Raw genomic sequence first — 112,847 nt, 5'->3', positions numbered from 1 at the left:
CGCGGTTCGCGCAGTCCAGTTTGGCCAAGATACGGCTGACGTACGTCTTGATGGTGGTCTCGCTCATGTGGAGCCGCGCGCCGACGTCGGCGTTGGACAGGCCGTCGGCGACCAGCGAGGCCACCTCGGCCTCACGCGGGGACAGCGCGCTCAGGCGACGGCGCGCCTCCTCGCGGCGGCGCGCCGTCTCCGGACGCACCATGCCGAGCACGAGCCTCGTGACGGCCGGCGAGAGGTACGCCTCCCCGGCGTGCGCCGAGCGGACGGCACGGACCAGCTCCCCCGGTTCGCAGTTCTTCAGCACGAACCCGGCGACCCCGCCGCCGACGGCCCGGACCACGTTGTCGTGCGCGCCGAACGCCGTCAGCACCACGAACCGCGTCGTGGAACCCTTGGCGCGCAGGTGCTCGATCGCGGTCAGGCCGTCCATGCGCGGCATGCTGATGTCCAGCAGCGCCACATCCACCCGCCGCGCGAGCACCAGGTCCACGGCGCTACGGCCGTCGCTCGCCTCCCCCACGACCTCGACGCCGGCGGACTCCAGCACGGCCCGCACCCCGGCCCTGATCAGCGCGTCGTCGTCCGCGACCACCACCCGGATCACCCGGCGCCACCCGCGGGCCCGGCGAGCAGCGCCAGCGCGGCGGCGATGACCGCCAGCCCCGCCACCCACACACGGTTGGCCATGGCCGAGCCGGCGCGTGCGACGTCGGCGAGGTCGCTCTCACCGGTGACCGCGGGCTCGGGTTCCGGCACGACCGGCAGCATGGCGAGGAGCCGGAACTCCCCACCGTCCTCGGTCACATGCAGCATCCCTCCCGAGAGCCGCACCCGCTCGGCCAGCCCGACCAGCCCGTACCCCGCCACGCCTTCCTCGGGGCCTTCCACGGGACCGCGGCCGCGAGCACCGGCCGTCTCCGGCACGGGATTGGTCACGGTGAGCAGCAGGCTGTCGTCCTCCCAGTGGACGGTCACGGTGACCGGTTCCCCCGCGGCGTGCTTGGCCGCGTTCGTCAGCCCCTCCTCGACCACCCGGTACGCCGCGCTCGCCACCTCGGACGGCGGCTCGGCCGGCTCCCCCGATGTGCGCACAGTCAGCCGTACCCCGGCGGCGCGGAACCCGGCGAACAGCTCCTCCACTCCCTCGAGGCCGGCCTCGTCGCGTGCGGAGCCGGAGCCGCGCAGGCCGCCGACCAGCTCGTGCAGCTCGTCCATGGCCGTGCGCGCCGTGCCGGCGAGCCGCCGTACGGCCTCCTGCTGCGCCTCGGGGAGCCCCGCGACCTCCAGGGCCGCCGCCTGCACCGAGATCAGGCCGAGCCGGTGGCCGAGCGAGTCGTGCACGTCGCGCGCGACACGCAGCCGTTCCCGCAGCCGTTCCCGCTCGGCCAGCAGCGCGCGCTCACGCCGCAGGCGCCGCTCCTTGTCCACCACCGCGGCCCGCAGCCCGCGTCGCTGCGCGACACTTCGGCCGACGACCAAAGGAAGCACCACGAAGACCACGCACAGGGCCACGACCTGACCCACCGGCACCCCTACGGGCCACACCCGCGCACCGGACGCCACGACATGCCACATGTCTCCCAGGCTAGAGCGGGTCCCCCGGCCGCGCCGCCGATAATCCGTTGTCCCCCGCGGGACGCGCTGCCCTACCCTGCCGGTGAGACGCGACCCACTCGACGTCCACCCGGAGGAGGATCACGATGCCTGTCAAGGCCGCCGCCAACCTGCTGTCCTGGGCCAGCGAGATCGAGCCGGGCACCGTCGAACAGGCCGCACGCGCCGCGCGCCTGCCGTTCGTCTCCGGACACGTCGCGCTGATGCCGGACGCGCACATCGGCAAGGGTGCCACCGTGGGGTCGGTCATCCCCACCAAGGGTGCGATCATCCCGGCGGCCGTCGGCGTCGACATCGGCTGCGGCATGATCGCCACTGAGACCACCCTCACGGCGTCCGACCTGCCGGACGACCTGTCGGCCCTGATGCCGCTGGTCGAGCGGCGCATCCCGGCCGGCGTCGGCCAGGGTCACCGCGACCCCGCGGTGGACGACGCGCTCACCGCGCTCGGCCGGCCGCACACCGACCTGACCGCCAAGCAGGAGAAGACGGTCGCGACGCAGTTCGGCACCCTCGGCAGCGGCAACCACTTCGTCGAGGTGTGCCTGGACGAGCGCGACCGGGTGTGGACGGTGCTGCACTCCGGCTCGCGCGGCATCGGCAACCAGCTCGCCACCAAGCACATCGCCGCCGCCAAGGCCCTCATGGCGCAGTGGTTCGTGCCGCTGGAGGACCCGGACCTCGCGTACCTCGTGCAGGGCACCCCGGAGTTCACGGCGTACATCGAGGACATGCTGTGGTCCCAGGCGTACGCCATGGCGTCCCGCGCGCGCATGGACGTGGTGCTGACCGCCGCGCTCTTCGAGGTCGTTGGCCACGGCGAGCGGGTGCGCACCGTGAACGCGCACCACAACTTCACACAGCAGGAGAAGCACCACGGCAAGGACCTGTGGATCACCCGCAAGGGTGCCATCAAGGCCGACAAGGGTGACGAGGGCATCATCCCCGGCTCGATGGGGACCCGTTCGTACATCGTGACCGGCCTCGGCAACCCGGCGTCGTACAACTCCTGCTCGCACGGCGCGGGCCGCCGCATGTCGCGCGGCGAGGCGCGACGCCGGCTCACCGGCGCGTCGCTCGCGAAGGCCATGACCGGCCGCACGTGGAACGCCGACCGCGCCGAGGCCCTGGTGGACGAGCACCCCGAGGCGTACAAGGCCATCGACCAGGTGATGGCCGACCAGCGCGACCTGGTCACGGTGCGGCACACGCTGCACCAGGTCTTCAACTACAAGGGCTGACCTCCCCTCGGGGCTGTCGACGTTCGCCGGTGTCATCGCCGACTTTCGGGTACAGCCCCGGGGGCCGTGCCGTGGCTAGCGTCTGGCGGCGTGATCGAAGTACGGGAACTCACCAAGACGTTCGGGAAGATCCGCGCGGTCGACCGGCTGTCCTTCACCGTCGAGCCGGGCCGGGTCACCGGGTTCCTCGGGCCGAACGGCGCAGGCAAATCGACGACCATGCGGCTGCTGCTCGGCCTGGAACGGCCCACGCACGGACAGGCGCTGATCGACGGCCGGCCGTACCGGGAGTCGGCGCAGCCGCTGCGCCGGGTCGGTGCGCTGCTCGACGCGGCCTACGTGCACCGGGGACGGCCGGCGTACCACCACCTGCTGTGGCTGGCACGGACCAACGGCATCCCGGCGGCGCGCGTGAAGGAGGTGCTGGGGATGGTCGGTCTCGACGAGGTGGCGCGGCGGCGGTGCCGGACGTTCTCGCTCGGCATGCTGCAGCGGCTCGGCATCGCGGCGGCGCTCCTCGGCGACCCGCCGGTGCTGCTGCTGGACGAGCCGGTGAACGGGCTCGACCCCGAGGGGGTGCTGTGGCTGCGCACGCTGCTGAAGGGGTTCGCGGCCGAAGGCAGGACCGTGCTGGTCTCCAGTCATCTGATGAGCGAGATGGCGCTGACGGCGGACCATCTCGTCGTGATCGGACGGGGCCGGCTGCTGGCGGACGTCGGCACCGCCGAGTTCGTCGAACGGTCGCAGGCGACGTCCCTCGAGGAGGCGTTCCTGCGGGTCACGGCGGAGGCGACCGAGTACCGCGCGCTCGGGGAGGGGGAGCGATGAGAGGGGTGCGTGACGTGTTCGCGGCCGAGCTCATCAAGATCCGCTCGGTGCGTTCGACGTACTGGACGCTGCTGACGGTCCCCGTGGTCTGCGGGGCCCTCGGTTACCTGGTCGGCTCATCGGCGCGTTCGGCGCTGGCCTCCGGCCCCGACGCCTCGCGTGGGGTCTTCGATCCCGGTTTCCTGTCCTTCTACGGCATCACGCTCGGCCAGATCCCGCTGGTGGTCTTCGCGGTGCTGGTGGCCGGCGCCGAGTACTCGAGCGGCACCGTCCACGTGTCCCTGACCGCCGTGCCGCGGCGCGGGGTGTTCTACGCCGCGAAGGTGCTCGCCACCGCGGCGATCGTGCTCCCGGTGTCCCTGCTCGGCACCGCCGCCGTCTACATCGCCGCGCGCACCGGTCTCGGCCCGTACGCCGTGGGGCTCGCCGAAGCCGGCATGGCCCGCGCCGCCGCCGGCGCGTGCCTGTACCTCACCTTGATCGCTCTGCTGAGCACCGGGGTGGCCGCCGCGCTGCGCAGCTCCGCCTTCTCGCTCGGTGTGCTGCTGCCGCTGCTGTTCCTCGGCTCGCAGGGCCTCGGCAACGCACCCGGCGTGAAGATCGTGGCGCAGTACCTTCCCGACCAGGCCGGCACGCTGATCCTGTACACCACGCCGCTCGGCGGCCAGTTCGCACGTCCCTACGGCGCCTGGACCGGTGTCGCCATCCTCGCCGCCTGGACCGCGGCCGCGTTGCTCGCCGGTCATCTGGTGACGTCGCGCCGCTGAGCGGAGGTGGCGGGACCCGGGGGCCCCGCCACCGCCGGTGAGCTAGAAGATCCGGCGCAGGGCCGGGACGCGGCGGATCACCAGCCGGTCCAGCAGGAGCACCGCGACCATGGTGAGGCCGGCGAGCGGGAACAGTACGCCGAGCACGGCCATGATGGCGGCGACCCCCCAGGTGGTGCGGCGGTCGCCGGTGCGCGCGGGAGCGCCGGCGCGGCCGTCGGGACGGCGCTTCCACCACATCCAGACACCGGTGACGACCAGGGTCAGCAGGGCCAGGCAGGCGCCGAGCATCACCAGCAGGTTGACCACGCCGTAGCGGCGGCCCTCGTGGAGCGCGATGCCCTGTTCGACGGCCTTGGCGAGCAGACCGTACTCCTGCCAGCCGAACGACACCAGCACCTGGCCGCTGTACTGGTCGACGTGCACGGTGCGGGACGCCGACGGGTCGGCCCGAGGCGCGGCGACGACCGTGTAGACACCTTCCTTGTCCTTCGGCAGCAGCACCTTGACCTCGCAGTCGGCCGGACGGCAGTCGCGCAGCACCGGCCGCGCCGACGACAGGGCCCGCTCGACGGGGATCGCGCCGGGCTGGAGCACCCCGGCGGCCGGCCCGTGCGCGCCGTGGCCGGGGTCGCCGGACGACGGGACGGGAAGGAGCTCCGCGGCCCACGGGACCTTGGCGTCCGGCTCGGCCGACAGGTCGCCGGACAGCGCGGGGACGGTCGAGGTGTGCGGGAAGGCGTCCGCGCTCGGGCTGGTGGACCCGGTGGTGTCCTGCAGGCGCTGGAAGGCGTCCCCCCACACCCCCGACCAGGGCAGTCCTGAGATGATCAGGAACACGACGACCGCGCCGGCGCCGACACCGGTGAGCGCGTGCACGCGGCGCAGCCGGGGACGGCCGCGGCGTGGCGCGCGCCTGCGGGCCGGGCCGCGCCACCACATGTAGGCGCCGGTGGCGGCGAGGATCAGGGCCCAGCAGGCGGCGGTCTCGACGATCCGGTCACCGGCCTTACCCGCGAGCAGTTCTCCGTGCACGGTGCGGACGACGCGCATGAACGTCGCCGAGTCGTCGATCTCCCCGAGCACCCGCAGGCTGCCGGGGTCGACGTACACCGATATCCCCTGCGCGAACGGCCCGCTCTCGGTCCCCATGAGGATCACCCGGGTGGTCCGGTCAGGCGCGGACGGCGGGATCACCGACAGCACACCCGCACCCGGATGTGTCCGCTGGGCCGCCGCGATCTGCTCCGCCAGGGGACGCGCCGCGGTGACCGGCGCGGCGAGCGTGCGCACGTCCTGGTAACGCCACTCCTCGAACGGCTCCTTGAACAGGTAGATGGACCCGGTGACGGCGAGCACCACCAGGATCGGTGCGACGAAAAGACCCGCGTAGAAGTGCCAGCGCCACACGACCCGGTAACGCCGTGAGGCGCCTTTGGGTGCAGGGGTGACGGGCCCGCTTTCCGGACGTACGCCGACGGAAGTCATGGTTCTCCATTTTCGGAGCACGCGCGGTCTCTGCACGCGCGTGTGAAAGAGGCAGGGGAAAAGCCGTCATGCTCTGGAAAACGGCATGGCGGAATTACCGCGCGGCGGCATTCGAATCGAACGCAGGGGCCCGCGGTGAAAGGCGTCGGAAAGGAAACACCTGTGTCAGGACGACGGCGAAGGCGCCGGTGGTCCCCTGCCGGACCGCACCGACGCGAGGAGGAGCTCCTTGCACGCGGCCGGCCGCGCCACGGGCCTGGCGCGGCATCGTGGCCCCGCCACGGGTTCGCTCAGCAGCGTGACGCCGAGCAGGCGCCGCAGGTCGAGCAACGTGTGGCCGGCCATCTTGAGCAAGGTGGCCAGCACCGACTCGCCGCGGTCGAGCCACCAGGCCGACACCACGGCGACCAGCGCGTGCGCGCAGAGCATGCCGAGCACCGGCACCAGGCCACCGGAGTGGTGGCCGCCGAGCACCGGCGGCGGCGCGGCACCCGCGCCGAAAAGGTGGTGCATTCCGTACTGTGCCGCGAAACACGCGGGTAGCAGCGTGCCGAAACCTCGTTGCCGTCCGGTGAGCGCGAATCCCATGCCGCCGGCGAGAACAGCCGCCACGACGACGACCTCGGGCCGTACGAACGCGCCGCCGGCCAGAATGTGCATGCACAGGGAAACCGTCACACACGCCACGGCGAACACGATGGCCCGCGAAAGGCGGATCGCCGGGTGGCTGACGGTCATTCTCACAACCCTAATGCTGGCATAACCCCTGTCCGGCGCAATTCCCGCGGTCGTTTTTCCGCGCGACGGCCGTGAACGTTCCCCTGGACCGCCGTGTCGCGGTCCCCCTACGAGCGGAGATACGGCCCGGGTCGCCGGGAGGTTCGGCACATTCTTCGCGGATCTCCTGAAATGTTCAACAGCTGCGGCACGCCGGAACCGGCGACCGGTGCGAGAGGAGGAGACGGACCCGCCTCTCGCACCGGCGCCGGCCGGCCGGTCAGCCTCGCAGACCGGCGATCAGTGCTTCGGCGTCACGGACGAGCACGTCGCGGACCGCCGGATCGGTGACCTTCTTCTTGTCCTTGGCGAAGGTGATGAACTGCTCCAGTTTCTTGACCGCCTTGGCCTTCTGTCCCTGGTCCGCCTGGACGCGCGCCTCGGCGAGCTGTCCGTCCAGCGCGCCGGTCCGCACCGTACCGGCCGCCTTGAACGACTCCAGCAGCGCGCCGAGGTCGTCGAAGGATGTCGTCACCTGGAAGGTGACGGTCTTCTTCGTGCTGTTCCCGGCCTTGTCGCGCGCGGTGACGGTCAGCGTGTGCTCGCCGAGCGGCAACGTCCACAGCGGCAACGCGGCGCCGGAGACCACGGTACGGTCACCGATGGTCGCGGTGACGTCCGCCGGCCCGGAGGTCGCCTCGGTGGCGGAGAACACCGGGGTGATCGACGCGGAGTCGCCGTACGAACGGCTCTCCACCCCGCTCACCGTGACGGCAGGCGCGGTCTTGTCGATGCGCACGGTCAGCTTGCCGATCGCGGAGACGTTGCCGCCGCTGTCGGTGGCCCGGTACAGCACCTCGGTCGTGCCTTCGGTGCTGAACGTGACCGCGTTGTTGGCGTTCGACCAGGTCGTCCCGCCGTTCACCGAGTACTGCCGGCTCGCCACAGTGCCGTTGTCGGTCGCGGTGACCGTCATCGACACGTTGCCGGTGTACCAGCCGTTCTCGCCGGTGGGTTGCGCCGGGTTGAGCGCGGCGGTCACCGTCGGCGGCGTCTTGTCCGCCACACCGTCACCCACGAAGGTGAAGGCGTCCACGTCCACCCCGCCGGTCGAGGTGACGAACAGCTTGCCGCTCCCCGCCGGCGCGCCGGTGAGCGGCGTGGTCACCGTCTGCCATCCCGCACCCGCCGGCACCGTGACCGTCGCGAACGGCTCGGCGGTCGCCGAGTTCCAGCGCAGCGAGAGCGTGCCGGCACCGGTGGCCTGCGTCCTCACCGCCGTGATGCCGGCGAGGTTCACCGGGTCGTAGGCGATGAAGTCACCGGCGTCGAACGAAGTGATCTTGCCGAGCGCGGACGCCGTCTCGTCCTGGGTCCTGGTGACCCCTTGGAGCACGTCGGCGTGCTCGGCCTGCATCACCTTGGGGTTGAGGATCAGCGTCGTGTCACTCGACGCGCCGGGGATGCCGTTGGCGCCGTTGTCGCGGTAGCTCACCACGACGACGCCGAAGATGTTCTCGGTCACGCCGTGCTCGGGTGCGTCGGCGGGGGTGACCCACGCGCCGGTGCATCCGGTGCCGAGGGTCAGCGGGTGCGCGTGGGTGTCGTGGCCGAGGCCGAACGTCCACTGCACCCTGGAGCACACCGGGGTGTTCCCGTCCTCGGCGTCGGTGACCTCCACCTTGAACGGCACCGCGTTGCCCCAGTCGATGAAGCCGCCGTCGCCGGGAATGGTGAGGGTGACCTTCGGCGCGGTGTTGCCGACGGTGATCTCGACGGTCGCCAGGCCGAACTTGCCCTGCGCGTCGGTGACCCGCAGCCGGGCCACGTACTGTCCGAGCTCGTCGTAGGTGTGCGTGGCGGTGACCCCTTCGGCGTCGAAGGCGCCGTCGCCGTCGAAGTCCCACTCGTACTTCAGCTCACCGGGCTCGGTGTCGGTGGACCCCGCGCCGCTGAACGCCACCGTGAGCGGCGCCGTGCTGCTCGACGTACGGTCGGCGGTGATCTTCGCCTGCGGTGACTTGTCGCCGGGGGAGTAGTCGATGCGGTACAGGCCCGCCTCGCGGTTCTCCCGGAAGAACCCGTTGCCGTAGTCGAGGACGTACAGCGACCCGTCCGGGCCGAACTCGATGTCCATCGGACTGTCGGTGATCGGCATGGCCATCTGGCGCAGAGCGCTGTTCGGCAGGAAGTGCTCGATGTTGGTCACCGGCCCGTCGTCCCCGGTCACGGTGAACGCGGCCAGGTAGTCCTGGGAGAACTCGGCGAAGAAGAACTTGCCGTCCCAGTACTCGGGGAACTTGGTGGTCGAGGGGTTGTCCGCGTCGTAGTGGTAGACCGGGCCACCCATCGGGCCCTGGCCGGTCTGCGGGTCGAAGTCGGTCAGACCGGCCCACTCGGCGGGCTGGTGGGTGTTGTTGTCGCCGTAGTACAGGTCAGCCGGCGTCGCCGGCGGCACCTGCGCGAGGCCGGTGTTCCACCGCGAGGTGTTCTTCGCACCGGCCGCGCAGTCGAACCACTCACGCGGCCCCACCGCGGCGAAGTCCCAGTCGTTGTAGTTGAAGTTGTTCCCCGTGCAGTACGGCCAGCCGCTGTTCATCGGCCGGCTGATCGGGGTGACGTTCCACTCGACGTACCCCATCGGGCCGCGCGCCGGGTCCGGCGCGCCGGCGTCGGGGCCGTAGTCGGCCCACGAGACCGTGCCGGATTCGGGGTCCACGTCCATGCGGAACGGGTTGCGCACCCCCATCACGAAGATCTCCGGCCGGGTCTTCGCGGTGCCGGCGGCGAACAGGTTGCCTTCCGGCACGGTGTACGAGCCGTCGTCCGCCACCTTGATGCGCAGGATCTTGCCACGCAGGTCGTTGGTGTTGCCGGAGCCGCGGCGGGTGTCCAGGCCCGGGTTCATGCCGGGTGCGTCGTTGTTCGGCGCCATGCCGTTGGCCCCTGGCGCGCTCGCCGGGGTGTTGTCACCGGTCGCCAGGTACAGGTTGCCGTCGTCGTCCCAGTCGAGGTCACCCGCCACGTGGCAGCACTGGCCGCGCTGGGTCTCGACCTTGATGATGACCTGCTCGGTCGACATGTCCAGCTTGTCGCCGGTCCACTTGAACCGGGAGAGCTGGTTGTAGCCCTTCCACTGGTCCCAGTACGACGCGTCGGCCCCGGCAGGCAGCGAGTTCGGCGCCGAGCCGGTGGGGGTGGACGGCGGGTACGGCGCCGTCATCGTCTTCGGCGCGTAGTAGACGTAGACCCACTTGTTCTCGGCGAACCCGGGGTCGATCGCGATGGTCTGCAGACCGTCCTCGGAGTTGTTGTACACCGGCACGGTGTTGATGACCTTGGTGATGCCGGTGGCGGGGTCGGTCAGCCGGATGTCACCACTGCGCGCGGTGTGCAGCACGCGCCGGTCCGGCAGCACCGCGAGGTCGATCGGCTCCCCGACCGACTTGCTCAGGGTGATCTTCTCGTAGCTCGTCCACTCGGTGGCGGGGTCGTGCCCGGGATGAGCGGCGGCGGGGCCGGCGGGGGCCGCGGCCACCAGCGCGGCGGCGGCGAGTACGCCACCAAGCATAATGCGGATAAACTTGGACAACTGCGCCTCTTCTATGGGGGGGTTCAGGCAGAAAGGCGGGCCGTCACGTGCGGCGCTGCGAACGAAACACGTGGCGGCCCGCTGGACCACTTCACTCAGCCGCGCAGCGCGGCCATGTTCTGGTAGCTCAGGTCGGCGAACTGCAGCGACTGCGCCGGGTTGGCGGTGCCGCCGGGTGCGGTGTCCTGCTCGTACATCGGGTTGTGCGAGCCCTTGGCGCCGACGCCGCGCAGGAACGTCGCGTAGTCGATGTCACCGGTGCCGAACGGCACCATGTCGTAGCCGTTGGCGGTCGCGGGATTGGACTTGCCGTCCTTGGCGTGGAACAGCGGGAAGCGCATGGTGTTGGGCCGCACCACCGCGAGCGGGTCGAACACGTCGGTCTGCGTCGAGCCGTCGGGTGCGGTGTAGGTGCGGTGCTTGAACTGGGCCACGTAGGCCCAGAAGATGTCCATCTCCAGGTGGACGAGCTTGGGGTCGCTGATCGTGAGGAAGTACTCAAGCCTGCGGATCCCGGAGGAGCGGGTGGGCCGGCCCTGCGCGTCCAGCGGACCGCTGTCCAGCAGGAAGCTGTAGGCGACGTCGTGGTTGTGGGTGTACAGCTTGATGCCGGCGTCACGCGCGATGGCGCCGAGCGCGTTCCACTTCTCGGCGGCCACGTCCCAGTCGGCCTTGTAGGCGCTGCTCGTCGGGTCGCTGCCGGTCCCCATGTGGTCCATGCCGAGGATGTTGGCCATCTCCAGGTGCTGCTTGAACCGGTCGAGGTCCGCCTGGGTGAACGGCCACGACCCCGGGATGAAGCCGTGGTTGCCCTGCGCGCGCAGCCCGTTGTCGTCGAGCCAGCCCCGCAGCAGCTTGGCACCTTCGACGGTCTCCAGGTTCGCGCCGCCTTCGGCGTTGGCGTGCTGGCGGTACCCGGCGAACTCGATCTGGCTGTAGCCGATGCGGCCGAGCTCCTCGAAGACCTTGCGGAAACCGGAGGCCAGCGGCGTGGTGTTCGGGTCGCGCGAGATGGCGTCCCGCACGGTGTAGAGGATGATGCCGCGCCTCGGCGGCGGGATGAGAACGCCGTTCGGGCCAGGGGCCGCGTGCGCGGGCCTGGCGGTCCCGCCGGTCAGGGCGACGGCCGCGGCGGCGGTGACACCGGTCGTGGCCGCGAGGAACTGGCGCCGGTTCAGGCCCAGCCCGCGGCGCAGCGCACCGGCGATCTCGATGTCTTCTTCGTGTGAACTCATTGGCGTGTGCTCCCGGCTTGCATGGGTGGTGATGGTGCGTGATCCCCCGTGGAACGAGTCGCCCTGATCCGGTCCTTTCACGGCTCCGCACTTGCTGAGGATCCCCGCGAACCCCACAGGGACATGAGCCGCCACCCGGCTCACTCCGTCTCGGCGACGTTGTGCGGCGATCCTTTTCGAGGAAGTTACGCTTCTTTTGGTGTTTTTGGAAGAAGTTATGACGGTTGACACGAAATCAGACCCGATTGCAAACAAAGTGCTGGGTGCGAAGATCCTCTGACCTGCCGATCCCCCCCAGACCCCCCGTCAAGGGACAATCCTCCGCGACCCCCGGCCACACGCCTCACCTCTCCCACGACCCACCGCGCGCTCAGCCCTCCCCCACCCCACGACCACACGCCTCAGACGTCCCCGTCCCCGAACCGGCGCGCGACCGTCCGCCTCCTGGGACAATCCCCATGTGATCGACAAACCGGCGCACGGCCGCCGGTGGGTGACCGTCCTGGTGTGGGTGGCCCTCCTGCCGTTCGCGACGTGGGCCGTACTCCGCCTCCTCGGGTGGGACCTCGGCCTGTACTGGATCCAGCTCGTCGCCTTCACCCCGTTCGCCGCCGCCGTCTCGGCCGTCGTCCCCGTCACCGCGCTCGTGCTGCGCCGCCGTCCGGCCCTCGTGGCGAGTGCGCTGGTCACGACGGTGCTCACCGCCTGCGTACTGCCAAGAGCACTGGCAGACGGCAATCCCCCCGCGGCGGGACGCGACCTGCGCGTCATGGCCGCCAACCTCGCCGTCGGCGCCGCCTCGGCGCCTGACATCGTGCGCCTCGTGCGGCAGCTCACCCCCGACGTGCTGACGATCCAGGAACTCACACCGTCCGCGGTGACCGGCCTGCGGCAGGCCGGGCTGGAGGACCTCCTGCCGTACCGGACGGGACGGCCCGCGAACGGGCCGTGGGGTTCCGGCATCTACGCGCGCCACCCCCTCACCGCCGGATCCGTCATCGAGCACGGAAACTTCCGCCAGGCCGAGACCGTCGTGAAAATGCCAGGCGGCCCCGAGGTGTACATCGCGTCCGTGCACCCGTGCGCACCCCGGTACGCCTACAAGGTCCCGTGCTGGTCGCAGGGTCTGCGCGCGCTTCCCCCCGCCACTCCCCGCGGGACGGTGCGCGTCCTCGCCGGCGACTTCAACGCCACCCTGGACCACGGCGCGCTACGGCGCCTGCTCGCCACCGGTTACCGGGACGCCGCCGACGTCACCGGCCGCGGCCTGTCACCGACCTGGCCCGCCAAAGGCTGGAAACCGGTCCCCGGCGTCACCCTCGACCACATACTCACCGACCCCCGGGTCGCCGTCCGCGACTACAGCACCCACCTCGTCCCGAAGACCGACCACCGCGCCGTATTCGCGCACCTGACACTCCCCTGACGCGGACCTCACCACGGCCCTCGACGACACACGACCTCTCCTCACACCGGCTCGTCCGGCGGAGCCGCGGTAGGGGACCCCCGTACCGCGGCTCGCTCAGCAGGCGATCAGGGAGTGCTCGGGCACCGCGGCGTCTCGAAGACGACCCCGTCCAGCAGGTTGCCGGTCGCCGGGTTGCCCCCCGCGGTCGTCACCGACTGGAAGGCGAACCGCGTGGTGGTCTGTCTCGGCGGGACGGTGTACGTCCCGGTGTACCGGCGCCAGGCGGTGCTGCCGTCGGTGATGTCCGGCGAGACGGCGCCGGCCGGAGTCTGCGCGACGGTCGCGCCGGGGGCCCCGATGAGCACATGCATCGTGTCGGTCCCCGCGACCCCCCGGTGGTACAGCGACCACGTCATGACGGTTCCCGGCACGGTAGGCAGATCCTGGTAGAGCGTCGAGAACTGGTTGGCGTTGAGCTCGGCGAACTGCTGCCCCTCAGCGGCCGGCACCCCCTGGAACCCGTGCCATGACCGGGGGCACCGACACCGCTGATCACCGGCGCTTCCCTGTGTCGCACCGCCTGGATCATCAGACGCGGCGCGCGGTCGCCTCACGTGCCGTGGGACGGCCGGGACGCGAGCGCGTCGATTCCCGCGATGATCCGGTCGAGCCCGAAGCGGAAGTCGGCGTCGTTGGTCCGGTCCGGCGGCTCCTGGTAGAGGCCTGACGCCAGCACCTCGGCGACCTGCGTCAGGCCGCGCCGGGCCAGGAGCTCACCCATGGCCGGCATGGCGGCGTGACCCTCGTCCAGCGGCGCGCCGCCGGTGGCGAGGTCGCGTGCGGCGACGGCGCTGGCGCGTACGAAACCGTCGAGCAGGACCGCGGTGCGGACCTTGTCGGCCAGCTCGAGGGGTGCCGAGCGCAGCGCGTCGAGAAGCGCCTCGAACCAGGCGAGTGCGTTGGGGGCGAGAGGGAGGCGGATCGCGAGGTCCGCGAGCCATGGGTGCTCCGCGTACCGTGCGCGCAGCGCGTGGGCCCACGCGGCGGTCCGGTCCTGCCAGCGGGGGGACTCCGGAAGAGGGCCGGGGGTGCCGATGGCGCGCTCGGCGGCGAGGAGATGGAGCTCGTCACGTGAGTCGAGGTAACGGTAGAGGGCATTGGGGGTGACCCCCAGCCGGCCGGCGACCCGGGTCAGGGACACGCCGCCGATTCCCTCGGCGTCCCCGAGAGCCACGGCCGCGTCGACGATGACGTCGACGCTCAGCGACGCCTTGGGACCGCGGCCGGGAGCGGGGTCGGCGATCCCCCAGGCGCGGCGCAGCCCGCTCGGCAGGGAGCCCGGCGGGGGGCCTTCGGATGTGCTGGACGGCATGACGGCATCCTAACTGTTCATGGGCTAAACTTTTCTGTATAACCATTGAACAGTGAGAGCCATATACAGAAGAGGTACCGTCATGAGCTCGCGTTTCCCGACCCGGCCACGGTCGCGCACCCCTGTGCAGCTCCATCAGGTGACCAAGGTGTACGGCAGGTCCGGCCGCGCGGTCCGCGCGCTCGACGAGCTCAGCCTGGCCCTGCCCGCGGGGACGTTCACCGCGGTGATGGGCCCGTCGGGCTCCGGGAAGAGCACCCTGCTGCACTGCGCGGCGGGCCTGGACGCGCCGACCTCCGGCAGCGTGGTGCTGGCGGACCGGCCGTTGGACGGACTGACCGAGGACCAGCTGACGGTCCTGCGCCGCGAGCGAGCCGCGTTCGTGTTCCAGTCCTTCAACCTGATGCCGACCCTGAACGTCACCCAGAACGTCGGCCTGCCATACGTCCTCGCCGGACGCAGACCCGACCCGCACGCCGTCATGGAGGCCATCGAGCGAGTGGGCCTCGCCGACCGCGCACACCACCTGCCGGCCGAGCTCTCCGGCGGACAGCAACAGCGAGTGGCGATCGCACGGGCCGTGGCCGGCGGCGCGGAGGTGCTGTTCGCCGACGAGCCGACCGGCGCTCTCGACACCGCCACCGCCGGCCGGATCCTCGCGCTGCTGCGCTCCGCCGTCGACGAGACCGGCCAGACGATCATGATGACCACCCACGACCCCGTCGCCGCCTCCTTCGCCGACACCGTCGTCTTCCTGGTCGACGGCCGCATCGCCGACCACATGACCCGGCCCACGGCCACCCAGGTGGCCGACCGCCTCGTCGGCCTCGCCGCACGACCCGCCACAGGAGCCCGCTGATGTGGCCGCCGGCCCTGAGCGACGTACCGCGACAAACCGCCACACCGAGCACGAAAGGAACCCGATCATGTGGCCGCCGGCACTGAGCGGCGTACGGCGACAGCTCGCCGTACCGAGCGCGAGAGGAACCCGATGATGTGGCCCCTGGTGCTGAGCGGTGTCCGGCGACGGCTCGCCGCGCTGAGCGCGATCTTCATGGCCGCGATGCTCGGCGCCGCTCTGGTTCTTCTGTCGGGTTCACTGTTCGAGACCGGCATCCGGCTGGCCGCACCGCCGAAACGCCTGACGTCCGCGCCGATCGTCCTCATCGGCGAACCGAGCTACCGCATGCTCGACGAGCGCGGCCGTCCCACCACCGACTACCGTCCTTACCCCGAACGGCACCGCCTGGACCCGGCCGTCATCGGAACGACAGCCAGGATCGACGGAGTGGCCGCCGGTGTGCCGGTCTTCCTCCTCTCGGTAGCAGGCCCCACCGGCACGCTGACCGGCCAGAACTGGACCTCGGCGGCCCTCGGCCCCTTCGCCTTGACCGAAGGCGGGAAACCCGCCGCCGACGACGAGATCGTGGTGACCCCCGCACTGGCGCGGCGGTTACGAACCGCACCAGGTGACACGGTGCGTCTGGCCGACGCGACCTACCGCGTCGCCGGCATCGCGGGAGACCCGGACTCCCCCGTCACGCTGTTCTTCACCGACACACGCGCCACCGCGCTCAGCGGAGACGGCAGACCCGACGCCGTCGCCGTCCTGCCGGACCCCGGCGCCGACATCGACCGGATCACCGCGCGCATCGCCGCCTCGGCCGACGGCGTCCGGGTGCTGACGGGCGACCAGCGAGGCGCAGCGGAAGACCCCGCGGTGGCCGCCTCCCGCACCTCGACGATCGTCATCGGCGCCGTCTTCGGCGGCATCGTCCTGGTGGTGCTGGCCACCGTCGTATCGGCCCTCATCAGCCTCTCCGTGCGTCAGCGAAGCCGGGAGATCAGCCTGTTGCGCGCCAGTGGCGCCACCGGGAGACAAGCACGCAGGCTGATCGTCGCCGAGACGATGATCGTGAGCCTCGCAGGCGTGCTGACCGGCCTGGTCCTCGGCGTCCCTCTGACGACGCTGGTGTTCACCCTGCTGACCGGCAACGGCATCGTGCCGGACATGCTCTCCCTGAGCATCGGCCCCCTGCCGTTCGCCGTCGCGACGGCCACCACACTGCTGGTGACGTGGACGGCGGCACGCGTCGCGGCACGACCGGCCCTGCGCGCACGAGCGATCGACGCGCTACGGGAAGCCGACCTCCCCTCTTCCCGAGTCGGCTCTTCCCGAGTCGGCCCGCTGCGCTGGATCCTCGGCGTCCTGTTCGCACTCGGCACCGTGGCCCTGGCCGTCCTCACCAGCCTGATGAGCCCGGCCCTGACCTCCGCCACCAGCGGACCCGCCGTACTCACCGGCAGCATCGCCGTGGCGCTCCTCGCCCCCGCCGTGCTCCGAGCCGTCCTCCCCCTGCTGCGAGGGGTCGCACGCCTGCGCGCCGGCTCCCTGGCCGGCCTCGCCGTCCACAACACCCGCGCACGCGCCGCCGAGACCGCCACCGTCGTCACCTCCATCGCACTCGTCGTCGGCATCGGCGCCGGCAACCTGGTCGCACAGTCGATCCAACTCCAGGCACAACGAGACGCATCGATCGCGAGCATCCGCGCGGACCTCGTCGTCCAGGTCCCCGGTGGCGCCGACGAGAAACTCATCCACCAGGTAAGCACCGTCGAAGGCGTCGAAGCCGCGAGCGCGTTCGTGACCAGCGGCGGCTGGATCGAACACCCCTACGACCCCTCCCACCGCGACCGGCCCTGGCCCGTCCGCGGCGTGACCGCCGACGCAGCGACCAAGGTCCTCACCACCCCGGTCGTCACCGGCTCCCTGTCCGGCCTCACCGGCGACACCATCGCGCTGCCCCAGGCGACCGCCGAAACCCTGGCCCTCGCAGTCGGCGACACCCTCACCTTCCGCTTCGGCGACGGCGCCTCCGCACCCCTGCGCCTGGTCGCGACCTACGCCGACCGCTCCGGCTACGAAACCCTGCTCCTCCCCCACCGCCTTCTGGCCGCGCACACCTCATCTCGCCACGTCCCCCAGTTGCTCATCACCGTCCACCCCGAAAACCCTGGAGAAACCCGGCAAGCACTCCTCTCGGCACTGGCCGGCACCCCCGGCACGACCGTCGGCGACCGCACCGCCATCGAAACCGTCCTCAACCAAGGCGCCGGCGTACAGGGAACCGTCAACTCCCTGATGGTCGCCATCACCATCGCCTACGCGGCGATAGCCGTCGTCAACACCCTCGGCATCTCGATCCTCACCCGCCGCCGCGAACTGGCCCTGCTCCGCCTCTCCGGAGCAACCCGCCGCCAGGTCCGAACCACCCTCACCACCGAAATCCTGTTGCTGACCACCACAGGCATCACCGCAGGCCTGATCGTGGCCGCCGCCGCGATCATCCCCACGACGACCGCGACCTCCGGCACCCTCCTCCACCCCACCCCGATCCTGACCGTCCTCAGCCTCCTCGCCGTGGTGACGTCCCTGATCATCCCTGTCACCCTCGCCGCCACCCACCAGGCCATGAGGAAAACACCGGCGGAAACCCTCGCCATCTCGACCTGAACACAACCGGGCCCGCCGGCCAGGGGACTGAAAATATGAATCCCTCCAATCTCACACAAAGCCGAATTATCAATCAAAGAATGCGAAATCCCTCATCCGGCACCGCAATAAAGATCAGATCGGCCTCCTGTGCGTAATGATTCGTGGTACATGCCGCCAATAGGGAGAATCTTTGTAGTGTGGACGTCATGGATGTGCAGATCGCCGTCTCAGGCGAGGAGAGCGTCGACGCTCTGCGCCGCTGGCTGAACAAAGACCCTGACTTACTCAAGCAGATACGGAACCAGGGGACCCCACCCGGCCCGGGCCGCCTTGGGACGCTTGAGGTGCTCGTCGCCGCCGTCGGCCAGGGGGGAGCCGCCACCGCACTGGCGAGCGCACTGGTGGCGTGGCTGCGGCGGCGAGTGGGAGACGTGGAGATCACGGTCCGCCGGCCGGACGGCGGGGAGATCACGCTCACCGCCAGGAACGTCCGAAGGCTCGACTCGGCACAACTCACAGAGCTGACGCGCCGGCTCGAAGACACCATGGGTGGGGACAAAGGAACTCACCGGACGCAGGACCGGGAGTTGCCAGAGCCCTCGGAGCGCGGGTGACGACCGTCCCCGGAGCGGACCGGGCCGGCCGAGCGCTGGAACACGCGGGAAGCCGCGCGCTCGTGGTCGGCACCGGCCGCCATGTCCCGCAATCCACCCTTCCGGACGTGGAAGCTGCCGCCGCGACGGCGCTGGACCTGGGACAGGCTCTGGTGGAGTACTGCGGCCTCGCCCCCGGCCACCTGGAAATACTCTTGGATCCGGCGGGCCCGGCCGAACTGAGAAGCACACTGGCCAGAGCGGCCTCGCAGGCGCGCGGCACGTTTCTGTTCTCCTTCGTGGGACACGGGCTCCTCGACGCGGACGGTGAGCTCTACCTCGCCACATCCGCCACCGACGGGGCGAGCGCGGGGCTCATGTACAAGGCGCTGCCGTACTCCGCGGTGCGTGAGGCGCTCATCGCCAGCCCAGCGGAAACGATCATCGTCGTCCTGGACTGCTGCTTCGCCGGACGGGCGAACGGCGCGGCGGTGCGCGGCATCAGCGACGCCTTCGGCCGCATGCGGGTGCGGCGCAGCCACCTGCTCGCGTCCGCCGCCCGAGACGAACAAGCCCTGGCTCCCCTGGGTGCGCGGCACACCGCGTACACCGGATGCCTGCTCACCGTCCTGCGCGAGGGCGACGAACTCGGTCCACGCATGCTGAGCCTGGACGACATCAGCCGCTATCTCGACCGGGAACTACCCAGGCGCGGATTTCCGCAGCACTTTCCTCAGCATTTCGGACGCGCGGGGGAAATCACCCTCACCCAGAATCGGGCCTACACACCTCCCGGTATCGGACCCAAAAAACCTCCGGCCGAGAGCCCCTGTCCCTACCGGGGATTGAAACCGTTCGCGTTCACCTCCGACGACGCGCGCTTCTTCTTCGGCAGAGAGGAGCTGGTCGAGGAACTCGTGCGGGCCGTCGGCACCCGGCGAACGGGTCCGCTGTTCGTGATCGGCCCGTCAGGTTCGGGAAAGTCCTCAGTTCTGCAGGCGGGCCTGTTGCAGGCACTGTCCCGCGCCGAGGACGGCTGGCTGCCTCTCATCCTCACCCCCGGCGACAGCCCCATGACCGCGCTGGTCCAGGCGATGTCCACTGAGGAGGCCGACGACGCGGCCGGTGAGATCGCCGACGCTCCGCATGCCGTGAACCGCCTCATCGAAAGAACGTTGAAGAACCGGGACCGCCCCACGGACCGCCTGATCCTCGTCGTCGACCAGTTCGAGGAGGTTTTCACCCGTTGCCAGGACCCGGCCGAGCGAAACGCCTTCATCTCCGCGCTGTGCGCAGCCGACCCTTCCCATGCACTGGTCGTACCGGCCGTCCGAGCCGACTTCTACGGCCACTGCCTGGCGTATCCCGGCCTGCTCACCGCACTCGGCGGGGGACACGTGCCGGTCGGACCCATGACCGGGCCTTAGGTACGCCGCGCGATCGAGGGTCCCGCCGAGGAGGCCGGGCTGTCACTGGAACCGGGACTCGTGGACCTCCTTCTCCACGACCTACGGCCCGGCGAGGAGGGGATGCTGAGCGCGCTTCCCCTGCTCTCCCACGCACTGCTGGTCACCTGGCAGAACAGAGAGGGCAAGACCCTCACCATGTCCGGCTACCGCGCCACGGGAGGGATCTGGCAGTCGGTCACCACGAGCGCGGAGGAAGTGTACGACAGCCTGGACGGCGAGGGACGCGAGGCCATCAGGAGGATCCTCCTCGCCGGCGTCCAGATCGGCGAGGGGACGGAGGACACCCGGCGCGAGATCGACCTGCCGGGGCTTCTCGCGAGGGCCGGCGCCGTCCCTGGCCCTGTCGTCGCGGCGAGGGACGCACTGGTCGAGGCCCGTCTGATCAGCGTGACGGAGAAGGGTGCGGAGATATCCCACGAGGCGCTCCTGCGCGCCTGGCCACGCCTGCGTGAGTGGATAGCCGAGGACCGCGACGAACTGCGCCTGCGTCAACGGCTGGCGACTGCGGCCACGACCTGGCACGAGCAGGGCCGTGACCCCCACCTGCTGTTGCGTGGCGTGTCCCTGAAGTCCGCGGAGTCGTGGGCCGTAGGGCACAACCGGCAACTCGGCCCTCTCGAGCAGGACTTCCTCCGCCAAAGCCGACGTAACCGGAGAAGGGGGAGGATCAGGTTTGCCTCCGCGCTGAGCGTCCTGATCCTGATGGCGGCCGGAGGTGGTGTCCTGATCCAGGAGAGCAGGGCTGCCGCGGAACAACGGCTTCGCGCGGCGGTGTCCGGCCAAGTCGTCCCTATGGTGGCCATCCAGTACGCGGCCGGTAACCCCCTTGGCTCGCACAAACTGGCGGTGGAGGCCTACCGCCTGGCTCCGGACAGCGTCCAGGCGATCAGCACTCTGCTCAGCACCCAGAACCAGCATTTCGACGACACGCTCGACCCGAGGAACGGCGCGCCTATCTGGAAGGCGGTCTTCAGCCCGGACGGGAAGACGATCGCCACAGGAAGCAGTAACGGAGAGGTGAAGTTGTGGGACGCCACGACCCATCGGCAGATCACCACGATCCCCAACCTCGCAGGACCCGGCAGGTCCATGAACATCACGACCGTCGCGTTCAGTCCGGACGGCACGAACTTGGCCGCGACGATGATGGGAATGATCCGCTTGTGGGAGGTTACAGATCGTGACCATCCGAGAGTTCTCCCCGCGCTGAATACAGGCGACGTAGAACAAGTCAGCTTTGGCGCCTTCAGCCGCGACGGCAGGCTGATGGCCGGCATTAGCGGCGGGGGGAAGCTGCGCGTCTGGGATGTCGTCCACCGCCGTCTGATCGCCGCGCCGTTCCACGTCGGCGAGGGAAGCCACGCGGCCTTCACTCCGGACGCGCGGACTCTGGTCATCGCGTCCCCCTACGGCGCCGTGCGACTCTGGGACGTACGGCACCGCCGGTTCACCCGTTCACTGACCCGCCATACCGCGAAACTCAACACCGCGCTCGCGATCAGCCGCGACGGCCGCACCCTGGCCTTGCCGGCCGAGAACGGCGGAGTACAGCTCTGGGACCTCCCCCGGCGCAGGCGGCTGAACACCATCACGGGTGACGACCTCGGCAGGGCTGTCGCCGCCCTCGCGTTCAGCCCGGACGGCAATCTCCTCGCCGCCGGTGGCTACGACTCTCACGTGCGGATTTGGGACCACGCAGCGGGTGACCGGCTCCTGGCCGATCTGACCGGCCACATCGCCCAGGTGAGCAGTGTCGAGTTCAGCCCTGACGGCGCGACGCTGGCCAGCGCCGGCACCGACCATGTCGTCCAGTTGTGGAACATGCGCGGCAACTTCCTCAACGGCCGATTCAGTCCTGGTGTCACCGTGGCCTTCTCACCGGCCCGGAGCCTGCTGGCGGTGGCCGAGTACTCCGACGTCGTCCTCTACTCGATGCCCGCGCGCCGCCGCGTCGCGACGTTTCCTGGTCCGGGCCTCATCCCCATGGCCGTCGCGTTCAGCCGGGACGGGACGCTGCTGGCCGTCGCGTCCGGTGCGGAGCCCGACCGTTACGGCACCGTGCGCCTGTGGGACGTCTCCCATCAGAAGTTGCTCAAGACCATCGCGACCCACCACCACGGTGCGATGAACGCGATCGCCTTCAGTCCTGACGGCCGCACGCTGGCCACATCCGCCATTTACGACCCCACAGTCCGCCTGTGGAACCCGGCGGACGGCTCACTTCGCGCGACACTCAAAGGCAATGGCGGCGACCTCGCCTTAACTCGTGCGACAGCCCTGACACAAGGCGTCCAGTCACTGGCCTACAGTCCCGACGGCCGGACCCTGGCCGCCGGAAGCTTCGACGGCATCGTCCGTCTCTGGGACACGCGCCGCAACGCACTGGCCGACGACCGGCTCTCACAACGCAGCGGTGTGCCGGCCCTCGCCTTCAGCCCCGACGGCCGCACGCTCGCCACGGGTGGAAGCGGCGACACCCTCATCCGCCTCTATGATCTCGCCACCAGGAAGGTATCCACCACCTTGTCGGCGCACACCGCTCAGATCAACGACCTGGTGTACTCACCGGACGGTGCGACCCTCATCAGCGCGAGCGACGACAAGACCGTGCGCGTCTGGAACATGCGAGACAAGACCCTGCTGGCCGGTCTGACCGCCGATCACAAGATCGTCGCGGTGGCCTACGACGCACAGAACCGGACCGTGGTCGCCACCGGGATCGGCCCGCCACTGGTATGGAACATCGACCCCCGACGCGTCGCCGAGCAGATATGCGGACGGCTCACCGGCCCCGATCTCACTCCTGAGGGCTGGAAGAACCTCATCCCCCAACTCCCCTACGAACGGTCCTGCGACGGCCTGACCAACCGAGGGTGACCGGCAAGCCGGCGGCTACGACGATCAAGGACGGCGCCGCGTGGCTCGTGTTAGCAGAAGTGTTGGCAAAAGGCCCCTTGTGATGGTCGCAAGGGGCCTTTGATGTGGGAGCCGACGAGGGGAATCGAACCCCTGACCTACGGTTTACAAGACCGTTGCTCTGCCGATTGAGCTACGTCGGCGGGTGGTGGGATCGAGTTTAGTGGGCTTCGGTGGTGGTCGTCATGGAGGTGGGGCTAGGAGTGGCGGAGGCGGGTGATTTCGTAGAGGGAGATGGCGGCGGCCACTGAGGCGTTGAGGGACTCGGCGGCTGCTTGGATGGGGATGCGGGCTATGGTGTCGCAGGTTTCGCGGACCAGGCGGGAAAGGCCTTTGCCTTCGGAGCCTATGACGAGGACCAGGGGCTCTTTGGCCAGGTCTATGTCGGCAATGTCGGTGTCGGCGGTGCCGTCGAGGCCGACGACGAAGAGGCCTCTTGAGCGGTAGTCGCGGAGGGTGCTGGTGAGGTTGGGGGCCTTGGCCACGGGGAGGTGGGCCAGGGTGCCTGCGCTGGTCTTCCAGGCGCCTGCGGTCACGCCGGCGGAGCGGCGGGCCGGGACCAGGATGCCGTGTGCGGCGAAGGCGGTGGCGGAGCGGGCTATGGCGCCGAGGTTGCGGGGATCGGTGACGCCGTCCAGAGCGAGGATCAGGGGGATCTCGGCGGCTTCCTCGGCGCGGACGACCAGGTCGTCGGGGTGCGCGTACTCGTACGGAGGGAGCTGGAGGGCTATGCCTTGGTGGACGCTGCCGTCGGTGAGTCTGTCCAGCTTGTCGCGGCTGACTTCCAGGAGGGCTATGCCGCGGTCGGCCGCCATCTTGATGGCGTCGCGGATGCGGTCGTCGTTGTCGACGCGCTGAGCGACGTAGAGGACGTTGGCGGGGATCTCGGCGCGCAGGGCCTCGACCACGGGGTTGCGGCCGCCGATGACCTCAGGAGCGTTCTCGTCCTTGCGGGGACGGCGCGCGGGCTGGTCGGCGGGACGCGCGGCCGTACGTGGAGAGCCTTGCTGGCGATCCTTGTACCAGTGGCGCATGTGGGCCGGCGGTGTCGCGCCTTTGCCCGCGAGCGAACCGCGGCCCTTGCCGCCGGTGCCTCGCGTGGCACCTTTTCTTCTGCCGCCGGAACCGCCGGAGCCTTTACCCGCACCTGCCATGTCGTAAGCCTACCGGTGCGATCAGTGCGCCAGTTCCCACCGAGGACCGGAGGAGGTGTCCTCGACGATGACGCCGGCGGCGGCGAGGTCGTCGCGGATGGCGTCGGCGGCGGCGTAGTCCTTGCGTGCGCGCGCGGCCTGGCGCTGGTCGAGAGCGACGCGGACGAGCGCGGCGACGGTCTCACGGACGCGGTGGTCGCCGCCGGACTCGCGCCAGCGGGCCGAGCGGGGGTCCAGGCCGAGGACGTCGAGCATGTTCTGGATCTCGGCGAGGAGACGGGCCACCTGCTCCTTGTTACCCGCCGCCAGCGCGACGTTGCCCTCGCGCACGACCTCGTGGATGACGGCCAGCGCCTGGGGGACGCCGAGGTCGTCGTTCATGGCGTCCACGAACGCCTGCGGCAGCGGGGCAGCGGCGTCGACGTCGTGGATGACCTCGGCGGCGCGGGTGACGAAGCCCTCGATGCGCTGGTAGCCGGTGGCGGCTTCGGTGAGGGACTCGTCGGAGTAGTCGATGACCGAACGGTAGTGCGCCGAGACGAGGTAGTAGCGCAGCTCGACCGGACGGACCTTGGTGAGGATGGCGGGGATGAGCAAGGAGTTGCCGAGGGACTTGCTCATCTTCTCGGCGCCGATCTTGAGCATGCCGTTGTGCAGCCAGTACCGCGCGAAACCGTCGCCTGCCGCCTGGGACTGCGCGATCTCGTTCTCGTGGTGCGGGAAGATCAGGTCGACGCCGCCGCCGTGGATGTCGAAGGTCTCGCCGAGGTACTTGGTGGCCATGGCGGAGCACTCGAGGTGCCAGCCGGGACGGCCGGGGCCCCACGGGGTGGGCCAGGTCGGCTCGCCGGGCTTGGCACCCTTCCACAGCGCGAAGTCGCGGGGGTCGTGCTTGGCCGAGTCGCTGTCGGTGTCGCCGGCGGCACGCATGTTCTCGGGACGCTGGTTGGACAGCTTGCCGTACCGCTCGGCGTACGACATGACGTCGAAGTAGACGTCGCCACCGGCGGCGTAGGCGTGGCCCTTGTCGATGAGCCGCTGCATGAGCTCGATCATCTCGGGGATGTGGCCCATGGCGCGGGGCTCGACGGTGGGGGGCAGGCAGCCGAGCTGGTCGTAGGCCCAGGTGAACGCGCGCTGGTTGCGCTCGGCGACGACGAACCACGGCACGCCTTCTTGGGCCGCGACGCGTATGATCTTGTCGTCGAGGTCGGTGACGTTGCGGCAGAATGTCACGTCATAGCCGGAATGGGCCAGCCAGCGGCGCAGGACGTCGAAGTTGACGCCGGAGCGGATGTGACCGACATGGGGCGGAGCCTGCACAGTGGCCCCGCACAGGTAGATCGAGACCCGGCCCGGCTGGATCGGGACGAACTCGCGGACCGCACGGGTGCTGGTGTCGTATAGGCGCAGGCTCACGAACGCAAGGCTAATGCCTTCCAGGCTCTGACAGGACAGGTTGCCCGACCTCACACGTCTGTAAAACCAAAGTGATTCCTGCGCTCTTTTCTCCCTGGCCGCGTGAGTGTGTGTCTTCTCCGGCGAAGGGCGACTTGCCCCGGAGAATATATGCCTCTTTGCGACATTTACCGGGTTGCTTGACCGGTCCGAAACAGTGGTCGTGGCGCGTCCGCAAGCGGCCGTCACGGCCCCTCGCGGCGGCCCTACCGGCGCGGCCGACGGCCGGGGCTGCGGCGATTCTGTAGGCTTCGAAGGGCCATGGACGTCACCCCTCCGCTGACGGCGGGCCAGCCGGCCCGTCGTTCCGCCACCCCCGCCGCACCCGTTCTCGCCACGCCGCCGAGCCGGATCGCGCTCGCGCTGCGCCGTACCGGGACCGCCGTCGCCGTGCTGGCCGTCGCCGCACTCGCCGCCGCCGCCTGCACGCTCTCGTTCGAGCCCCTGCGCTCACTCGCCGTCACCGGCGGGGCCCGGACCGATCTGGCGTACCTCTACCCGGCGGGCTTCGCCGCCTTGCTCGTGGTCGCCCTGATCAGTGTCTTCCTGCTGCGGACCCGGGGCTGGGCCGCGCGGCTGCAGGCCGGGGTCGTGCTCGCCGTGCTGATCGTGGCCGCCGCGACGGCCAACACGGTCGTGGCCACCGGGGCCGTCGTCGATTCCCGTGCGGCCGCCGTGACCGTGGCCATCGCGCCCTGGGTCATGGTGGTGCTCGGCCTGTGGCTGCTGCTGCTCTCCGTACGGGCCCCGCGAGCGGCCGGCGGCGAGTCCGACGCGGATCTCGTGCCGTTCGGTGTGGAGCGGACCACCGCCGAGCCCCTCTCGACCAGGGACCGTGAGCCGTCGCCTGTTCCCGACGAGGCGGTCGCGATCAGAGCCCCTGAGCTGGCGCCTCCTCTTGAGGAGTCCGTCACCCCTGAGGAGCGTGAGGCTGTGGCGCGGCAACTTCCCGAGGCCGAGCCGGTGGTCGGGCCGACTCCCGCGCCTGAGACACCGCCGGTCGACCGGACACCCGCGCCGCAGAACCCTGAGCCGGCCCGCCGGACACCTGTCGTGACAGATCCCGAGCGGACACCTGTGCTTGATGACCCCGCACCACCGGCCGGCCGCACACCTGTCGCGCACAGCCCCGAGCCGCCGGCCGGCCGGACACCCGTGCCGGAGAGTCCCGAGCCGCTCAAGGACCAGCCGCTGGTGCCTGAGCCACGGCGCCGCGAGCCCGACGCTCCGCTCCGGTGGGGTGACCTCGTCCGTCCTGCCAGCGGTGACGTACTGGTACATCCGCTTCCGTCGTCTGAGGACGTCGGCACTCAGCCGTATCCGGCGTTCACCGGTGCGGACGAGTACGATCCCGGCCGCTACGTGGAGCGGGACGACGAGCGCGACCCCGAGCCGACCCCGGCCGAGGTGGACCGCGACACACAGCCGTACCCCAACCTCCGTGAGGAGTCCCCGCGGTTGCCTGCCACCGGACAGGAGCCTGACCCGGCGCACGGCGCGTGGGTGGCCGAACCCGAGGAGATCGCCGTCCAGGACGAAGCCGGTCCTGCTCAGCGTCGGCCCCACCCCGCGGAGGAGGCGGCCGCCCCGCCGTCCGGACGTATGCGCAGCACGCCGCTGCCTCCGGAGGAGTGACGGTCCTCGGGGACCGGGTGGATCCACGGATCTGTCACGCCACAACGCGAAGGCCCGCCCGGCGGGTGCCGGACGGGCCTTGCTCAGTGGGCGATGGCAGCTGTGGCCACCTGTGTCGAGTTGCCTTGTCAGACCCTGGTGCGACCGCGGAGGCCGGCGACAAGGCCGACACCCACGACGGCGAGGACGACCTGGAGAACCAGTTCGATCCAGTCGATGCCGTCTGTAGTGGCCACGCCGAGCACCTGGGCGATCGCCGTGCCGATCAGGGCAGCGACGATGCCGACGACGATGGTCAGCAGCCATCCGATGGGCTGGCGGCCAGGAAGAACCAGGCGGCCGAGCGCACCGATGATCGCGCCGATCACAATCGCGCCGAGGATGGTTTCGATGGTCATATTGAGCCTCCCCTGTGAGGGTCGCACCTTCACGCTGAACAGATGGCTACCCCGTCTTGGAGGACTATTCCTGGAAATTTTAAATCCGCAGGTCAGGAAGGTAAAGAAATCGAACGGCGGCCCCACGCACCCGCGCCGGTCCGCGGGACACGCCGTCCGAAGGGGATTCACGAGTCGGGGTGCAGCCGCCCGGGATCCTGCTAGTACGACGTATGGCGAGCACCGCCGGATGGTGCCGACACCGCCACGGAACCCTTACCTTGCGCCGCACGTATGACCGTCCGCCGGGTGGACCACCGTACGACGGCGCCGGATTCGCCGTACCACGTCCCACCGCTTCGGCGCCGGACAAGTGCCGTGCGGGATGAGGCGAGTGCCGTGCGAGATGGCAAAGGTCGGACGCCGCACGGAGTGAGAGCGGATTCGCCGTACACGTCCCACCGCTTCGGCGACGGACGGGTGTCGTGCGGGATGAGGCGAGGGCCGTGCGAGATGGCAAAGGTCGGATGCCGCACGGAGTGAGAGCGGACCGAGAGCACATCGAAAGGGAGGGCTAGGAGTGGGAGAGAACGCCGGTGGCGGGGTGGTGTTGGGAGGTAGAGGACCAGGACGGTGTTGGGGGGTTAGAGGACCAGGGCGGTGGCGATGGCGGCTATGCCTTCGTTGCGGCCGGTCAGGCCCAGGCCGTCGGTTGTGGTGGCGCTTATGGAGACAGGAGCGCCGACGGCGGTGGTCAGGGCTTTTTCGGCTTCGGGTCGGCGGGGGGCCAATTTGGGGCGGTTGCCGATGATTTGTACGGCTACGTTGCCGATGGTGAAGCCGGCGGCTCTTACGTGGCGGGCGGTTTCCTCCAGGAGGGTTACACCGGAGGCGCCGGACCATCGGGGGTCGGCGGTGCCGAAGAGCGCGCCTAGGTCGCCCAGGCCGGCTGCGGAGAGCAAGGCGTCGCAGCAGGCGTGTGCGGCGGCGTCGCCGTCGGAGTGGCCGGACAGGCCTGTCTCGCCGGGCCAGTGAAGGCCGGCGAGATGGAGGTCACGGCCGGATGCGAAAGGGTGGACATCGACGCCGATGCCCACCCTAGGCAGTGATGGTGTGTTCAGGAGTTCAGGACCTCGTCGAGGAGGGCTTCCGCCTTGTCCTCGTTGGTCTTCTCAGCGAGGGCGAGCTCGCTGACCAGTATCTGCCTGGCCTTGGCGAGCATGCGCTTCTCGCCGGCCGACAGACCGCGCTCCTTGTCGCGCCGCCAGAGGTCGCGCACCACCTCGGCAACCTTGTTGACATCGCCGGAGGCAAGCTTCTCAAGGTTGGCCTTGTAACGGCGGGACCAGTTGGTGGGCTCTTCTGTGTGCGGCATGCGCAGCACATCGAAGACACGCTCCAGGCCTTCCTGGCCTACAACGTCACGCACACCGACGAGCTCGGCGTTGTCCGCCGGCACCTGAACGGTAAGGTCGCCCTTGTCGACCTTCAGCACCAGATAGGTTCTGTCCTCGCCCTTGATGGTGCGGGTCGTGATGGCTTCGATTCGAGCAGCCCCGTGGTGGGGGTAGACGACAGTGTCGCCGACCTGGAAAGTCATGTGACAAGTACCCCTTCCGCTGTACTCCAGGATACCACGCGTCAGTCCCCTCCCGGAACAGTGAAATCAACATAACTGCAGGTCAAAGCCTCCATTTGGGACTTGACAACTGCACGGGGATGTGAATCCGTCTCGGAAAAACCCCCGGTGACCTGCACCCCGACGAGCCTCGCGACGCCCCCGGGGTGACTGCAGGAGGGACGGCGGACGCCGATAAGGTGGGCCCCTGGCCATACCCGTGTGCACCAAGGAGACCCCGAACAGTGACCAGCACCAGCCGTCGCCGGGTGACCGTCGTCACCGCGCTGCTCGCCTTGTCCCCGGCGCTGGCCGCGTGCGGCGCCGGGCCCGACGCGAACACCAGCAACGCCTACGCTCCGACCGAGGCCGGCGTGCTGATGGACAGCAGCGGCTCCGCCAAGACGTACGGCAGGAACGGCATCAAGATCCCGCAAGCTTTCCTCCTCGGCCCTGACTCGGGGAAGCGCATCCCGGCCGGCGGCTCGCTGCCCCTGTATCTCTCCATGGTGAACTACGGAACGGCGCCTGACACCCTGAACGGCATCACTGTGGCCGGTCAGGCCGGCGCGAAGGTCACGGCCCCCGGCCCGCTCACGCTGCCGCCGGGCCAGCTGGTCAACACCGGCATGCCGGCGTCCAAGTTCGTCGTGGAAGGCACGCAGAAGGAACTGCTCGGCGGCGAGACCATGGCGCTGACCCTCAGCTTCACCAACGCGGGGAACATCACCATGACCGTCCCGGTGATCACCCGCAGCCGCGAGTTCAGCAGCCTGTCCCCCGCGCCGAGCGCCGCGCCGACGCCGTCCGCCACCGCCCCGGCCGAGACGAGCGCCAGCCCCACGGCCGAGGCCTCCACGACCCCCTGAGCCGCACCACAGCGGCACGAGAACGACGAAGGGCCTCCCCCTCTCTCCGTACGAGAGGTGGGAGGCCCCGATTCGTTCTAGGCCTCCGTGGGATCGAACTTGTAGCCGAGCCCTCGCACGGTGAGGATGCACCGCGGGTTGGACGGGTCGGACTCCACCTTGGCCCTGAGCCGCTTCACGTGGACGTCCAGCGTCTTGGTGTCCCCCACGTAGTCGGCCCCCCACACGCGGTCGATCAGCTGCCCGCGGGTCAGCACCCGGCCGGCGTTGCGCAGCAGCACCTCAAGCAGCTCGAACTCCTTCAGCGGAAGCTGCACGGGACGGCCGCGGACCGCGACGATGTGCCGGTCGACGTCCATGCGCACCGGCCCCGCGGTCAGCACCGCCGACTCGATCTCCTCGACGTCGCCCTGCCGCCGCAGTACGGCGCGGATGCGGGCCACCAGCTCACGTGAGGAGAACGGCTTGGTGACGTAGTCGTCGGCGCCGAGCTCCAGCCCCACGACCTTGTCGATCTCGCTGTCCTTGGCGGTCAGCATGATGACCGGCACCTTGGACCGCTGCCGCAGCGAACGGCACACCTCGGTGCCTGGCAGGCCGGGGAGCATCAGGTCGAGCAGCACCAGGTCGGCGCCGTTGCGATCGAAGGTGTCCAGTGCCTCGGGCCCGGTGGTCGCCACCGCGACCTCGAACCCTTCCTTGCGGAGCATGTAGGACAAGGCGTCCGAGAACGACTCTTCGTCCTCGACGACGAGCACGCGGGTCACTGAGCGGCCTCCAGGGGATGAGTTGTGCTCGACGCGGCCACCGCCGCGCCGCCGAAGGCCGGTAGACGAAGGGTGAAGGTGGAGCCCGAGCCTTCCTTGCTCCAGACCGTCACCTCGCCGTTGTGCGCCACGGCGACGTGCTTGACGATGGCGAGACCGAGACCGGTGCCGCCTGTCGCGCGGGACCTCGCGGGGTCCACGCGGAAGAAACGTTCGAAGATGCGCTCCAGGGAACTCTCCGGGATGCCGATGCCCTGGTCGCTGACGCTGACCTCGACGGTGTTGTCACCCTTGGCCCGCGCGCACACCACGACCCTGGTGTTCTCGGGGCTGTAGGCGACGGCGTTGTCGATGAGGTTGCGCAGCGCGGTGACGAGCAGTTCGTCGTCCCCCCACACGCTCAGGCCCTCGGTGCCGCCGGCCACCAGCGCGATCTCCTTGGCGCTCGCGCGGGTGCCGCAGCGGTCGATGGCCTCGTGCACCACTTCGTCCACCGGCACGCGGCTCGGGGTGGGGATGGGTTCGCCGCCCTGGATGCGGGACAGGGTGATCAGGTCCTGCACGAGGTACGTCAGCCGTGCCGCCTCGTGCTGCATGCGGCCGGCGAAGCGGGTCACCGCGACGGGGTCGTCGGCGGCGTCCTGCACGGTCTCGGCGAGCAGGCTGAGCGCGCCGACGGGGGTCTTGAGCTCGTGGCTGACGTTGGCGACGAAGTCGCGGCGCACGGCCTCGACGCGGCGGCGCTCGGTCTGGTCCTCGGCGAGCACCAGCACCTGGCCGTGCGAGCCGAGCGGCGCCACCCGTACGGCGAACGTCGTGGGCTCGACGCCGAACCTGTTGCCGGCGACCTCGATCTCGCTTTCGCGGATCTCGCCGCTGCGCCGCACCTGACGTGCGAGGGCCATCAGCTCGGCGGCGGTGAGCTGGTCGCCTTTGACCAGGCCGAACGCTCGGGCCGCGGAGCTCGCGCGCAGCACGCGGTCGTCGCGGCCGAGCACGACCGCCGACGACGGCAGCACGGCGAGCACGGACGCCACACCTTGGGGAAGTGCGTTCTCTGCGGCTTCGCCGGTCATGGCGGGATGTTTGTCGCGCGAGCGAACCGCCATCATCGCGATCGCCCCGACGACGAACCCCGCCAGCGCCGCCAGGCTCGTCACGATCTCACTCACGCTTTCGATGGTAGGCGGCCTGACCTGCTGGACCGGTACCCCGAGACGTCCCTTTCCAGCAGAGTTCATCTGCTGGACGAAGTTCGTTCACGATCGCGCGCGTAGCGTGAGCGCCATGCGCGACGCTTTCCACGACGAACTCAACGCTCTCACCGACCGCCTGGTGGAGATGACCCGCCTGGTCCGTTCCGCCATGTCGAGGGCCACCACGGCGCTGATCGACGCCGACCTGCAGCTCGCGGAGAGCGTCATCTCCCAGGACGCCGAGGTGGACAGGATCCACGCCGGCCTGGAGTCCTCGATCTACGAGCTCATGGCCACGCAGCAGCCGGTGGCGGTCGACCTGCGTACGGCCATCACGGCGCTGCGGATGGGCAGCGACCTGGAGCGGATGGGTGACCTCGCCGAGCACGTGGCGAAGATCGCCCGGATGCGCCACCCCGAGTCGGCGATCCCCGCCGAGGTGCGCGACACCATCCTCGAGATGGGGCAGATCGCCGAGCGGCTGGTGACCAAGACCGGCGCCTGCATCGTCGGCCAGGACATCGAGCTGGCCAAGGAGCTGGAGACCGACGACGACGAGATGGACCGCCTGCACCGGCGGTTGTTCCGTGTGCTGCTGTCCAAGAACTGGTCGCACGGCATCGAGCCGGCGATCGACATCACGCTGACCGGCCGGTACTACGAGCGGTACGCCGACCACGCGGTCCGGGTGGCGCGTGACGTGGTGTACCTGGTCACCGGCAGCAGGGACCCCGACCCGTCGGAGTGAGGGGACGTCCACCGGCCCTCTCCTGGCGAGGGACGTTCACATAGATGGGGGCGCGGCCACCGGCCGCGCCCCCTTGTCATTTCGTTTCGGTCAGCGGCCCTGGTTGGCCACGGCCTCGGCCGCGGCCTTGGCGGCCTCGGGGTCGAGGTACTCGCCGCCGGCCACGACGGGCTTGAAGCCGGCGTCGAGCTCGTACCGCAGCGGGATGCCGGTGGGGATGTTGAGCTTGGCGATCGCCTCGTCGGAGATGCCGTCGAGGTGTTTGACCAGCGCGCGCAGCGAGTTGCCGTGCGCGACCACCAGCACGGTGCGGCCGGCGGCGAGGTCGGGGACGATGCTGTCGTACCAGTACGGCAGCATGCGGCCGACGACGTCCTTCAGGCACTCGGTGCGCGGCAGCAGCTCAGGCGGCAGCCCCGCGTAGCGGAGGTCGCCGGCCTGGGAGTACTCGTCGTCGTCCGGCAGGGGCGGCGGCGGCACGTCGTAGGAGCGGCGCCACAGCATGAACTGCTCGTCGCCGAACTCCTCGCGGGTCTGCGCCTTGTCCTTGCCCTGCAGAGCGCCGTAGTGGCGCTCGTTGAGCCGCCAGGACCGCGTGACCGGCAGCCACAGCAGGTCGGCGGCGCCGAGCGCGATGTTCGCCGTCTGGATCGCACGGGTGAGCACCGAGGTGTGCACGACGTCGGGACGCACCCCCGTGTCGAGCAGCAGACGGCCGCCGCGGCGGGCCTCCTCTTCACCCGTCGTCGAGAGCGAGACGTCGACCCAGCCGGTGAAAAGGCCTTTCGCGTTCCATTCGCTCTCGCCATGCCGCAATAGCACCAAAGTCGCCATGGGCCCAAGCTTAGGGTGTGGCCGGGGGCCCGTTCTCGCGCCGGTCCCGCTCGACGATGCCGGCGAAGGCCCGCAGGTTGGCGAGGGATTCGCCGCGTTTCACCCGCCAATCCCATTCGCGGCGGATGGAGGAGGCGAACCCCAGCTCCAAGGCCCGGTCGAACCACTCGTCGGCGTAGGTGAGGACGCAGCCGAGCAGCCGGTCGATCTCCTCCGCGGACACCGCCGACAGCGGCAGGCGGCCCACCAGATGCACGTCCCCCATGGAATCCAGCGCGAAGTGAACGCCGTACATGGAACCGTTCTTGTTGAGCAGCCATCGGTAGAACTCGGTGTGGTTCTCGTCGGGCCTGCGGCAGAAGAACGCCTCGACGAGCAGCGCCTGGTCGGTGACGGTGAGCCAGGTCATGGTGGCCAGCTTGTGCTGTCCCGGCAGGCGCACCAGGAACGCGCCGGGACGTGGATGCTCGTAGGTGACCTCGGCGGACTTGAGCGCGGCTTCGACGACGGCTTCGTGATCCATGTCCTTCACTCCCGCGTGACTACCCCGGACGACCAGGTGTATCAGGAGTACGGCCCGGGGACTCCACACGGGGCCGGTCAGAGACCGGCCGCCACCCGCGCGCGCGCCAGCCGGATGGTGGACTCGTACACCTCAAGCAGGCGGCCCGCGGTGGCCGACCAGCCGAACGCCGCGGCGTGGTCCCTGGCCCCCCTGCCGAGCACCCCGCGCCACGCGGGCCGGTCGGCCAGCGTCCGCAGAGCCCCGGCCCACACCCGCGGGTCGTGCCCCTCGATGAGCGTGCCGGAGACGCCGTCCCGTACGGCCGTGCGCAGGCCGCCGACGGACGCCGCGGCGACCGGTGTGCCGCAGGCCTGCGACTCCAGCGCGACCAGGCCGAACGACTCGTTGTACGACGGCACGGCGGTCACGTCGGCCGCGCGGTACCAGTCGGCGAGCTCGTGCTGCGGCGCCGGCGGCGCGGCCCTGACGATGTCGCCGATGCCGAGCGCCGCGGCGAGGTCGGTCAGGTGGGACGGCCTGGCGAGGCCGTTGCCGCTGAGTCCGCCGACGAACGCCACCAGCAGCCGCGACCGCAGCGCGGGGTCCTCGGCGACCATGCGCGCGGCGGCCTTGAGCAGCACGTCCGGGCCCTTGAGCGGCTGGATGCGGCCGACGAACAGCATGACGTACGCGTCGTGCGGCAGGCCGAGCCGCGCGCGGGCCTCGGGCTTGGACCCGGGTTTGAACACCTGGAGACTGACGCCGGGATTGACCACCTCGACCCGCGAGGCAGGAGCGCCGTACAGGTCGATCAGCTCGCCGGCCTCGGTGGCGGTGTTGGCGACCAGGCGGTCGGCGACCTCCACCACCTGTTCCTCGCCGAGCACCCGCACCACCGGCTCGGGTTTGTCGCCGCGCGCGAGCAGGAGGTTCTTGACCTTGGCCATGGTGTGCATGGTGTGGACGAGCGGCACACCCCACCGCTCCTTAGCGAGCCAGCCGACCTGGCCGGACAGCCAGTAGTGCGAGTGGATCACGTCGTAGCGGCCCGGGTCGTACGCCGCCTCGGTGCGCAGCACACCGGACAGGAAGCCGCACAGCTGGCTGGGAAGGTCACCTTTGTCGAGTTCCTCGTACGGTCCGGCGGTCACATGGCGCACCGTCACCCCCGGCACGAGCTCGACGGTCGGCGGCAGATCCCTGCAGGTCTGCCTGGTGAAGATCTCGACCTCCACGCCGCGGCCCGCGAGGCGTTTGGCCACCTCGACGATGTAGACGTTCATCCCCCCCGCGTCGCCGGTGCCCGGCTGGTCCAGCGGTGAAGTATGCATACTGATCGTCGCGACCCGTCTCACGCTGGGCACGAGCGGCGTTCCCGCCACCTGACACCACCTCCAAACCGGTTATAACCGGTGGATAGTCCGGTAGATTCCCCGAATTCCGGCGTACCGACCTCGCGCGACGCCACCGCCGCGACGCTGGCAGGATTGCCTGCGGGGACGCGGCGGGCTCCCCGGACACGACCGTGAACGGTGAGGACAGGCGATGACGAGGACAGCGGTGGTGACCGGCGCGAGCAGCGGCATCGGGGAGGCGACCGCGCGGCGGCTCGCCGCCGAGGGCTTCGACGTGGTCGCGGCGGCGCGGCGCGGGGACCGGCTGGACAAGCTGGCCGCCGAGGTGCCGTCGATCCGTCCCGCCACGCTCGACGTCACCTCCGACGAGTCGGTCGCCGCCTTCGCCGCCACGCTGGACCGCTGCGACGTGCTGGTCAACAACGCCGGCGGCGCCATCGGGCTCGAACCGGTCGCCGAGGGCCAGGTGGACGACTGGCGGCGCATGTACGAGGTCAACGTGCTGGGGTCGCTGCGCATGACCAAGGCGCTGCTCCCCAGGCTGATCGCGTCGGGGGACGGCGTGCTGGTGCTGCTCACGTCGGTCGCCGGACTGGTCGCCTACGAGGGAGGCGGCGGGTACGTCGCGGCCAAGCACGCGCAGACCTCCATGGCCGAGACGTTGCGGCTGGAACTGTGCGGAGAGCCCGTGCGTGTCGTCGAGATCGCTCCTGGCATGGTGCACACCGAGGAGTTCTCACTCACCCGGTTCCGGGGGGACGCCGAGAGCGCCGAGCGGGTGTACGAAGGGGTGCCGGGGCCGCTGAGCGCCGACGACGTGGCCGACGCCATCGCCTGGTGCGTCACCCGGCCGTGGAACGTCAACATCGACCGGCTGGTGATCAGGCCGCGCGCGCAGGCCGCGCAGCACAAGGTCCACCGGGTCACCTGAGGGTCACCGCGTGCGCGCACGGACCGGCCGGCCGTCCGGCGAGATCACCCGAGGCACCACGGGACACAACCGGCTGCGGCGCGCCGACCGCTTCCTCACCGCCGTGTACGGCTCGCTGCTGGTGTCGGCCGAGCGTCCTCTGGTCGTCGACCTCGGGTACGGCGCGTCCCACGTCACCACGACCGAGCTGTTCTGGCGGCTGCGGCGCGTCCGGCCGGACGTCGAGGTCGTGGGGGTCGAGATCGACCCGGTGCGGGTGGCGGCGGCGCGGCCGTACCAGCGGCCGGGGTTGTCGTTCGCGTACGGCGGGTTCGAGCTGCCGGTGGACCGGCCGCCGCTGATCGTGCGGGCCTTCAACGTGCTACGGCAGTACGACGAGGCGCGGGCCTTCGCGGCGTGGGACCTGCTGCGTTCCCGGCTGGCGCCGCACGGTGTGATCGTGGAGGGCACGTGCTCCGAGGTCGGCCACCGCGCGTCGTGGGTGGCGCTGGACGCCGCGGGGCCGCGCACGGTGACGCTGGCGGCACGCCTCGCGGGGTTCGGCAGCCCGGCCGATCTGGCGGAACGGCTGCCGAAAACCCTGATCCACCGGAACGTGCCGGGGGAACCGGTGCACGCCTTCCTGCGGGACTTCGAGCACTGCTGGCAGGTGGCGGCGCCGTACGGCGCCTACGGCATGCGGGCCCGGTGGACGGCGGCGGTGGAACGGCTCGCCGGCGCCTGGCCGGTGGCGGCCACACCACCGCTCGGAGGCCAGCGCAGGTGGCGGCTGGGGGAGGTCACCGTGCCCTGGACCGCGGTGGCGCCGGTCCTCTACACGACGTAGTACTACCCAAGGTAGGCTTGTCGGCGTGAAGGGTCTCGGTGAGCTTGAACGCAGCGTCATGGACATCTTGTGGGCCCAGAAAGCCCCTCTGACCGCACGAGAGGTCGGCCGCCTCATCGCCGACCGCGACCTCGCGCCGACCACGGTCATGACCGTCCTGGACCGGCTCACGCGTAAAGGATTCCTTCGCCGCACCCGCGACGGCCGCGCCTGGCGGTACGAACCGGTGGCCGGCCGCGACGCGTACGTCGCCGAGCTTATGCTGGAAGCCTTGGACATGACCGGAGACCGCTCCGCGGCGCTCACCCGTTTCGCGCAGACGGTCTCCGGCTCCGAGGCCGAGATCCTGCGCAAAGCACTCACGGAGCTGGAAGAAGAGTGATCGCCGCCGCCGTCCTGACCGCGCTCGCCATGGCGTGCGCGGTTGGCGCGTGGCGGCTGACGTTCGCGCGCTGGCCCTGGCGCACCCCGCGTGCGGCGATCCTGCTGTGGCAGTCGCTCGGCGTGACCTGGGGCCTCGCGAGCGTCGGCGCGCTGCTGGCGTACGCTCTGGCCCCCTACGGCGGCGGCGTGGTGTTCGGCCTGCACGCCTACGCCGACTCGGCGCTCTCGTCCGGCACGGCGCAGGGGGCGGTGCTGCCGCACGACCTTCCCCGCGTGGCCGCGCTGATCGCGGGGCTGACGCTGCTCGGCGTGCTGGTGTCGGTGCTGCTCGCGGCCGGTGCGCAGACGCTGCTCGCGCGGCGGCGCCACCGGGTGCTGCTGTCGCTGATCTCCCGTGAGGACCCCGGGGTGCCGGGGGTGCGGGTCCTCGACCACCCCGGCGCCACCGCGTACTGCCTGCCGGGCCTGCGGTCCGAGGTCGTGGTGAGCGCCGGCACGTTGTCGCTGCTCAGCCAGGACGAGCTGTCGGCGGTGCTCGCGCACGAGGCCGCGCACGCGCGCGAGCGGCACGACCTGGTGCTGCTGCCGTTCACCGCGCTCACCCGCGCGCTGCCGTGGCTCGGCGTGGTGCGTGACGCGCACTCCTCGGTGGCCCTGCTGGTCGAGATGGCCGCCGACGACCGCGCGCGCCGTTACTGCTCGGCGCGGCGACTCGCCACGGCGCTGCTGCGGTTCGGCACCGCCGGCACCTTGCCGGCGCCTAGCGGCGCGCTCGGCGCGGGAGGCGAGCAGGTCATGGCGCGGGTCAATCGCCTGGTCAAGCCCGGTGCGGCGCTGCCGAGGCGCTTCCGGTACGGGCTGGTGACGTTCTCTGTGCTTCTGTCGGTGTCGGCGCCGTTCCTGTGGGTCTATCCGGGGTGACCGTCACCGGCGCTTGCTGGTGTTAGCCGCAGCGTTTGCAATTGCAAGCATCATGCGGCAGACTGGAGCCATGGAACTACCGAAGGTCGGCTCGATCGGCGAGTACATCCGCGACCAGCGGAAGCAGGCGAAGATCTCGCTGCGCCAGCTCGCCAGCCAGGCAGGGGTGTCCAACCCCTACCTGAGCCAGATCGAGCGCGGCCTGCGCAAGCCGAGCGCGGAGATCCTCAACCAGATCGCCAAGGGACTGCGCATCTCGTCCCAGGCGCTGTACGTGCAGGCGGGTCTCATGGACGACCGCGTGCCCGACAGCGACGTGCTCGCCGCGGTACGTACCGACCCGCACCTGTCCGAACGTCAACGACAGGTGCTCATCGACATATACGAATCGTTCCGCAAGGAGAACCGCGCCGAGGCCCCGGCGCCGGACGGGGATTTCGTTCACACCCCGCCGGAGCCGGAGTCTCGCGGGACCGGCGCGAACCACGCCGAGGAGGATGCCGCCTCCTCGCGCGCGGCGCGGAACGGCCGTGTTCAAACCGAACCCAAGGAAGGTTAACCCATGGCTCTCAACGCCGAGGTCAAGAAACTGACGGACTCCAAGCCGTTCTACGCCGTCGCCGGCGCCGGCGACTTCGCGGTCGAGAAGCTGCGCGAGCTGCCGGAGCAGATCCAGCGTCTGCAGTCCCGGCGCGGCGAGGTGCGCGAGGTCGCGCGCGAACTGCCGACCATGGCCCGGCGCTACGCCGGCAACGTGCAGGTGAAGGCCGAGTCCGTGGCCAAGGACCTGCCCAACCTCGCCAAGGTGTACGCCGACCAGCTCGCCGGCAAGGCCGGCCTGCTCTACGACCAGTTCGCGAGCCGCGGCCGCAAGGTCGTCAGCCGGGTCACCGGGGAGGCCGCGCTGGAACTGCAGGAGGCCTCCACCGCCGCCGAGCCGCCGGCGGCCACCCGTCCGAAGACCACCACGGCCAGGAAGCCGGCGCGCACCACCGGGTCCAAGGCCTAGATTTCGACACATCGCACGGCCCGTCCGGAACTCCGGACGGGCCGTAGCCGTTCGTCCGGTTACGGCCGGTCCCGTCCCTGCACGCGCACCGGAATGACCGCCGTCCGAGCTAGGCTGAACACCGGCAGGCCATATACCCCTGGGAGACGTCGATGTTCCAGATCCACGGAGTCCTGGATCTCATTTTCTGGGTGCTCGCCCTCGGGGCACTCGGCCTGTGCGTCTGGGCCCTGGTGCACGCCGTGCGCACCCCCGCGCGCGCCTTCGCCGTGGCGGGCAAGCTCAAGAAGCAGATCTGGCTGCTCATCTTGGCCTTCGCCACGCTCTTCTCCTTCGCGGCCGTCGTGCAGTACCTTCCGACGCTGAGCATCTTCGTGATCGCGTCGGTCATCGGCTCCGGCATCTACCTCGCCGACGTCAAGCCGGCCGTGAACGAGATCGGCCGGGGCGGCAGCGGTTCGAGCGGCCCGTACGGCCCCTGGTGATCCCGCGCCGCCACTGATCACAGGTTGTCCACAGGTGCCCCTCATCCCCCGGCGCCGTGTCACATCCGGCCGCTAGGCTGACGGCCCATGATGGATCTTCTCCGTCGGCTCGCCCCCGTGGCCGTGCTCGCGGTCCTTCCCGTGCTCGCCGCGCCTTCCGCCGCCTCCGCGTCCGCCGCGGCCGGCCGGATCAGCCGCACCACCATGACTATGGAGCTGCGGCCCGGCGGAGTGCTGCACGTCAAGGAGCAGATCGCCTACACCGGCCAGGTCAGCCGCACCCTGCTCACCCGGGTGCGCCACGACGACGCCAACGACCGGCTGTACCGCGTCACCGGCTTCAAGGGGGACGGCACCCTGTCGGGGGACACCATCACCCCCTCGGGGAACGGCAAGGCCACGTTCGAGTACGACGTGGCAGGCGCCGTCACCCCCATCAGCGGCGGCGAGGAGCTGCGGTGGTTCGCCGCCGACGGGTGGGACGCGCCGGTCGAAGCCGCGCTGGTCACGCTGGCCGGTCCGGCGCCGCTGCAGAGCCTGTCGTGTTTCGCCGGCGACCTGACGTCCGCCATCGGGTGCACGTCGGTGTCCATGGACGAAGGCGGGACCCGCGCGGAATTCGAGCAGCAGGACCTTCCGGCGGGCCAGACGTTCACCGTCGTGGCGGGCTTCCCTTCCGGCGCCACCGGCGGCGCGCCGATCCTTTCGCACCGTTTCGACCTGGCGAGCGCCTTCACCCTCGACACCGTCACCGGCGGAGCGCTGGCCGGCCTACTGGTGCTGCTGCTCGGCGGCCTCGCCGTCCTTTACTGGACGCGCGGCCGTGACGCGCGCGCCGTGCACAGCGAGCCGGACTCTCTCACCGCCGTCGAGAACGGTCACTTCTCCCCGCCGGACGGCGTGCGGCCCGGCCAGATCGGCACCCTGATCGACGAGCAGGCCGACGTCGTGGACGTCACCGCCACCGTCGTCGACCTCGCCGTCCGCGGCTATCTACGCATCGACGAGCAGCCGAGAGGCGCGTACGACGCTCCCGACTGGCTGCTGGTCAAGACGTCCGGCCCGCCGCTGGACGAGCTTCTCGACTACGAGCGCGCGCTCCACAACGCCATCTTCGACGGCCGTGACACCGTCCTCCTGTCCCAGCTCCACGGCTCCTTCGCCGCCGGTCTCGGCAAGGTCCGCGACGCCTTGTACCGCGACGTGGTGCGCCAGGGCTGGTTCGCGCGCCGTCCCGACGCCGTCCGCACCCGCTGGACCACCCTCGGCGTCCTCGTCACGTTCCTCGGCGTGGCCGCCACCGTCCTGCTCGCGTGGTTCACCACCTACGGCCTCCTCGGCCTGGCCCTGATCATCGCCGGGGCCGCGCTCGCCGTCGGCGGCCAGTACATGCCGGCCAAGACCGGCAAGGGTGCCGCCGCGCTGGCCCACACCCTCGGGTTCCGCCAGTACCTCACCACCGGCGAGATCGGCGACGTCGACCCGGCCCAGCGGGTGGAGCTCTTCTCGCGCTACCTGCCGTACGCCGTGGTCTTCGACACCGTCGACCACTGGGCCCGGGTCGTCGCCTCCATCAACGGCAACGGCCACCAGGCCGACACCCTGTACTGGTACCACGGCCCCGCCGAGTGGGACCTGTCCAACTTCGCCGCCTCCATGACCACCTTCACCGCCACCACCTCAGGCGCCATCTCCTCCTCCCGCCAGTTCCACCGCCGCCTCTAGTCCGTCACCGCCGTCCGCGCAGGCGAACCTCAGCCCTCGGCCGTCACAGCTGACCGCGCACGCGGACCTCAGCCCCCGGCCATCACAACTGGCCGCGCAGGCGAGCCTCAGCTCTCGGCCGTCACAGGTGGCCGCGCACGCGGACCTCCCCCACCGGCAACCCGCCGCCGTACTGCGGCGGGGTGGCCAGCGGCGCCAGTTCCGGGGAGTCCAGGCCGAGCGCGCGCAAAGCGGCGACGGTGGCAGGCACTCTGGCGCGCTGTCCCCCGTCCACGATCTTCACCGTGGCGGCGCGGCCGTCCTCGAACGCGAACGCGTCGAAGGCCTCGGCCCCCGCCTTGAGCATCAGCCCGGGAACGGCGCGCATCAGCGCGGCCTCGGGTCGTGCGGTGCCGGACGTCCACTCCGGGTGGGCCCGCATGGCGTCCGCGATACGACGCTCCGGGGTGCCTGGCGCCGCCAGGACCATCGTGCGGAACGCGCGGGTCACCCCCGTCATCGAGGCGAAGTACAAAGGCGCACCGCAGCCGTCCACCCCGGTGGCCGCCACCCGCTCACCGGTCAGCTCCTCGATGGTGCCGCGGATGGCACGTTGCAGCGGATGACCGGGGAAACGGTAGTCGTCCAGCGGCCACCCGTTCACCACACAGGTGGCGAGCATCGCCGCATGCTTGCCGGAACAGTTCATGGTGATCCGTGCCGGTCCACCGCCGGCGCGCAGCACGCGGTGCGCCGCTCCGGTGTCCCCGGGAAGGTCCTCCGGGCAACGCAACGCGTCCTCGTCCAGACCGGCCCCGATGAGGATCTTGGAAACCCCCTGGACGTGGAACTCCTCCCCCGCGTGACTGGCACACGCCAGTGCCAGCGACTCGCCGTCCAGCTCAAGCCCGGCCCGCAGCATGCCGAGCGCCTGCAGAGGCTTCATCGACGACCGCGGCGAGGCCGCCGCCGTCACGTCCCCCCGTACCGCGACCGGCGACCCCCCGGCGTCCACAGCGAACACCCAGGCCTGGTGAACCGACTCGACGAACCCGGACCGGACGACTTCCACGATGAGCGGATCAGCAGACACGTCATCTCCCTTCGCCGCACGAGTTTACGGATGCCCGAAGCGCCGCGTTCAGCGCGTCCGGACCTCCACCCACCTGCGGACGATGCAAGAATGATTGACCATGCGTGCCGTGGTGCAAAGAGTGACGTCCGCCTCAGTGATCGTCGACGGCCGGACCGTAGGCGCCATCGACACCCCCGGCCTCCTGGTCCTCGCCGGCGTCACCCACACCGACACCCCCGCCGAGGCGAGAAAACTCGCCACCAAACTCTGGGGCCTCCGCATCCTCGACGGCGAGAAGTCCTGCTCCGACACCGCCGCCCCCCTCCTGGTCGTCAGCCAGTTCACCCTCTACGGCGACACCCGCAAAGGCCGCCGCCCCACCTGGCAGTCCGCCGCCCCCGGCCCGATCGCCGAACCCCTGATCGAAACCCTGATCACGGAACTACGCACCCTCGGAGCCCACGTGGAAACGGGTCTCTTCGGCGCCGACATGAAGGTCCACCTGGTGAACGACGGCCCCATCACCTTGATCGTCGAAGTCTGACCACCCAGGGGACCGGTCAGCGGATGCGGCGGCGGAGATTGGGGTCGATCTTGACGTTGCGGCCGGCGTCCGGGGGGACGATGACCTCTTGGGACGCGGCGACGCCGCCGGCGAGCAGGTCGATGTCGACCGGGACGGTGCGTTTCACCACGGCCAGCGCGATGGGGCCGAGTTCGTGGTGACGGGCCGACGAGCCGACGAAACCGATCTGGCCGGGCTCGGCGGTGCCGTCGACGGCGGCCTCCGGGTCGGCCTCCACCGGCGTGCTCACACCGAGGGTCACCGGCGCGCCGTGGGGAGGCAGAGTGTCGGCACTGCCGTCGAGGTGCAGGAAGACCAGCCTGCGCGGCGGATGGCCGAGGTTGTGGACACGGGCCACGGTCTCCTGACCCCGGTAACACCCCTTCGTGAGGTGCACCGCGGCGCCGATCCACCCGACCTCATGCGGGATCGTCTTGTGATCGGTGTCGAACCCCAGCCGCGGCAGATGCGCCTCGATCCGCAACGCCTCATAGGCCCAAAGACCCGCGAGCCCCAGCCCGAGCTCCCCAGGCAACCCGGCCAGCCGCTCACGCGGCACCAGCAGATCCTCCCCGACCGCGATCACCCCGTCCGGCAGGGTCGCAGGCACCCCGGAACCAGGCGCGCCGACCGTCACCACCGCGTACGAAGCCGTCATGTCGGTCACCTCGACCCGCAACATGAACCGCATCTTCTCCAGGAACGCGACCAGCGGCCCCGCCGTACCCGGCTCGACATGAGCCCACACCGACCCGCCGTCGTCCACAAGGCTCAGGTGATGCTCCACCCTCCCCTGCGGATCGAGCAGCAACGTCTGCGTCGGCGTGCCAGGCCCCATCGTGTCGAGCTTCTGGGAACTGAGATCGTTGAGCCACTTGAGCCGATCAGGCCCCGTGATCCGCACGACCTCACGACCGCTCCGGTCGACCAGCGCCGCACCCGCCGCGAGCGCACGCTGCTCGGCGTACGGCTCACCGTAGTGCGCCGCCACGGCCTGATCGGGAGCGTCCGCGGCGACCGCGCCAGGAGTGTCCAGCAGAGGGCTTCGCATACCCACAAGGCTATTGCGCCGCGGACCGCGCCGGGACCGTCATCCACAGCCCTGAATGCCTGTGGCCGACCCCGGCCTCTCGTCAGGACTTACAGTCGCGGCACTGTCCGAAGATCGTGAGATGGTGCACGTCCGTCACGAACCCGAACTCACGGTCCAGCGTGTCCACCAGCCCCTGCACGACATCGGGCCGTATCTCGGTGACCTTCTCGCAGTTCCGGCACACCAGATGAACATGATCGGCCTCACTGGCCAGGTGGTACGTCGGCGCTCCGTGCCCGAGATGAGTATGCGTCACCATCCCCAGCTCTTCGAGCAACTCCAGCGTCCGGTACACCGTGGAGATGTTGACCCCACGCGCCGTCTCCTGCACCTCACCGCAGATGTCCTCCGGCGTGGCATGCCCCAGCTTCGTCACCGCCTCCAGCACAAGCTGCCGCTGCGGCGTGACCCGATACCCCCGCGAACGTAACTCCTCGTGCCAAGTCCCGGCCATGCCCCGAGTCTACGGTTCCCCACACCCCGAACACCGCTCCACGACGTAAGCAAGCCCTCCGGCACGCCGTTACATCGACCCTGGCCCAGCCGAAACCGCTGAGCGCTGATGGTCACACGGGGCCTCAGCCATGCACGGATACCTTGAGCCCGCGCAGGAATGCGACGAACTCGTCTCTGGGAAATACGAGCGTCGGACCGTCAGGCACTTTGCTGTCGCGGACCACCACGTTGGAAATCAAGTCGGCGATCTCGACGCACTGGCCGCCTTCACCGGAGTACGAGGACTTACGGAACGTCAACTCCATCATTTTATACCTTCTTCGATTAAATTTGTGGACTGTATACGGTTCAAGGCTTCTGTCCGTAGCCTATCGAGCCTGGCGACGGACTGCTGGATCAACTCATGGTCACTGCTGAGTGTGCTCGCTCCAGCGGATTCCACGGATACGTACGCAGTCCCATCAGGGAGTTGGACCATGACGAAGCCGCTTGTCAATCCGGTCGTGGTCTGTGCTCCGTATGGGACGACCTGCAGACACACCGCCGGATGCCGATTCGCCTCCACGAGCCGCTTCAACTGGCCCAGCATCACCGCCGGCCCGCCGATCGGACGGTAGAGAACCCCCTCGTCGATCAGTGCGTAGACCTCCGGACAGTCCTCTCGCTCCAGAATCTCCTGCCGGGCGAGTCTCGCATTGACCCGATCTTCGATCTCGTGTCGTTTGACCAGACCGCCGGTGAAGATGAGCCGTGCGTACTCCTCTGTCTGGAAAAGTCCAGGAACCAGAGCGAGATCCCACGACCTGATGACCGAAGCTCTGGGTTCCAGATCGAGGTACGACAGGAACCACTCGTCCGCCCCGCGTCTGGGCTCGAACAACCGGTCGTGCAGGTCGATGAAGTGGCCCTGCTGGGCCAGGACACGGTCCAAGGCTCCGCAGAGGTCTCGCGGCGGCTTCCGTAAGGCAAGTTCCAGCTTGGAGATCTGCCCCTGGCTGATGCGGAGTCGCGCGGCCAGGGCCTCCTGGGAAAGGCCGGCACGTCGCCGGTGGTACCGGAGTTCGGCACCGAACTTGGCTGTCGCCTCGCGAGCATCCACGCCACTGCCAATCCAACTATTCCGGAACCGATTCCTGATACGTCCAGCGTCCCACGGGACGGCGTCCGTCGGCGTGCAATTCTTGAGAAATACCGCGCTGTCCACGGGATGGTCGATGCATGGCGCAGCATATGAAAGGTCGAGGCCGCGAGCACAGCGATCCCTCGATCCACACCAAACACGCTATAGACCTGAAAAGAACATTTCAGTCACGCAGTCCGAGTGATCCAAGGAGGTTGGATAAGACCAAGCGATCACAGAAGTACGGTGATCGCAGATCGGTTTGGAGTACCGGGATGTCGCTCGCTCTGAAGATCACGGGGTATGAGCCGTGACAGAACTTGTGGGCAAGGTCGATCTTCCAGGCCTGGACAGCTCGGTCGAGGTGGCTCGTGCCTACGTACGCTCCACTCTGCGCCGAATCGGAAGGCGATCCGTAGAGGACATCGAGTTGCTCGTCAGCGAGGTTTTCACCAACGCGGTCAGGCATTCCGGCTCCGGACGCCGGAACGGCGGCGTCGTCACCCTGCGTGTGTACGACGACGGCGAGACGGTTCGCGTCGAAGTGACCGACGAAGGCTCATCCGAGACCATGCCACAGGTTCGGGAGCGGCCGAGTCTGCTCAGCGAGGGTGGTCGTGGACTGTGGATGGTACATGAGCTGTCCTCGTCGTGGGGGTGGGGACAGCACGATGCGGGTCGCACGGTGTGGTTCGAGGTCCGGATATGAGTTCTGAAGCGTGGCCTGACGGGAGATAGCTGCCAGTGTCCGCGGCAGTGCCGAGTGGGGGTGCGGGGGCGAAGCCCCTGCCTTGGGGTTTGGGGCGGGAGCCCCGACAAGCACTGTCCGAGCGGAGCGAGGGCCATGACAGGGAGCGCGGCCTCTCTTCGCCGGAGCGGCGAGTGCGTCCAGCCTCGACATGGACGCACTCTTGGTGACGTACGCGTCATGACGGTGTGCGCGTCATGACGGTGTGCGCGTCATGACGGTGTGCTCGGGGACTGTCTGTGAGAGGACTGGGGGCGGTGGACGTGCAGGTCAGTGGGGGTGGGGTTAATTGTTTGCCTTTGATCCGGGGGTCGCATAGCGTACTAGGCACGCAGAAAGGAGGTGGTCCGAACAATGGTTAGTCATTATTGGACTAGCGAGGTGGCTGTCCGCTAGGACATCGCCTGAGTCAGGACCTTCCGTCCAGACGGCCTGCCTCCTTGTGGGGTGCGGGTGGCGTCCGGCGTAATCCAAGGCAGACACCGGAACCCCGGGCAGCCGGCGGGGGAAGTCGTGGGACTTCTTCCATGGTCCAGCCGGCCCGCCTCCTTCGTGGAGGTGGAGCGCGCCCGGGGTTTTTCCTTTTCTCCAGGTCGGCGGCCTTGCGGGGCCGGCGGATTCTCCGGGTCAGGAGACCTTCTTGAGGTCGGCGGAGAGGTGGGACGTCAGGGGGTGGCCTTCTGCGGCCATGTCGTAGGCGTACATGAGGTTGCCGTTGACGAGGCCGTAGAGGCGGTGGCCTGCGGTGTATTCCTTCGCGGTGCCGGTGCGGGCCACCACGTCGGTCCGCAGCTCGATCTTGTGGAAGGCCACCTCGCCGATGTAGATCTCGACGATGCCGGTGGGGTGGGCCAGGACCACTTCGAGCTGGCGGTCGGGCTGGGCTCGCCAGTAGCCGGTCTCCCTGGCCAGGGGCCTCACCATGTTGCCGTCGTCGTCGAGGAGCCAGGTGCGGCTCTCGTAGGTCAGGAACGGCTTGCCGTTGTGGTCGAAGACGATCTCCTGGCCGTAGCGGAAGCTCTCTATCGACGGGTAGCCGCCTACGCCGGCCCCTTCCCACCTGCCGAGCAGGAAGGCGATCGGCTCCAGGGCGGGGTGCAGTTCTGGGGCATCCATGTATACAGAGCCTAGAGGGCCGCGCAGGTGCGCCGGAACAGGGGAACGGCCCTGGTGGAGGCCCGACACCGGCTAATAGGCTGGGATCATGGCGCGATCAATGGTGATAAAGGTGACGGCCGGGATGGACGCTCCTGAGCGGTGCAACCAGGCGTTCACAGTCGCCGCGGCGGCACTGGCGAGCGGTGTACCGGTGTCCCTGTGGCTGACCGGCGAGTCGGCGTGGTACGGCCTGCCTGACCGCGCGAAGGAGTTCACCCTGCCGGAGGCCACGCCGCTGGCCGACCTGCTGGACATCGTGCTCGCCAACGGCAAGGTCACCGTCTGCACGCAGTGCGCGGCGCGCCGGGGGATCGGGCCGGACGACGTGATCGACGGGGTACGCATCGCCGGGGCTCCGACGTTCGTGGAGGAGGCACTCGGCGAAGGCGTCCAGGCTCTGGTCTACTGACTGTCCCCCCTGACCGGCCGACCGGCGTGGGACGGCGCCGGATTCGCCGTACCACGTCCCGCCGCGTCGGCGCCGGGACGAGGGGCCGTGATGGTGGGGGGTCACGCCGCGCGGGGGTACGTGGCGTGGGTGGGACTTACGCGCGTGGAGGTAGTTGGAATGCGGTTCTGATCCGCTGAACGTCCCCATTGACCGGCCGACCGGCGTGGGACGGCGCCGTATTCGCCGTACCACGTCCCGCCGCGTCGGCGCCGGGACGAGGGGCCGTGATGGTGGGGGGTCACGCCGCGCGGGGGTACGTGGCGTGGGTGGGACTTACGCGCGTGGAGGTAGTTGGAATGCGGTTCTGATCCGCTGAACGTCCCCATTGACCGGCCGGCCGCCGTGGGACGGCGCCGTATTCGCCGTACCACGTCCCGCCGCGTCGGCGCCGGGACGAGGGGCCGTGATGGTGGGGGGTCACGCCGCGCGGGGGTACGTGGCGTGGGTGGGACTTACGCGCGTGGAGGTAGTTGGAATGCGGTTCTGATCCGCTGAACGTCCCCATTGACCGGCCGGCCGCCGTGGGACGGCGCCGTATTCGCCGTACCACGTCCCGCCGCGTCGGCGCCGGGTGAGGAGACCCGTAGCGGCGAGCGGGGGACGTGAGCGGGGCGAGACTTGGCGCGGGTGGGGGTTGGCGCGGGTGGGGGTTGGCGCGGGTGAGACTTGGCGCGGGTGAGACTTGGCGCGGGTGAGACTTGGCGCGGGTGAGACTTGGCGCGGGTGAGACTTGGCGCGGGTGAGACTTGGCGCGGGTGAGACTTGGCGCGGGTGAGACTTGGCGCGGGTGAGACTTGGCGCGGGTGAGACTTGGCGCGGGTGGGGGTTGGCGTGGGTGAGGGTTGGCGTGGGTGGGGGTTGCGCCGCGGGGTGGGGTGGGTCAGGTGGGGAGGACGGTGGTCAGGCGTTCTTTTCTCAGGCGGTCGTACCAGGTGTCGTCTATGGGGAGCAGGGGGCCGGTGGCCCAGCCCAGGAAGACGTCGGCCAGCCAGGGGTTGCGGGCCAGGGCGGGGCCGTGGAGGTAGGTGCCTACTATTTTGCCGGTGTGGCAGCCTTCGGTGCCGTCGCCGTTGCCGGTGCCTACCACGGTGCGGGAGAGGGGGCGGACGGCGGAGCCGAGGCGGGTGACACCCATGTGGTTCTCGAAGCCGGTGAGCATGTGGCCGCCCAGGCCGGTGTCGACCTCGGCGGCGAGTTCGCCTACGGCGCGGGAGGGGCCGCGGCGGCTTTCTATGTCGAGCAGGCCGATGCCGGCCACGGGCTGGCCTTCTTCGCCGCCGAAGACGGTTCCCATGATCTGGTAGCCGGCGCAGACGGCGAGCAGGGACGCGCCGTTGTCGATGGCGCGGGACAGGCCGTTGTCGCGGCGCAGGCGTTCCGCGGCGAGGATCTGGGGACGGTCCTCGCCGCCGCCGATGAGGTAGATGTCGCCGGAGTCGGGGACGGGGTCGGCGGAGCGGACGTAGATGGTCTCGACGGGGATGCCGCGTTTGCGGGCCCGCTGTTCGAGGATGAGGACGTTGCCCTGGTCGCCGTAGGTGCTCAGCAGGTCAGGGTAGATCCACACGATGCGCAGTGCGCTGTCAGACGGCACGGCCGAACTCCGCTCGAATGTGCTGGAAGGCGGTGTAGTTGGCGATCACATCGACCCGGCCCGGCCCTTGGCGCCGTACCGCGTCGTCGAAGGTGTCGCAGAGCTCGAACGCGACTCCGGCGACGTCGAGCCGGAGCGCGAGGTCGAGGCGGCGTTCACCGGTGACGTACACCGGCCGGCCGCTGAGCACGCGGTAGTCGACGTCCCAGAGCCAGGAGGTGTCGCGGCCGTCGGGGCCCTGCGCGTTGACCGACAGGATGATCGGCAGCGCGGGGTCGGCGACCTCGAACGCCTCCAGCCACCCCGCGGGGTTCTTGGCCAGCAGCAGCCGCAACACCCGGCCGTCCCGCTCCACGGTGGTGTACCGGCCGGCGACGGACCGCACGTCGCGCAGGCGAGGCAGCGCGCGTTCGACGGTCAGGCCGAACACCTCGGCGGTGGCGAGCGCGATGGCGGCGTTGGCGCGGTTGGCGCGGCCGGGGAGCTGGAGGTCGAGCACCCAGCGCTGCCCGGCCGGGTCGATCACGGCGTCGTCGTCGAGGCGCCAGGCCGGCTCGGGCCGGCGGAACGTGCATTCGCGGCAGGCCCAGTCGTCACCCTTGCGGTCGAGGGGGCCGCCGCACTCGGGGCAGCACCAGGAGTCCTCTTTCCACGGCTGGCCGCAGGAGACCCACGTGACCTGGGTGGCGGTGCTCGCACCCCAGGTGACGAGCGGGTCGTCGCAGTTGGCGATGACGTGGGTGTCGCGGCCGGCGAGCGCGCGGCGCCATTTCTGCGCGAGCAGCCAGATCTCGGCGGCGCGGTCCATCTGGTCGCGGCTGAGGTTCATCAGGCACACGACCCCGGCCTTGGTGGTGTCGATGACCTCGGGGAGGTATTTCTCGTCGACTTCGAGCACGGCGATCGGGGCCTGCTTGGCCTGCGACAACGCGGACACGTGGCCCGCCGGCATGTTGGCGCCGAAGGCGTTGGTGGCGACCTCGCCGAGCTCCTGGAGCTCGGAGGTGATCAACCGGGTGGTGGTCGTCTTGCCGTTGGTGGCGCTGACCAGCACAAGCTTGCGGTCCGCGGCCAGTTTGCGCAGAAGGTCAGGCTCAAGGATGAGCCCGACCCGCCCCCCGATGACCGATCCGTCGCCACGCCCGGTGACCCGGGATAGCGTGGCCGCCGTACGCCCGAGGGCACTCGCGAGCTGAGCCCGCAGCGGAAGCTGGGTCATGCCCGAGATCCTAGTGGGGGTGGCGCGAAGAACGCCTAACGAGCCGCCAATCGCTATTCCAGGAACGAAAGCTCGGGCTGGCTCTCCTCGTCGCCGTCGAAGGGGTGGACGAACCGGCCCGGCCAGCTCAGCACGGTCTCCAGCCACCCGGCGGCCATGGTCTGCGCGATGTGCCGCACCCGCTCACGCGGCTCGACGCCGACGGCGACGGTCGCGAAGTCCCGCTCGATGCCGTCGTGTTCGTCGTCGCCGAGCAGCACGCGCCAGGCGAGCACGCGGTTGCGTTCCATCTCCATGGACAGCGGGTGGTGCCGCAGCGCCTTGGCCCGGTGGCCGAGCAGCTCGGTGCGGGTGGCGGTGTCGACGGACGCGCCGTTGAGCCCCAGGTGCGGGTACGGCCGTCCGGTGGCGTCGGCGCCGAACAGCGGGTACTCCATGGCGGGTGCGGGGCCGTGCCGGTCGGGTGGGTGGCCGTACGGGAAGAGCCGGTCCACTTCGTGCAGCCAGCGGATCTGCGGGATGACCCAGGACGGGCCGGGCCGGTCCCCCGCCGTGAGGCCGCCGGCGCCGGAGAACCCGGGGGGCAGCAGCGCCGCCGCCACTTCGGCGGCCTTCACCGTGAGCAGCCCGGGGTCGTACGTGGTGCGCAGCGACCACGCTCGGCGTGCCACGGCACGTTCCACCAGGGTGGCGAGCAGGCATTCGCGGCGCCGGGCCGGCAGCTCGTCCCAGATGCCGGCGAGCACGCGGGGCACTCCTGGCAGTGGCCGGTTGACGCAGAACGCCAGCACGAGCGTGTCGGTCCAGATGCGCAGCCAGGCCCATTCGGGTGCGTCGGCCAGCAGGTCGGCCTCGCGCAGCTCGACGAGCGTGCAGGCGGTGCCTGTGGTGCATTCGTGGCCGCACGCGGTGGAACGGCGGCCGACGATCGGCGGGATGGGTCCGGGGACGGTGCGTTCGCGGCCTTCGCCGAGCGGCACCTGGATGCGCAGCGGCCGGTCCATGCCGTCGGCGAACACGGCGGCGGTGCCGGGTTGCAGCGACACGACCTGGCGGGACTGCTCCTCGCTGAGGTTGATCGCGGCGCCGACCAGCCGCCGGTCGTCCTCGGCCGGCAGCCGGTGCACGACCTTCAAGGCGGTGTTCTTCACGACGTCCGCGATGAGCTTGGTGGGGATCTGCTCGGCCACCACGATGCCTTCGCCGTACGCGCGGATCTCGGCGAGCATGCCGGCGAGCAGCTCGACGGCGTGTGTGCTGGCCCTCTGTGAGCCCCGGTCGCGCAGCAGGCGGTGCGCCTCCTCGATGACGATGACGTGCCGCAGGCCGCCGGTCTTCTCCTGCCTGGCCCGCATGCGCAGGTGCTCCACGATGCGGATGATGAGCGTCCCCATGAGGAACGCCTTGTCCTCGTCGTTGGCGACGTCCTCGATGGCGAGCACGACGTTGCGCCGCAGCAGGCCGCCGATGTCGGCGGGGTGGCCGCCTTCGAAGAACCGGCCGGCGGAGCCGACCCGCAGGCTGCGCAGCCGCAGCGAGATGAAGCCCTCGACGTCGGCCTGCACCTCGTTGCCGTACCCGATCTCCTGGATGACCTCCAGCGCGTGCGCCTGTAACTGCTCAAGGGTCGGCACGGCGGGCCGCACCGGCGCGCCGGGGATGCCGCCGCCGGTGACGACGTCCCAGCCGTTGGCCTCGTACACCCGCTGGAGCGCCAGCGACATGATCTGCGGAAACGGCTCCTCGGCGTCGAACGCCGCCATGAACAGCGCGCGCACCATGTCGATGTGGGCCTGCACCGGGTAGCCGGGCTCGGGGGCCAGCGGGTTGACGCTGAACGGCACGTCGCCAGGCGCCGACGGGTTGATCACGGTGAGCGGCGCCAGGTGCGCCACGCGGCCCGCCATCGCGGCGTACTCGGACTTGGCGGGCTCGATGGCGAGCCACGGGATGCCGGCCTCGGTGAGCTGCTCCAGCAGGTGGCGCACGGTCTGCGACTTGCCTGACCCGGTGGCGCCGGTGACGAACGCGTGCCGGTTGAGCGTGGCGAGCGGTACGCGGAACGACCCGACGGCGCGGTCCTGTCCGTCGATGATGGCCCCGAGGTCGAGCAGCGGCTCCCCGGTGCTGCGCACGTCGGCCTCGCTCGTCACGTCGAAGAACCCGGCGTCGAGCACCCGCACCCCCGGCACCTCGCGGCGTGGCAGCCCGGCGAGGGCCGCGAGCGCACCGGCGGTGGCCGCGAACGGCGCGCCCGCGGTCACGAACGGCGTGCCGGTGGTCGCGGCGAACGGCTGCCCCATGGCGTCGGCCTGGTCCTGCAGGGTGACGGCGAGCACCTCGGGGAAGCCGTACACCGGCTCCACCACGCCGGGCCTGCCGAACCCGGCGAGTATCGGCAGGGACAACCCGCTGCGCAGCCGGTACGGGTGGTGGCTCATCTCCACCGAACCGACCAGCACAGGAGCGATCTGCCGTAGTTCGTCCGGCCCGGCGGCCCCGGCGAGCACGCGGACGTTCCACAGCCCCGCCTCACGGAACGCGTCGAGCTCCTGCATGCGCCGCTCGGCCCGCTCGGCGTCGTACCGGCTGCGCTCGGAGGCGTCGCCGTACTGCCGCAGCACGTTGAGCTGGGTGCGCAGGTAGGCGACCTCCTCGTCGAGCAGGTTGGTCGGCTCGGCGACCACGAGCCACGCGAACGGCCGCGACATCAGCGTCACCAGGGTCGACTCGAACAGCGTGGGCCGCAGCAGGTCGTCGGGCCCCGGCTCCCTGCGGCCGGTGAGCGGCGGCGCCTGCCGTCCCGGACAGAGCGTCCAGGTCAGGTCGGTGAGGTCGTCGAGCCAGTCGTCGCCGACGCGCACGCCGCGCGCGCCGCCGGGGAACAGCAGCGGCTGCGGCCCCTGCGGCGGCTCCTCCACCGCGCCGCCGGCCGCGCGGCGCGGCGGACGCGGCGGGGTGAGCGGCCCGGCGTTGGTGATGAGTTCGAGTGGCGCGCCGGAGCCCCGCGACAGCCAGCCGATGACGAACGGCCGGTTGCGCTGGGCCGCGGACAGGACGGCGGGGAGGACCGTGACGAAGTCCCATTCGGCCGAGGAGGTGCGCGAGGGGGCCGTGATCGCCTGGATGCGGTACCACGGACCGCTCAGCGGGATCGGCGCGCTGGACGCTGCTGATGACACGCTTGCCTGCATATCAAGCCCACCTGCCTTACGCCATGGACGTTTGCCAGGGGATTACCTGTTCAATGCGTTCTCCTCCAGTCCAGCCGCTCCGGCGGCGGACCGAGGTTCGGCGGGAACGGGTCCTCGGCGGACTCGTCGTCCGGCGTGCCAGGGGTGAGCATGACCCGGCGTACCTCCTCGAACTCTCCCAAAGTGGTCTTGGGGAACGTGAGGATGGCCGGGTTGGCGTCGGCGAGCCGCACCTGGCGGCCCTCGGCGGTGGCGTGGGTGACGATGACGGACGTGGTCGGCAGTTGCTGGAGCTGGTGCGGCTCCACGAGGAACTCGCGGCTGCGGTGCAGCACCCGCTCCTCCCCCATGGCCTTGGTGGCGCTTCGTCCCCACTCGGTGGACTCGGTGATGCCTTCACGCAGCCCGCCTTCCCCGGCCTTGTCCTCGCTCTCCGGCTCCTCGGACGCGGCGCCGTCGCGCACGGTCGAGATGTAGGTGCCGTTGAGGCCGTCCACGGTGGGGCTGATGGTCTCGGTGAGCTGGGCCAGCTCAAGGCGGTGCTCGGTCCCCATGTGCTCGCTCGCCACCCGCGCGTCCTCGGCGTTGCCGAGCCGCATGAACGCCACAGCGGCATGGCCCCGGCCAAGCCGCTCGCGCACGGTCGGCGTGAGCGAGCGGTACGTCAGCACGAGGCCCGTCTGCGAGGTCTCGCAGGCGTCCATGAGCCGGTCGAGCACGTCGCCGCGCAGCTTGTCCGCGCCGGCCACGATGATGGTGTGGTACCACGGCCGGTCGGAGGCCGGTGACTGGCGCAGCACGTGGGTGAGCGCCGTGGCGACGTACGTGCCGAGCACGCGGTTGCCGAACACCCCGGCCTGCCGGTCCATGGACACGACGCGCAGCCGCGCCGGCGGCAGCCGCACGGCCTCGGACCCGAGGGCCTCCAGCTTGCGGAGCTGCGACTCAAGGGCCCAGGCCCGCTCGATGACGACGCGGTCGGTGACGCCGCGGCCGAACAGCGTGCCGATGCGTTCGAGCTGCGTGGCGGTCAGCAGGCCCGACCGCAGGTCGTCCCGCGGGTCCCCCACCTGCGCGAGCGCGCGCAGCGCCGCGGTCACCTGGTTGATCCTGGCGTTGTCGCCGAGCACTTCGAGCACCCGCTCCAGGATCGCGTTGTCGAAGCTCAGGTCCCGCGTGGTGCGGTGCTCCTCGCTGACGCTCACGACATGCGCCAGCACGTCGGCGAACGCCTCAGGCGGCAGCGTGGCCCCGAGGTCCAGCCGCGGCAGGTCCACCGGCAGCACCCACACCAGCGGGTCGTCGCCACCCCGGCGGGCCAGCTCGATGAGGTCCTTGGCGATGGCCCCCTCGGACAGGTCGAGCACCGTGAGATGCCCCCCGCTGTACAGCCGCGTGGCCCCGAGCAGCGTGATCAGCGCCGACCACCCCGGCAGCGTGCCGCCGGCGACGTCGATGCGGTCGATCTCGTCGGGGATCGCCACGGCGTACCAGTTGAGCTGTTTGTCGTACTGCTCCTTCTTGGCGGCCCACTCGCGGTACCGCTCGGCGTGGTCCTCCTGCGCGTCGAACAGCTTCCGCTCGCGCGACTCGCGCCGCCGCTCGGCCCGCGCCTCCTGCTCCCTGATGCGCGACCGCAGCGCACGCTCCCCCTGCCCGACCGCGTACCCGCAGGCCAGCGCCACCCCACCGGTGACCACCAGCCCGATCAGCGCGAACGACCACCCGAGCACCTCGGTGAACCCGAGCACCAGGATCAGCACGCTGAGCAGCGCCATGAGGACCCCGAGGGTCTTCACCGGCCGGTTGAGCAGATCCTTCTGGAACCGCTCCCTGCGGATCCACGCCGGATCGACCGCGGCCCCCGGCTCCTCGGCCACCTCACTCGGCGACGGCCGCTTCGGCGGCGGCCCCGGATCGGGGTACATCAGGGCATACTGCCAGCCAAGGTAGATGCGATCAGCCTGGAGCTGCGCATGGTCTGGGTGCCCTTCCGCCACCGGACCTCCACCTGTTCGATGGTCGCGCCTGCTGAAGCGAGGCCCGGCTCGCACCGCCGTGTCCCCTCTCCGACTGTGCAAGCGTAAGAGGTGCTCCCCTCATTCGGGCACGGTTCTCGCCATTCGGACCGATTTCCTGACAGGGGCGGGACGACGGGGGTCACCTCGGGAGAACGGTGGGACGAATGCGGCGGATGTGAAGAGTCACTAGCATCCTGTCCCATGACTTCTCCAGCCGCACGCGGCCGCCGGGCCCGGCGGATGGTGCTGCTGCCCATCCTGGCCGTCCTCGTGGCGGGGGTGCTGGCGGCCGGCGCGTTCCTCGGCGGCTTCCACCAGGCCCCGCCTTCGGAGCCTGAGTCGCTCGGCAGGGGTGCCGAGGTGGACCAAGGACGGATGCGGACGAAGTTCCTGGACGCCGTGGTGCGCGCGGGAGGACACGACGGCATCGGCGTCTCCGACAAGCGGTACCTGGAGATCGTCCTCGACGTCACCAACCAGTCCGACCGCACCATCTCCTCGTACACGATGGACACCGCGCTCCCCACCGTGCTCGCGGACGGCAAGGCCATCAAGCCGAAGGACCCGTCGCAGGGCCTCGGCCCGCGGTACGTCGTCTCGGCACCGGGACACGCCTACAGCCAGCTGCACCCCGGCGTCCCGGCCAAGGTGATCATCGTGTTCGAGCTCAGGGAGAACGAACCCGCGCCGAAGTCCGTACGGATCGCCGCCGCCACGTACGAATGGCGGGAGACGTTCTTCAGCCAGACCCACGAGTGGATCAGGGTCATGGCACCCAAGCCGCCGAGCGTGCAGGACGCGGCCGAGGAGGGCTCGCACCCCGACGAACCACTGATCATCGCCGAGGTCGACATGCCGGTCCGGTCGGAGGCCGCGTGATGGGGTGGCTCACCGCGCTCCGCGCCGTCACCGGGCTGGCCCTGGTCGCGGCGGCCGTCGCGATGCAGCCGCTGCGCCTGGCCCCGGAACGGCTCAACGAGCCGATCACCGCGTCCGGCGGCATGCACGACGAGCTGTCCATGCCGCGGTTCTCCGCGCGGCTGGAGCGGGTCGAGTTCGCGCGCACGGTGCGGGTCAACAAGCGGTACGGCGGCGAGGACGCGCCGACCGGCCAGATCTTCCTGATCGCCAAGGTCGGGGCCACCGCGCCGAAGCACCCCGTGCAGTTGCACGCGCGGCTGTTCACGGCGGACGGCAGGCGGTTCGACCCGACGGAGCGGGTGTCCGACACCGCGGCGATGAACACCAAATGGGTGCAGCCCGGCTGGTGGCGCTCGGGTCTGTACTTCTTCGAGGTGCCGCCGGACGCGGTCGCCGGCGCCAAGGTCGTCGTGTCGGAGGAGATCAGTCCCCTGTTCGGCGACCAGTTCCTGTCGGAGGCGGCGTTCGACACCGGTCTCGACGGGGCCGCCGCCAAGCAGGCGGTCGGCGCCGCCAAGGACGTGTACGAGGTGAGCGGCTGATGCGCAGGAACCGCGACCAGGACGACACCGGCGTGTTCCAGCCGCCGGCGGGTGAGCCGTCGTGGTTCACGCCGGGGCCACGGCTGCCTCGTCCCGACACCCGCGTCTGGCCGCCGCCGGACTCCCGCAGCAGCTCGACGCTCCCCATCCCGAAGGTCCAGGACACGCCGTCCGGCCCCGCGTGGTCGCCGCCGGCCGACGTACCGCAGATGCCGCCGCCGTTGTGGCCGCCACCGCCGCAACAGGCCTCGGAGCCCGCGCGGCCGGCCGCCGAGGACCGTCCGGCCGGCCGGCGCAAACGCAGGCCCATGCCCCCGGTGGCGCGCTTCGGCCTGCGTCTGTTCGGCGCGGTCGGGCTGAGTGCCGCGCTGCTCGCCGTCCAGGCGTACGACGCTCTGCACCGCTACGAGAGCCGGGTGCCGAGGACCGAGGTGCGGTACGTGGCCCACGGCATGACGGCGAGCCTGGAGAACGCCGAGTGGAAGCTGATCGGCTTCTCCCAGTTCCCCGAGCAGTCACCTGACACCCCCGACCGTCTGGTGATCCAGATCGACCTGGAGGCCACGGCGCTCAACGAGGAGGGCAGGTTCTACACGACGACACCACCTGGTGCCGTGGTGACCGACACCCGTGGCCGGTCGTGGCTGGCTCAGGTGTGGAAGGCCCCCGAGGAACTGCTGCAGGGGATCCCCGGCAGGTTCACCCTCGTGGCCGCGGTCCCAAAGGAACTGGCGGGCCAGGTGGAGCTGGAACTGTGGCAGAACGAGCGCCAGGCGCTGGGCCGGACAGGGAAGGCTCTGCACTTCGATCGCTGACCGCGGCGGCCCGCGCGCGCCGCCGCTCGGCCCCGGCGGCCACGTCGAACGTCGCGGCGAGCAGGCACGTCGTCAGCACCGCCACCACCAGGTCCACCGCGAAGTTGATCGGCACGCCGAGGACGTTCCAGTAGAAGATCGGGAAGTCCCCGTTCACGAGGTACTGCAGGCCGCGCACGGCGTACCCCTCGCCGATCTGGATCGCGGCGAAGCACACGGCGAACAGGCCGAACAGGGGCGCACCGCCGCGTACCGTCAGCCGGAACGTGTTCGCGAGCGCCACCCAGTGGGTCCACCGGCCGAAGAACCGGGTCAGCGTACGCCGGGTCATCGAGTGGCTGCTTCGTTCGAAGGCCCGCTGCGCCTCGGTCATCCCGCCTTCCAACCGGGTGCCCTTGACCACGGAGGCGGCGTCCTCGGCGTAGGCGCCGTACACGAGGATGGCCACGGTCAGCCACGCACCCGGCAGGATCACCGCGTCCCACACCTGCGGCCAGATCTCGCCGACGAACGACCAGAACGCCTGCCAGCCGGGGATGTTCGCCGACAGGTCCGCCAGGAAGCCGTTCCACCAGTGCACGCCGACCCGGGTGTCCAGCCAGGTGCTGCGCGAGAACAACACGTTGACGCCGTAGTAGAAGAAGGCGAGTTCGCAGAACGCGATGGTGAGAGCGAGCATCCGGCCGCCACGCTTCTCGAACAGCAAGGTGAGCGGGAACCGCGCGGCGAAGGCGACGAATGTGATGGCCAGCGCGATGTTGAGGTTCAGATCGGTGAGCCCTGTGGCCGTCCCCTGGCTCGCTCCGGTGAAGAAGTCCGACCAGGCGCCGAGGTACCCCTTCTCGCCGCTCTGCCGCTCGATGTCGGTGTTGAGGAAGTCGCGGACGTCGTCGAGGTGCCATCCCCAGCTCAGGTACAGCGCCGTGAACGGCACGATGGTCCGCGCGACCCCCGCGACGAAGCTCTCGTGCTCCTCGCCTTCGGCACGCCGCGCCTGTGTCTCGTACAGCGCGCCGCGCAGCGACATGAACATGCCGACGGACACGATGAGACCGATCAGCACCATGACCAGGAACACCAGCATGGTGAGCACCAGCCGCAGGTCGCGCATCGACCCGTGGGACAGTTCGGTGCCGCCGACCATCAGCCCGAACCGTGCCAGCTCCCCCGCCGAGAACCACATGACGAGCGGCAGGACGCAGCGGCCGGCGAGCCGCAAGGTGTGCCACGGCAGGGCCCAGACAGAGGGGGTGCGGATTTCGGACATCCGGTGCATCCTATCGACGCCGTCACAACAGCCGCAGCAGCATCAGAAGCCCTGGCCGGGAAAAGTGACGGCCGGTGCCCCCGCATCGGGGACACCGGCCGTTCCGGCGTTCGCGTGATCAGGTCAGACGGCGACCTGGAGCTGGGAGACCTCGCCGAGGCGGGCCTCCACCGGGATGTCCTTGGTCTTGCCGCCACCCGCGATGATGCGGACGGTCCACGACCCAGGAGCGGCGAAGAAGCGGAAGATGCCCTCGTCGGAGACGACGACCTCGCCGGTGAACTCACCGGAGTGGTCGAGCAGGCGTGCGTAGGCCGTCTTGGCGCCGGTGACGACACCCTGGATCACGGCCTGGGTGGCCAGGTCGATGCCGGCCGGCAGTGCGACGGTCTGCTCCGGTGCGGCGCAGCCTTGGGTGGTGCTCATCGGGCCTCCCCTAGCTCGATCGGCACGCCTACCAGCGAGCCGTATTCGGTCCACGAACCGTCGTAGTTCTTGACATTGGCCTGGTCGAGGATCTCGTGCAGGACGAACCAGGTGTGCGCGGAGCGCTCACCGATGCGGCAGTAGGCGATGGTGTCCTTGCCGAAGTCGACGCCGGCCTCGGTGTACAGCGCGCGCAGTTCGTCGTCGGAGCGGAAGGTGCCGTCGTCGTTGGCCGCCTTGGACCACGGGATGTTGCGCGCGGTCGGGATGTGGCCGGCGCGCTGCGCCTGCTCCTGCGGCAGGTGGGCCGGCGCGAGGAGCTTGCCGGTGAACTCGTCGGGAGAGCGGACGTCGACGAGGTTGAGCTTGCCGATGGCGTTGACGGCGTCGTCGCGGAACGCGCGCAGCGACAGGTCCTGCTCCTTGGCGGTGTACTGCGTGGCGGGACGCGAGGGAACCTCGGTCACCAGCTCGCGGGAGTCGAGCTCCCACTTCTTGCGGCCGCCGTCGAGCAGGCGCACGTTGTCGTGGCCGTACAGCTTGAAGTACCAGTAGGCGTAGGACGCGAACCAGTTGTTGTTGCCGCCGTACAGCACCACGGTGTCGTCGTTCGAGATGCCCCGAGCCGAGAGGAGGGCCTGGAAACCCTCGCGGTCCACGAAGTCACGGCGGACCGGGTCCTGCAGGTCCTGCCTCCAGTCGATCTTCACGGCGCCACGGATGTGGCCCTTGTCGTAGGCGCTGGCGTCCTCGTCGACTTCGACGAGCACGACGCCAGGGGTGTCGAGGTTGGCCTCGACCCACTCGGCATCCACCAGGACGGCGGAGCGGCTCATTGGGGAACCTCCCGTTTATCGGGTTATCGGCGGTGTGATCAGGTACGTCGTGACGCCGGACGGTGCGGTCGCGGCGCGGTTCAGGAACGTGGCGAGCAGGCCGCCGGCCCGAGGGCAGGACACGTCCGCGCCGTGGCGCGGGCCTGCGGGGTCAACCTGCATGACTGGATGCTCCTGAAGGGGTCGTGCCGATGGGAACGGGCACTCTTCAGATCGGTGGCGGCGTGAAAGCCGCGACGGATCGCCCTCAGGCAATGCGACAGAGCGCGGTGGCGACGCGGCAGAAATCTACCGCCCGCCGCTTCGTCAGCCCTGTCGAGGATGTCATAGCCATGACAGTACCTCCGGTCTCGGAATCTGTCACGTCGCGTCCGTCCCCTGAGATAAAGTGCGGCCGAGCACGGCGATCACGTCAACTTTGCGTGGCAGACCGGCCGCTCTCTTCGTCACTTTTCCTGCCGCGTCCAGCACGAACACCGTCGGCGTGCTTTCCACGCCGAGCCGCCTGACGAGGTCGAGCCGCGACTCGGCGTCCACCTCCACGTGCCGCACGCCGGGGACGAGATCGGCGACCTCCGTCAGCACACGCCTGGTCGCACGGCACGGCTGGCAGAACGCCGTGGAGAAATGCACGAGCGTGGCGCGTTCACCGAGTTCCGCGCCGAGGTCGGCCGCCGACACGGTCTCCATCGCAAAGGCCCCTCACCGCGCGCCGCGGACCGGCGGCGCTACGACCGCAAGGGTAGCCACAGCAACCGGCGGCCCGTCGAGGTGCTGATGTCGAATCCTTCGATGCTTTCCGCCGTCAGTTCCGTCTGGCCGGTGAACGTCGCGGTGCCGCCGTGGTAGTCGGCCTTGTCGGCGGTCCAGCCCCCGGCGGGGGCCCTGGTGCCGTCGAGGCCGACCGCGGTGACGCGACAGGACGTGCCGTCCGGCACGCCGGACAGCCGGACCACGATCGCGGTGCCTTCGGGGCCGCGCGAGGTGAGGGTGAGGTCGGCGCGTACGCCGTCCTGTTCGCCGGTCAGCGTGCGCGCGGCGTTCTTGCGCAGTTCCGGCGACTCGGCGGTGGTCGCCGCCTCCGGTGGCGGCGAACCGGGAACCGGCTCCCCTGTGGCGAGCATCGGCTGCTCGGCGGAGTCGCGCGCGCTGCCGTACGCCTCGGCGCTCGGGGCCGGCGTCGCCTGGGACAGCGCGGCCGGCGCGCCGGCGGCGTCGGAACCGGGCCCGTCACCGGTGAGGCCGACGAAGGCGGCGCCGCCGAGCGCGGCCACGACCAGGGACGCGGCGAGGCCGAGCACAGCGCGGTTGAGCCGGCGCCGGCGTACCGACGTGGCGATCAGGCGGTCGAGCACGGCCTGCGGCGGCCGTCCCACCTGCTCGATGTCCTGCTCCTCGACCTTGGCGAGCATGGCGGTCAGGCCGCCGAGTTCCTCCAGCTCGGCCCGGCAGTCCGCGCAGGTCGCGAGGTGGGCCTCCACCAGGACGGCCTCCTGCGGCTCCAGCGCGCCGAGAATGTGCGCGCCGAGCGACATCCGTACCTCCTCGCACGTCATGGCGCCAGCCCCCGTTCCTCCAAGGCGAGCTTGAGCGCACGCAAGGCGTAGTAGGAGCGTGATTTGACGGTGCCCGCCGGGATGCCGAGGATCTCGGCCGCCTCCTTCACCGATCGTCCGCGGTAGTAGGTCTCGACGAGCACCTCGCGGTGCTCGGGCCGCAGGGCCGCGATGGCGTCGGCGATGGCCCATGACTCGACGGCGCGGTCGAGCTCGTCGTCGGCGGGGATCACCGCGAGCGCCTCGTCGCCGGTCTCCGGTGGACGCGACCTGCGGGCCCGGTGGTGGTCGACCACGAGGTTGCGTGCGACGGTGAACAGCCAGGCGCGGACCGGACGGCCTTCCAGCATGTCCGGATGCTTCCACGCTCGCAGCAGCGTCTCCTGCACCACGTCCTCCGCCTTGCCCGGGTCCCCGGTCAGTCGCAACACGTAACCGTAGAGCGACCCCGCGTGCTCGTCGAAAAGTGTCCTGATCAGCTGCTCGTCGGCTGTTCCGGCGGGGGTCACATCCTCATGACGGATCCCGGGGCCATCCGGTTCAGGCACGTAGCGGCACGTCCGTGGCGGTCCCCTCGACGGCGAGTCCTTCGGAGGTGCTGCGCACGCTCTCGATCTTCAGGCTGAGGGGGAGGTCCTTGATGGGGACGTTGAAGCTGAGCAGGCGCGCGGCGTCGGGGATCTGGACGCCGTTGACGTTCTCGGGGGTGAGGCGGATGCCGCCTTTGACGACCTCGATCTTCATCTTGGCGTTGATCGGGATCTCTTGGCCGGCGAGGAGGAACTTGCCGGTGACGTTGAGGGAATCGTCGCCGCCTCCGGTGACCTTCAGGCCGCGGGGTGCGCGCGCGTCGAGCGTCTCCTTGGGGATCACGACCAGGCCGGTGACGCGGTCGGCGCGGATGTCGGCGGTCTCGGGGCTCTGGATGAGGTCCATGAGGGGGGCACGCACGCCGTACAGCGTGGCGTCGATGCGGGTGATCTTGGCGCCACCCGGCACGGACATGCGGCCGATCTTGACGCTGATCTCTTCGTACCGGCCGGCGACCGCCTGGGTGAGGAAGGGGATGCCACGCACCTCGATCTGCGGCTCGCTCGGCAGGTCGTACTTGGCGGCGACCTGGCGAGCGATCTCACGCTGCACTCCGCTGACGGCGACGCGGTCGAGCACGGCGAGCACGACGGCCAGCAGGATGAGGAAGACCAGGAACTTGCGCATCCGACTCCTTCGGGGGATCCACCTGCCCGGTCCCGGCTCACTCCCCCGCGGCCGGGTCGCGAAACGCTACCCGCCGGCGAAGGGCGGCAGGACCTCCACGACCGCGCCGTCCTTGAGCGCGACCGTGCTCAAGTCCCGGATGCCCGCGGGGTCGCCGTCCACGAGGAAGGACGACCGGCCGAGGACGCGCTCCAAATCCGGATTCTCATATTTTAGTGTGATTTTAACCACCAGGTCGGCCAGCGTATCGGCCTCGAACGGCTCCTCGGCCACCCCGGCGGCCGCCTTGGCCGCGGCCCAGTAGCGCACCGTGCCCTTCGCCATCTTCACCCGCCCTTGCCTGCGCGGACACCGGACGGCCCCCACAGTACGTCGATGACACACGGCAAGCCTCCGGTTACGCGTATTTCCCGCGTATTTCCACCGTGAGACGTCGTTCACCGGTGACCTGGCTCTGGACGCCTCTTTCCCGTGGGCTATTCTCACGTACTGACGGGACCTGGGCGATGAAGCCCCCGGGTCCTTTACGTGTTTTGTACGGCTCTGCCGTCACAACGCGGGGAGGAGGCGGATGCGGTGAGTGAGCGATGCCGTGTCCACTCACTCCCCGATCAGCCTCTGGATGAGGAGGTGCTGTGAGTAACCTGCTGCTGCTCACCAACGCATTGGAGCCCTCTGCTGAGGTCCTGCCCGCCCTAGGGCTGCTCCTTCACTCGGTCCGCGTGGCGCCGGCCGAGGCGTCCGCCCTGATCGACGCACCGCCGGCGGACGCCGTGCTGGTGGACGCGAGGAGGGAGCTCGTACACGCCAAGAGCCTGTGCCGCCTCCTGCGCACCACCGGCATCGACTGTCCACTGATGGTGATCGTCACCGAAGGCGGCCTCGCCGCCATGACCGCCGAGTGGGGAGCCGACGACGTTCTCCTCGACACGGCGGGTCCGGCGGAGGTCGAGGCGCGCCTGCGTCTCGCCGTCGGACGCATGTCCATCTCCGCGAACGAAGAGGTCCCGGACGAGATCCGCAGCGGCGATCTGTCGATCGACGAGGCCACCTACACGGCCAGGCTGCGCAATCGAGCCCTCGACCTGACGTTCAAGGAGTTCGAACTGCTCAAGTACCTCGCGCAGCACCCCGGCCGGGTCTTCACCCGCGCTCAGCTGCTGCAGGAGGTCTGGGGGTACGACTACTTCGGCGGCACCCGCACCGTGGACGTCCACGTGCGGCGCCTGCGCGCCAAGCTGGGGGCCGAGTACGAGTCGCTGATCGGCACCGTGCGCAACGTCGGCTACCGCTTCGTGCCGGACCGCGGCGGCGAGCAGCTCGACGACCGTGAGCCCGCACCCGTCCACCGCTAGGAACGTGACATGCCGGATCGTCCACGGCGGACGACCCGGCACATCGCGATGATCCGACGGCGTCGCGGGCCCGTCCCCCCGGGGGGAGTACGGGCCCGGGAGCCGTTCCTAGCCCGCCAGGGTGATGCGGCCCGTCGCCGGCGGTGCGATCGGCGAGTGCGCGCCGAGGTAGTCGACCAGCGCGTCGATGTCCAGCGGGCCGCTCCACAGGCCGGTGCCTTCGCGGAAGACGCTGAACCCGTCGCCGCCGCCGACGAGGAAGTTGTTGGCGGCGACCCTGATCTGCTGCGTGTCGGTGACCGGCGTGCCGTTGATCTTGATGTCCGAGATCCGCGAGCCGATCGGCTGCGAGAGGTTCATCGTGTAGGTCAGCGACGCCGACGGCTGCAGGATGCGGGTGATGGTGCCGCCGCTCTGCCACTGCTGCTCGAGCAGCGCGTCGAGCCGCGCGCCGGTCAGCGTGACGACCTGCATGAGGTTGTTGAACGGCTGCACGGTGAACGCCTCGCCGTACGTCACCACGCCGTTGCCTTCGGAACCGCTCTGCGGGAACGTCAGGTCGGCACGCACGCCACCGGGGTTCATCAGCGCGATCTCGGCACCGCCACCGGTCTTGGTGGCCTCGAGCTGCGCGTCGGCGATCAGGTCGCCGAGCGGCGTCTCACCTGAGGGGCCCGCGGTCCTGGTGATGTCGGCCGTGATGCTGCCGATGGGCTTGTTCGCGACCGTCGCGACCCGGTCCTTCCAGGTCTGCACGAACGTCGCGGTCGCCGCGTCCGGCGTCACGTCCCGCGTGACGACGTGGTTGTCCGGGACCACCGACGAGCGGACGACCTCACCGGTCTTCTTGTCCACCTGGAAGTCGATGCTGGTCAGCACCCGGCCGAACGACGAACCCTGCGTGTAGTAGCGGTCCTGGCCCGCCGGGTCCTGCGTCTTGCAGATGTAGGCCTGGTGGGAGTGGCCCATGACGACCAGGTCCACGTCCGGGCTGAGGCCCTGCGCGATGCGGGTGCCGGCGGCGGGGGTGACCGGGCAGGCGTCCGGGCTCTGGTTCGGCGTGACCGCGTCGCCCTCGTGCACCAGCGCGACGATGGCCTTCACACCGGCCTGACGCAGCAGCTTGGCCGCGCGGTTGCCGGACTCGACCTCCTCGGCGAAGTTCAGGCCCTCGATGCCGGCGGCGGTCACGATGGTCGGGGTGGTCTGGGTGACCAGGCCGATGAAGCCGACCTTCACGCCGTTGACCTTCTTGATGGCGACCGGCGGCAGCGCGTACCGGCCATTGCTCTCCTTCAGGACGTTGGCGCCGAGGTACTCGTACTTGGCACCCTTCCAGCGGCCGGCCGGGGAACAGCCGTCGACCGGGTGGCAGCCGCCGTTCTGGATGCGCTTGAGCTCGGTGATGCCTTCGTCGAACTCGTGGTTGCCGACCGAGGAGACGTCCAGGCCGAGCTTGCCGAGCAGTTCGACGGTGGGCTCGTCGTGGAACGCGGCCGAGATCAGCGGCGTGGCGCCGATCAGGTCACCGGCCGCCACGACGGCGGTGTCCTTGTTGACCAGCGACTTCAGGTGCGTCGCCAGGTAGGCCGCGCCACCGGCGGGGACCGACGTCCCGGCCTCGTTCACGATGGCGCCGCCGGAACCGGTGGGGGGCTCCAGGTTGCCGTGGAAGTCGTTGATGGCGACAAGGCGGACGGGGACCGTCACCGGGGGTTTCGGAGGTTTGGGGTTGGGGTGCGCCGACGCGGGGGCGGCGGCGACAGCGAGACCGGCAGCGGCGACGAGGCCGGCGGCCGCGGTCCGCAAGAACGTTCCTGAGCTCATAGCCCACGACCCTAGGCATGTGATCTCTGCATAAAACGAACCAGAGGTAACGATTTACCCCGCTAGTTGATGGCGTTTTTCGCCAGATTAGAGTTCGACCATGAGAGTGGACGTCCGCGAAAGGCTCAGCGAACCCGAGGCCGCGGCCGTGACCGGCCTGGTGGAGGCCGCCACCCGGGCCGACGGGGTCCGGCCGCTCAACGAGGAGGCGACGCTCCGCCTGCGCCACGGCGGCGGCCCCGGAGCGCGCGCGCTCCTGCTGTACGACGGCTCCGCTCTCGCGGGTTTCGCGCACTTCGAGCCGGACGAGGACGGCGCGAGCGGCGAACTGGTCGTGCGGCCCGATCTGCGGGGCCGCGGGCTCGGCCGCCTGTTGCTCCAGGCCACGCTGGACGAGGCCGGTGGCCCGCTCAGCCTGTGGGCCCACGGGGACCACCCCGCGGCCGGCCGGCTGGCGTCCGCGCTGGGGTTCACCCGGGCCAGGTCGCTGTGGCGCATGCGCCGGCCGCTGGCCGAGCCGCTGCCGGCCGTACGCCTGCCGGCCGGGGTGCGGCTGCGCGCGTTCCGTCCAGGCGCGGACGACGAGGCGTGGCTCACGCTGAACGCGCGCGCGTTCGCGCACCACCCCGAGCAGGGCGGCTGGTCCGCCGAGGACCTGCGGCGACGCCAGGAGGAGCCGTGGTTCGACCCGGCCGGTTTCTTCCTCGCCGTACGTGAGGACCCGCCGCGGCCGGTGGGCTTCCACTGGACCAAGATCCACATCGAGGAGGGGCACGACCCCATCGGCGAGGTGTACGTCGTCGGCGTCGACCCCGCCGAGCAGGGTGGCGGCCTGGGGAAGGCCCTGACGATCGCCGGTCTCACATACCTGCGGGCCCGCGGGCTCGCCGAAGTGATGCTGTACGTCGACGAGGACAACACCGCGGCCGTGAAGGTCTACACCGCGCTCGGCTTCACCCGCTGGGACACCGACGTGAAGTACCGGCGGAGCTGACCCCCCGCCGTACCCTCACCGATACCGTGCGTATTCCACGGTTTTCAGTAACAATTCGACTACTCCACGATGGCGTGCATCACCCAGTACGACAACGCGGCCACCACCGCCGCCGCCGGGATGGTGAGCACCCACGCCACCAGGATGTTGCCGGCCACCCCCCACCGGACCGCCGACAGCCGCTTGGTGGCCCCGACACCCATGATGGCGCTGGTGATGGTGTGCGTCGTGGAGATCGGCGCCTTGGCCGCGATGGCCATGGTGTACAACACCACCGACGCCGCGGTCTCGGCCGCGAACCCCTGCGCGGGGCTCAGGTGGATGATGCGCCGTCCGAGCGTGCGCATGATGCGCCAGCCACCCGCGTACGTGCCGAGCGAGATCGCCGCGGCGGCCGCGAGGATCACCCACTGCGGGATGGGGTCGTCGGCGGCGAGATAGCCGCCGGTGTACAGCGCGAGGAACATGACACCCATGGTCTTCTGCGCGTCCTGGAGCCCGTGGCCGAGCGCCATGGCCGCCGCCGAGATCGTCTGCGCGTGCCGGAAACCACGGGTCGCCTTGTGCGGATTGGCCCTCCGGAAGATCCATAGAATGGCGATCATGATGATGGCCCCCAGCAGGAACCCGACGAGGGGCGACAGCACCATGGGGATGACGACCTTCTCCACCACACCGGACCACAGGATGCCGGTGTGCGCCGCGAGCGCCGCGCCGACCAGGCCGCCGATGAGCGCGTGGCTGCTGGAGGACGGCAGCCCGAAGTACCACGTGATGAGGTTCCACACGATGGCGCCGATCAGGCCGGAACCCACGATGACGAGCCCATGCGTGCCGGTCGGCGGCTCGATGATGCCGGTGCCGACCGTACGGGCCACCTCGGTGCTGATGTGGGCACCGACGAAGTTCATGCCGGCCGCCATGAGCAGGGCGGCGCGGGGGGTGAGTGCGCGGGTCGAGACCGAGGTCGCGATCGCGTTCGCGGCGTCGTGGAAACCGTTGGTGTAGTCGAAGACCAGGGCAACCACGATCACGCCGATGACAAGCGCGAGCTCCACTTAGCTTTCCTTGACCGCGATCGACTCGATCGTGTTCGCGACGTGCTCGAAGGCGTCGGCCGCCATCTCGAGCTGGTCGATGACTTCCTTCATCTTCATGACGGTGAGCGCGTCGAAGTCACCACCGAAGAGCTTGGCGAGCAGCCGCCGGTAGACCTGATCGGCCTGGTTCTCCAGGCGGTTGATCTCGATCCAGTACTCGTTGAGATTCTTCATCGACCGCAGCCGCGGCATGGCCTCGGCCGTGAGCTCCGAGGCCCGTTCGAGCACCTCGACCTGCCGGACGACCTCCTTGGGGAGTTGGTCGATCTTGTACAGGCCGATGAGGTCGGCGGCGGCCTCCATATAGTCCATGACGTCGTCCAGGTTGGACGCCAGGCGATAGATGTCCTCCCGGTCGAACGGCGTGATGAAGCTCTCGTTGAGCCTTTTCATGATCGCGTGAGTACGCTCGTCACCCGCGTGCTCGCAGGCACGCATCTTCTCGGCCAGGGCTTCCCTGTCCGACCCGTCGCTGATGATCTCCACCAGCAGACGGGAGGCGGTGACGAGATTGTTCGCCGAGTCGGCGAACAGATCATAGTAACTGTCCTCACGAGGCGTGAGTCGCAGGCGCACGTCGTTCTCCAGATGTGCGGGAACTGTCCGCAGAGAAGGTTAAGGGGTAGCGGCTGAAATGCGAAGTTCTCACCCTGCACACACTCCGGCAACCTGCCGTTTCCCCCGAGTCCACCTCAGGCCCCCCTCAACCCAAGCCACAACCTCAGCCCGTACGAGCCTCATCACCCCTCCCTCCTCAACATCCCAAACCATGACAAATCACCACAAACCTCACACACCCTACCCGCCAACCCTCCCACCCCTGCCCCCTCCCCTGTAGGTGACACCTCGACCACCCACCGCGAGCACCCGGACGAACCGAGCATCCGCCTAGGACGTAGAGGCACGCCGACAAGAGCCCGCACACTCCTGCAAACGTACGCGACGCACGTCGCCGATTCGCCGCCTCAAACCCACTCCCGGACCCAATACACCCACTCCTGGCAGACATACGTCGCCGACCCGCTCGCCCCAACCCCTCCCGAGCCCAGACCGCACACCCGCGCACCGACTCCACCGGCAGGCGCCGATGCCGCCAGCCGTCGGCGTCCGGCGGGCCCGCCGACTCAGTAGCCGTACGCGACGCACGTCGCCGGCCCGCTCCCCGCAACTCACCTCCCGGGTCCAGATCACACACTCCTCAGAGCACCCCTGGAAGCCGTACGCGACCCCAGGTCACCGACCCCTCGCGACCTCACCCTCCCCCTCAGACCACCGTCCGATGAAAGTTCAGGAACGACCGGCTAGGCGTCGGCCCCCGCTGCCCCTGATACCGCGACCCGTACCGCTCACTCCCATAGGGATGCTCCGCCGGCGAACTCAACCGGAACATACACAACTGCCCGATCTTCATCCCCGGCCACAACTTGATCGGCAACGTGGCGACATTGGACAACTCCAACGTCACATGCCCCTCGAACCCCGGATCGATGAACCCCGCCGTAGAGTGCGTAAGCAACCCCAACCGCCCCAAACTGGACTTCCCCTCCAGCCTCCCCGCGATATCGTCCGGCAACCCGATCACCTCATAGGTGGAAGCCAGCACGAACTCCCCCGGATGCAGGATGAACGCCTCATCCCCCTCCGGCACCACAAGCCGCGTCAACTCAGCCTGCTCCACCGACGGATCGATATGCGGATACCGATGATTCTCGAACACCCGAAAGTACCGATCCAGCCGCACATCCACACTGGACGGCTGCACCATCCCCTCATCAAACGGATCAATAACGACCCGCCCCGAAGCGATCTCCGCCCGAACATCCCCATCCGAAAGCAGCACCTCAGCAACCTACCAACCTCCCGCCACCCCCACCTCCCCATCCCATCCCCCCACCCCCCCAAGGATCCGCTACAGTAGACCCCGTCACACCGACGCGGGTGTAGTTCAATGGCAGAACATCAGCTTCCCAAGCTGACAGCGCGGGTTCGATTCCCGTCACCCGCTCCACACCAAAGGCCCAGGTCAGGGACATGATCCCGACCAGGGCCTTATTCGTTTCAGGACCTTTCCTCACCGGCGTGCCAGATCCGTGCCAGATGGGTTGATCTTGCCCTTGTCGGCCGGCGAATCCGCCGCCTCGCCACCCTCCGCCTGAAGCCCCGCCTTCACGATCTCCCCCAGCGCATCGGCGATAGCCCGATCTCGATCCTTCGCCGCGTGCAGATAGATCATCGCCGCCTTGGTGCTGGAGTGCCCCATGCGCGCCATCAGTTCCTTGAGCGACGCCCCTGTCATCGCGGCCAGCGTGTTCCCCGTATGCCGCAAGTCGTGAATGTGAATCTCCGGCACCTGTGCCTTGGCGACGGCCCTAGCCCAGATCTTCGTGAAGTTGCTCCGCCGAAGCTGCGCACCGTGCTCCCCCACAAAGACCAGCCCGTCAGGTCCGGCCTCACTGAAGCGCTGGAGATGCCACGCGAGATCACCGATGACGATCTCAGGCAGAGCCACCACCCGCACCCCCGCATCCGACTTCGGACGACCGGTGATCAGCTCCCCCGTCTTCATCTCCGACACCGACGCATCAACCCGGACCGTCCGCGCATCGAGATCGAGATTGCACCGGCGAAGCGCCGCCAGCTCACCCCACCGCAGACCGCCGAAGGTCGCCAGCAGCACCAGCGCACGGAACCGCGGAGGCAACGCGCCGGCCACCGCGAAGACCTGAGGCACCGTCAGCACCGGCCGCTCTACCGGCCGCTCCACACCGGCATTCTTGATCCGGCACGGATTCTTCTTGATCAGATCATCCTCAACCGCCGTGTTCAAGATGCCTCGCACCAGCCGGTACGCCTTCGCCACCGTAGAGGCCCCCGGCCCGTCGTTCACAAGCTTGGTGTGCCACTGCCGAACATGGCGCGACGTGATCTCACTCAACGGCCTGTGCCCCAAGGCGGGGAAGATGTGCAGCCGCAACACCCCCTCATAAAGCTGCGCAGTCTTGGGCCTGAGCGTCCTTTCCGCCAGCCACGAAGCCGCATAGTCCCGGAAGAGGATCTTCCCCGCGTCCGGATCGGCCCACTCCTGAGCGTGGATCTCGGCTTCCTTCCTGGTGAGCCAGATCTCCGCATCGGTCTTGCTCGCGAAGGTCTGAGGCGCCGTGTGCTCCGCGTCGTCCGGCCCCTTGTAACGCGCCTGGAAACGTCCGGACGGCAACTTGCGCACCGCCCCGAACCGGCGCCGATGTCCCCTGCTGTTGCCACCCATCAGGCCGCCCTCCCCTTCCGTGTTGTGATCGCCTCCACAACCCCCGCCGCGATGAACGCCTCAAGCGCCGCTTCTGGGATGCGGACGTTCCTGCCGACGTGGACGAACGTGATCCGGCGCTCCTCGATCAGCCGCCGAGGAAACCGCACCGACGTATTCAGCCGTTCAGCCGCCTGCTGAACCGTGAGCAACCGCCCCTGCGCCAAGTCCGGAAGGAGCCGCGCCGGCTCGTGACCGCTCTTCTTGGTCATGCCGCCCTCCTGTTCACCGGAGTTGCCGAAAGTTCTTCGGTGGGTTGTCCGTCCGCGCGTGCTTGGGCCTGTTGGAGTGCCGCACGCCACCGTTGCCGGTTGGCGATCTCGGTCAGCAGACGTGCGGCCAGGGGTGGCACGTCACGGTCGGCAGGAGTGACCGGCCGCCATGAGTACCGGTGAGGGTCGGCAGGTGTGTCGTCGTCGGTTGCCGAAAGTCCGAGCTGTTGAAGCACCCAGGCCCGGCGGTCGTGTTTGTGTTCGGACAGGGTCTTACCGGACCACTTGCGCGAGACCAGGACCCGCCGTCCGGCGTAGCCGAGGTGTTCGGGCTTGTGCGCCTTGCTCCGGCAGCACCCCGGACGCATCCCGGGCTTCGCGTTCTTGGGCTGAACGCCGTAGCGCAGCCAGTTCGGGCACGTCGGCGCGCACGGCTCATAACGCAGGACGCTCATCAGCCGTTCGACGTGCGCACGCTGAGCCTCACTGGTCGCCTCATAGCAGGCCGACAGTTGCTTGGTCAGGTACTTGGTGAGGTAGGACAAGCCCTTGTCCGCGCCGGGGGATCCGGCCAGCACGCCCTTGACGTCGATCTGCGGACCGAGGCGGACCACGTGCAGCGGTTCGGCGTCCTGGTCGGCGTCGAGCAGGTCGAGTGCCTGTTCCCAGGTCGGCAGGACTTCCCCGCTGTCGGGGTCGAGGTAGTCGCCGGCCTGCCCGTCCCGACGTTCGTCGCCGTTCTCGTCACCAACCCATACGGGAAGGTGCGCACCCTCGTAGCGGACCTCATCGCAGGACGGCCACCACACCTGGTGGTACGTCGCCGCCGCCACAGCCCGCACGTCCGCTTTCGGCATCGTGCCCCGCACGGCCATGTGCAGATGCGGAGCCAGCCGTTTCTGTGGTTCGACGGTGGCGAAGTACTGCACGTCATACCCGGCCACCCGGCGAAGGTTCTGTACGAACCGATCCACCAGCTTGGGAAAGTGGATCGCGTCCCGAGCCGCCCGGACATAGTCGTACGCCGCCGGATCGACCGGAGTGCCATCGTGACGAACCTTGCCGTAACTGTCACAGGTGAGGGTGACGAACAGCGACGGCCGGTAGACGTTCCCGTCCGGTGCGGCGAATGTCCGCCCCACGGTGCGATCCTCACGGGGCCGCTTGGGTAGATCGGGTGCGTCCTGACGGCGCCGGGTGGAACGCGAGCGCCGCGGCTTGTCTCGCTCAGGGAGCACGCTCCCCCGTACGCCGGAGGTGGCGAGCTCATCCTCCAGCATGGCGGCTGCCTCATCCCACGAGGCGAGGTCATCGCCCCATTGCTGGGCCATCCCCCGGCCGGCGTGCACGTCAGCGCGTTCTTCGATCAGCCAGCACTGCCGCTCAGTCGGAGGTGCGGGTTCGGCGACCGGTTCGTATTCCAGGTGCCAGCCCTCCCGGCACTGGGCCTTGCGAAGTTGCACGGACCGCCGCGCGCACGGTTCACACTTGGCTTCCAGGGTGGCGCCGCACGGCACGTTGACGATCTCGGTCTGTCCGGTGGTGATGTCGGTGCGCTTGAGCGGGACCGGCCGCACACACACGCCGTGTTGCCGGGCTACTTCTTCGATGACGTCCAGGGCCATCGGCATGGATGCGCGTACGGCACGGGGGATAGTGCGGTCGGCAGGGTGGGTCACCGGGCCTCACCTGTGGTCTCATCGACGGCGACGAGCGCGGTTTGGTGGCAGTTGCGGCACTCGACGACGCCGCGCACCGGATCGAGCCACAGCAGGTTCAAAGCCCTGCACATCTCGCAGCGAAGGCCGTCCAGGAAGTGCGCAAGTGTCGTCATCGGGCCTCACCGGTCCCGGCGTACCGGCGGACCATGGCGAGGATGTCGGTGTCGCTGACGTAGGCCGCGCGAACCCGGACCGGTTCGGGGTCAGCCTCAAGCCGCACGTACCCGACACCAGCCCCAGTCTCGGGATAGGACGAGATCTGATCGGCCAAAGCACCCCGGTCCCGCGCACCGTCCCCAAGCACAAGATCCACCTGAGACGGCTCATCCAGCCGCAAAGCGATCTTGTCGGGGAACAGATTGCGGATCGACAGCACCTCCTTACGCGGGTCCTGGAGCGCCGCGACGACCGCTATGCCGACCGCGCGGCCTTGCGTGGTGAGGGTCGCCAGCGCGGCCAGGGTGCGTTCTTTGAGTTTGCGGTCGGTCTGGTAGGCGGTCAGGAACGCCACCTCATCCACCAGCACAACCACGAACGGATCCTCAACAGTCGGGACATGGGTCCGCTGCACGCCGGCGTACCGGTCGGCGCGCTCCTGCATGACCTTCACGGCCGCTTCGAGCAGGTCGGCGCAGTCGGCCGGATCGGCCGCATACCGGGGTCCGAACAGGGACCGGCCGTAGGACAGCTCCATCCGCTTGGGATCCAAGGCCCATAACTGGACCAGCCCTGCCGCCGCAGCAGGCAGCAGCCCACGCACGGCCGACCACAGCCACGACCCTTTCCCGGCACCGGTGGCGCCGGCCACCAGGACATGAGTGCCATGCAGCTTGAGCAGGTACGGGGCGCCGTCCTCCCGTAAGCCGATCGGCACCGCCGCCACCACCGGAACCGGAGGAACCGGCAGCGCCGGAATCGGGGTGGCGAGCACATCCCGCCGGGGAAAGGTCAGCACCACCCGGCCAGGAGAGCCGACCGTGACGCGGCACTGAGGCCGAGCGAAGCCGTGAGCGAGATTGTCGGCCCGTTCCTGCCAGACGTCGGCCGACTGACCGGCGAGCATCTTGACGCGCAGCACGTCAGCGGTCGGGGTGCAGGTGACCTTGAGCAGCCGGGGGAGGTACTCCCGGCCGCCGATGTGCTTGGCCAGGCCGGAGACGACCATGACCGGTTGCCAGTGCCGCCGGTACACCCACACCAGCACCCACCAGGCCCGCAGCCGAAGCCCGACCCACCGGGAGAACGACGTGGGGCTGGTGAAGCGCCATCCGGCCAGCGCCGAGACGACGCCGAGCGGGGCCAGCAGTCCGGTACGCCAGCCGTACAGCAGGCATAGCCCGGCCGGGACGGCGACAGCCAGGCAGGCCACCGGGTGCCGCCACACCGTGCGCACCACGCCGGCCAGAGCGCGAAACAGCGCGACAAGCATGGTGATGATTGCGGGGGTGTTCAGCACGACGGGGCGGAAAACGACCTGGGTGGGGACGGTGGAGACGATGTCGCGGGTGTGATCCCCGGGAAGCTTACGCAACATAAACTGAGTGCCTCTTTCCGTGATGTGAGAGTCGCTGGGAGAGGGAGTTGGGGCCGCCGGAAGTTGCCGCTTCCAGCGGCCCCACCATCAACCGGTCAGGCCACAGCCCCCGGCGCACCGATCTGCCCGGTGCCGGTGCCGGTGTGGTTGTCGCGGGTGGCGTGTTCGTCGCGCAGCCGTTCGCAGTTGTCGAGGAACTGTGCCGCCGCGCAGGCCAGCTTGCGCGCGAAGTCCACATGCGCATCAGTGACGGTCGCGTCACTGGCGGTTCCGATGCTCAGCGACGTCCCGCCGTGACTGATCGACACGAACGCCGCCGTGCTGTCGGTGGCCGGGAAGTAGTTCACCTCGGCGTACCGGTCGGGGTACAGGTGCACCCCGATCCGGGGGGCGCAGCCGGGCCGCATGGTGATCGTGGTGAAGCTACAGCCGTCGCTCATAACGAGCCCTCCTGCGAGGCGGGGGTGGGGGTGTGTGCGGGGTGGAGGTGGTGCAGCCGTTCGACCTCGCCCGCGAAGATGCGTGCCTGTTCGGCCAGCTCCCGCGCGAAGATCACGGTGGTGTGGTCGATGCGGTTGGCGTGCACCGTGAGCTTGACGATCGAGTTCCCGGCCCCGACCTCCAAGATCGGGGTCCGGTGCGGGTAGGTCAGGCACACCGCCCGCCCCCGGCCATCGATGTGCAGCGTGGTGACCTGCCAGGACCCGTTGACCCGTGGGCCCGCGCTGGTCACGCCGCGTCCTTGCCGGCCGTCGGAATCGAGGACTTGCCGACGGTCCGGGGTGCGCGCATCTCGCGGGCTCGGATGGAGTAGGCCAGGCGACCGGTGGCCTGGTGGACGTAGGGGGTGACGCTCATGCCGTCGAACTCGACCGGTGTGAACGGAAGCCCCGAGATCGAGGGCGGGGGAACCGGCTGGACCGGGGCGAGGATCTTCACCGACACCGTCTTCTGTGCGGCCTTGACGGTGGGATCGGCGTCCATCACCGCGACCTGCCAGACCAGCTCTCCAGTGGTCTTGTCGCGTGCAGGGACGAACTTGTTGCCGGTGGACGCTTCGAAGTCCTTGACCTGTTCGACCTCGCCGACGATGTAGCAGCCGTGCGGAAACACTTGCTCGAAGCCGATGGGGATGGGTCCCTGTAGGGCCATTACTCTCTACACCTCCATGTCAACCACTCAGCCATCTTGACTGACCAAGTGCGATGACATCATTAAACGCGAAGCCCGCTTGACTAGTCAAGTGCACCAAGCGGGCTGGAGGGGGAAACTTGAATTACCGGATCGGGTACGCGTCCTCCAGTTCATGCCGATCACCGGGAAGCACCGTCTGCAGGACCACCCATGCTTTACCCGTCGCGTCACATGCCACCGCGTACAGGTCCAGCAACGCCGCCGACGCCCCCACACCCAACAGCTCTCGCTCTTCCTTGTCGGGATTGCGCGCGGTCAGATGCTCCACGATGTGATCCAGCCCCACCCCCGCCACCGACTCCACCTGCCGGCGAACCCCTTGCGACAGTTCCTTCGACGCCGCCAGCGCCGTCCCCTCCGCCACCTGCGGCGGCAACCACACCGCCACGATCTCCGACGGCTGGCCGTCCTGATCCACCACCGTCTTACGCAGCAGCACCGAAGCGCCGGCGTCCTGCCCCAGGTAAGCAGCGATTCGCCGGGGCGCCTTCACCAGCCCGACCGACACCAGCCGCGTCACGCTTGGGATCTCCCGCCGCTCCAGCAACTCCCGCCCGGTCCGCGGATGCTGCCCAGCCGCCAGCGCGGGCCGCCCACGCACGAACCTTCCCTTGCCCTGCTGCGTGATGATCCACCCGTTGTCACGCAACACCCCCAGCGCCTTGACCACGGTCGGCCGCGCCATCCCGAACTCCGACATCAACTGATGCTCACTGGGCAACGGCGACCCAGGCGGGTACTCGCCGGACTCGATCCGCCGTTCCATCTCGGCGATCAACTGCGCGTACTTCGGGGGGGTGTATTCGAACGCCATGCCGAGACCCTCGCATTCAGGCAACCTGTCTAATCAAGCACGTTAGCAGGACAGCCACCGCACGCGAAGCCCCTTGCAATCCAAGCTGCCGAAGCAGCGCAGCAAAACGAGTGAGCCCCCACGACGCGAATCGTGAGGGCTCACTCAGGACAGGACTATTCAGCCCGACCCGTCCCGACGCCGGGGGGAGTGCGAGGCGTCGGGACACGAAATCCCTTACGCCGGGCTTCCACCTTGTCCTGCTCATCAAGCTGGGCCGCGAGCTGGGCAAGCGTATCGGCCCCCAGCACGTTGAAGATCCCGAATCGCGCCGCACATTCAGCCCAGAAGTGACGCCGGTAGGCGATCCACCCACCGTAGAAATCAAGGATCTGCCAGGTACGGTCATGGCGCTGCTGGAGCTGCTCACGAGTAGGAACACTCATCGTGTCAACTGCCAATCGCGTGCCCTTCCGACCACGAACGCCACCGCGGCGGCACCCTCAGACACCGGAAACAGGTAGTACCGCTCGCCATCGGTGGGACGCACCGAGTAGGCCGGCTCCTTGGCACCCCGCACGACCGTCACGCTCGCCCGCAACCGCCGATCGGCCCCACGCACCTCCAACACAGGCGGCAAGTAGTCAGGTGCGGAGTAGTCATTGAACAGCAGCCGAAGCCGGATCACCCGGACGACCCGGCTCACGATGCCGTATGCCTCCAACTTGCTGTTGAGCCCGCTCAGCAAGGCGCCGTAGTAGGCGACGGTGGACTGTTCCAGCGCACGAGGCGTGACCACCATGATTCCCGACGTCCCTTCGAGCGATAGATCAAGATCGAACAGTTCAGGCCGCCTGGCCCTCCACGTCTGGGCAGTCGAAACACGCCACCCGCCGCAACATCACCGGCTCACCGATCAGCGCCAGTTCAGCGCTGACACGCTGCGCTCTGACGAAACGCCAGCCCTTCCCACGGCATCCGGCGCATCCGCTCTGGACCTGTTCAGCCTGTAAACGCATGTGTCCAGAGTGGTAAAACCCCGGCCGGTAACCCATCCCGTGCCGTTATCCCTTGACGGGATAACCCCAAATCCCCTACCTGTTGTTGGTCGGCGATCCGTGACGACCTGGGGGAACCAGCGCATGCGGGCACAGGCAAGCGAGCCCATCGGCCTATCTGCGGCGTTCTGGCAACGCACCGACGTACTCGCCGCACTGTCAGCCCGGGACATCGGCCATCTATTCCGTCTTGTCCGCCAATACGGCGGAATGAGTCAGACCCGCATCGGTATCGCGGTGAACCTCAGCCAGGGCAAAGTCAGCGCCATCATGAACAGCTCCGCGCAGGTCACCACGCTCGACGTCTTCGAGCGCATCGCTGACGGCTTCGCCATGCCCGACCCGGCCCGCCTAACCCTCGGCCTGGCCCCCCGCGCGGCATCCACCGCCATCCCGTCCCGGGATACCTCACGCCCACCGGCCGACCCCCCGCGGATCGCACCACCTACTGTGAACCTCGTCCACTCAGGGGAGGACGAGGACACCATGAGACGCCGCGACTTCGTCGGCCTGACAGGCGCCGCCCTGTTCAGCGCCGTACTCCAACCCACCGCGCCGGCCACGCCCGCAGACAGCCTCGAAGACATCGCCGCCGCCCTGGTCGAACACCCCATCCCCACGAACCGCCCCATCGACCTCACCGCCCTGGCCCGCACCGTCGCCCAAGCCAAGAGCAGCTACCAGGCATGCCGGTACGCCGAAGTGACCGCCATCCTCCCCACCCTGCTACGCACCGTACGCGCCGTCTGCCTCACCACCACAGCAGACGCCCGCCACCGCGCCCATGCCCTGTCCGCCGAAGCCCACCACGTCGCCGCCTCCATCCTGCTCAAACAAGACGACAAGGGCTTGGCCTGGCTAGCAGCCGACCGCAGCACCCAAGCCGCCCACACCTCCGAAAACCCTCTGATGATCGGCTCCAGCGCCCGCATCATCACCCGCGCCCTCATGGACGGCCGCCACCACCGCGCTGCCATCACCACCGCCACAACCGCCGCACAACGCATGGACACCGACCTAAGACACCCCACCGAAAACGACCTGTCCATCTATGGCTCATTACTACTGTCCGGCGCCGTAGCCGCCGCCCAGACCGGCAGCCGCCACACAGCCACCGAACTACTCGACGAAGCCACCCAAGCCGCCCACCGACTCCGCCACGACGCCAACCACATGTGGACCGCCTTCGGCCCCGGCAACGTCCTCTGCCACCGCGTCAACATCGCCCTCACCATGGGCGACGCCGGCACCGCCATCGACTACGCCCGCCAAGTACACATCGACGCCTTGCCGATCAAGGAACGCAAAGCCACCCTATTGCTGGACACCGCCCGCGCGTTCCTCACCTGGAACAAACACGACCAAGCCCTCTACGTCCTCCGCGCCGCCGGCGGAATCGCCCCCGAGGAGATCACCGCCCGCCCCGCCACCCTGCGCCTGGTCCGCGACCTCCTCGCCACCGCCCCCATCACCGTCCGCCGCGAAGCCCGCGAATACGCCGAGTCCCTCGGAGCACTCGCGTGAGCAAAATCCTCTACATCATCGTGTGCGCCGCCGGCCCCGCCAAAGACGTCGGCAAGCTAGTGACCCTCGCCCAAGACACCGGATGGACCGTCCAACTCATCGCCACCCCACCCGCCCTCGACTTCATCGACGTGCCCACCCTGGAGAAGCAGACCGGCCGCCCTGTACGCAGCCAGTACCGCAAGCCCGAAGAACCAAAACCCCCTAGGGCGGACGCCATCATCGTGGCCCCCGCCACCTACAACACCATCAACAAATTCGCCCAAGGCATCGCCGACACCTACGCCCTAGGCCTACTAGCCGAAGCTCCAGGACTCGGCATCCCCGTCGCAATCTTGCCTTTCGTCAACAGCGCCCTAGCCAGCCGGACACCCTTCCGGCGCAGCATCAACCACCTACGAGCCGAAGACATCCAAGTTCTCCTCGGCCCCGGACAATTCGAACCCCACACCCCAAGCTCCGGAGCAGACCACACCGACGCCTACCCATGGCACCTCGCCTTGGCGGCTCTTCCCGTATCAGGAACGGACGTAGCGCGCTGAACGTCGTAGCGCAACTTACGCACTGCGGACCTTGCTGAATTGTTCTTTTAGGTATCAAGCGCGGCGGCGCTCGCCGCCGCAGCACGGCCCGCCGCCCGCACGCCCGGCCGGGCATGCGGCGCGGGCGCCGGTCCCGGCCAGCGGCGGGAACGCGGGCCGCCCGCCGTACACAGCACCCGCCACACGTAACCTGTCCAGCCGACCAGGGGGCGCGTCGCCGCTCGGAAGGGCAAGACGATCGCCAGGGGCCACCCCAGGGGCTGCGGGGTGGAAGATCGAAGCTTCCGCCCCTCATCCCCGCCCACTGAGTGCGCAGTCTGCCGTATTTCAGCACGCCGCCCATGGCACAAAAGAGTACAATGCACGCCTACGAGACAGCGAGGAAACGGCTCCGACATGCAGTGGCGACTCCTGGCCCCCTTTATAGCGCCTAAATTTCGCTTCCCGAACAAAGTAGCCGTCACAGTAATTGGACACAATGCAATCATACGACAAGCCTCCTTTCCGCTGAGCGAGATTGTTGTTGAAAACCTGCCGTCAGTAGACGCCGCACAAGAAGTTTTCTTGGCAATCAAGCGTGGAATGCTAATCGCAAGCATAAATCTCTCTTGTGGAATTAGGATCGCAGATGAGGTGGCAATCCTGGATGCCGTCACACCACTGCCGGGCCAAGATGAGCGACCGTTCATTTGCCCGCAGGACAGGAGTCTTGCGCGCCTCGTTATGAAATCGGGTCCTGTCGAGTTTCAGATGTCTTACGCGTTGCCCAAGCTGATACATGGTCTTGAATCTGGCGCCCGTTCAACTTCTGCAGCACTTGCACTCTCAGATCAACGGCTAGCACTCGCTTGCATGCTCTATACAGATAGCTTCTTTGAGACTTCCCCAGAGGCACAGTTCATCACTCTTATCGGCGTACTAGAAGTCCTCAAGGAACAAGATCCTGTTTCGCAGGAAGCCGAACAGCTAATCGACGGCTGGCTCAATGAGATTCGCCAACTTGAACCAGGCGAAGCTCAGTCCCTCCGAGGTCGCCTGCGTTCCCTTAAGCATGTCTCCATCGGCACCGGGATCCGACGATTGATCTACCGCCATCTAGGGCCAGAGCGAGCTCGGGAAGTCCAGGCTCTATACGCTATTCGCAGTAAGCTCGTACACGAAGGGGAGCGCCCGCCGAGGTTAAACGATGATTTACGGCAGTCGCGATATATTGTTCGTGAACTTCTGGCCAAAATATTATCCGACTCGGAGCGGAGGATTGGACAAAAAGACATGTGATGCTAAACCGTTAACTTCCCGCAGGCGCAACAAAGCCGCCCCCTGCGCGACGTAGTAGTGGTGCACACATGTGGATCGGGAGTGTCTGCCCCTATTGAGCCATGCGAATTCTGATCGTTTGGATTAGCTTCCTGGCCCGATCGACACTGGACGCGATAGCGTCGTCACTGATATCTTCCGATGCGCCATGAACTATCGCGTTTCTAAGTCGGCGCAGCTCTTGGAAGAATTTTCGCTCGTCTTCCGTAGCGTCTAGAGCGGACAGAAACTTGGCAGAAAGTGTAGAGACAGGGCTGTGGGCGAGCTCAACCCCTATGGTTCGCTGGAGAGATTCCCGCATCAGAGCCTCAACCTCCGCCCACTCTCGCAAGAGCTGCGCTTCAAGTTTTAGACGCTCCACCGAGATATTCTCTGGAATTTCTTGAGCATTACCTTTGATGATCATAAAAGACAAGAAAAATGTGAATGCCCCGGCGAGGTAGCCGATCGCGCCTAACGCAAGGCCCTTTCCGCCATGATCAACAAACACTCCAGCAACGAACGCTGCGGCAAACAACGAGCTTATTATCAAAGCCCAAAGGATGCGTCTTGGCCGGCTGCGTGGTAGCAGCGGATATCTTTTCCTGAAGCGCCCGACCCCCAATAGGTCCAGAGCACTTCTGACGGCTTCTGCCGAAACGGCCGTTCCGCCTGGCGTGAGCTGTATACGGGACGCTGACTGAATAACTTCTTCGCGAACATCCAGCAGAGCTATATTGAGAATCCTCTCGGCATCTTTTGATAGTTGAAGCTCGCGCTTTTTAGCGTCACCCATCAACTCTCCCCCCCGACTCGCGCGCCCAGATAAAGGAGAAGATCCCGAGCAGTGCGGCAATAACTAGTCCTACTGAACCCCACGGCTCCGTAATGTTATTAACAAATATTCCCGCAAAGATAGCTGTCACGTAGCTAAACGCCTCGCAAATCGTGCCTAATCGCGATCGCTTTTTTCGTGGTTGTGCCGCGTATCCTCTGCGCACGTACGAGGCCATAGCCTTTATGTCTCTTGCGGATATATCTTCGGTCGTATCCTCAATGCGGCCAGCTTCTTGAAGCACGTCATCACCGAAGGATTCCAACTCGATCTTCAAGGCTATCCACGCACTGTCACGGAGCTCTGAGCTGCCAGGAATTTGAACATGGAATTCCCTTGCAGCCTGCTGTGCCACTCTGGGTAGAGACACGCCTTCCGGCGTCGCTTCGGTGCGTGCATCATCAGACACATCCTGCATCTTACGACAGTCTGATCTCCTGGCGGTCCCCATTCCGTCTAAGTGGATCCTGAATCCGAACCGGTCTCATCTATCTGAAACGTTCGTTGCACAGCCATCGCTACAGCTAAGGGGTGCGCAACCGCGGATATCAGCAAACAGGATGGATTCCCAATGTCAAGTGTCAGTCATAAGACATGATCGAGAGACTTCTTTAACCTGTTGGGGTCGTGCCCTCCTCGCTGGCCGAGTGTCCCGGTTGAGTCCTCCGAGTCAAGGGCGCCTTCGGCGTCGCTGCGCGATCAACTTCGTTGACCCTTGACACGGCGGCCTCGCCCTGGGGTCGGCAGCTACGAGGAGGACGGGGGAGAACCAGGGGCCGGCTCCGTGGGTTGGCAAGTGACGGCAACGTTGATGGCAGCAACCCCGCGCTGTCGCTCCCCCCGGTCTCGTCTCCCCGCCTGCTGGAAGGCTCATCACGAGCAGGGGGACCACCGAGCTGATAAGGAAGCGGTCAGATCGTTGATCGCGTGCCAGATCCGTGCCAGAACGAAGGGGGAACAAGGGGCACTCACGGGATCCCATGGAGACGCCCCCCGCCTTCACCTGCATGGCCGTTTTCCCAGACCAGGGCACCAAGATCAGCAACCGATTCCTAAGCTGACAGCGCGGGTTCGATTCCCGTCACCCGCTCCACTTCTCTGGGCGTTGGTAGATTCGCCCATCTGGACCAGGAACAGCCTCAGGGAGCAGCGAGGCTTGAAGGTGCTTCTCGGGTATCGCGAACGAGACCACCCGGCCTGAGAAGTCGTGCTTCGGACCGACGCGACCGGGTGGGCACGCGATCATCACCGGCCGGGTAGGGGCCAGCTGAAGCGAGGCCTCGACTGCGGGGCGAAAGTCCGTATCGGTCGACACGAGCACTGACATATCACCGTAAGCGGATGCCGCGTCCATGGTCATGGCCACCGCCAGTGCCACATCGGTCAGCTTCTCCTCATACGTGTGGAACGTCTGCGCAGGATCACACGCGCAGGTCCATCGGGAGCCGCAGTCCCTGCACCGCGCGGTCTTCTTCTTGAAGTGGCCGCGGACGATTCCCAGTTCGGGACAGTGCGCAGCCAGCGCGGCCAGGTAGGTCTCCTGCCTCAGGGCCGCGTCAGGTTCGCCCTTGACGATCGCTGTGAAGTACCTGACCTTGAGCACGACGTCATGCTGACGGATCTGCCGTACCAACTCGACGAGGTCGATCCACAAGTACGCATGGCCGTACTTGCTCTTCAGCCCGTGGTACAGGTTGAAGCCGTCGACGTACGCCACCACATCCACCAGCAGACACCTCCACCATTGGCCAGCCTCGCCGATGGTAGCTATCATGGGGGTACACGAAGTTGGTTACGGCCAACTGGGCGGCCCCGCAAGGGGCCGCATTTTTTTGCGGCCGCGATAGCCACGTGCCCGTTCCGTGCCCGTCTGAAGGGTGATCAAGGGGGAGTCAGGGGGAAGCTCGGGCACTCGAAGCACTCTCCGCAGGTCAACGTTCCGCCAGGACGGCACCCAAGCCGCGTAGAGACTTCCCAAGCTGACAGCGCGGGTTCGATTCCCGTCACCCGCTCCATACATAGCCACCGTATGACTTCGTACGCTAGCCGCTATGGAGCCTGGATCTGTTGACTGGCCTGCAATTCCTGGTCCCGAGTGGTACCAGCCTCGCAACGTCGTGGACGCCTTCACGATCTTGATGCGGACCACACAAACCGACGGGGATCAAGGAAGTGGTGTCCGCTCAGCCGTAGGCAACGATCACGCTGGGACGCTCTACCCAGCCGCTGTTGCGGGCACGAACGTATTGCTGCACATCATCGCCACGTGTCCTGGCCCACCAAGGCATGTTGCGTTGTGCATCCTGCTGGATTGGTGGGGATGCTTCCAACCTGAACCAGGCTTCGAGTCGTACATAGATCAGAACGGACATCAGGTTGAGGTCATCCCCGCCATCGTCCAGCGGATCGAACGAGCAGCCGGCACCCTACGCGCGATCGCAGAGCAGGACACGAATGCGCGCAAGCTGATTCGCCGACTGCTCCAGACCGTAGACCGAGGATGGACGATCGAGCGCTAGAAGATCGTAGGCACTTCACAGCAAGCACAGCCACGGGCGATCCCCCCTCGGGCTATTCGCGGGCCATTAGCCAGGGTGACGAGGGGGCAACACGATCACTCAGGGCAGGTTTCCGAACCAGGTCAGCGGCCCTACTTGCCGTGATCGATGTACTTCCCAAGCTGACAGCGCGGGTTCGATTCCCGTCACCCGCTCCACGTACGAAAGCCCAGGTCAGCCGAGCGCTTCAGGTAGAAGCGTCAGCGCTGACACATGTCGAGGCCGGATCAGCGTGAAGTCACGTCGGTCCAGTGTCGCGATGTGGGTAACGTTCAAGCGTTCTGCGATGGCAACCACTGACACATCAGCTGGATCAAGCCGAGCATCCTGACAGATGCGGACAAGCTCTGCCATCCTCCTGACATCGGCTGGCAGCAGGTCTACACGTTCGAACTCCTCGACCGCCAGATCAAGGAACTGTGCATGCACGCGGGGCCCCATGTGCCCGTTGATCGTCCAGCCGGACTTGGCGCAGCGGACCGCCCTTCGCTCCCGGGAACATCAGCGCGTCGGGTCCGTCCTTGACGTAGATCTTCAGATGATCGCGCAGCGCCGGAACGATCGCCTTAGGGATGCCCACAGTGCGACGGCCGGCCTTGGACTTGGGAGGACCCAGAACGAGCCCGCCCGTCGAACGCTCGATGAAGGCCGCCCGGATGCGAACCGTCCCGGCGTCGAGATCGACATCCGTACCACGACGTGCGCTCACGGGGCTTCCCCCATGAACGTGAACACCGATTTCAGGCGGCAGGCTTCAGGTTATCTGGCGTCTTCTCGTAGGCGATCGGGCTGAGCTGGCCGAGTTTGGAATGCCGCCGGACGGTGTTGTAGCGGGTGATCCAGCGGAAGACGGCCAGGCGGGCGGTGCGGGCGTCGGGCCAGTGGTGCGCGCCCTGCAACGTCTCGCGTTTCAGACTCGCGTTGAAGGACTCGGCGGCGGCGTTGTCGGCGCTGGTCCCGGCCGCGCCGCGCGAGCGGGTGACGCCGAGCCGGCTGCAGACCCGCGCGAACTCCCGCGAGCAGTACTGTGCCCCGTTGTCGCTGTGGAACACCGCGCCGTCCAGACGGCCGCCCCGGGTGTGCGCCGCGGCCTGCAGCGCGTCCACGACAAGCTCGGTGCGCATGTGATCGGCGATCGACCAGCCCGCCAGCCGGCGTGAGCACAAGTCCACCACGGTAGCCAGGTAGAGGAACCGGCCGCCACCGACGGGCAGGTAGGTGATGTCGCCGACGTAGCGGGTGTTCGGCAGCCCGGCGGAGAAGTCGCGCTGGATCAGGTCCGGCACGGGTGCCGCATCCGGCTCCGGGATGGTGGTGCGGACCTTTCTGCGCAGACGCAGCCCGGCGATGCCGTGCTCGCGCATCACCCGTTCCACCCGCTTGTGGTTGACCACGATCCCGGCCGCACGCAACTCGGCCGTCATCCGAGGCGAGCCGTAGGTGCCGTCATGCTCGGCATGAATCCTGCGTACCTGCTCGGCCAGCTGCTCATCGGCCTGGCGGCGGGCCAGCCGCGCCGCGGCGCCCTTCAACCATCGGTAGAAGCCCGAGCGTGACACCTGCAGCACCCGGCACAACCGCTTCACCCCGTAGAGCGCCTTGTGATCCTCAACGAACTGGAAGCGGTTCACCAGTTCGTCTCGCCCGCGAAAAGCTTGGCCGCCTTACGCAGAATGTCCCGCTCTTGCTCCAGCTCCCGGATCCGCGCCTTGAGCTGCTTGTTCTCCTGTTCCAGCACGTCGTCCGAGGGTAGGTGCCCGGCCGGCGTGTCCTTGCCGGTCCTGCCCCCGCCGGCCGCTCGTTGCCCGCCTTCACCCCGAGCCTGCGCGGCGCGTACCCACACCCGCAGCGTCTCGCGGCTGACCCCCAGATCCCGCGCGATCGACGTGATCGTCCGGTCCGGCCTCGACAGCACCAGCGCCACCGCGTCGGCCTTGAACTCGGCCGGATAGTTCTTCATCACCATCAGAGACATCTCTTCCCCTGGACCTCAAGATCCAGTCTCCAAGGTGTCCACGTTCAGGGGGAAAGGCCCCACCTCTCCCCATCGCAGGCTGGCGAAGGTGGCGAGGAGCACCAAGGCGCGGAACCGTCGATCCTGCGTGCAGCCGGCCCGGCCGTCCTTGCCCAACTTCCACAGCGCACCATCCGCCGCACCTCGCGTGGCGAAGGTCTCGGGATGCGTACGCATCTCGCCGTTCCGCTGGTATCGGAGACGGTAAGAGCTGGTGCTGAGCTTGCGTACGTTGCCGATCGGACGACGGCCCACCCGATCGGCGAGATCGAGGACTTGGTCGACCGTGAGCACGGGGCGCTCTCCGGCCTGCTCGTCGCCGGCCCCGCGGATCCGGCACGGGTTGCGCTGGATGAGGTGGTCTTCTTCAGCGGCCTTCATGAGAACGGCCCGGAGCAGGCGGTACGCCTTGGCCGCCACACTGATCGAGACACCGTTGCCGAGAAGATCAGCCCGCCGCTGCCGGACCATCGCCGTGGACAGCTTGCCGACCGCGACATTCCCGAGCGAGTGCGTGATGTGCTTCTTGAGCAACCATCTATAAAGATCAACAGTGCGGGGACGAAGCCCGGGACGTTGAGAGATCCACGTCTCGGCGTAGTCCTTCACCTTGACCTTGCCTCGGTCGGGGTCGGTCCACTCTCCTCTGATGATCTGGGCTTCGATCATCGTGACGGTCGCGGCGTTCGAGGTCGAGGGCGACCAGATCAAGCGCATCTGGGGGGTACGCAATCCCGACAAGCTCCGTCCGTGGACGGCGGCGCCCGAGCGAGCGGTCGGCAGGTGATGGCCTTCGCGGGGGTCGTCCGAATGGGTCGACTGGTTCAACAACCAGCGGCTTCATAGCGCGATCGAAGCATTTCCTTCAGCGAGGACGAAGCCATCTACCACGCTCAGCACCCCGACCGGACGCCGGCAGTCAAGTAACGGAGCCGCTATCGAACCACGTGCGGGCGTACTTGACGTGAAACGGCACGTCGTCGCGGTGGAGGTCGCATTCCTCGATGTGCTGGCGGTCCCCTGCTTGCCGTGGTCGTCCGACGCCGCTCCGCCCGTCTGGGTCGGCCTGGGCGGGTGATGCGGCGGGCAGCAGGCGGCCGGCACCGACGGTAAGAACCCCACGTGACCTGGTAATTCCCGTCCCTATGGTCGCTTTGATGCTTGCGGAGTGCTGACAAGGACGAGACTTTCATCCAGGGCTCGCATAACTTTCGTCGGTTCACGCAAAATCTCGGGTGCAATTGAGGCTATCTTTCGCCGGGACTGGCGGTTAGTGTCTGCATTCAAGACCCGGACATTTGTGATATATAGCCCCGTCCCCCCCAGTTCGCACCATCCCCCCACATCTCACAGCGAGGTGGACCTTTGTCTGTGCTGCCCTCGTCTCGTCGGAGCGCTCAACCAGGCCTGATCACGCTGGGCCTCGCCGGCGCGCTGACCATCCATTCGGGCTTCGCCTCTCCCGCGAGTGCGGTCGCCCCCGCCCCGAACGGGGCCGTGCCCCACGCGTCCACAGCGACCGGAGTAAGGAGGATCAAGTGAGATCGCGACAGCAAAGGTCGCGCCACCGGCTCACCCGGAAGGGGAGAGGTGTCGCGGGCCTGGCCGTGCTTCTCTCCGTCTCGTTGGCGGCGACGCCCTCGCACGCTGCCGACGAGCAGCTCAACGAGGGGCTGGTGCACCACTTCGTCCTCGACGAGACCAATGGGACGACGCTGGTCAACTCGGGTAGCGCGGGCTCGGCGGCGAACGCCACGCTCGTCAATCCGGAGAAGGCGACCTTGACCGGCAACGGAGTCAGGTTCAACCCCGACTCCTACGCGAGCGCCCTCGACGGTGCGTACGTGGCGCTGCCGAAGGACATCACCGCCGGCATGTCGAACCTCACGGTCGACTATGACGTGTGGATCGATCCGGCGAACGTCGGCGAGCACCAGATGTGGGGCTTCGGCAGGAAGTCCGGCTCGTGCGACGTCGACACCGGCGCCCAGGGCTCCATCTTCGCGTCGAACACCCAGCGGTTCCGCGTCGCGGTGGGCTCGGCGAACCTCCAGCAGAACCGGGTCCGCATGACCGAGGGAGCCTGGACGCACGTCACCTACACCCAGTCCCTGAACGCGAACGGCACGAGCTGGACCGGCACGCTTTACCTCGACGGCGTGCAGCACGCGACGTCAACGAACCTGACCACGCCGCCGTCGGTGAACGCCGCGGGGACCAACTGTAACTTCCTCGCTCGCTCGCAGACGTCGGGCCACTACTCATTCCGCGGAACGCTCCGGGACTTCCGGGTCTACGACAGGGCAGTGAGTCCCGAAGAGACACTCGCCCTGGCGAAAGAGACCGTCTCCAATGGCGTCAGCGCCGACGCCGCCGCCATCGACCTCGGCCTGACCAGTGCGATCGTACGCGACATCGTTCTGCCCAAGGTGGGCTCCGTGGCGGGCTCGACCATCACGTGGACGAGTTCGGACCCGTCGGTCGTCGAGGTCTACACCCCGCCGGCCGTCCCCAGCGCACGCAAGGTCGCGGTGACCGGCAAGATCACCCGACCCGCGCAGGGGCAACCCGACGCGACGGCCACGCTCACGGCGACCGTCCGCAAGGGCGCCCAAGAGGTCACCACACGGGAGATCCCCATTGTGGTGAAGGCCGAGTTCGACGACGCGCAGGCGGTCGACCGTGACGCGTTCGACCTGGCCCTGTACGCCACCGACGACGTGCGCGGAAACATCGACCTTCCGGCCGGCGGCAAGTTCGGATCCACGATCACCTGGAAGTCGACCACCGACCTCGTCACCCCGACGGGTGAGGTGACCCGCCCGGCCTTCGGCCGTGCGGATGTCACCGCCACCCTGACGGCGACCGTCACCAAGGGTTCGGCCTCGAAGACGAAGTCGTTCCCGGTGACCATCACCGCGAAGCCCCGTTCCGAGAAGCACGAGCGGTACTTCATGGGGTACTTCAAGGGCGAGGGGATCGCCGACGGCGAGCAGATCATGTTCGCGACGTCCAACGGAAACACCGCTCTGGACTGGACCGGTCTGACCGGGGGCTGGCCGTCGCTCGTCTCCCAGCTGGGTGACCAGGGGCTTCGTGACCCGCACATCGTCCGCTCGCCCGACGGCGACACGTTCTACATGATCGCCACCGACCTGAACTGGTACGACCAGGGCGGATACGCGATCAACGACACCCAGTACATCGAGGTGTTCGAGTCGCACGACCTGGTCAACTGGACTCCTCAGCGGCACGTGAAGGTCGCGCCCGACAACGCGGGCAACGCCTTCGCACCCGAGTCACTGTGGGTCGAGGAGATCGGCGCCTACGCCGTGTTCTGGGCGCAGTCGCTGTGGAACGACCCCGTGAACCGCACCGGTCAGGGGAACGCGCAGATGTGGTACGCCACGACGCGCGACTTCCAGACGTTCTCCGCTCCCAAGGTCTGGCAGGACCCGGCCCCGCTGTCGCGGATCGACACGACCGCGATCCGGGTCGGTGACCACTACTACCGTGTGACCAAGAACGAGGCCGGCAACCAGGGTTCGGACATCTTCTCGGAGAAGCACACCGACTTCCTGGACAGCAACATCAACAACTGGACGTTGCTCGCTCCGGCTCTGGGGCGCACGACGTGGGTCGCCAACCAGGGGTACGAGGGGCCGGTCGTCTTCAAGGCCAACCCCGGTGACACCTCCTGCCCCGGCCAGTTCTACCTCTGGGGTGACCGGTACACCAACGGTGGGGGGTACCAGGCCGCGTGCCACGAGAACATCGAGGCTCCGACCTGGAACGCCAAGCCGCTCACGATGACCAACGCGGGCGTCGTCCGTCCGCGTCACGGCACCGTGATCCCGCTCACCGTCCGTGAGTGGAACGACATCCGCGGGATCCCGAACAGTGACGTCACGACCACCACCAAGGTGGCTGTCGAGCCGTACGCGAGCGGGGCCCAGACGACCACGGCCACCGCCACCGTCGAGGCCGCTGACGGGTTCGAGACCGGCGGTCAGGTGCGGTTCAGCGTCGGCTCGTGGTCGGAGCTCGCCCACCTGAAGGACGGCGCGGCCACGGTCACGCTGCCGGAGGGTCTGCCTGCGGGTACCCGGACGGTCAAGGCCGAGTACCTCGGCTTCGACTATCTGAAGGCGTCGGAAGCTGCGGCGTCGTTCACGGTGCCGGGGGCTCCGGAGCTCGCGCTGACCGTGACTGCCACCGCCCGCTGCGTGGGCACCACGGCGTACGTGGCCGTGACCGCGGTCAACGACGCCGCCGTGCCGGTGAACGTGACGCTGACCACCCCCTACGGTTCGAAGGCCGTGGCCGACGTCGCCCAAGGCAAGCAGGCCTACCAGTCCTTCAACACCAGGGCCGGGCAGATCGCCACGGGCAGTGCGACCGTGACGGCGACCGCGACGATCGATGGCCGGCAGGTCACCTCGACCTACAACCCCTCCTACACCGCCATCAACTGCGCCTGACCCGACCGGCCCGCTACTGAACCGGGGCCGGTCGCGTACCGGTCGGCCCCGTCCCATAGAGCGATGTCGCATGAAGAGACCCGGTGATCGGGACAATCCACACCGATCACCGGGTCGCGACGATCCCCCACAGCGCGTCGCAACAGAGCGGCGTCGCAGACATCCGCAGAACTCCCGATCATGCCGCGTTGCCGGAACTCATCGGCAACCAATGACTCCAGGCGAGCAGGCACGATGGGCGGCCAGACCATCGGTCAGCCACGGATCGTGTCCGCATGGCTGGTCAAGTGTCCCGGTCGAGGCCACCGAGTCAAGGGTGCCTGCGGCGTCGCTCCGTGATCGACTTCGTTGACCCTAGATACGACGGCCTCGCCCTGAGGGCGGCAACTACAAGGAAAACGGGGAGGATCGGGCAGATACTGCAACAGCCATACACAACCGCTTACGATCGCAGCCGTCGGCCATCGTCGCGGGCCAAGAAGCTAGCAGTCCTGACAGGGAAGACGTCTGCCACTTGGTTGCCGTGCCCGTTGCGTACTCGACCGAGTGGTGATCAAAAGGGAACGACAAGGAGTCGCGGGGAAGTCTGCCTGATGGCGCAGGCCTCAGCTTCGCCAGGCCGGGAGGAATGATCCATGGAGGCTTCCCAAGCTGACAGCGCGGGTTCGATTCCCGTCACCCGCTCTCACAGCGAAAGCCCAGGTAGACCGATGGATTCGGTACCTGGGCTTTGATGTCTACCGATGTTAGTGATCTCTGCGTACCATTTCTGAGTCCTGATCACCCTGCCGGAGACCTGCAGGACAGGCCATCACTCAAACCTTGATGACAGTGACGCGCATACCGCACAGGGCAGCGAGGTCCTCGGGGTCGGAAGTGAGGACGGTGACGGGGCCTGGGGCGGCGAGGGCCGTGGCGCTGAGCATGGCATCGATGGCGTACTTGTGGCCGTGCAGGCCTGCGTTGGACAAGAGTGTGGCGGCGTGGCGGGCGATTGGTTCGCTGACCGGCTCGATGACAAGGCGGGACAGCGTCCACTCCAGGGCCGGCCGGTTGACGTGAGGGTGGACCACCTCGACGAGAGTGGCAGCAGAGGTCACCACGCGGAGGTCGTCGGCACGGGCGAGAGAAAGCCAAGTGGTGACCGTACGGTCGCGGAGGACGGCCTTGGCCAGACCCTCGCTGTCGAGGACGAGGGTGCCAGCCGGAACAGCGGGAGAACGGGTCACGCAGCCGCCCCACCGTTGGCCTGTCCCTGCCGGGCCTGGTGGAGTTGGTCACGTAGGGCCTGTATCTCGTCGTCGGTGACGGGGCCGTGCTCGGCCTCGGCGACCTGGATGAGTTCGCTGAGGTTGTCGCGCTCGATCTGGCGCGCGACGGCTGCGGCGACGTAAGCGGACAGGCCGGAAGGGCCACTCCGGGCTCGGGCGGCCTCGGCGATGCCACGTGGCATGGTGATCGAATACTTACCGGTAGGCTCGCTCATACTCTCTATCCTACTCCTCATCCTCCGCAACGATGAGTTCCGATTACCGAGAGTCGATCGGTCTCCTCAGGCGCCGGTCCGCTCGCCCGCCAGAGTGGTCTTGGCGGCCTGGATGGCGTCGATCGGGTCGGACTTGGCCTGGAACCGGCGGTCTTGCGGTCGGGCCGGTCGAGTTCGATCACCTCCATGTCCCTGTCGCGCAGCAGCCGGGCCAGGCCGGTCCCCGTAGACGCCGGTGCCCTCGATCCCGACCCGCACCAGGCGCCCGAACCCTATAAGGTCACGCGCCGCGTCCGGTGAGTGCAGGTGAGCGCCTCCCGGCCAGGGCCGACATATCCCGTTGAAGACCCTGCGGTCAGTCAGCGGTTGGGTCAGACCCCACCGGGAGACGCTCACTTACATCATCACTATCTGCGGTTGAGGTTCTGCATCCACTCCCGCAGCGCGCGCGCCTGCCGCGCGAGCTCGGAACGCGCCGCAGCGTCGCCGGAGGCCGTGTCGTTAGCCAGGTCGACGATCGAGTTCAGCGCCGGGATGGCGGTGGTGTAGTTGCGAGCCAGGTAGCTGTCCCGCGCGATGTCCAGGGCGGCATCGGCGGCGTCCGCGGCGTCCGCGGTCAGCAGCCCGGCCGCTCGGTCGGCCTCGATCAGCAGGCTGGTCTCGCGGTAGGACGAGCAGTTGGCGCCCTTGCGGTCGGCGGTCGTCTCGATCCCGCCGAAGATGATCCGCATGAACGAGTCGTCGTAGTACTGAGTACGGAAGTGGCCGAGGATGTTCGAGAACGCCTTGCCACCGCCCCAGTTCTGGCACCACGCGATCGGGTGGTCTCCGTTCATCAGCCGCAGCGGGTTGGTTGCCGCGTTACCGCTGTTGAGGCTGCGCTGGTAGCTGTCCTCGTTGAGGCTCAGCAGCGTGTGCACGTCGGCCCGCATGTTGCGGTCGAAGTTGTAGAGCTCGTCGACCGTCAGCCACTTGGCAGGGAGATGCGCGGTCGCCGGGTGCGTGTTGTCCTCGGTCACCACCTCGGTGTGGATGCAGCTGCCGCACTGGCCGAACCCGTTCTGGCCGTTCGGATGGTTGGTGAAGAACCCACCGACGAGGTTGCCGTACCACGGCCAGGTGCGGAGCTCGAACGAGTCGGCGGCGCCGTGGATGCCGACATAGCCACCTCCCTGGCTCATGTAGGCCTCGAAGTTCGGCTGCTCGGTGGTCGCGTTGAGCGGGCCGGGGTGCCCGACGTTGGACTCGAAGACGATCGTGTCGTACTGCTTGAGCGTGTCGAGGCTCAGGAACGGGCTCGTGGGCAGCGTGACGGTCGGGAGTTGCGGGTCGTAGACGTCGACGTTGAAGTTGTGCTCGGTGCCGAGCTTCTGGATCGCGGCCACGGTGTGCGGGATGTGGTCGTGCCGGAAACCCGTCGTCTTGGAGAAGACCAGGACGTTGTAGTCGGCGTCCGGGTTGTGCGGGAGCGGGGCGAGCACCGGGTCCGGGATGAACTTCGGGCCCTCCGCGGGCTCGGACGCGAGGCCCGTCGCGGGCTCCGGCGCGAGCCGTCCCTTGAGCTGGTCGATCAGGTAACGCGCATCGCCCACGAGTGTGCTGCGGGCCGAGCCGGGCTTGATCTGGTCGTTGGCGATCGAGACGAACTCGTTCAGGACCTGGCTCGACTGCTTGGCCGAACCGGCGTCGGCGAGCGCCTTCGCCTGGTCGAGCTTGGCTTGGAGCGCCGCGCCGACCTCCGCCGGGACGGTGCCGGCGGTCACGAACCGGGTGATCAGCGTGCCGATGTCCGCGAACGATGTCGTCACGATGAACGTCTGCGTGTACTTCGCGCTGTTGGAAGCAGCGTCAGAGAGGTGCACCGCGAGCGTGTGCACGCCGAGCGACAGGTCGGAGGTCTGCACCGGCAACGGCGGGACCAGCTTGCCGTCGAGGTACATGTTCAGCACAGCCACTCCGCCCGAGCCGGGGGTGGGGTCCGTGCGCGTCGGGATAAGTGTGGCGACGTGACCGACGTGACCGTCAGTGATCGCCGGGTATGATGCGGCCGGCGCGCGCGTGTCGATCCGGACCGCGATCGAGCGGAACGCCGCGACGTTTCCGGACGTGTCGACCGCGCGGTACCGGACGTTGGTGTTGCCCTCCTGCGTGATCACCGCCGACCCCGTGGCCGACGCCGGCGCCCCCTCGACGGGCACGTCGATGTAGGCGGCGCCGCCGTTGAGCGAGTACTGGAACTTTGCGATGCCGGTGTCGTCGGTCGCCGACATGTTCAGCGTCACCGAGCCGAGGTACCAGTTGTTCTGGCCGGTCGGCGCAGAGGGCGACAGCGTCGCCACGTTGATCGTCGGCGGTGTCGTCTCAGCTGCCCACGACGGTGCCGCGGGGATGAGTGCGACCGCCGTCACGCAGGCGGCCACTGCCGATGTGCGAAATATTCTCCGCATGAGTGTCTTCTCTTTCTTGCCGCTGTACGAGCGGGTTCGCTAGGTGCCGATGCCTGTGCCGACGAACTCGGCCCAGTTGAGGTTGAACAGGTTGCCGCCCGTGGCGCCACCCGTGACCGAGCGGAACACCAGGAACAGCTCATGCGTCCCGGACATCGAGACCGGGAACGTCTGGCTCGTCCAGGTTCCCGTCCCACCGGTGGACACGAGGTTGGCCGTCGTCAGGATCGGCCCGGTGATCGAGTCCTGACGGACCTCGATTGCCGCCAGCGGCGACCCGGGTGTGCGGCCGGCCGCGGCGTCCGCGACGCGGAACGTGATCGAATCGATGTTGGTCAGGTTGAATGGGCCGTTGAGCTGGAGCCAGTCGCCCGAGCCCAGGCTGCCGCGGTGCACGCCGGCGCCGCCGTCGGTGTTGGTCGCCGTGTTGGTGCCGGACTGGTTGACGACGAACTCCACCTCCTGGTGCTTCTGGCGGATCTGGTGCTGGCCGGTCGTGGTCAGCTGTGGGACGCCGCCCGGACCGCCGTGGTCGGTGTAGCGCGCCTGGACCACGCCGGAGACGTTGCCGCCGTGTGAGACGTCGTCGGCGATCGTGTGGAGCACACCCGAGCAGCCGTTGACGGACTCCTCGGCGTGGCCGTGCTCGTCGTGGGCGAGCACGAACGTCACCTGCACCTCGGAGCAATTCACCGTCCCGTCCTCGGGGTCGGTGACCGTGACCGAGAACGGGATGTCGTCGCCGAACGCGAACGTCCCGCCCTCCACCGGCGTATTGACGACCACCGTCGGGCTCGTGTTGCCCACGGTGATCACGGTGCTGGTCGAGGTTTGCTTGCCGGACGAGTCGAACACGGTCAGCACGGCCGTGTAGCGGCCGGACCGCGTGTAGGTGTGGGTCGGGTTCGGGTCGGTCTCGATCGCCGAGCCGTCGCCGAAGTTCCACTCGTAGCGGATCGAGTCGCCGGGATCCTCATCCAGCGAGCCGGCGCTGGAGAAGTTCACGGTCAGCGGCGTTGAGCCATCGGTGCGGTCCGTGGTGAGCACGGCCTTCGGCGCGCGCTTGCCCTTGACGTACTCCCACTTGTACATGCCCGCGTCGGGGCTGATGACGTTGAACCCGTTGCCGTAGGTCAGCAGGTAGAACGCGCCGTCAGAACCGAACTGCAAGTCCATCGGGTTGTCGCACTCGAACCGGAACCTGCCTGCCCCGGCGTTCGCACGGCTGCCGCAATCCAGGAAGTTGTTGATCTTCTGGACGTGGTTGTTCTGCTTGTCGAGCTTGACCTCGCGCAGCGTGTCCTGCGTCCACTCGCTGATGATCACCGAGTCGTCGTAGTACGGCGGGAACTTGTTGGGGTTCGGGTTCTTCGCGTCGTAGTGGTACTTCGCGACCCCGTGCGGACCGACGCCGCCGGTGAAGAGCTCGGGGAACAGGCGCGGGCATTCGGTCGTCGAGCCTGGCGCGATCGGGCCCGGGGTCGGCGCGTAGTAGGCCTCGCACGGGGTGCCGAGCGGCGTGTTCGTGTTGTTGTCGCGGTAGGAGTACCAGATGTCCGGGTCGGTGACCGGTGGGACGTCCCTCAGGCCCGGCTCGACCGTCGGACCGCCCTCAATGTTCCACAGCGAGTCGTTGCGCTGCGTCGGCCCGTCGCAGTCGAACTTCTGAGGCGGGTTGTTCAGCGGCGTGCCCGCGGTGGTGGTGCCGGGCGCGAACTCGTGGAAGTTCCACTCGTAGTACGCGAGGTCGCGCTTGTAGCACGTCGGCCAGCCGTAGTTGGACGGCTTGCGCACGATCTGGTAGCGGCCGGTGCCCGACGGGCCGCGCGAGCGCTGCGGTGTCTGGGCGTCGGGCGAGTAGTCGCCGATGTAGGCCACGTCGTTCTCGTCGACCTGGATCCGGAACGGGTTGCGGAGACCCATCGCGTAGACCTCCGGCCGCGTCTTGTCCTGCGGCGCGCCCGCGACCAGCGGGAACAGGTTGCCCGACGGGATCGAGTAGGCGCCCGTGCCGGAGCCGAAGTCGACCTTGTTGGCGTCGGCGGCGGAGATGTCGCCGTCCTTGACCTTGATCCGCAGCACCTTGCCACGCAGGTCGTTGGTGTTCAGCGCGCTGCGGCGCGAGTCACCGGTGAGCCGCTGATACCAGCCGCCCGCCTGCGCCGTGCCGGTGGCGATCGCCGGCGTGGCGGTGCCGGTCAGGCCGGCGCCGTCGGCGGTGATCTGCGGCTGATCGGACTGCTGCTTGCCGCGGCGGAAGAACACGTTGACGTTCGCCGTGTTGACCGGGCCGCCGCTGGTCTGGATCTCATCCGCCTCGATGTTCGAGAGCGCTTCGAGCGCCGCGTCGATCGCATTGCGATCCGCGTTCCACGCGATCGGCTCCGTCGTCTGGCCCTCGAAGGTCAGGGTGAACGTGCCGCCCGTCGCGTTGGTGACGCGCACGGTCTGCTGCTCGTCGGTCTTCTGCGAGTTGTACGGCCCGTAGCCGCCGGCGTTGATGCCGCCCGCAGGCGTGTCGTCGCCGGTGACCACCCAGAGGTTGCCGTGCTTGTCGAAGTCGATGTCGCCCCCGACGTGGCAGCACTCCTGACGGTTGACCGGCACGCGCATGATCTGCTGCTCGGAGCCCATGTCGAGGTGCGCCGGCGTGCTGTCGGTGGCGTCGACGAACTTGAAGCGGCTGAGCTGGAAATAGCCCACGTACGGATCCCACGCGGTCTTGGACGCCGCCACGTTCGGCGGGTTGGTGTTCGGCGTGATCTGGGTGACGACCGATCCGTCGCTCAGCTTGACGTCGGTGACCTCCTTCGCCGAGTAGTAGAGGTAGACCCACTTGTTGGTCGCGAAGTTGGCGTCGACCGCCGGGCCATAGAGCCCGTCCTCGCCCGCGGAGTAGATCTGCTGCGTCATCGGCAGGCTCGGGTCGGCGAAGTTGGCGACGACCGTGGTGACGCCCGTGGTCGAGTCGTGCATGCGCAGCGAGCCGAGGCGGTCCGTCTGCAGAACGCGGCCGTCCGGCAGCTGGTCGAAGCCGATCGGCTCCTGCAGGTTCGGCGGCGAGCCGATCTTCGTCTGCTGGTAGTTGGCCAGCACGGTCGCGCCGCAATCGCTGTAGACCGGGTCGGCCTGGCCCGCGGCCCAGCCGATCGCGCCCTTGAGGTGCTTGGTGAGGTCGGCGTCGAAGCTCGCGGCCGTGTTGCCCAGGCCGGTGTAGAACGAGCGGCCGCCCTGGAAGTCCTTGCACCACGAGACCGGGTGATCGGCGCCCATCGTGCCCCCGGCGATCCCGTCGAGGTCGGCGCCCTGCGGTTGCGGCCCGAACGGGTCCTCGACGACGGTGGCGAGGACGTGTGACACGCCGCGGACGTTCTTCGTGAAGTTGTACCAGTTGTCGGTCCGCGACCAGAACTGCGGCAGATCCTTGCTCGCGTCGTGGACGCGGTCGGCGACCTTCACGTCGCCCGATTGCACGTCGGTCCTGCCGGACGCACGCGTCCCCAGGACGTCGGTCAGGAACGACCAGGACTCGTCGGTCTCGACCGCCGAGCCGACGCCGACGAAGCCGCCGCCGCTGCGGAAGTAGCTCTCGAAGTTCGCGCGCTGCGCGTCCGTGAGCGGGCTCGCGAGACCCGTGTCCAAGAACACGACCGCGCGGTACTGCCCCAGCTTCTTCGTCGTGAAATGGTCCCCCACGTCAGCGGGCCCAGGCGCCACGACCGTGAAACCATCGGTTCTGGCCGCATTCCGGATCGCGGCCAGGCCGGCCGACGACACCGCGTCCTGGGTGCTGCGCACCACGAGCACCTTGAAAGCGGGCTCAGCCGCCGTGGCGGCCTCGACGCTCACCGGTGTCGGGAGGAGCGTGACGAAAGGAGCGATGAGGGCCAAGGCCATCGCGGTCGCGATGCGACGTCTCGGGCGTCGTCCGTTTTCTGGCAGGGCTGCGTCGAGCAGCCCGGCCCACGTTCGATGACGTGGTGACATGAAAAGCCTTCCTGACTGGGGGGATGTCAGGCAAGGCGCGCGCCGCCGCGCTTATTGCCACATGGTGGTAACGGATATTGCGGTTGCTGGAGGGTGCCGTCTCCAGGTCTGTGAGGCCGTCAGTCAGGTGCCGGCCTGGGTAAACCCATGATCGTGGTCGGGTCTGCGATGATGTGGCTGATCACCATGCTCGCCGCGCCACGGGAAGCGGCGCCGAAGCCGAGCGTGGAGGCGACGAATCGGCACTGGGCCGCTGGAGCGGCTACCGTGAGCCGTCGCAGTTGGTCGTGTGCTTGTGGCAGCAGCCACGGGGCCAGCGAGGCGAAATAGCGTCCGATGACGATCACTCGCGGGTTGAACAGGTTGGCCAGGATCGAGCCACCGAGCCCGAGCCACTCACCGACCTGTGCCACCGCCATCATCATGCGCCGGTCGCCAGAGGACAGGCTTCTGGCGATGTCGGGACCCGCCGGCGGAGCGCCGCCCGGGGCACGGATGAAGGGCGGTTTGTACGCCACCCGCACCACCTGCCCTGTTTGTCTCCGAGAACTAATCAGGAGTTGTAACACGGCGATGTCGGACCGTACACCCCTCAGCTCCGTAACGAGTTGGCATCCCTCACATCTGTGCACTTCAGCCACCCCCTTTCCTGGTTACCGGAACGTTATGTATTAACACTTGTGTAACCTGGGGAAGTCGTGCATCCGAGCAGGAGCCGGGCCAGACGGCGTGGCGTGATGACGGGCTCCGATCACCCTCGGCCCGGCCTTGGGTGATGTAGCGGTAGAGCAGGTTGAGACTGCCCGTGTACCCGGATCTCACGGAACAATCGGAGGACCGGGGACGGCCGGCTCGGCGGCGCGCCGCTGGCGCAGGTGGTCGCGGTAGGGATCGACGAGGGTGGGCCGGTAGCGCGGAGCGCGGCGCAGGGCCTCGGGCTCACGGGTGCGGACGGAGCGCTTGACGGTGTTCAGGGACAAATTGAGACGGCGTGCGCATTCCTGCACATCGAACAGCTCAGCCATAAGATGGCCAGGGGCAGTGTTAAGAGTTGTCACATGTGCAGTCGGAAGCACGAGAAAGTGAACAAGATTCTTTGCTCGCTGCCAAGGGGACGGGCAGAACGAAGACGTCGGTGGTGCGGTAGGCGACGAGCTCCCCGTCTACGTCACCGGCACCGATAAGACAAAAGGCATGGGGGTCATCTGCTGGATTCTCGGCCACCTCCGGATAACGCGTCCATCCGAATATCTGGCGGTTCGGCTGTACGGTCCAGCCGCGATCGGAAGGTCAGAGCGTGCCTGGGTGCCCGTTCGGTTGGAGATCAGCGGGAAGCAACGGGACTCACGGTGACTCCACCCGCATACGCCGAGATCAGCGTTTTTTTAGCTTTAGGCAGCTTGATCCTGAAAGGCTTCCCAAGCTGACAGCGCAGTTCGATTCCCGTCACCCGCTGCACTTCTCCGGACGTTGATAGTTCCGCCCGTCCAGACCAGAAACGGCCTCAAGGAGCAGCGTGGCCAGGAGCCTGGCGGCGGTGCCGAGCCGTCGTGCACTGGGGGATGTCAGAGGGTGGTCGTGTCGCTCAGCGTGGTGAGGTGGTCGACGCGCTTGGTGATCGTCGGGTGAGTGGACCACCAGGCCAGGCTGACGGGCTTGGCCGCGACGAGGCCGGTCACGGGGACGCGTGAGGTGGCGCGCAGATCGGGACGGCGAGGCATGCCGGTGTTGCCGATCTTGAGCAGGGTCGCGGCCAGCAACGCGGGCTGTCTGGTCTGCACGGCCGCGTCATGGTCGGCAGCCAGTTCCCGGTAGCGGCCCAGGGCCCTCAGCGGCAGTTGCACCAGCAGACTGCACAGTCCGAGCATGATGATCAGCGGATAGGACACCGCCAGCAGTATCGCGACAGGAATGTCCAGGAGTTCCTGGCGAAGAGGGGCCGGTTTGGAGTTCCTCCGCACGAAATCGCGAGCGATCCGCGCACCCCAGGTCATGGCGATGGCGAGCGAACTGGCCAGTGTCATGATCGCCACGTCTCGGTGACGGATGTGCGCGACTTCGTGTGCCAGGGCCGTGCTGAGCTCGTCAGGCTCCAGCAGATCCAGAAGGCCCTGGGTCACCACGATGGTGGTGTGCCGTTCGGAGCGACCCAGAGTGAACGCGTTGGGGACAGGATCGGGGCTGACGGCCACTCGTGGCCTGGTCACATCGTTCAGCGCGCACAGACGGTTCAGCACGTCGTGCAGTCCCGGCTCGTCGCGGGCCGACACGATCCGAGCTCCGGTCAGATCGCGTGCGAGCCAGTCGGCTGCCCACCACTGCGACAGAACCACCAGTACCACGACCGGCACCACGAGCAGCCAGCTGACGCCGGCCACCAGCGCCGCCCCGACCACCGCCGCGTACATCATCGCCAGCAACGCCAGCACCGCGACCATGCGGGAAACCAGACCGTGCTCCCTCTGTCCAGTCATGGGTCTCTCCCGACTCGCGCCGACCGCAATGAAAGGTCCCGGCCTCAGGAAACCTTCGGTGACTGAACTTCTCAAGTACCCGCCGACGCACATTCTCTTAGCCGTGAGACGCTCCAGACACTGACGCGTCGCGGGTTGTGTGATTCGCTTCTTCTGAACGTCATGCCGATTGAGCGTCTCCTCTCAGGTCGAGGTACCTCCGCTTGGACGGACCAGGCTCGGTGTCGAGCCGCCTGGCGTGGTTCGGCTCGATTCCGGTGGCGGTGTGCCGCCGGCCACAGTCGTCGGCCGGCGTTCGGGCGCGCTTCAGGGAAGTGACACGGTCGTCCACGCGGCGGCGAACGGCCTAGGATCGATTCATGGAGGCGCGGGATGCCGACCGGCCTGATCCGAGATCGGACCCCCAGGCGGCGGGTGCGTCGGTTCGGTCCGGTCCAGGAGACGCGGACGTCATCGAGTCGGGGCCTGTGGGGTCTTTACGTCTGCCGCCGAGGATCGCGACCGGTCTTGTCCTGCTCCTCGTCGTCGCGGCCGCTACGACGGGCTACCTGGTCGGCAGCGGGAACCGCGCCGCCACTCCGGCACCGGGTGCGTCGCCGTCGTCGACCGCCTCGGCCGTCGCCGAGCCGATCACCTGGACCAGCAAACGCTGCTCGGTCCAGGTTGAGGACCGATTGCAACTCGGCATAGAGATCGTCAATCAGTCGGCGACCACCGTGACCCTGCGCCAGGTGCTGCCGGTCCTCCCTCTTCGCGGGCTCAGCGCGACGGCCGCGACGTGGGGCGGTTGCGGTCAGCTGTCACCCCCGGCCACCGGCGACGGCCATCTCCTGCCGGCCGGCGCCACGACCTGGTTGACGGTCACCTTCGATGTCCTCGTCCCCTGCCCGGCACCGCTTCCGGTCTTCTTCACCGTCCGCTACACACAGGAGAACCGTTCCAGCAGCGCCGACCTGCCGGGCTTTCCCGATCTCGGCGATGTTCCCTACACGAAGTGCCCTACTGATTCCTCGTGACACTGCGACGGCGGGTCCCTGGTGTCGATCCGCCAGGCGGCATACGGACGGGCCCTGGGTACGCACTGGACGTCCTCGTCGGTGGACTGAGCGGCCGGGTGAGTCCGCCGCCGGCGTCGCCGACACGGTGCCCCGGATCCTCCCGCGTATGGCGCGAACTCTGCTGTCTCGTCGACGGACGGCGTGCATGATGATGGAGTGCTGATCTTCATCGAAGGATCCGAACTGCCAGGCCGGGAGTGCGAACAGGCACCCGGGTTCCCCGGTTACTCCAATATTCATGTCGGCGTGCAGCGGCGGGGTGGCACCGGTGAGATGCTCGGCCTGACGGCTGCGGATGCCTCCTCGGTTTTGTGGGAGTTGGAGGTGACCGCGATCCGCACGGAATCCGGTTGGGATCTGCGTGGCCCGTTCGTGCAAGGCCGGCCTGGTGGCCGGTTTGTCTACCTGTCGTGGGGGACGGTCGACGAGGCCGGGGTGTTCTCGATGTTCCGGCGGGCGAAGCTGTGGCTGGAGGCGATCCCCGCGGACGTGCTGGAGCGGGCCGTGGCCGGTGGCGTTCTGGTGGCACGGCTGGGGCTGACGGACGCCAAGCGTCAGCCGTTGTGCGCGTCGGTCCGCCCGCCGCTCGTGGAGTGGACGACCCCCGCGAACTGACGCCGGCCGCGCCGCTCCGTCGGCGGCCAGGAAGACGAACCTGTCCTCATTCGAACCGCTGTAAGTGCCCGCGGAATCACCTTGATGACACCAGGTGCGGACAGAACGGGTCTTGTGCCTGACGTCGCGTCAGGCAATAGCGTCTGTTCGGGTGATCACATGGACGAGCGAACCTGGAAGATCGGTGACCTGGCCGCGGTGACGGGGCTCACTGTCCGAGCTCTGCATCATTTCGATCAGATCGGGTTGCTGGTGCCGACGCTGCGAACGCACGCCGGGTATCGGCTGTACACGGACAGCGATGTCCGCCGGTTGTACCGGATCCTCGCGTTACGCCAGTTGGGGATGCCGCTGGCCCATATCGCCGATTCGCTCGACGGCGACCTTCAGGACTTCGGTTCGGCCGTACATGCCCAACTCGCTCACGTCGAGCGAACCATCGAGACGCATCGGCACCTGCGTACCCGGCTCACGGCATTGCTTCAGGTCATCCTGCGGGCCACCGAGCCGTCCATCGACCAACTCATTGACGCCATGGAGGCACTGGTGCAGGCGAACGACTTCACGTCCGAGCAGTTGGCGCAGGCGAAAGAGCGACACCTGGAGCCTGGATTCCCCGACAGGTTCGCTGGATGGCGGCGACAGGGGACGGAGATCGTCGCCGAGCTCCAGGCGCATATCGACGGTGGAACGGACCCGGCCGATTCGGCTGTACAGGAGTTGGCACGGCGATGGGCCGCGGTGATTCGGGACATGGCGGCGGGGGAACCGGCCATGATGTCGTCGATCTATGCCCGCATCGAGCGGAAAGGACCCGAGGCCGCCACCCGCGGTGTGCTGACCACGCAGGTCTGGGGCTACCTGCGGCAGGCCTTCGCGGTCGGCTTCGGCACCTGACCGGGTCACCCGCTCCACACACAGCGGGGGGAATCGCCCGCCGCACCGGACCGGCTCGTAACGGATGATCACTCCTGGGAGTGAGGGCGGCGGGGGGATGGATCCAGATAATAGGCGGATGTTTGCAGCTGGACGGACCGACAGGGCTGTCGATGGAGTGCTCGCGGCGGGTGTGGTGCTGGCTACGGTGGTGCCGCTTCTGCTGCCTGAGCCCAGTCCGTGGTGGATCATCGGGCTGGGGCTGCTGGCGTCGGTGCCGGTGGGGTGGCGCAGACGTGCGCCGATGGTGGTGGCGGTGGTGGTCGGGGCGGCCATGTCGGTGTTGGTGATGTGGGAGAAGCCGTTGCTGCCGTTCGGGCCGCTGCTTGCCGTTTATACGATCGCCGAGCTGAGTCCCACGTGGAAGAGGTTGGTGGCGGTTCCGGCGATCGTGGTGGCTGTGGGGATCTCGTTGGTGGTGCCGGGGGAGAACGGCGAGACCTACCGGCTGGTGGGGACGGCTTTCGTGGCCGCCTACGCACTGGGTACCAGTGTGAGGGCCAGCCGCTCGCGAGCCGCTGAGCTCATCGAGCGTGCGCGGCGGCTGGAGCAGGAGCACATCGCGGCGGCGGCTGAGGAACGTACTCGGATCGCGCGCGACATGCATGACATCATCACCCATTCGGTTGGGCTGATGGTGGTTCAGGCCGAGGCCGGGCCGGTGGTGGTGCGGGGCGACCCGGGGAAGGCCGAAGCGGTTTTCGATGCGATCGCCGACGTGGGGAGAGGCGCGCTGGACGAGCTCCGGGAGGTGCTCACCACGCTGCGCAGCCCTGGCGAAGGCGGCCGGCCGGTGTGCGGTCATGCCGGCGAGCGTCTGAGCGAGTCGCTGTTCCAGCCGCGTCTGGTCAACCTCCCCGTGCTGCTCGAACGCAGCGGTCTGGATGTGGTGAGCACGACCTCTGGTACGCCACGGCCGGTCGCCGGAAGCGTTGAGGCCGCGGTCTACCGGATCGTTCAGGAGGCGCTCACCAATGTGCGCAAGCACGCCGGTACGCGTGCCGTACACCTCGCTCTGATCTGGAGGGAGCGCCTCACGGTGGAGATCACCGACGACGGACGAGGGCCGGGTGAGCGTGGTGGGTACGGGCTGGTGGGGATGCGGGAGCGGGTGGCGGCATGCGGAGGGACGCTCAGGACCGAGGCGGGACGAAGCGGGGGGTTCACGGTGAGAGCCGAATTTCCGCTTGAATGGCCCGCATGTTGCGGGTGCTCATCGCCGACGACCAAGACCTCTTCCGCGCGGCGTTCGGGCTGATCCTGGGGGCTCAGCCGGACATGGAGGTGGTCGGTGAGGCCGCCGACGGCGAGGAGGCGGTCGCCGCGGCCAGGCGGCTCCGGCCGGATGTGGTCCTGATGGACGTGCGCATGCCGGGCAGGGACGGCATCGAGGCGACCAGGGACATCTGCGCCACCACCGCCGCCAAGGTGCTGGTGCTGACCATGTTCGATCTCGACGAGTACGTGTACGACGCGGTGCGGGCCGGAGCGAGCGGTTTCCTGCTGAAGGACATGCGGCGTGACGAGCTGGCTCACGCCGTCCGTACCGTCGCCTCGGGTGAGGCGCTGCTGGCCCCGGCGGCGACCAGGAGGCTGCTTGAGGACCTGGTGCGCAGACCCGCCCACGGTGTCGCCCCCCGGCTGACGGCCAGGCTGGACGTACTGACCGCACGCGAGCGCGAGACGCTGAGGCTGGTCGCGCAGGGTTTGTCGAACGCGGAGATCGCCGCCGCGCTCGTGGTCACCGAGCACACGGTCAAGACACACGTCAGCCGCGTGCTCACCAAGCTGGACCTGCGGGACCGGGTCCAGGCCGTGGTGCTCGCCTACGAGTCCGGGCTGGTGGTCGCCGGTAGGAGTGACGACGGGAATCACCGCCGCGACTGACGCGCCGGCGGGGTGGGGGAAGCACGATCATCGGCATGCGACGCATCCTTCTCACTCTCGCCTCCGCCGTCCTGACGCACTTCGGCACCGGTCTCCACCCCGTCTGGTGGCTCACGTGGCTCGCGCCGCTCCCCGTCCTGTTCCTGGCCCGCAAGGAGAGCAGGGGTACGGCTTTCGCCGCAGGGACCCTGGTCTGGCTCATCGGCCAGGCCCAGATGTGGCCGTACTTCACCGGGCCCCTGGAGATGCCACCGGTGCTGGCCGCCGGCCTCATCGTCGGCCCCGCGCTCTGTTACGGCTCAGGCGTACTGCTCTTCCGCACGCTGATCGTGCGCGGCAGGCCGTTCCTGGCGGCGTCAGCCGTACCTGCCGTCTGGGTCACCGCCGAGTACGTCATGAATCTCGCCGCACCGCACGGCGCCTGGTGGAGCCTGGCGTACACGCAGGCCGACGTCCTGCCCGTCCTGCAGATCACCTCGGTCACCGGGGTCTGGGGCATCACCTTCCTCCTGCTGTTCGTCCCCGCTTCGGTCGCGGTTCCACGGCCACGCGCGGCGGTGGTCTCGGGTGTGCTGGTCGCGTTCACACTCGGCCATGGCTTCGTCCGGCTCGCGACGCCTGCCGACACCGGAGGACGGAAGGTCGCGCTGGTCGCGACGGACGACTCCGAGGACCCCGTCCGCCGGTACGGCGAAGCCGTGGACGCCGCCGTGGCCCGCGGCGCGGAGATCGTGGTGCTGCCCGAGAAGGTTTTCACGACCGCCGACCTGCCGTTCGCCCGGCCGGGGGTGGAGGTGGTCGCGGGGATCGCCATGGAGACCAACAGCGCGGTGAGCTACCCCTCCGGCGTGCGCTACGACAAGCACCACATGATCCCCGGAGTGGAACGCGGGTACCGGCCCGGCACGGGCCTGGCCTTCCTCGACGGCCATCGGATCGGCCTCATCATCTGCAAGGACCTGGACTTCCCCGGCCTGGTCAGGGAGTACGGCAAAGCCGGCGCCGCCGCCCTGCTCGCGCCGGCCTGGGACTTCGACGAGGACGCGTGGCTGCACAGCCGCATGGCGGTGGTGCGCGGCGTGGAGAACGGCCTGACGGTGGCCCGCGCCGCACGCGAGGGACTGCTCACCGTCAGCGACGACCGCGGCCGGATCGTGACCGAGCGCCGCACCGGCATGACGGGCATGACCACGGTCACGGCCACCCTGCCTCAGGAGGGTGCGACCACTGTCTACACCAGCCTGGGAGACTGGGCCGCATGGGTTTCGGCGGGGTTGCTGCTGCTCGCACTCGGTGCGGCGGCCCGGAAGAAGTCCTTCTCCAATTCGGTCACGGCGAGCCCGGCCGGCGGGTCATCGCCTTCGCCGATACGGACGGCGTCACCGCACTCCACCGGTGGCGGCGCGGGTTCGATGCCGTTCATCCGCTCCGCCTCGATGAGGGGGGCACGGGCTCTCTGTTACTGCGATCGGCCGGGGTCGGTTGCCTTGCTCAGGCCGGTCAGCCGGGTCAGGGCGGCGAAGCCCTCGTCGGTGCCGGGCCAGTGAGCGCGTACGGCCGGCAGGCCCGCGCGGCGTACGACGGAACGGAGGACCGCGGTGACGATGATGGCGTCGTCGGCGTAGCCGAGGACCGGGATGAAGTCGGGGATCAGGTCGATCGGTATCGCCAGGTAGGCCAGGAGGAGGCCCAGCCGGATGCGGATTCCGCGGGGAAGCGTTTTGTCGGCGGCCAGGCGACGGACCAGGCGCAGTACATCAGGCAGCATCCGCAGTGCCTCACGGAGCAAGCCGCCTCGGGGTCGCAGCACCGCCAGGGCCAGGACCAACGCGAGCCAGGTGAGCAGCAGCGCGGCCACGATGCCGATCGCCAGATCCCACCCGTAGGAACCGGTCATGACTCCCCCACCATGCGCAGGCCTCGCTCTTTGTGACGTCACGCGACCCGCGACGCGGGATCCTCTCCTTGTCCGGCGTTCTCACCGCCATGGTATTGGTGCTCGTGATCGCATGGATGGCGGGACGGGACGCGTGGGGTTCGTCGTGTGGTCAGAGTTCCAGGACGAGGCGTGGGGAGGTGGCGCGGGAGACGCAGATGAACATGACGTCGCCTGCGGCGCGTTCGTCTTCGGTGAGGAGGGAGTCGCGGTGGTCGGGGGTGCCGTCGAGGACTGTGGTTTCGCAGGTGCCGCAGGTGCCTTCGCGGCAGGAGGAGAGGATCGGGACGCCGGCTTCTTCTACGACCTGGAGGATCGAGCGGTCGGCGGGGACGGTGAGGGTTTTGCCGGTCAGGGTCAGTTCGACCTCGAAGGCGGTTCGGGGTGCGGTGGGGTTTTCGGGTTTCGGGACGAAGCGTTCGACTCGGAGGGTGCCTTGAGGCCAGGTGGCGCACTGTTGCTCGGTGGCGGCGAGGAGGGGTTCGGGGCCGCAGCAGTAGACGAGGGTGTCGGGGTGGGGGACGGCCAGCAGAGTGTGCAGGTCGAGGAGGCCGGTCTCGTCTTCGGGGTAGAGTTCCACCTGGTCGGGGTGGTCGCGGGTGAGGCGGTCGGCGAAGGCCATGGAGGTGCGGGTGCGGCCGCCGTACAGCAGGCGCCAGTCGGCGCCGCGAGCGGAGGCTTCGGTGATCATCGGGAGGATCGGGGTGATGCCGATGCCGCCGGCGACGAACAGGTAGCGGGGTGAGCTCACCAGGGGGAAGTGGTTGCGGGGGCCGCGGGCTCTGATGGTGTCGCCTTCGGCGAGGTGGTCGTGGACGTGTGCGGAGCCGCCGCGTCCGGACGTCTCGCGGAGCACGGCGACCTGGTAGGCGGACGGGTCGTGCGGGTCGCCGCACAGGGAGTACTGCCTGACCAGGCCGGGGGTGAGGAGCAGGTCGAGGTGCGCGCCGGGGGTCCAGGCCGGTAGCGGGTCGCCGCTGGGACGTGCCAGGGTCAGGAGCCTGACGCCGGCGGCGATCGGCGTGGTGGCCGTGACCTTCAGGTCGTACTCCGGTTCGTCTGACGGCATCGGCGGCTGTCCCTTTCTGGACGGGGACCGGCTTCAGACGAGTACGGCGGCGGGGGCCGGGGAGTCCGGTACCGGCTGGGGGTGGTGGTCGTCGGGGTGACCGAGGAGCCAGTCCCACAGGACCACGGGGTCGTCGAACTCGTTCTCCGCGCCGCAGAAGCAGATGGCGTGCAGCCGGTCGGTTCCCGGCATCCAGTGGACACGGTGAAGCGTGCGTGCCGCGGAGAGTCCGTGCCGCCGGTGCGCGGGTTCGGGGTCACCGGCGGCCATGGGACGGTGGCGGGGGTCGGCGGCGGTCATCGGACGGCCGGTTCGGTACGCGGGGTGGCGGCCATGGGACGGTGGCCGGAGTCGGCGGCGGTCATCGGACGGCGGGCTCGGTACGCGGGGTGCCGGCCATCTTGGCGAGGAGGCGTCTGGCGGCGAGGCCGCCGGTGTCGATGTTCACCGACAGTTCCTGGTAGCGGTCGGGTTCTCTGGCGAGGACCTGTTCCAGGGTGTTGAGCGCGGTGACGTCCTGCAGGACCACGGTGCGGTTGCTCTCGCGGAGGAAGTCCGACACCTTCTCGTCGTCGAGCGCGAAGTCGCGGGCCACGGCCCAGAAGTCGTAGGTGGTGTTCCCGGTGGACGGGGTGATCGCGTAGACCACCTCGACGTGGAAGGCGTGCGGGTCGGTGCCGTCGGCCGCGGGGAGGGGGGAGCCGACGGGGGCGACGCGGCTGTGCAGCAGGTACAGGCACGGCGGGTGGTACTCGATGTCCTGCCAGCGGGTGATCCGGCCCTTGATGCCGGTGGACTCGGCGTAGAAAGGGGGGCAGGCGGCGTCGGCCATGTGCCTGCTGACGTAGACGACGCCGGCTTCCTCGTCGACCTCGGTGGTGATGGGGGTCTCGGCGACCTCCGGGGTGCCGATGTAGCCGCCGTGCAGGTACGTCTCGTGGGACAGGTCGAGGAGGTTGTCGACGAGCAGGCCGTACCTCGCGTTGAGCGGTTCCATGCCGCACACCGTGGTGTAGCCGGACTGGGCCAGCCACGGGGCACGCGGGGGGAGGGTGCCGCCGGGTTCCCGGTCGCCGATCCACACCCAGACGAACGAGTCCTGTTCCACGACGGGGTAGGTGCGCAGGCGAGCGGTGCGCGGCACGCGTTGCTGCGCGGGTACGGCGACGCAGACGCCGTCGGGGCCGTAGGTGAAGCCGTGGTAGCCGCAGACCACCTTGTCGCCGACGAGGTGGCTCGGCGACTCCGACAACGGGAACCGGCGGTGCACGCAGCGGTCCGCCATGGCCACGGCCTGGCCGTCCTCGGTGCGGTAGAGCAGCACGGGCTCGTCGAGGATGGTGCGGCCGAGTTGCCGTCTGCCCACCTCGTGGCTGAAGGCCGCGACGTACCACTGGTCGCGTGCGAATTCGGCGACGATCACGGTCGCTCCTCGTGGTCGGGGAACCGCGACGGGTCCCCCAGGCGGCCGGGGGATGCCGCGCGGTCCGGGTTCGTGGATCCTGCCTGAGCCCGTCTGCGGCGGGGTGCCGTGCGCACCGCTCCGTTCTGGCGACGTTAGGCAGAATTCTTGCGACGGTCAACAGAGTGCACGACGTCGACCGCCAACCAGGTGGGGAGGCCGACGACGGACCGGCGGGGTCAGCGCACCACGCGGTACGTCAGGTGGGTGACGGCTTTCGCGGCTCGGGACTCGATCTGTTGGAGGTTCAGTGGTGGGACGCCGTCGAACAGGCGGGTGCCGGTGCCGAGGGTGAACGGCACGATGTGGAGGCGTAGTTCGTCGATCAGGCCCGCCGCGAGGTACTGGTTGACGGTGGTGGCGCCGCCGAGGATCGAGACGTCGTGGTCACCGGCCGCTTCGCGTGCGCGCTTCAAGGCGGCTTCGATGCCGTCGGTGACGAAGTGGAACGTGGTGCCGCCGTCCATCGGCTGCGGGTCGCGCGGGTGGTGGGTGAGCACGAAGACGGGGGTGTGGAACGGCGGGTTGTCGCCCCACCAGCCGTTCCATCGTCGGTCCCACTCGCCGCGCACCGGGCCGAACATGTTGCGGCCGATGACGAACGCGCCGGCCGCCGTCGTACGGTCGACCTCGGCGCGGTTCTCCTCGTCGGTGAACCAGCCGTGCAGCCTGCTGCCCCAGCCGTCGCCGCCGTCGCCGCCGAACGGCCGCTGCTCGGTCTGGTCGAGCCCGGCGGAGCAGCCGTCGGCCGAGATCGACAGGTCACAGACCACCTTACTCAGGCGATCGGTCATCTTTCTGCGCTCCTTGTGGATCCGCCGTCCGGCGGGGGCCTCGTGTGGATCACCAGCATGGTGCGGACTTGTCATGACGTCCAATGCCATTCCTCTGGATGATTCATTGATAATCTTGATGTGTGCTGAACCTGGTCCACTTGAAGGTCCTGGCGGCGGTGGCCCGGCACGGGTCGGTGACCGAAGCGGCGAGAGAGCTGCACTACTCCCAGCCGTCGGTGAGTCATCACCTGTCCCGTCTGGAGGCGGCCACCGGTGTGAAGCTCATCCAGCGGGTCAGTCGCGGGATCCGGCTGACGCCGGAGGGCCGGTTGCTGGCCGATCGGGCCGCCGAGATCCTCGGACGGGTCGACGCGGCGGCCAACGAGCTGGCGGCGCACATCGGGCTGCGGTCCGGACGGGTGCGGCTGGCGGCCAACTCGTCGGTGCTGAGCACGATCGTGCCGAAGGCCGCCGCCTCCCTGGCCCGGATGTATCCGGGACTGGAGCTGAGCCTGTTCGAGCAGCATCCCGTGGAGGCGTTGCGCATGCTGCGGCATGGCGAGATCGACATCGCGCTCGTCTTCC

General features: G+C 68.6%; 108 protein-coding genes, 2 tRNA genes and 3 pseudogenes (2 of these 113 cut by a window edge). 40 read left to right on the top strand and 73 right to left on the bottom strand.

Annotation, left to right across the window (positions count from 1 at the left end; all coding sequences use genetic code 11):
* Positions 1 to 604, bottom strand: the 5' portion of a protein-coding gene (locus tag BJ992_RS05880; RefSeq protein WP_184978918.1) for a response regulator. It extends 53 nt beyond the left edge of the window; only the first 604 of its 657 coding nucleotides appear in the window; it begins with the start codon at positions 602 to 604; its stop codon lies off the left edge, out of view.
* On the bottom strand, positions 601 to 1,575 hold the full coding sequence (locus BJ992_RS05875) for a sensor histidine kinase (protein ID WP_184978917.1): 975 nt from the start codon (positions 1,573 to 1,575) through the stop codon (positions 601 to 603). Before BJ992_RS05875 ends, BJ992_RS05880 begins: the two co-directional genes overlap by 4 nt.
* A gap of 125 nt (positions 1,576 to 1,700) precedes the next feature.
* Here BJ992_RS05875 and BJ992_RS05870 point away from each other — a divergent pair, with 125 nt between their 5' ends.
* The 3 genes and pseudogenes from BJ992_RS05870 to BJ992_RS05860 all read left to right on the top strand — a co-directional run bounded on the left by BJ992_RS05870 (position 1,701) and on the right by BJ992_RS05860 (position 4,450).
* A complete protein-coding gene (locus tag BJ992_RS05870) occupies positions 1,701 to 2,855 on the top strand; it encodes an RtcB family protein (protein ID WP_184978916.1) in 1,155 nt (384 codons plus the stop codon).
* Positions 2,856 to 2,945: 90 nt separating this feature from the next.
* Positions 2,946 to 3,677, top strand: a pseudogene (locus tag BJ992_RS05865) (ABC transporter ATP-binding protein); the annotation flags it as partial.
* A gap of 2 nt (positions 3,678 to 3,679) precedes the next feature.
* Complete coding sequence (locus tag BJ992_RS05860) at positions 3,680 to 4,450, top strand: ABC transporter permease (RefSeq protein ID WP_184978914.1); 771 nt, start codon at positions 3,680 to 3,682, stop codon at positions 4,448 to 4,450.
* Between the two features lie 42 nt (positions 4,451 to 4,492).
* Here the strand turns inward: BJ992_RS05860 and BJ992_RS05855 are convergent, their stop codons facing one another.
* The 4 genes from BJ992_RS05855 to BJ992_RS05840 all read right to left on the bottom strand — a co-directional run bounded on the left by BJ992_RS05855 (position 4,493) and on the right by BJ992_RS05840 (position 11,482).
* Positions 4,493 to 5,938, bottom strand: coding sequence for a PepSY-associated TM helix domain-containing protein (locus tag BJ992_RS05855; RefSeq protein WP_184978913.1), 1,446 nt, complete (start codon positions 5,936 to 5,938; stop codon positions 4,493 to 4,495).
* A gap of 165 nt (positions 5,939 to 6,103) precedes the next feature.
* Positions 6,104 to 6,676: a hypothetical protein gene (locus BJ992_RS05850; RefSeq protein WP_184978912.1), complete on the bottom strand. Its 573-nt coding sequence runs from the start codon at positions 6,674 to 6,676 to the stop codon at positions 6,104 to 6,106.
* A gap of 259 nt (positions 6,677 to 6,935) precedes the next feature.
* Positions 6,936 to 10,226, bottom strand: coding sequence for a PQQ-dependent sugar dehydrogenase (locus BJ992_RS05845; protein ID WP_184978911.1), 3,291 nt, complete (start codon positions 10,224 to 10,226; stop codon positions 6,936 to 6,938).
* A 116-nt stretch (positions 10,227 to 10,342) separates the two neighbouring features.
* Complete coding sequence (locus tag BJ992_RS05840) at positions 10,343 to 11,482, bottom strand: sugar phosphate isomerase/epimerase family protein (RefSeq protein ID WP_184978910.1); 1,140 nt, start codon at positions 11,480 to 11,482, stop codon at positions 10,343 to 10,345.
* A 460-nt stretch (positions 11,483 to 11,942) separates the two neighbouring features.
* Here BJ992_RS05840 and BJ992_RS05835 point away from each other — a divergent pair, with 460 nt between their 5' ends.
* A complete protein-coding gene (locus BJ992_RS05835; RefSeq protein ID WP_184978909.1) occupies positions 11,943 to 12,908 on the top strand; it encodes an endonuclease/exonuclease/phosphatase family protein in 966 nt (321 codons plus the stop codon).
* A 107-nt stretch (positions 12,909 to 13,015) separates the two neighbouring features.
* Here the strand turns inward: BJ992_RS05835 and BJ992_RS05830 are convergent, their stop codons facing one another.
* Together BJ992_RS05830 and BJ992_RS05825 are read right to left on the bottom strand one after the other, a co-directional pair.
* Entirely contained in the window at positions 13,016 to 13,399 is a 384-nt protein-coding gene (locus BJ992_RS05830) for a hypothetical protein (RefSeq protein WP_184978908.1), read from the bottom strand.
* 101 nt (positions 13,400 to 13,500) lie between these two features.
* Positions 13,501 to 14,262 carry a TetR/AcrR family transcriptional regulator gene (locus BJ992_RS05825; protein ID WP_184978907.1) on the bottom strand — a complete coding sequence of 254 codons (762 nt, stop codon included), beginning with the start codon at positions 14,260 to 14,262 and terminating at the stop codon, positions 13,501 to 13,503.
* 82 nt (positions 14,263 to 14,344) lie between these two features.
* On the opposite strand from BJ992_RS05825, the gene BJ992_RS05820 reads away from it, so the two are divergent.
* The 5 genes and pseudogenes from BJ992_RS05820 (at position 14,345) to BJ992_RS32580 (ending at position 22,697) form a co-directional block, all read left to right on the top strand.
* On the top strand, positions 14,345 to 15,121 hold the full coding sequence (locus BJ992_RS05820; RefSeq protein WP_184978906.1) for an ABC transporter ATP-binding protein: 777 nt from the start codon (positions 14,345 to 14,347) through the stop codon (positions 15,119 to 15,121).
* A 69-nt stretch (positions 15,122 to 15,190) separates the two neighbouring features.
* Positions 15,191 to 17,776, top strand: coding sequence for an FtsX-like permease family protein (locus tag BJ992_RS05815; RefSeq protein WP_184978905.1), 2,586 nt, complete (start codon positions 15,191 to 15,193; stop codon positions 17,774 to 17,776).
* A 188-nt stretch (positions 17,777 to 17,964) separates the two neighbouring features.
* A complete protein-coding gene (locus tag BJ992_RS05810) occupies positions 17,965 to 18,372 on the top strand; it encodes an effector-associated constant component EACC1 (RefSeq protein ID WP_184978904.1) in 408 nt (135 codons plus the stop codon).
* A pseudogene (locus BJ992_RS05805) lies at positions 18,369 to 20,348 on the top strand (caspase, EACC1-associated type); the annotation flags it as partial. The gene BJ992_RS05810 and the pseudogene BJ992_RS05805, both read left to right, overlap by 4 nt.
* A 174-nt stretch (positions 20,349 to 20,522) precedes the next feature.
* Positions 20,523 to 22,697 carry a WD40 repeat domain-containing protein gene (locus tag BJ992_RS32580; RefSeq protein ID WP_343072966.1) on the top strand — a complete coding sequence of 725 codons (2,175 nt, stop codon included), beginning with the start codon at positions 20,523 to 20,525 and terminating at the stop codon, positions 22,695 to 22,697.
* 109 nt (positions 22,698 to 22,806) lie between these two features.
* On the opposite strand, the gene BJ992_RS05795 is transcribed toward BJ992_RS32580, so the two are convergent.
* The 3 genes from BJ992_RS05795 to cysS all read right to left on the bottom strand — a co-directional run bounded on the left by BJ992_RS05795 (position 22,807) and on the right by cysS (position 25,309).
* Positions 22,807 to 22,879, bottom strand: a tRNA-Thr gene (locus BJ992_RS05795).
* A 54-nt stretch (positions 22,880 to 22,933) separates the two neighbouring features.
* The gene (gene rlmB, locus BJ992_RS05790; protein ID WP_184978901.1) at positions 22,934 to 23,890 is read right to left on the bottom strand and encodes a 23S rRNA (guanosine(2251)-2'-O)-methyltransferase RlmB; all 957 of its coding nucleotides are present in this window, start codon (positions 23,888 to 23,890) and stop codon (positions 22,934 to 22,936) included.
* Positions 23,891 to 23,911: 21 nt separating this feature from the next.
* Positions 23,912 to 25,309: a cysteine--tRNA ligase gene (cysS, locus tag BJ992_RS05785; RefSeq protein WP_184978900.1), complete on the bottom strand. Its 1,398-nt coding sequence runs from the start codon at positions 25,307 to 25,309 to the stop codon at positions 23,912 to 23,914.
* 300 nt (positions 25,310 to 25,609) lie between these two features.
* Here cysS and BJ992_RS05780 point away from each other — a divergent pair, with 300 nt between their 5' ends.
* Positions 25,610 to 26,983, top strand: coding sequence for a DUF2637 domain-containing protein (locus BJ992_RS05780; protein WP_184978899.1), 1,374 nt, complete (start codon positions 25,610 to 25,612; stop codon positions 26,981 to 26,983).
* A gap of 128 nt (positions 26,984 to 27,111) precedes the next feature.
* On the opposite strand, the gene BJ992_RS05775 is transcribed toward BJ992_RS05780, so the two are convergent.
* The 3 genes from BJ992_RS05775 to BJ992_RS05765 all read right to left on the bottom strand — a co-directional run bounded on the left by BJ992_RS05775 (position 27,112) and on the right by BJ992_RS05765 (position 28,960).
* The gene (locus BJ992_RS05775) at positions 27,112 to 27,381 is read right to left on the bottom strand and encodes a GlsB/YeaQ/YmgE family stress response membrane protein (RefSeq protein ID WP_184978898.1); all 270 of its coding nucleotides are present in this window, start codon (positions 27,379 to 27,381) and stop codon (positions 27,112 to 27,114) included.
* Positions 27,382 to 28,004: 623 nt separating this feature from the next.
* On the bottom strand, positions 28,005 to 28,457 hold the full coding sequence (ispF, locus tag BJ992_RS05770) for a 2-C-methyl-D-erythritol 2,4-cyclodiphosphate synthase (RefSeq protein ID WP_184978897.1): 453 nt from the start codon (positions 28,455 to 28,457) through the stop codon (positions 28,005 to 28,007).
* Between the two features lie 20 nt (positions 28,458 to 28,477).
* On the bottom strand, positions 28,478 to 28,960 hold the full coding sequence (locus tag BJ992_RS05765; protein ID WP_184978896.1) for a CarD family transcriptional regulator: 483 nt from the start codon (positions 28,958 to 28,960) through the stop codon (positions 28,478 to 28,480).
* 263 nt (positions 28,961 to 29,223) lie between these two features.
* Between BJ992_RS05765 and BJ992_RS05760 the strand changes: the two genes are divergently transcribed.
* On the top strand, positions 29,224 to 29,847 hold the full coding sequence (locus BJ992_RS05760; protein WP_343072509.1) for a copper chaperone PCu(A)C: 624 nt from the start codon (positions 29,224 to 29,226) through the stop codon (positions 29,845 to 29,847).
* A gap of 77 nt (positions 29,848 to 29,924) precedes the next feature.
* Here the strand turns inward: BJ992_RS05760 and BJ992_RS05755 are convergent, their stop codons facing one another.
* Together BJ992_RS05755 and BJ992_RS05750 are read right to left on the bottom strand one after the other, a co-directional pair.
* Positions 29,925 to 30,614: a response regulator gene (locus tag BJ992_RS05755; protein WP_184978895.1), complete on the bottom strand. Its 690-nt coding sequence runs from the start codon at positions 30,612 to 30,614 to the stop codon at positions 29,925 to 29,927.
* Positions 30,611 to 31,723 (bottom strand): sensor histidine kinase, encoded by a 1,113-nt coding sequence (locus BJ992_RS05750; RefSeq protein ID WP_425503723.1) that lies wholly within the window; start codon positions 31,721 to 31,723, stop codon positions 30,611 to 30,613. The genes BJ992_RS05755 and BJ992_RS05750 overlap by 4 nt, the downstream gene beginning before the upstream one ends.
* Positions 31,724 to 31,901: 178 nt before the next feature.
* Here BJ992_RS05750 and phoU point away from each other — a divergent pair, with 178 nt between their 5' ends.
* Positions 31,902 to 32,558, top strand: coding sequence for a phosphate signaling complex protein PhoU (gene phoU, locus BJ992_RS05745; RefSeq protein WP_184978893.1), 657 nt, complete (start codon positions 31,902 to 31,904; stop codon positions 32,556 to 32,558).
* 90 nt (positions 32,559 to 32,648) lie between these two features.
* Here phoU and BJ992_RS05740 read toward each other — a convergent pair whose 3' ends face one another.
* The 3 genes from BJ992_RS05740 to mshA form a co-directional block, all read right to left on the bottom strand.
* Entirely contained in the window at positions 32,649 to 33,392 is a 744-nt protein-coding gene (locus BJ992_RS05740) for a phosphoglyceromutase (RefSeq protein ID WP_184978892.1), read from the bottom strand.
* A gap of 10 nt (positions 33,393 to 33,402) precedes the next feature.
* Positions 33,403 to 33,915, bottom strand: coding sequence for a type III secretion system chaperone family protein (locus BJ992_RS05735; RefSeq protein ID WP_184978891.1), 513 nt, complete (start codon positions 33,913 to 33,915; stop codon positions 33,403 to 33,405).
* A gap of 77 nt (positions 33,916 to 33,992) precedes the next feature.
* Positions 33,993 to 35,261, bottom strand: a complete 1,269-nt coding sequence (mshA, locus tag BJ992_RS05730) for a D-inositol-3-phosphate glycosyltransferase (RefSeq protein WP_425503643.1) — start codon at positions 35,259 to 35,261, stop codon at positions 33,993 to 33,995.
* Between the two features lie 181 nt (positions 35,262 to 35,442).
* On the opposite strand from mshA, the gene BJ992_RS05725 reads away from it, so the two are divergent.
* From BJ992_RS05725 to BJ992_RS05690, 8 genes are all read left to right on the top strand, one after another.
* A complete protein-coding gene (locus BJ992_RS05725) occupies positions 35,443 to 36,183 on the top strand; it encodes an SDR family oxidoreductase (protein WP_184978889.1) in 741 nt (246 codons plus the stop codon).
* A 10-nt stretch (positions 36,184 to 36,193) separates the two neighbouring features.
* Positions 36,194 to 37,009, top strand: coding sequence for a class I SAM-dependent methyltransferase (locus BJ992_RS05720; protein WP_184978888.1), 816 nt, complete (start codon positions 36,194 to 36,196; stop codon positions 37,007 to 37,009).
* Positions 37,010 to 37,034: 25 nt separating this feature from the next.
* Positions 37,035 to 37,391, top strand: coding sequence for a BlaI/MecI/CopY family transcriptional regulator (locus tag BJ992_RS05715; protein ID WP_184978887.1), 357 nt, complete (start codon positions 37,035 to 37,037; stop codon positions 37,389 to 37,391).
* Entirely contained in the window at positions 37,388 to 38,314 is a 927-nt protein-coding gene (locus BJ992_RS05710) for a M48 family metalloprotease (RefSeq protein ID WP_184978886.1), read from the top strand. The genes BJ992_RS05715 and BJ992_RS05710 overlap by 4 nt, the downstream gene beginning before the upstream one ends.
* Positions 38,315 to 38,384: 70 nt before the next feature.
* Positions 38,385 to 38,873, top strand: a complete 489-nt coding sequence (locus BJ992_RS05705) for a helix-turn-helix domain-containing protein (RefSeq protein WP_184978885.1) — start codon at positions 38,385 to 38,387, stop codon at positions 38,871 to 38,873.
* 3 nt (positions 38,874 to 38,876) lie between these two features.
* Positions 38,877 to 39,323: a hypothetical protein gene (locus BJ992_RS05700; protein ID WP_184978884.1), complete on the top strand. Its 447-nt coding sequence runs from the start codon at positions 38,877 to 38,879 to the stop codon at positions 39,321 to 39,323.
* Between the two features lie 152 nt (positions 39,324 to 39,475).
* Complete coding sequence (locus BJ992_RS05695) at positions 39,476 to 39,808, top strand: DUF2516 family protein (protein WP_184978883.1); 333 nt, start codon at positions 39,476 to 39,478, stop codon at positions 39,806 to 39,808.
* An 87-nt stretch (positions 39,809 to 39,895) separates the two neighbouring features.
* Positions 39,896 to 41,533, top strand: coding sequence for a DUF2207 domain-containing protein (locus tag BJ992_RS05690; RefSeq protein WP_184978882.1), 1,638 nt, complete (start codon positions 39,896 to 39,898; stop codon positions 41,531 to 41,533).
* Positions 41,534 to 41,654: 121 nt separating this feature from the next.
* On the opposite strand, the gene BJ992_RS05685 is transcribed toward BJ992_RS05690, so the two are convergent.
* On the bottom strand, positions 41,655 to 42,605 hold the full coding sequence (locus BJ992_RS05685) for an asparaginase (protein ID WP_184978881.1): 951 nt from the start codon (positions 42,603 to 42,605) through the stop codon (positions 41,655 to 41,657).
* 100 nt (positions 42,606 to 42,705) lie between these two features.
* Between BJ992_RS05685 and dtd the strand changes: the two genes are divergently transcribed.
* A complete protein-coding gene (gene dtd, locus BJ992_RS05680) occupies positions 42,706 to 43,131 on the top strand; it encodes a D-aminoacyl-tRNA deacylase (RefSeq protein WP_184978880.1) in 426 nt (141 codons plus the stop codon).
* Positions 43,132 to 43,147: 16 nt separating this feature from the next.
* On the opposite strand, the gene ygfZ is transcribed toward dtd, so the two are convergent.
* From ygfZ to BJ992_RS34150, 4 genes are all read right to left on the bottom strand, one after another.
* Positions 43,148 to 44,203, bottom strand: coding sequence for a CAF17-like 4Fe-4S cluster assembly/insertion protein YgfZ (ygfZ, locus tag BJ992_RS05675; protein ID WP_184978879.1), 1,056 nt, complete (start codon positions 44,201 to 44,203; stop codon positions 43,148 to 43,150).
* 82 nt (positions 44,204 to 44,285) lie between these two features.
* Entirely contained in the window at positions 44,286 to 44,699 is a 414-nt protein-coding gene (locus BJ992_RS05670; RefSeq protein ID WP_184978878.1) for a Fur family transcriptional regulator, read from the bottom strand.
* A 124-nt stretch (positions 44,700 to 44,823) separates the two neighbouring features.
* Positions 44,824 to 45,009 carry a DUF397 domain-containing protein gene (locus BJ992_RS05665; protein WP_184978877.1) on the bottom strand — a complete coding sequence of 62 codons (186 nt, stop codon included), beginning with the start codon at positions 45,007 to 45,009 and terminating at the stop codon, positions 44,824 to 44,826.
* Positions 45,006 to 45,905: a helix-turn-helix domain-containing protein gene (locus BJ992_RS34150; RefSeq protein ID WP_184978876.1), complete on the bottom strand. Its 900-nt coding sequence runs from the start codon at positions 45,903 to 45,905 to the stop codon at positions 45,006 to 45,008. Before BJ992_RS34150 ends, BJ992_RS05665 begins: the two co-directional genes overlap by 4 nt.
* A 226-nt stretch (positions 45,906 to 46,131) precedes the next feature.
* Between BJ992_RS34150 and BJ992_RS05655 the strand changes: the two genes are divergently transcribed.
* A complete protein-coding gene (locus BJ992_RS05655; RefSeq protein ID WP_184978875.1) occupies positions 46,132 to 46,530 on the top strand; it encodes an ATP-binding protein in 399 nt (132 codons plus the stop codon).
* 666 nt (positions 46,531 to 47,196) lie between these two features.
* Here the strand turns inward: BJ992_RS05655 and BJ992_RS05650 are convergent.
* On the bottom strand, positions 47,197 to 47,685 hold the full coding sequence (locus BJ992_RS05650; protein WP_184978874.1) for a heme-binding beta-barrel domain-containing protein: 489 nt from the start codon (positions 47,683 to 47,685) through the stop codon (positions 47,197 to 47,199).
* An 88-nt stretch (positions 47,686 to 47,773) separates the two neighbouring features.
* On the opposite strand from BJ992_RS05650, the gene BJ992_RS05645 reads away from it, so the two are divergent.
* On the top strand, positions 47,774 to 48,136 hold the full coding sequence (locus BJ992_RS05645; RefSeq protein ID WP_184978873.1) for a DsrE family protein: 363 nt from the start codon (positions 47,774 to 47,776) through the stop codon (positions 48,134 to 48,136).
* Positions 48,137 to 49,058: 922 nt separating this feature from the next.
* Here the strand turns inward: BJ992_RS05645 and BJ992_RS05640 are convergent.
* The 4 genes from BJ992_RS05640 to BJ992_RS05625 all read right to left on the bottom strand — a co-directional run bounded on the left by BJ992_RS05640 (position 49,059) and on the right by BJ992_RS05625 (position 56,113).
* Entirely contained in the window at positions 49,059 to 49,772 is a 714-nt protein-coding gene (locus BJ992_RS05640) for a glutamine amidotransferase (protein ID WP_184978872.1), read from the bottom strand.
* Positions 49,762 to 50,991, bottom strand: a complete 1,230-nt coding sequence (locus BJ992_RS05635; RefSeq protein ID WP_184978871.1) for a MurT ligase domain-containing protein — start codon at positions 50,989 to 50,991, stop codon at positions 49,762 to 49,764. Before BJ992_RS05635 ends, BJ992_RS05640 begins: the two co-directional genes overlap by 11 nt.
* Positions 50,992 to 51,044: 53 nt before the next feature.
* Positions 51,045 to 54,173 (bottom strand): helicase HerA-like domain-containing protein, encoded by a 3,129-nt coding sequence (locus BJ992_RS05630; RefSeq protein WP_343072507.1) that lies wholly within the window; start codon positions 54,171 to 54,173, stop codon positions 51,045 to 51,047.
* Between the two features lie 62 nt (positions 54,174 to 54,235).
* Positions 54,236 to 56,113: a hypothetical protein gene (locus tag BJ992_RS05625; RefSeq protein ID WP_246496529.1), complete on the bottom strand. Its 1,878-nt coding sequence runs from the start codon at positions 56,111 to 56,113 to the stop codon at positions 54,236 to 54,238.
* A 294-nt stretch (positions 56,114 to 56,407) separates the two neighbouring features.
* Here BJ992_RS05625 and BJ992_RS05620 point away from each other — a divergent pair, with 294 nt between their 5' ends.
* From BJ992_RS05620 to BJ992_RS05610, 3 genes are read left to right on the top strand one after another with little or no spacing between them, the layout of a single operon-like run.
* Positions 56,408 to 57,085 (top strand): hypothetical protein, encoded by a 678-nt coding sequence (locus tag BJ992_RS05620; protein ID WP_184978868.1) that lies wholly within the window; start codon positions 56,408 to 56,410, stop codon positions 57,083 to 57,085.
* Entirely contained in the window at positions 57,085 to 57,669 is a 585-nt protein-coding gene (locus BJ992_RS05615) for a hypothetical protein (RefSeq protein WP_184978867.1), read from the top strand. The genes BJ992_RS05620 and BJ992_RS05615 overlap by 1 nt, the downstream gene beginning before the upstream one ends.
* A complete protein-coding gene (locus BJ992_RS05610) occupies positions 57,669 to 58,484 on the top strand; it encodes a hypothetical protein (protein WP_184978866.1) in 816 nt (271 codons plus the stop codon). Before BJ992_RS05615 ends, BJ992_RS05610 begins: the two co-directional genes overlap by 1 nt.
* On the opposite strand, the gene BJ992_RS05605 is transcribed toward BJ992_RS05610, so the two are convergent.
* The 10 genes from BJ992_RS05605 to BJ992_RS05565 form a co-directional block, all read right to left on the bottom strand.
* The gene (locus BJ992_RS05605) at positions 58,369 to 59,751 is read right to left on the bottom strand and encodes a hypothetical protein (RefSeq protein WP_184978865.1); all 1,383 of its coding nucleotides are present in this window, start codon (positions 59,749 to 59,751) and stop codon (positions 58,369 to 58,371) included. The genes BJ992_RS05610 and BJ992_RS05605 overlap by 116 nt on opposite strands.
* 123 nt (positions 59,752 to 59,874) lie before the next feature.
* A complete protein-coding gene (locus tag BJ992_RS05600; RefSeq protein ID WP_184978864.1) occupies positions 59,875 to 60,177 on the bottom strand; it encodes a DUF1416 domain-containing protein in 303 nt (100 codons plus the stop codon).
* A complete protein-coding gene (locus BJ992_RS05595) occupies positions 60,174 to 61,013 on the bottom strand; it encodes a sulfurtransferase (RefSeq protein ID WP_184978863.1) in 840 nt (279 codons plus the stop codon). Before BJ992_RS05595 ends, BJ992_RS05600 begins: the two co-directional genes overlap by 4 nt.
* 15 nt (positions 61,014 to 61,028) lie before the next feature.
* Positions 61,029 to 61,175, bottom strand: coding sequence for a hypothetical protein (locus tag BJ992_RS05590; RefSeq protein WP_184978862.1), 147 nt, complete (start codon positions 61,173 to 61,175; stop codon positions 61,029 to 61,031).
* An 85-nt stretch (positions 61,176 to 61,260) separates the two neighbouring features.
* Positions 61,261 to 61,341, bottom strand: coding sequence for an Ms5788A family Cys-rich leader peptide (locus tag BJ992_RS34510; protein WP_425503722.1), 81 nt, complete (start codon positions 61,339 to 61,341; stop codon positions 61,261 to 61,263).
* A 32-nt stretch (positions 61,342 to 61,373) separates the two neighbouring features.
* A complete protein-coding gene (locus BJ992_RS05585; RefSeq protein ID WP_184978861.1) occupies positions 61,374 to 61,703 on the bottom strand; it encodes a TlpA family protein disulfide reductase in 330 nt (109 codons plus the stop codon).
* Positions 61,704 to 61,741: 38 nt separating this feature from the next.
* Positions 61,742 to 62,569 carry a zf-HC2 domain-containing protein gene (locus BJ992_RS05580; RefSeq protein WP_184978860.1) on the bottom strand — a complete coding sequence of 276 codons (828 nt, stop codon included), beginning with the start codon at positions 62,567 to 62,569 and terminating at the stop codon, positions 61,742 to 61,744.
* Positions 62,566 to 63,078, bottom strand: coding sequence for a sigma-70 family RNA polymerase sigma factor (locus tag BJ992_RS05575; RefSeq protein WP_184978859.1), 513 nt, complete (start codon positions 63,076 to 63,078; stop codon positions 62,566 to 62,568). Before BJ992_RS05575 ends, BJ992_RS05580 begins: the two co-directional genes overlap by 4 nt.
* Positions 63,079 to 63,109: 31 nt before the next feature.
* Positions 63,110 to 63,787 carry an LmeA family phospholipid-binding protein gene (locus BJ992_RS05570; RefSeq protein ID WP_184978858.1) on the bottom strand — a complete coding sequence of 226 codons (678 nt, stop codon included), beginning with the start codon at positions 63,785 to 63,787 and terminating at the stop codon, positions 63,110 to 63,112.
* A 66-nt stretch (positions 63,788 to 63,853) separates the two neighbouring features.
* On the bottom strand, positions 63,854 to 64,111 hold the full coding sequence (locus tag BJ992_RS05565; RefSeq protein ID WP_184987628.1) for a MoaD/ThiS family protein: 258 nt from the start codon (positions 64,109 to 64,111) through the stop codon (positions 63,854 to 63,856).
* Between the two features lie 311 nt (positions 64,112 to 64,422).
* Here BJ992_RS05565 and BJ992_RS05560 point away from each other — a divergent pair, with 311 nt between their 5' ends.
* Positions 64,423 to 65,142, top strand: a complete 720-nt coding sequence (locus BJ992_RS05560; protein WP_184978857.1) for a winged helix-turn-helix domain-containing protein — start codon at positions 64,423 to 64,425, stop codon at positions 65,140 to 65,142.
* A gap of 108 nt (positions 65,143 to 65,250) precedes the next feature.
* Here the strand turns inward: BJ992_RS05560 and BJ992_RS05555 are convergent, their stop codons facing one another.
* A complete protein-coding gene (locus tag BJ992_RS05555) occupies positions 65,251 to 66,969 on the bottom strand; it encodes a bifunctional metallophosphatase/5'-nucleotidase (RefSeq protein WP_184978856.1) in 1,719 nt (572 codons plus the stop codon).
* Positions 66,970 to 67,069: 100 nt separating this feature from the next.
* On the opposite strand from BJ992_RS05555, the gene mshD reads away from it, so the two are divergent.
* Positions 67,070 to 67,963, top strand: coding sequence for a mycothiol synthase (gene mshD / locus BJ992_RS05550; protein ID WP_184978855.1), 894 nt, complete (start codon positions 67,070 to 67,072; stop codon positions 67,961 to 67,963).
* A 59-nt stretch (positions 67,964 to 68,022) separates the two neighbouring features.
* On the opposite strand, the gene BJ992_RS05545 is transcribed toward mshD, so the two are convergent.
* The 3 genes from BJ992_RS05545 to dcd all read right to left on the bottom strand — a co-directional run bounded on the left by BJ992_RS05545 (position 68,023) and on the right by dcd (position 70,903).
* Entirely contained in the window at positions 68,023 to 69,021 is a 999-nt protein-coding gene (locus BJ992_RS05545) for an inorganic phosphate transporter (RefSeq protein ID WP_184978854.1), read from the bottom strand.
* Positions 69,022 to 69,639 (bottom strand): DUF47 family protein, encoded by a 618-nt coding sequence (locus BJ992_RS05540; protein ID WP_184978853.1) that lies wholly within the window; start codon positions 69,637 to 69,639, stop codon positions 69,022 to 69,024.
* A 688-nt stretch (positions 69,640 to 70,327) separates the two neighbouring features.
* Entirely contained in the window at positions 70,328 to 70,903 is a 576-nt protein-coding gene (gene dcd / locus BJ992_RS05535) for a dCTP deaminase (RefSeq protein ID WP_184978852.1), read from the bottom strand.
* A gap of 94 nt (positions 70,904 to 70,997) precedes the next feature.
* Between dcd and BJ992_RS05530 the strand changes: the two genes are divergently transcribed.
* Positions 70,998 to 71,071 (top strand) — tRNA-Gly (locus BJ992_RS05530).
* Positions 71,072 to 71,134: 63 nt separating this feature from the next.
* Here the strand turns inward: BJ992_RS05530 and BJ992_RS05525 are convergent.
* The 10 genes from BJ992_RS05525 to BJ992_RS05480 form a co-directional block, all read right to left on the bottom strand.
* Positions 71,135 to 72,328, bottom strand: coding sequence for a tyrosine-type recombinase/integrase (locus BJ992_RS05525; protein ID WP_184978851.1), 1,194 nt, complete (start codon positions 72,326 to 72,328; stop codon positions 71,135 to 71,137).
* A complete protein-coding gene (locus BJ992_RS05520) occupies positions 72,328 to 72,579 on the bottom strand; it encodes an excisionase family DNA-binding protein (protein ID WP_184978850.1) in 252 nt (83 codons plus the stop codon). The genes BJ992_RS05525 and BJ992_RS05520 overlap by 1 nt, the downstream gene beginning before the upstream one ends.
* Positions 72,576 to 74,258 (bottom strand): replication initiator, encoded by a 1,683-nt coding sequence (locus BJ992_RS05515; protein WP_184978849.1) that lies wholly within the window; start codon positions 74,256 to 74,258, stop codon positions 72,576 to 72,578. Before BJ992_RS05515 ends, BJ992_RS05520 begins: the two co-directional genes overlap by 4 nt.
* On the bottom strand, positions 74,255 to 74,413 hold the full coding sequence (locus BJ992_RS05510) for a hypothetical protein (protein ID WP_184978848.1): 159 nt from the start codon (positions 74,411 to 74,413) through the stop codon (positions 74,255 to 74,257). Before BJ992_RS05510 ends, BJ992_RS05515 begins: the two co-directional genes overlap by 4 nt.
* A complete protein-coding gene (locus BJ992_RS05505) occupies positions 74,410 to 75,834 on the bottom strand; it encodes an FtsK/SpoIIIE domain-containing protein (protein ID WP_184978847.1) in 1,425 nt (474 codons plus the stop codon). Before BJ992_RS05505 ends, BJ992_RS05510 begins: the two co-directional genes overlap by 4 nt.
* Positions 75,835 to 75,929: 95 nt before the next feature.
* Positions 75,930 to 76,274: a hypothetical protein gene (locus BJ992_RS05500; RefSeq protein WP_184978846.1), complete on the bottom strand. Its 345-nt coding sequence runs from the start codon at positions 76,272 to 76,274 to the stop codon at positions 75,930 to 75,932.
* Positions 76,271 to 76,567, bottom strand: coding sequence for a hypothetical protein (locus BJ992_RS05495; RefSeq protein ID WP_184978845.1), 297 nt, complete (start codon positions 76,565 to 76,567; stop codon positions 76,271 to 76,273). Before BJ992_RS05495 ends, BJ992_RS05500 begins: the two co-directional genes overlap by 4 nt.
* Entirely contained in the window at positions 76,564 to 76,986 is a 423-nt protein-coding gene (locus BJ992_RS05490; protein ID WP_184978844.1) for a plasmid replication, integration and excision activator, read from the bottom strand. Before BJ992_RS05490 ends, BJ992_RS05495 begins: the two co-directional genes overlap by 4 nt.
* Positions 76,987 to 77,110: 124 nt before the next feature.
* Positions 77,111 to 77,842, bottom strand: coding sequence for a GntR family transcriptional regulator (locus BJ992_RS05485; protein WP_184978843.1), 732 nt, complete (start codon positions 77,840 to 77,842; stop codon positions 77,111 to 77,113).
* A gap of 421 nt (positions 77,843 to 78,263) precedes the next feature.
* Complete coding sequence (locus BJ992_RS05480) at positions 78,264 to 78,623, bottom strand: hypothetical protein (protein WP_184978842.1); 360 nt, start codon at positions 78,621 to 78,623, stop codon at positions 78,264 to 78,266.
* 340 nt (positions 78,624 to 78,963) lie between these two features.
* Here BJ992_RS05480 and BJ992_RS05475 point away from each other — a divergent pair, with 340 nt between their 5' ends.
* The 3 genes from BJ992_RS05475 to BJ992_RS05465 all read left to right on the top strand — a co-directional run bounded on the left by BJ992_RS05475 (position 78,964) and on the right by BJ992_RS05465 (position 82,223).
* The gene (locus BJ992_RS05475; protein WP_184978841.1) at positions 78,964 to 80,403 is read left to right on the top strand and encodes a helix-turn-helix domain-containing protein; all 1,440 of its coding nucleotides are present in this window, start codon (positions 78,964 to 78,966) and stop codon (positions 80,401 to 80,403) included.
* A complete protein-coding gene (locus tag BJ992_RS05470) occupies positions 80,400 to 80,945 on the top strand; it encodes a flavoprotein (protein ID WP_184978840.1) in 546 nt (181 codons plus the stop codon). The genes BJ992_RS05475 and BJ992_RS05470 overlap by 4 nt, the downstream gene beginning before the upstream one ends.
* Positions 80,946 to 81,341: 396 nt before the next feature.
* Positions 81,342 to 82,223, top strand: coding sequence for a hypothetical protein (locus BJ992_RS05465; RefSeq protein ID WP_184978839.1), 882 nt, complete (start codon positions 81,342 to 81,344; stop codon positions 82,221 to 82,223).
* Positions 82,224 to 82,314: 91 nt separating this feature from the next.
* On the opposite strand, the gene BJ992_RS05460 is transcribed toward BJ992_RS05465, so the two are convergent.
* From BJ992_RS05460 to BJ992_RS05425, 8 genes are all read right to left on the bottom strand, one after another.
* The gene (locus BJ992_RS05460; protein WP_184978838.1) at positions 82,315 to 83,037 is read right to left on the bottom strand and encodes a hypothetical protein; all 723 of its coding nucleotides are present in this window, start codon (positions 83,035 to 83,037) and stop codon (positions 82,315 to 82,317) included.
* A complete protein-coding gene (locus BJ992_RS05455) occupies positions 83,030 to 83,494 on the bottom strand; it encodes a hypothetical protein (protein ID WP_184978837.1) in 465 nt (154 codons plus the stop codon). The genes BJ992_RS05460 and BJ992_RS05455 overlap by 8 nt, the downstream gene beginning before the upstream one ends.
* A gap of 663 nt (positions 83,495 to 84,157) precedes the next feature.
* Positions 84,158 to 84,802 carry an NYN domain-containing protein gene (locus BJ992_RS05450; protein ID WP_184978836.1) on the bottom strand — a complete coding sequence of 215 codons (645 nt, stop codon included), beginning with the start codon at positions 84,800 to 84,802 and terminating at the stop codon, positions 84,158 to 84,160.
* A gap of 457 nt (positions 84,803 to 85,259) precedes the next feature.
* Complete coding sequence (locus BJ992_RS05445) at positions 85,260 to 85,448, bottom strand: hypothetical protein (RefSeq protein ID WP_184978835.1); 189 nt, start codon at positions 85,446 to 85,448, stop codon at positions 85,260 to 85,262.
* Positions 85,449 to 85,808: 360 nt separating this feature from the next.
* On the bottom strand, positions 85,809 to 86,063 hold the full coding sequence (locus BJ992_RS05440; protein ID WP_221474700.1) for a PIN domain-containing protein: 255 nt from the start codon (positions 86,061 to 86,063) through the stop codon (positions 85,809 to 85,811).
* Positions 86,044 to 86,343 carry a site-specific integrase gene (locus BJ992_RS05435; protein WP_184978833.1) on the bottom strand — a complete coding sequence of 100 codons (300 nt, stop codon included), beginning with the start codon at positions 86,341 to 86,343 and terminating at the stop codon, positions 86,044 to 86,046. The genes BJ992_RS05440 and BJ992_RS05435 overlap by 20 nt, the downstream gene beginning before the upstream one ends.
* Before the next feature lie 31 nt (positions 86,344 to 86,374).
* A protein-coding gene (locus BJ992_RS05430; protein ID WP_184987567.1) for an IS3 family transposase occupies positions 86,375 to 87,600 on the bottom strand; the annotation gives its coding sequence in 2 pieces (ribosomal slippage) (positions 86,375 to 87,288 and positions 87,288 to 87,600; 1,227 coding nt in all).
* A gap of 24 nt (positions 87,601 to 87,624) precedes the next feature.
* Positions 87,625 to 88,476: a hypothetical protein gene (locus BJ992_RS05425; protein ID WP_184978832.1), complete on the bottom strand. Its 852-nt coding sequence runs from the start codon at positions 88,474 to 88,476 to the stop codon at positions 87,625 to 87,627.
* Positions 88,477 to 89,273: 797 nt separating this feature from the next.
* On the opposite strand from BJ992_RS05425, the gene BJ992_RS05420 reads away from it, so the two are divergent.
* A complete protein-coding gene (locus BJ992_RS05420; protein ID WP_184978831.1) occupies positions 89,274 to 92,129 on the top strand; it encodes an immunoglobulin-like domain-containing protein in 2,856 nt (951 codons plus the stop codon).
* A gap of 815 nt (positions 92,130 to 92,944) precedes the next feature.
* Here the strand turns inward: BJ992_RS05420 and BJ992_RS05415 are convergent.
* From BJ992_RS05415 to BJ992_RS05385, 7 genes and pseudogenes are all read right to left on the bottom strand, one after another.
* Positions 92,945 to 93,358 carry a PIN domain-containing protein gene (locus BJ992_RS05415; protein ID WP_184978830.1) on the bottom strand — a complete coding sequence of 138 codons (414 nt, stop codon included), beginning with the start codon at positions 93,356 to 93,358 and terminating at the stop codon, positions 92,945 to 92,947.
* Complete coding sequence (locus BJ992_RS05410) at positions 93,355 to 93,615, bottom strand: CopG family transcriptional regulator (RefSeq protein WP_184978829.1); 261 nt, start codon at positions 93,613 to 93,615, stop codon at positions 93,355 to 93,357. The genes BJ992_RS05415 and BJ992_RS05410 overlap by 4 nt, the downstream gene beginning before the upstream one ends.
* A gap of 407 nt (positions 93,616 to 94,022) precedes the next feature.
* The gene (locus tag BJ992_RS05405; RefSeq protein ID WP_184978828.1) at positions 94,023 to 95,954 is read right to left on the bottom strand and encodes a ThuA domain-containing protein; all 1,932 of its coding nucleotides are present in this window, start codon (positions 95,952 to 95,954) and stop codon (positions 94,023 to 94,025) included.
* A gap of 147 nt (positions 95,955 to 96,101) precedes the next feature.
* On the bottom strand, positions 96,102 to 99,911 hold the full coding sequence (locus BJ992_RS05400; RefSeq protein WP_184978827.1) for a ThuA domain-containing protein: 3,810 nt from the start codon (positions 99,909 to 99,911) through the stop codon (positions 96,102 to 96,104).
* Positions 99,912 to 100,168: 257 nt separating this feature from the next.
* Positions 100,169 to 100,567 (bottom strand): ROK family protein, encoded by a 399-nt coding sequence (locus BJ992_RS05395; protein WP_184978826.1) that lies wholly within the window; start codon positions 100,565 to 100,567, stop codon positions 100,169 to 100,171.
* Positions 100,568 to 100,755: 188 nt separating this feature from the next.
* Positions 100,756 to 101,050 (bottom strand): annotated as a pseudogene (locus BJ992_RS32575) (ISL3 family transposase); the annotation flags it as partial.
* Positions 101,051 to 101,614: 564 nt separating this feature from the next.
* A complete protein-coding gene (locus BJ992_RS05385) occupies positions 101,615 to 102,523 on the bottom strand; it encodes a M48 family metalloprotease (RefSeq protein WP_184978824.1) in 909 nt (302 codons plus the stop codon).
* Positions 102,524 to 102,990: 467 nt separating this feature from the next.
* Between BJ992_RS05385 and BJ992_RS05380 the strand changes: the two genes are divergently transcribed.
* The 6 genes from BJ992_RS05380 (at position 102,991) to BJ992_RS05355 (ending at position 108,566) form a co-directional block, all read left to right on the top strand.
* A complete protein-coding gene (locus BJ992_RS05380) occupies positions 102,991 to 103,539 on the top strand; it encodes a hypothetical protein (protein ID WP_184978823.1) in 549 nt (182 codons plus the stop codon).
* A gap of 198 nt (positions 103,540 to 103,737) precedes the next feature.
* The gene (locus tag BJ992_RS05375) at positions 103,738 to 104,196 is read left to right on the top strand and encodes a DUF5990 family protein (RefSeq protein ID WP_184978822.1); all 459 of its coding nucleotides are present in this window, start codon (positions 103,738 to 103,740) and stop codon (positions 104,194 to 104,196) included.
* 159 nt (positions 104,197 to 104,355) lie between these two features.
* Positions 104,356 to 105,093 carry a MerR family transcriptional regulator gene (locus BJ992_RS05370; RefSeq protein ID WP_184978821.1) on the top strand — a complete coding sequence of 246 codons (738 nt, stop codon included), beginning with the start codon at positions 104,356 to 104,358 and terminating at the stop codon, positions 105,091 to 105,093.
* A gap of 118 nt (positions 105,094 to 105,211) precedes the next feature.
* Positions 105,212 to 106,390, top strand: coding sequence for a sensor histidine kinase (locus BJ992_RS05365; RefSeq protein ID WP_184978820.1), 1,179 nt, complete (start codon positions 105,212 to 105,214; stop codon positions 106,388 to 106,390).
* The gene (locus BJ992_RS05360) at positions 106,333 to 107,019 is read left to right on the top strand and encodes a response regulator (RefSeq protein ID WP_184978819.1); all 687 of its coding nucleotides are present in this window, start codon (positions 106,333 to 106,335) and stop codon (positions 107,017 to 107,019) included. Before BJ992_RS05365 ends, BJ992_RS05360 begins: the two co-directional genes overlap by 58 nt.
* A 35-nt stretch (positions 107,020 to 107,054) precedes the next feature.
* A complete protein-coding gene (locus BJ992_RS05355) occupies positions 107,055 to 108,566 on the top strand; it encodes a nitrilase (RefSeq protein WP_184978818.1) in 1,512 nt (503 codons plus the stop codon).
* Here BJ992_RS05355 and BJ992_RS05350 read toward each other — a convergent pair.
* The 5 genes from BJ992_RS05350 to BJ992_RS05330 form a co-directional block, all read right to left on the bottom strand.
* Positions 108,479 to 108,916, bottom strand: coding sequence for a YkvA family protein (locus tag BJ992_RS05350; RefSeq protein ID WP_184978817.1), 438 nt, complete (start codon positions 108,914 to 108,916; stop codon positions 108,479 to 108,481). The genes BJ992_RS05355 and BJ992_RS05350 overlap by 88 nt on opposite strands.
* A gap of 151 nt (positions 108,917 to 109,067) precedes the next feature.
* A complete protein-coding gene (locus BJ992_RS05345) occupies positions 109,068 to 110,024 on the bottom strand; it encodes a PDR/VanB family oxidoreductase (protein WP_184978816.1) in 957 nt (318 codons plus the stop codon).
* 33 nt (positions 110,025 to 110,057) lie between these two features.
* On the bottom strand, positions 110,058 to 110,324 hold the full coding sequence (locus BJ992_RS05340; RefSeq protein ID WP_221474699.1) for a hypothetical protein: 267 nt from the start codon (positions 110,322 to 110,324) through the stop codon (positions 110,058 to 110,060).
* Positions 110,325 to 110,385: 61 nt separating this feature from the next.
* Entirely contained in the window at positions 110,386 to 111,447 is a 1,062-nt protein-coding gene (locus BJ992_RS34145) for a Rieske 2Fe-2S domain-containing protein (RefSeq protein WP_221474698.1), read from the bottom strand.
* A 218-nt stretch (positions 111,448 to 111,665) separates the two neighbouring features.
* Positions 111,666 to 112,280 carry a dihydrofolate reductase family protein gene (locus tag BJ992_RS05330; protein WP_184978815.1) on the bottom strand — a complete coding sequence of 205 codons (615 nt, stop codon included), beginning with the start codon at positions 112,278 to 112,280 and terminating at the stop codon, positions 111,666 to 111,668.
* Between the two features lie 122 nt (positions 112,281 to 112,402).
* Between BJ992_RS05330 and BJ992_RS05325 the strand changes: the two genes are divergently transcribed.
* A protein-coding gene (locus BJ992_RS05325) for a LysR substrate-binding domain-containing protein (protein WP_184978814.1) crosses the window boundary here: on the top strand, positions 112,403 to 112,847 show its 5' portion. It continues 416 nt past the right edge of the window; the window shows 445 of its 861 coding nt (coding positions 1–445); it begins with the start codon at positions 112,403 to 112,405; its stop codon lies beyond the right edge, outside the window.

The sequence above is a fragment of the Sphaerisporangium rubeum genome (assembly GCF_014207705.1).
Lineage (GTDB): Bacteria > Actinomycetota > Actinomycetes > Streptosporangiales > Streptosporangiaceae > Sphaerisporangium > Sphaerisporangium rubeum.
Note: the sequence above shows the minus strand (reverse complement) of the source record. Positions and strands in the feature narration are given on the sequence as shown.

Excerpts from the sequence above, each read along its gene's own strand:
- BJ992_RS05855 (WP_184978913.1), bottom strand. The coding sequence starts at position 5,938 with ATGACTTCCGTCGGCGTACGTCCGGAAAGCGGGCCCGTCACCCCTGCA.
- mshD (WP_184978855.1), top strand. The coding sequence starts at position 67,070 with ATGAGAGTGGACGTCCGCGAAAGGCTCAGCGAACCCGAGGCCGCGGCC.
- BJ992_RS05600 (WP_184978864.1), bottom strand. The coding sequence starts at position 60,177 with ATGAGCACCACCCAAGGCTGCGCCGCACCGGAGCAGACCGTCGCACTG.
- BJ992_RS05870 (WP_184978916.1), top strand. The coding sequence starts at position 1,701 with ATGCCTGTCAAGGCCGCCGCCAACCTGCTGTCCTGGGCCAGCGAGATC.
- BJ992_RS05520 (WP_184978850.1), bottom strand. The coding sequence starts at position 72,579 with ATGACCAAGAAGAGCGGTCACGAGCCGGCGCGGCTCCTTCCGGACTTG.
- BJ992_RS05475 (WP_184978841.1), top strand. The coding sequence starts at position 78,964 with ATGCGGGCACAGGCAAGCGAGCCCATCGGCCTATCTGCGGCGTTCTGG.
- BJ992_RS05735 (WP_184978891.1), bottom strand. The coding sequence starts at position 33,915 with ATGGATCACGAAGCCGTCGTCGAAGCCGCGCTCAAGTCCGCCGAGGTC.
- BJ992_RS05825 (WP_184978907.1), bottom strand. The coding sequence starts at position 14,262 with ATGCCGTCCAGCACATCCGAAGGCCCCCCGCCGGGCTCCCTGCCGAGC.
- BJ992_RS05665 (WP_184978877.1), bottom strand. The coding sequence starts at position 45,009 with ATGATGGAGTTGACGTTCCGTAAGTCCTCGTACTCCGGTGAAGGCGGC.
- BJ992_RS05345 (WP_184978816.1), bottom strand. The coding sequence starts at position 110,024 with ATGCCGTCAGACGAACCGGAGTACGACCTGAAGGTCACGGCCACCACG.
- BJ992_RS05695 (WP_184978883.1), top strand. The coding sequence starts at position 39,476 with ATGTTCCAGATCCACGGAGTCCTGGATCTCATTTTCTGGGTGCTCGCC.
- BJ992_RS05460 (WP_184978838.1), bottom strand. The coding sequence starts at position 83,037 with ATGGGTGACGCTAAAAAGCGCGAGCTTCAACTATCAAAAGATGCCGAG.
- BJ992_RS05850 (WP_184978912.1), bottom strand. The coding sequence starts at position 6,676 with ATGACCGTCAGCCACCCGGCGATCCGCCTTTCGCGGGCCATCGTGTTC.
- BJ992_RS05555 (WP_184978856.1), bottom strand. The coding sequence starts at position 66,969 with ATGAGCTCAGGAACGTTCTTGCGGACCGCGGCCGCCGGCCTCGTCGCC.
- BJ992_RS05605 (WP_184978865.1), bottom strand. The coding sequence starts at position 59,751 with ATGTCCGAAATCCGCACCCCCTCTGTCTGGGCCCTGCCGTGGCACACC.
- BJ992_RS05525 (WP_184978851.1), bottom strand. The coding sequence starts at position 72,328 with ATGGGTGGCAACAGCAGGGGACATCGGCGCCGGTTCGGGGCGGTGCGC.
- ygfZ (WP_184978879.1), bottom strand. The coding sequence starts at position 44,203 with ATGCGAAGCCCTCTGCTGGACACTCCTGGCGCGGTCGCCGCGGACGCT.
- BJ992_RS05485 (WP_184978843.1), bottom strand. The coding sequence starts at position 77,842 with ATGGCGTTCGAATACACCCCCCCGAAGTACGCGCAGTTGATCGCCGAG.
- BJ992_RS05490 (WP_184978844.1), bottom strand. The coding sequence starts at position 76,986 with ATGGCCCTACAGGGACCCATCCCCATCGGCTTCGAGCAAGTGTTTCCG.
- BJ992_RS05410 (WP_184978829.1), bottom strand. The coding sequence starts at position 93,615 with ATGAGCGAGCCTACCGGTAAGTATTCGATCACCATGCCACGTGGCATC.
- BJ992_RS05845 (WP_184978911.1), bottom strand. The coding sequence starts at position 10,226 with ATGCTTGGTGGCGTACTCGCCGCCGCCGCGCTGGTGGCCGCGGCCCCC.
- phoU (WP_184978893.1), top strand. The coding sequence starts at position 31,902 with ATGCGCGACGCTTTCCACGACGAACTCAACGCTCTCACCGACCGCCTG.
- BJ992_RS05465 (WP_184978839.1), top strand. The coding sequence starts at position 81,342 with ATGCAGTGGCGACTCCTGGCCCCCTTTATAGCGCCTAAATTTCGCTTC.
- BJ992_RS05690 (WP_184978882.1), top strand. The coding sequence starts at position 39,896 with ATGATGGATCTTCTCCGTCGGCTCGCCCCCGTGGCCGTGCTCGCGGTC.
- BJ992_RS05565 (WP_184987628.1), bottom strand. The coding sequence starts at position 64,111 with ATGGCGAAGGGCACGGTGCGCTACTGGGCCGCGGCCAAGGCGGCCGCC.
- BJ992_RS05510 (WP_184978848.1), bottom strand. The coding sequence starts at position 74,413 with ATGACGACACTTGCGCACTTCCTGGACGGCCTTCGCTGCGAGATGTGC.
- BJ992_RS05635 (WP_184978871.1), bottom strand. The coding sequence starts at position 50,991 with ATGACCCAGCTTCCGCTGCGGGCTCAGCTCGCGAGTGCCCTCGGGCGT.
- BJ992_RS05725 (WP_184978889.1), top strand. The coding sequence starts at position 35,443 with ATGACGAGGACAGCGGTGGTGACCGGCGCGAGCAGCGGCATCGGGGAG.
- BJ992_RS05615 (WP_184978867.1), top strand. The coding sequence starts at position 57,085 with ATGGGGTGGCTCACCGCGCTCCGCGCCGTCACCGGGCTGGCCCTGGTC.
- BJ992_RS05505 (WP_184978847.1), bottom strand. The coding sequence starts at position 75,834 with ATGTTGCGTAAGCTTCCCGGGGATCACACCCGCGACATCGTCTCCACC.
- BJ992_RS05355 (WP_184978818.1), top strand. The coding sequence starts at position 107,055 with ATGCGACGCATCCTTCTCACTCTCGCCTCCGCCGTCCTGACGCACTTC.
- dtd (WP_184978880.1), top strand. The coding sequence starts at position 42,706 with ATGCGTGCCGTGGTGCAAAGAGTGACGTCCGCCTCAGTGATCGTCGAC.
- BJ992_RS05370 (WP_184978821.1), top strand. The coding sequence starts at position 104,356 with ATGGACGAGCGAACCTGGAAGATCGGTGACCTGGCCGCGGTGACGGGG.
- BJ992_RS05455 (WP_184978837.1), bottom strand. The coding sequence starts at position 83,494 with ATGCAGGATGTGTCTGATGATGCACGCACCGAAGCGACGCCGGAAGGC.
- BJ992_RS05875 (WP_184978917.1), bottom strand. The coding sequence starts at position 1,575 with ATGTGGCATGTCGTGGCGTCCGGTGCGCGGGTGTGGCCCGTAGGGGTG.
- BJ992_RS05625 (WP_246496529.1), bottom strand. The coding sequence starts at position 56,113 with ATGTACCCCGATCCGGGGCCGCCGCCGAAGCGGCCGTCGCCGAGTGAG.
- BJ992_RS05385 (WP_184978824.1), bottom strand. The coding sequence starts at position 102,523 with ATGACTGGACAGAGGGAGCACGGTCTGGTTTCCCGCATGGTCGCGGTG.
- BJ992_RS05775 (WP_184978898.1), bottom strand. The coding sequence starts at position 27,381 with ATGACCATCGAAACCATCCTCGGCGCGATTGTGATCGGCGCGATCATC.
- BJ992_RS05860 (WP_184978914.1), top strand. The coding sequence starts at position 3,680 with ATGAGAGGGGTGCGTGACGTGTTCGCGGCCGAGCTCATCAAGATCCGC.
- BJ992_RS05780 (WP_184978899.1), top strand. The coding sequence starts at position 25,610 with ATGGACGTCACCCCTCCGCTGACGGCGGGCCAGCCGGCCCGTCGTTCC.
- BJ992_RS05595 (WP_184978863.1), bottom strand. The coding sequence starts at position 61,013 with ATGAGCCGCTCCGCCGTCCTGGTGGATGCCGAGTGGGTCGAGGCCAAC.
- BJ992_RS05580 (WP_184978860.1), bottom strand. The coding sequence starts at position 62,569 with ATGACGTGCGAGGAGGTACGGATGTCGCTCGGCGCGCACATTCTCGGC.
- BJ992_RS05645 (WP_184978873.1), top strand. The coding sequence starts at position 47,774 with ATGGCGCGATCAATGGTGATAAAGGTGACGGCCGGGATGGACGCTCCT.
- BJ992_RS05365 (WP_184978820.1), top strand. The coding sequence starts at position 105,212 with ATGTTTGCAGCTGGACGGACCGACAGGGCTGTCGATGGAGTGCTCGCG.
- BJ992_RS05445 (WP_184978835.1), bottom strand. The coding sequence starts at position 85,448 with ATGTCCGTTCTGATCTATGTACGACTCGAAGCCTGGTTCAGGTTGGAA.
- BJ992_RS05590 (WP_184978862.1), bottom strand. The coding sequence starts at position 61,175 with ATGCAGGTTGACCCCGCAGGCCCGCGCCACGGCGCGGACGTGTCCTGC.
- BJ992_RS05360 (WP_184978819.1), top strand. The coding sequence starts at position 106,333 with ATGTTGCGGGTGCTCATCGCCGACGACCAAGACCTCTTCCGCGCGGCG.
- BJ992_RS05820 (WP_184978906.1), top strand. The coding sequence starts at position 14,345 with ATGAGCTCGCGTTTCCCGACCCGGCCACGGTCGCGCACCCCTGTGCAG.
- BJ992_RS05620 (WP_184978868.1), top strand. The coding sequence starts at position 56,408 with ATGACTTCTCCAGCCGCACGCGGCCGCCGGGCCCGGCGGATGGTGCTG.
- BJ992_RS05705 (WP_184978885.1), top strand. The coding sequence starts at position 38,385 with ATGGAACTACCGAAGGTCGGCTCGATCGGCGAGTACATCCGCGACCAG.
- BJ992_RS05670 (WP_184978878.1), bottom strand. The coding sequence starts at position 44,699 with ATGGCCGGGACTTGGCACGAGGAGTTACGTTCGCGGGGGTATCGGGTC.
- BJ992_RS05765 (WP_184978896.1), bottom strand. The coding sequence starts at position 28,960 with ATGACTTTCCAGGTCGGCGACACTGTCGTCTACCCCCACCACGGGGCT.
- BJ992_RS05350 (WP_184978817.1), bottom strand. The coding sequence starts at position 108,916 with ATGACCGGTTCCTACGGGTGGGATCTGGCGATCGGCATCGTGGCCGCG.
- BJ992_RS05810 (WP_184978904.1), top strand. The coding sequence starts at position 17,965 with ATGGATGTGCAGATCGCCGTCTCAGGCGAGGAGAGCGTCGACGCTCTG.
- BJ992_RS05340 (WP_221474699.1), bottom strand. The coding sequence starts at position 110,324 with ATGACCGCCGCCGACCCCCGCCACCGTCCCATGGCCGCCGGTGACCCC.
- BJ992_RS05650 (WP_184978874.1), bottom strand. The coding sequence starts at position 47,685 with ATGGATGCCCCAGAACTGCACCCCGCCCTGGAGCCGATCGCCTTCCTG.
- BJ992_RS05585 (WP_184978861.1), bottom strand. The coding sequence starts at position 61,703 with ATGGAGACCGTGTCGGCGGCCGACCTCGGCGCGGAACTCGGTGAACGC.
- BJ992_RS34510 (WP_425503722.1), bottom strand. The coding sequence starts at position 61,341 with ATGACATCCTCGACAGGGCTGACGAAGCGGCGGGCGGTAGATTTCTGC.
- BJ992_RS05740 (WP_184978892.1), bottom strand. The coding sequence starts at position 33,392 with ATGGCGACTTTGGTGCTATTGCGGCATGGCGAGAGCGAATGGAACGCG.
- BJ992_RS05480 (WP_184978842.1), bottom strand. The coding sequence starts at position 78,623 with ATGGTGGTCACGCCTCGTGCGCTGGAACAGTCCACCGTCGCCTACTAC.
- BJ992_RS05700 (WP_184978884.1), top strand. The coding sequence starts at position 38,877 with ATGGCTCTCAACGCCGAGGTCAAGAAACTGACGGACTCCAAGCCGTTC.
- BJ992_RS32580 (WP_343072966.1), top strand. The coding sequence starts at position 20,523 with ATGGCGGCCGGAGGTGGTGTCCTGATCCAGGAGAGCAGGGCTGCCGCG.
- BJ992_RS05750 (WP_425503723.1), bottom strand. The coding sequence starts at position 31,723 with ATGGCGGTTCGCTCGCGCGACAAACATCCCGCCATGACCGGCGAAGCC.
- BJ992_RS05330 (WP_184978815.1), bottom strand. The coding sequence starts at position 112,280 with ATGACCGATCGCCTGAGTAAGGTGGTCTGTGACCTGTCGATCTCGGCC.
- BJ992_RS05570 (WP_184978858.1), bottom strand. The coding sequence starts at position 63,787 with ATGCGCAAGTTCCTGGTCTTCCTCATCCTGCTGGCCGTCGTGCTCGCC.
- rlmB (WP_184978901.1), bottom strand. The coding sequence starts at position 23,890 with ATGGCAGGTGCGGGTAAAGGCTCCGGCGGTTCCGGCGGCAGAAGAAAA.
- BJ992_RS05840 (WP_184978910.1), bottom strand. The coding sequence starts at position 11,482 with ATGAGTTCACACGAAGAAGACATCGAGATCGCCGGTGCGCTGCGCCGC.
- BJ992_RS05500 (WP_184978846.1), bottom strand. The coding sequence starts at position 76,274 with ATGAGCGACGGCTGTAGCTTCACCACGATCACCATGCGGCCCGGCTGC.
- BJ992_RS05610 (WP_184978866.1), top strand. The coding sequence starts at position 57,669 with ATGCGCAGGAACCGCGACCAGGACGACACCGGCGTGTTCCAGCCGCCG.